Consider the following 115,343-nt stretch of genomic DNA (forward strand, 5'->3'; position numbering starts at 1 on the left):
CTGCAAAGGTAGAAATCTTTTTTGAACTTCCAAAAACTTTCTGAAGTTTTTTTTCCTTTTCTCTTTTTCGATTTCCGCGCTCAACTCTCGTTAAACCCTTCTTTTTCATGGTTCCCTGCTCTCGCGGTAACCGCGCCTCCCTTGCGGAGTGGTGCAAAGATAGCGAGTTTACTAACAAACTTCCAAGACTTTTGTTCTTATTTATTTCATTTTCCCCTTAACTGCCTGTAAGGGTGCGAGATTCTTTTTGTAAAACAGGTGATCGGAAGGCTGGGAACGCCGGCTCCGGGACAGATTGGGGACGGGAACCGGGACTCGATACAGGCTCCGCAGCAGAAACATGGATGGACATTGTATTGCTCGATCTGCTTAAGCTCGGGATCACTTTGGTAGCCCGCTCGGCTCAACGCCCAATCGAAGACGATGCGCATAGGCGCAGCCTATAAACTGGTGAATATTGATAAGACCGGAAAATTGTGCCGTCGGAAAGAAACAGCAACGCAGGATATAACAGGGGACGGACGGATATCGGTAGGGCGGGAAAGATGGCAGAACACAGGCTGCCGGAATACCTTCTTCTGTAGTTATACTTTTCTACCTGTTTACTTAGGGTTAGTTTAGGGTTTGTTTAGGTATAATATAGGTTCTAGCTAAACAAACCCTAACCGAAAGCTAACTTAATACTAGGTAAAATCTAGCTTAAAGAAGAAGTAAACAAAAGCGAAATAAACACGACAGCTATACAATGAGCAATATATTGCAGCTCGTCATGCAACCTGGCGTCAAAGTTGAATTACCCTTAAAGATCGGTCACTAACAGCAACTTGCAGGAATAGCGCAACTATAGGCTGTTAAAAAGCTCTTTTAACCTAAAAAAACAGCTCGACTAACATCCTATCAAAACAAATCTTGGTAACATAAGAGCACGAGAAATCGAAAGAAACAGAAAAAGAAATGGAACTGAAAACAGCTAAAGCTGATTCGTAGAAAATAAGGAAATTACGATTTCTCTTCAGCTTTAAAAACCCAAAAACGCTGAAGCGTATAGTTGAAACCCAAAGAAACAAGCAACTCAACAACTAGTTTCGAAAACAAAAAGTTTACATGATATACATCGACCAGAAAATGAATTCCTGTAGACTTCAATGTAATACTACCACAGACGACGATCACAAATTTCCATAACTGACTACCCACGGACTTTTGCGTACTTCCGAAGGACCAGTATCGATTGATCAAAAAATTAACAACAGCACCAAGGCTACCACTAATTGCATTGGAAAAAGGAGCACTGATACGAAGTAGCTTATAGCAAGCAGAGTATACTCCAAAATCAAACAATCCGCCTAAAAAGGCGGAGAGTTGAGCTTTTAAAAAAGTAATAACTTTTGAAGACATCGCTAAATAGCCTCCTCCTGTTGTTTTTTCAGTTTATCCGCTTTATCTTTTTCATCGCCTAATTTAAGAAGTAGGCGTGTATCATTTGTATTAATTATAAAAAGTGCGATACAAATCAACAGTACACACCAATTAATAGACCCAGGCATTAAAACTTCAAATAACATAACCAATGAAATAATCACCCGAATTTCAGTAGGTCCCAAAATTCCGGCGTCTATCGTATACTTATCGGTAATTCTATACCTGAGCTGAGAAATAATCATTGCCCAGCCATATAATGCAACCAATGTAAATCCCAGATACTTAAAATCACCCACGGTATACAGCACATACCCCAATCCTATAAAAACCGTACTAATCCAATCCATTACAATATCCAGCGCGAAACCGTACCAGCGACGGGATTTATTACGGTAGAATGCGATACGACCATCTAATGAATCACCAAACCACTGCACAAAGAAACCAGGGATCCCTAGAAGCAAATAGCGAATATCAACATATTCAGCCAAGATAAAACTCCCCAATATCATTAAGGAGCCTAAAAATCCAATTGCCGTAAGTCCATCCGAGGTAATCCAATTTGGAATTCGAGGTACGAGGTACGAAATAAGTTTTTGTTCGGGTTCACTTAAGATATTTGTTCTCTTTCTATCCTGAAAAAGTTTTTTATTTATTTTTAACTCACTCATTATCTGCGATTATAGCCATTTATTTTCTTTATACCAAGCCAATGCCTCCATTAAGCCTTTCTTCAAATCATATTTAGGTTGGTATTGTAGCTGACGTTGAGCCGCCGAGATATCACAGCCCCAGTTTTCAGCTGTAAGTTCATTCAGTCGCTCCGGATATAGCACAGGTATTGCTTTAGATTTTTTATACAAACGTTCAAAAATAACCGCGATAGTCTTCACGACACCAAAAGGAATATGCATACGAATCATTTTCTTTTGGCTAAACTCTTTGAAAAATCTAGCCAACTCATAACGGCCATACACCTGCCCATCACTGAGGTTATACACCTGCTTTCCTCCTTGATCAAAACGACAGGCATGAATGATCGCCTGCACCAGGTCAGCAACATAAATAAAGCTAAGCTTTTGAGGAGAGCGGCCAACATAGGCATCCAGGCCGCCATTCATTGTTTTAAAAACAATAAAAATATCTTTTTCACGAGGGCCGTATACTGCAGTGGGGCGCAAAATCGTTAGTGGCTGATCTCTAAAATCATCCAAGGCGAGCTCCGCTTTCCGTTTACTACGACCATAGGCCGTAACAGGGCGATAGGGATTGCTCTCATCGATAAGGTTAGCATCGTAGCTAACAGGACCGATTGCCGCAAGACTACTAACGAAAACAAATCTTTTGATGGGAGTTTTTAAATAAAAACAAGCAGATGCCAAGTTTTTTGTATAACCAACGTTGACCTTTTCGAGATCTTCTTCGTGCTTGGCACGAGTCATTGCCGCAGCATGAACAACATAGGTATAGTTTTCCGCTTCCAGTAATTCGCTGATAGACTCTTCATCAGAGAAATCCGGATAAACAAATTTATCTACAACGGAGCGAATTTCTGAAACATCACTTGACTTCCTCACCGCGGCATGAACTTCCATCCCCGCCTCTTTCGCTGCTCTTGTCAAATGATAGCCTACAAAACCACTCGCTCCGGTGATTAATACTTTTTCTATCATAATGATTTTTGATACAAACGATAACGTTTGTACAATTCTCCATTCATTTGTTCTATAGCGTGGTTCATCATGTAATTATGCTCCAACATCCACGAACATTCGGCCCCTTTGATATTAGAATCTTTTGATTCTTTTATAATTCGGCCATACAGACATGCTTCAATACCAAGTTTACGGTAGTCTTCCAATACCCCTAACATGAGTACACGAAGCAAGTTGATTTTTTTCTTTCCAAATAACAATTTAAAAATACCCGTAGGAAGTAGACGTCCTCGCTTCACTTTGATAAGGATTTGATTGATATCAGGTATCCCTAGACCAAAGCCAACAAGCTCACCATCTTTCTCCGCAACGATAGCAAAACGTGGATCGAGAATCATTTTTAGATCTTTGGCCGTATAATTAAATTCGTCCTCTGTCATCGGAACAAAACCCGAATTTTTATCCCATGCTCTATTATAAATGTCACGAACTTTTGCTGCTTCGTTTTTAAAATCCTTCACATTAAATTGACGCAATGTAATGCCAGATCTTTTCAAACGCTCTTCCAACCTATCTAAAAGCAATACAGAACGTTTATCCGCAGACTTTTCCATGACCAAATAAGCTCTCAAATCCACTTTATGTCCATAACCTGAATTGGTAATCAAGTCAATGTAATAAGGTGAATTGTAGGGCATCATGGCTACTGGGGGCTTATCAAAACCGTCAACCAACAAACCAACGGTATCATTGGTTGATAAATTGATCGGCCCAACGATCGTATCCCCTCCTTTAGCTTTAACCCATTTTTCTGCAGTCTCAAATAACGCGTTTGCGACTTCTTGATCATCTATACAATCGAAAAAACCCCACTGCCCTTCATTCACATGATTGAAAGCATTATGGTTATTGTTCCAGATGGCACATATACGACCGACAATCTTATCGTTACGATAAGCTAGAAAAGGTTGTGCTTGGGAATGTTTATAAAAGGGATGCTTGTCAGGGGAAAGCAAATCGTTTTGTTCAAGAAATAAGGCAGGTACATAATTAGGATTTCCCTCATAGAGACTATGAGGGAAATCTATAAACAGCCGTCTTTGTTTCTTTGTTTCAACGGGTATAATCTGAATCATACGATTAGATTTTATATTAATGTTTCAACTTCAGCTTGTTTGAATACTTTAACCATCTTCTCAATAGCCTCGTCGATTTGGTCATAAGTATGTGTCGCCATCAATGAAAAACGAATCAAAGACTCTTCCGCAGGAACTGCTGGAGAAACAACTGGATTAACAAATACCCCATCATCTTGGAGCATTTTAGTTACCCAGAACGTTTTTTCATTGCTACGAATAAAGATTGGCAAAATAGGACTTTCCGTAGCACCTAGATCAAACCCATGATCCAGTAATTGTGCTTTGGCATAATCTGTGTTTTTCCATAATTTTTCAATATGCTCAGGCTCATTTTGAATAATTTCCAAAGCTTTCAATGTTGAAGCAACCGAAGCTGGAGTCATTGAAGCACTGAACATCACAGAGCGGGCATTATGTTTTAAGAAATCGATCACATCTGCATCACCTGCGACAAATCCACCTAAAGATGCTAACGATTTACTAAATGTACCCATAATCAAGTCTACATCATCATTAAGCCCAAAATGAGAAGCTGTACCAGCTCCTTTGTGCCCAATAACACCTAAACTGTGTGCATCGTCGACCATTACTGCAGCATCAAACTCATTGGCAATCGACGTAAGTTCAGGCAAATTAACAATATCCCCCTCCATACTAAAGATACCATCCGTACAAATTAACTTCGCACTATCCTCAGGTAGGCGTGATAACTTAGCACGTAAGTCCTCCATATTATTGTGTCCGTATTTGATTACTTTGGAAAAAGACAAACGGCTACCATCAATAATTGATGCGTGGTCACGCTCATCCAACAAAATATAATCATTACGTCCCATTAGACATGACAAAGGCCCTAGATTTGATTGGAATCCTGTACTAAACAGAATAGCGGCTTCTTTACCTACATAAGCAGATAATTTTTCTTCCAGTTCCACGTGAATATCCAACGTACCGTTTAAGAAACGAGATCCAGCACATCCAGTACCATACTTTTCCAAAGCATCTTGCGCTGCTTTTATAATACGTGTATCAGTCGTTAACCCTAAATAAGAGTTAGAACCAAACATCAACACACGTCTACCATCGATTTTTACTTCGGTATCTTGTTTTGATTGAATAGGTCTAAAATAGGCATATAAGCCCTTAGCTTTCAACTCCTCAACAATCTTAAATTGCGATATTTTCTCGCCTAACTTTCCTTTACTCATGCGATAAAAAGGTATTTCTAAAACTATTTCTAACTTTTAGATGTTATTGTAACAAACAAAATTATCGAATTGGACTTTTATATAAAAAACTCGGTCTCCGACTAAAAATCTGCTATATCCACAATGTAAGTTGAAATGCTACGTTGTATATATTCACAATAATTCCAAAAAACGTTGCAAACATACGAAAACATAATCTGACTTTCACTTAAATTTAGTCATATTTTTAACACATCGCCCAAAACAGTTAATTTTATTTTAATACTCCGCTAACATCCGCCCCACACAATTCTACTTTAAAATAAGACAATTTTAATAATTATATTTGCGAACTTTAAATTATCCTATAATTAGTTACATTTAGGTTCATTGCAATAGCAATGGTATAGACTTACTAATATACAACAATATATGGCTTTATCTTCAGATATCAATATAAAAAATAAAAAAGCTTCTTTTGAATACCACTTACTGGACAAGTACATTGCAGGAATTCGATTATTGGGTACAGAAATAAAATCCATACGCGAAGGAAAGGCAAATATTAACGATAGTTTCTGTAGTTTTTTTGAGGACGGATTATACATCCGTAACATGCACATTGCCGAATATTCCATGGGATCTTTCTATAACCATGAAGCAAAACGCGACCGTCAACTGCTATTGACAAAAAGAGAATTAAAAAAACTGAAAGAGAAAGGGGAAGAACGTGGTTTTACCATTGTACCCCTACGCATCTTTATCAGTGCCCGGGGGTTTGCCAAAGTTGAAATTGCCTTGGCACAGGGTAAAAAAGATTTTGACAAACGAGAAAACATCAAAGAAAGAGATGTTAAACGTGAGCTTGATCGCGTGATGAAATTTTAGGTTAACGCGCCAGGACAAATGCGCCTGGCGTCATGCCTACCCTGCTTTTAAAAAGCCGAACAAAGTAGTTGACATCATTAAATCCTGCCCCATAGCACGACTCCTTTACATTACGGGTGAGTAAAAGCATCTTTTTTGCCTTCTCGATACGCTGTTGGATCACATACTCCATTGGACTAAGTCCAAGTTCACGGTTAAACATCCGCGTAAGGCTCGCTTTGCTCATGTGAGCAGTCCGCTCCAATAGACCAATTGAAATTTTCTCGGTAATATGTTTCTGAATAAATTCCTGCACGTGTAACAGTACTTTGTTGGGCGACTTCCCAATTTTTAATGCCATCATCGACTGTGACTGAAGTAGCCGAATCGTAAGCTCTTTAAAGGTCAGATCTGCAAGCACATCTTTCAACGGATTTTCACTAATAATGATCTGAAACAACTTGTTCACCAGATCGGCAAGCTCAGTCGAATTGTACAGGTGAAAAAACTCCGGATCAAGCCGCCATTGATTGACATGTTCTTTTGGATAAAACTCATTTAGATAATCTAAAACTGCTGCTATCTTCTCTCTATGAATTGTTAAAGCGGTACACTGCGTGGGCTGGTCGAGGGTCGCTTCTGGAAAATCAATATGCATAGCCACCGATGCAGGTAACACCATCATCTGACCGGGCAGATAGTCAAAAGCCTTTACATTCTCCAAATGCATGATTTTTTTACCCTGGATCATATTAATCATAACCAAATCATCAAAACATAAAGGTACATGCTGCGATATCCGATATGTTTCGTAGATATTAAGCTCCAAGCTATCTAACGTAAATGCGCGTCGGTTCTCCACTAATGTGCTGAGCTCCCCCTTCCGCGAAAATGGCAATGTATGAATCAGTGTCCTATTTTCCATAGTGCAACAATTAAATATAATTGGCAGTCAATCAAATATAATAAATAAAATAAACTATGAGCGAAAGTTATGTGCCACAATTGTGCTATGTTTTGGATCAATTCTGCTACACCATTGAATAATTGCTGGCTAACTTTGATAAGAAGGGATTAAAAATAATTAATAAATAAACCATATGAGCGCAATCAAAAGACCATCGTTCAAAGAACGATATGACAACTACATTGGTGGTAAATTTGTCGCACCAATTCAAGGAAAATACTTCGATAATATTTCGCCGGTAGATGGAAAAGTGTTTACTCAAGTTGCCCATTCAACAAAAGAAGATCTGGATCTCGCTGTCGACACCGCCGCTAAAGCTTTTGAAACTTGGGGACAAACCTCGGCTACAGAACGAAGTATTATCCTCAATAAAATTGCTGACCGCATTGAAGCTAATTTAGAATATATCGCCGCCGTTGAAACGATAGACAACGGAAAAGCGGTACGTGAAACATTAAATGCCGATATCCCATTGGCAATCGACCATTTCAGGTATTTTGCTGGTGTAATCCGCGCTGAAGAGGGGTCCATAAGCGAATTGGACAGCAATACAGTGTCACTGATTGTACACGAACCAATCGGAGTTGTTGCACAGATTATTCCATGGAATTTCCCGATTCTAATGGCCGTATGGAAACTAGCTCCGGCCCTTGCCGCAGGGAACACCGTCGTATTAAAACCTGCTGAAAGTACACCCACATCCATTCTTGTCCTTATGGAGATTATCGGTGATCTGATTCCTGCCGGAGTAGTCAATATCGTTAACGGTTTCGGCGCAGAACTTGGTCGTTCTTTGGTCACAAACCCAAAGGTTTCCAAAGCAGCATTCACTGGTTCCACAGCAACTGGACGTTTGGTTATGCAATATGCGACTGAAAATATCATTCCGGTAACCCTAGAATTGGGTGGGAAATCGCCCAATATTTTCTTTAGTTCGGTTATGGATGCAGACGATGCATTTTTGGACAAAGCAGTGGAAGGAGCCGTATTATTCGCACTCAATCAGGGCGAAATTTGTACCTGTCCTTCTCGTTTACTGATCCAGGAGGACATTTATGAAAAATTTATCGCTAAAGTAGTCGATCGGGTTAATCAGATCAAAGTGGGCGATCCATTAGACCCAACAACAATGATGGGTGCTCAGGCATCGAAGATCCAAAAGGACAAAATTATGTCCTATATTAAACTTGGCAAAGAAGAAGGGGCCGAAGTATTGACCGGCGGTGATGAAAACAATGTCGGTGCTGGTTTTGAAGAAGGCTACTACATCAAACCTACCCTATTCAAAGGCGATAATAGCATGCGTATTTTCCAGGAAGAAATCTTCGGTCCCGTGCTTGCAGTCACCACGTTCAAGGATGAACAAGAAGCAATTGCTATCGCCAACGACACCATGTATGGTCTCGGAGCAGGTGTATGGACCCGAGATGCACATCAGCTTTATCAGATCCCGCGTGCCATACAAGCAGGACGTGTTTGGGTAAATCAGTATCACTCCTACCCAGCGGGTGCCCCATTTGGCGGATACAAACAATCAGGAATTGGACGGGAAAACCATAAAATGATGCTTGCCCATTACAGACAGGCTAAAAATATGTTGATTTCCTACAGTAAAGAAAAACTTGGTTTCTTTTAACTGAAGCGTACCGGGTATTCTTTTCGAACAGCTAGATACCCGAGTTTAGGGGGGAGCAAATGCTGCCCCTTCAGCTGAATTTCCTATTCGTCAACGCTAAAACACATAAACGAATTTCACCATGATCAATAGACTAGACATCACTGAAAAAGCCAGGGAGCTCATTCATGAACTTGAAGCGAAGCATGGTAAATTAATGTTTTATCAGGCCGGAGGTTGCTGCGAGGGTACACAGCCACAGTGTTTTGAGGAAGGAGGTTATTTTCCTAGGACAAATGACGCCATGATCGGATTAGCCGAAGGATATGAGTTTTGGGTGGATCGGGATCTCTTTGAATATTGGAAACATGCGCATTTCACACTCGATGTGCTGGATGGATTTGGTCCGGGGGGATTCTCATTGGAAACCCCACTGGGTAAAACTTTCAAAGTTCATTATCGTTTATTTACAGCCGAAGAACTTAACGACCTCAGCCCAATCAAGAGAAACGAATGACAAAAAGGGTCGCATTGCAATCTGCGACCCTTTTCCATGTTATAATTTTAAAAAATCTCTCTCGAGTTTCCGCATTCGGAAGCTAAAATTTTATTCAATATCCAAGCCTTCAAGGACTGGAATTGGCTGTCTGTTTTCATCAAGGGCAACAAATGTAAAAACACCCTCAATGGCCAATTCTCTTCCTTCCTTGTACATATGTTCCAAAAATATGTCGACCTTCACCTTCAAGCTGGTCCGGCCTACATTTTGAACCCGCGCGACCGCTTCAATAATACTTCCGGAAGGAATTGCCTTATTGAAGTCAATACGGTCTGTCGATACAGTCACCAACGTTTTGCGGCAAAATCGTGTCGCAGCCATAAACGATACTTCGTCCATAATGGACATCGCCTTGCCGCCGAACAAAGTATCGTGATGATTTGTCAAAAACGGAAACACGGTCGTGCAAACATGTGTTTCTGATAAATCAATACGTTCTTGTAAAGTCATTTATTGTTTTATTTAGTGGATTTAAGAGGAGACAAATGTAAACCAATCTAGCTCCAGTTCCGTCATTTTTATTCCATATTTTCGTCAATATCCACGCCTATACCTTTCAATAAAAGCGACGCATTGAATATCTTACATTCCCCTATCTTCAGCTTATAATCAAACAGCATCTGCCCCGCATCAACACGAATGTCAAAATGATAATTTTTGATATCTCCCGGGAATTCCTCTTGTAAACTGGACAGTTGTAAGTCGTGTGTAGCCACCATACCCTTACCGTCCAATCGAACCAGTTTCTTTATGATTGCACGGGAGCCAAGATATTTGTCGACCGAATTTGTTCCACGAAGCATCTCATCGATTAGAAAAAAGCTATCGCTATGTACTGAAACTGTATCCAATATAAATTTCATCCGATTCAGTTCTGCTTTAAATGTCGACGTACTTTCATTCAGGTTATCCTTGATGCGCATATAGGATATTAGTTTGTAAATCGGGAGCTGAAAAGAAGTCGCTGCAACCGCAGCTCCGGCATAAGCCAAAATTGCATTAATACCTACTGTCCGCAGAAATGTACTCTTTCCAGCCATGTTTGAACCTGTTACCAAAGCAACACGATGATCTATACTACTGTAATCATTGGCGACGACCTGACTGCTTGGGATCAGTGGATGATATAACCCTTGCGCGTCAATCTTATTTTCCAGCGGATTATCCAAAATTACTGGATAACTATAAGACGAATGGTTTCTCTTCCAAATAGCAAGACTAGTGACAGCCTCCACCTTAGCCAAGGTATCGAATGAATTCAGAATCTCGTTTTCGTATTTATTCTTCCAATCAACAATAGCCAATACTTGTCTAAAGTCCCAAAGGAGAAATAGGTTTAGAAATAGCCCAACAAAGACATTATTCCGTGCGTCCAAGTTGTTAATAAGACCAGCTAATTTTTTAAAGGCAAAGGAAATGGATGCTGTTCCCTGGTTTTGTTTTAGCTCTCCGGCGATCTCCTGCATAGCAATAGACTTCCATGCGTGGTCTTCGATCGATTGAATCGCATCTGCATATGATCCCAGCACGCCACCAATTTTGTCTATTCGCGACGAGAACATACTCACACTTCCTGCTTTGGCCAATGCCCAAAGAATATGAAATAGTCCTATCAAGGTTGCCACTCCAGCCAATTTTGGCACGAAAAAGCTGCCCGCTAAAACGACCAAAAATAAAACAGGGCCTGCTTTGATATAAAATCGCATAAAAGCATTTCCGAATTGAAAATTTCGGTCTTGAAAGTAATTTGTCAAAAATGCCTTGATATCCAATTTATGGTTCAGATTGGCCAAGAGCTTTGCCTGAAAATCCCATATCCATTCGGATTCATTTTCGAGTTCCTGTGATGCTTCTTGATTGCGTTGAATTTGATTGCTTTGGAGAGGCGCATCAAGCCAAGAAGCCAAAAGATCAATCCCCTGTTTGGTCGTTGCCCGATTTATCTGCGCGAATAAGGAGTATGTGCCAAAGATATCCATATCGGAGCTATAAGGATGAGCTCCGTTTTCGAAATGCTCACCATGGTCATACATGTTTAGTTTCCCTTCTGCTAGGGCCTGTTCATTTGCCAAAACTTTCAAATAAGCTTCAAAATAGTTCTTCTGAAGCTCTAACTGGCTCTGCTTCCGCACCAGATAGGCAAATAGGAACAATAGTCCAAAAAAGCAGAAAAAAACCAGCGGAAGGCTTTCCAGTTGAAAGGTATAAAATAACAACGCTCCGCCACCGAGTATCACAAATAGCCGCGACAAGCTGAGCGTGTTGACTTGTTTATTTAATTTGACCACAGTTGAAGCGGTTTCGCGATGCTTCTGGTCATATTGTATTGCAGTTGGCGTCATAAGGTGAATATTTATTCTTTCACGTTCATTTCAATTTAATCATGGCTATTTTGCATCTGCTCAAGAAACAAGGGCTCGATTGTCACTCGCAGACCTTGGGGGAGGCCATCGGAACTGGTTGAATGGATCTCCTACCAAGCTTGATCACCCACCAAAGGCACAAAACGAAACGTATCCAATTCGATACGGTCAAAATCATTTTCACCTACCCGAATGATCGTCATCATCTTTTGCGATTTTTCGTCTCCTACAGGGATCACAAAAATTCCGCCCATTTTCAACTGCTTCAACATAACCTCTGGCACGAAAGGCGCACCTGCAGTGACAATAATCTTGTCATAAGGGGCGTGCTCTTCGATTCCCTTGGAGCCATCACCTAAAAAGAAATTTGGTTTATAGCCCATGTAGGGCAACACTTGAATGGTTCGTTGATATAGGTTTTCCTGACGTTCGATAGTATACACCTCTGCGCCAAGTTCCAACAAGATACAGGTTTGGTACCCCGATCCCGTACCAATTTCCAGTACTTTATCTCCTTTTTTCACGTGGAGCAGTTCAGATTGATAGGCGACGGTATACGGCTGCGAAATTGTTTGTCCGTCACCTATTGGAAAAGCAATATCCCGATAGGCCTGATTCCAGAATGTTTCATCAAAAAAATAGTGACGTGGTACCTTGCCAATGGCATCTAATACTTTCTGGTCCGCAATGCCCCGGCTTTTTAGATGTTCAACCAATTTCTTACGAGCGCCTTTCTCCCGATAATTATCAATAAACTTGTACGCCATGATGTTTCAAATTTACCTTTTAAAAGGCACATTAAACAGAATTAATCACAAATAATTCAATACCAACACTGTACGTATTTTCAAGTTAATTTGCTTTATTTTCCGAATCATCTTTCCCTTAGGCTCAACCTCCGTTGACCTCTTGAATTTGGCCGCGAAGAAAACGATAAGCGCATGTGATTTAAGTTTACCAAGAACGCTCGTTTTTACAAGTTAATGCGGGCAATAGCTGTCACTAATAGGGATCTACATCGACCTGAACGCGCACACCAGCATTGGTTTTATCGATTTCAAAATCGAGGAGCACCGAACGGATCAATTCCTTGACCTTTGCAATACTAATATTTGTTCGCTCAATCTTCAAGGTAATGGTCTGGATAAAATTATTCCGCACACGAGAAACTAAAGGCGGCTCCGGTCCCAATACCCTTGCACCCAACTGTTGCCGCAGCGCCGAGGCAAAACGATTGGCCGAATCATAGCATTTCTGAAAATCCGTATGTTTAATATCAATCCGAATGAGACGGTAGAAAGGAGGATAAAGATAGTTTTTACGTTCTGTAATTTCAGTCATAAACATCCCTTCATAATCGTTATTGACCACCTGTTCTAAAACCCGATGATTCGTGGTGTAGCTCTGGATGATAACTTTTCCGCCGGCTTCACGTCGACCTGCGCGTCCTGCTACCTGGGAAAATAACGAAAATGATCGTTCATACGAACGGAAATCCGGAAAGTTAATGATCGTATCTGCATTGACAACACCAATAAGGCTTACTCTTCCGAAATCGAGCCCCTTAGCGACCATTTGTGTCCCTATAAGAACATCAAATTCATGCTCATCAAAAGCCGTGATAATTTTGTCGAAACCATATTTGCCTTTTGTGGAATCCAGATCCAAGCGACCGATGCGGATTTCGGGCATCAGGATTTCAAGTTCTTCCTCTACCCGTTCTGTACCGAAGCCTTTACTTTCGATATGGGGCATTCCACAGGCTGGACAAACACGAAGTGGAGGCTCCACATGACCACAGTAATGGCAATGCATCATATTAGAGCTCTTGTGATAGGTTAAGCTGACATCACAATTGACACATTTTGCAACAAATCCACAGGTATTACACTGGATCATTGTCGTGTGCCCACGTCTATTTTGAAATAATATAACCTGCTCTTTATTTTTTACAGCTTCTTCAATTGCCTTTAACAAGGTACCCGAAAAATAGGAAAACATATTTTCCTTTCTTCCTTCTTCGGGAATATTCACCAACTCAATACTTGGCAATTGGGCGTTGCCATAACGCTCAAGCAGCTGCACAAAGCCATACTTCTTAGCTTTGGCATTGTAATAACTTTCCAAAGAAGGCGTCGCGGATCCCAATAGTACTTTGGTCTGATGTAGAAATCCGAGGTAAATGGCCGTATCGCGGGCATGGTAACGTGGGGCTGGATCAAACTGCTTATAGGAGCTTTCGTGCTCTTCATCAACGATGATGATCCCTAAATCCTGAAATGGCAGAAAGACGGAAGAACGAGCTCCAATCACAACCTGAAATTCATTTTTCATTACTTTATGCCACACCTCGGCACGTTCATTATCATTAAACTTAGAGTGGTACACCCCCAGTTTATCGCCGAAATGCAACTTTAAGCGCGCTGTAATCTGCGCTGTCAGCGCAATCTCAGGCAGTAGATAGAGAGCTGATTTTCCCGCAGCGATTGCTTGTTCAATAAGCCGTATATAAATTTGTGTTTTTCCCGAAGCAGTCACACCATGCAACAGTGTAACGTCCTTCTCTTCAAACGACGCTTGTATTTCGGTATAAGCCCTTTGCTGATTTTCATTAAATTGAAAATTGGCATCCAATTCGATATCCTCCCCCTGAAATCGGGATACAACCTTTTCCTTTATTTCAAAAACACCTTTATCAATCAAAGCGGTAATTGCGCCGTTACCACAGCCCGAGGCCTCCGCCAGCATGGGCCGCGTAATCTCCTCCGTTTTTTTGACCAGCTGCATAAATGCCAATACCGCATCTTGTTGTTTTGGCGCACGGTTTAAGCTATCCAACAATTCTCTTTTTGCATCTTCATTTCGAAAGTCGGGCGCAAAACGCAAAAATGCTTTGGTCTTGGGTTTATATCGTTCTGTAATCTCTTCAGAAATCAAAACAATTCCTTTGTCAAATAATTGTTTTAATATAGGGAAGACTGTTTTTTGTCCCAGCAATTTCACAATATCATTGACTTTTAGTTCTCCCGCCACCTCCAAAGCTTCGATGATGAGATACTCCTTATCTGAAAGTGTGGAACGGTCAAATTCTTCCCCAATCGATGAAACGACTTTGGTCTCACTGGCCAGCTTCAATGCCGAGGGCAGCGCAGCCTGCATGACTTCACCCAAACTACACATGTAATAATCGGCTAGCCAATCCCAAAGTTTAAACTGAGCTAAATCGACAATGGGTTTTTCATCAATGATGTCCAAAATATACTTTGCTTCATAGTGCTTTGGTGCTTCCTGGCTAATGGACTTGACAACCGCAGAATAGATCTTATTCCGTCCAAATTGCACGATGACTCGTACACCGACCTGCACACGATCGTTCCAGTCAACCGGAATACGATACGTATATGTTCTTGCTAATGCTAGTGGTAGGACCACATCAACAAACAGCGTATCTCTTTCACTAAAAATCGTAGATTGTGGATTGGACATAAATTCAAATTATGGTATAAAAGTACAAAAAAACCTTCAGGAATAGAGGTCAAACGACTCCGGCAATGCATAAAACCGTCTACAATCATACGGCGCCAAAGCGACATCGGAGTGTGAAAGCCAAGCGATCACTGGTCAATCCATTGTAACCTAAAAAAGCCTTCCTGAATTTATTCAAGAAGGCTCTGTTATGATTAAATACGAATATGATTTCGTATCGACATAGGCAATTAAATAGGATTACGATTTATTTTTTAGCGCTGCTATAAATAGCGCAACCCAGCCAACGATCAAAGACAATCCTCCCAAAGGCGTGATAGGTCCTAAAATAGACGGATTGCCAAAGCCGGTTATTTCTCGCACACTTAAGACATACAACGATCCTGAGAAAAAAAGTATACCAATGAGGAAAGCAATAAATGATACTTTAATCGAGTACGTCTTTGCTCGCGAAAAAGTAGATAAAAATAACAGGGCGAAGGTATGATAGAAATGATACTGGTTTGCAGTTTTCCAAGTTTCAATATGATATGTACTTACCTTTCCTTCTAGACCATGAGCGCCAAAGGCACCTAATATTACAGCTAATGCTCCCAACAACGAAGCGGCTAAAATGATTTTCTTATTCATTATGTTAAAGTGAATGCTGAAAATGAGTTTCTAGCGATAAATGTATTAAAAACAGAGCAAAATAAGGAATTTTTTGTTAAATTTCTATTACAAAGGCGCATTATAGCAACGATTTTCTATCTCTTCCCATATATTTTTATTAGGTTTGTTTTACGTATGAATCATCATGAGCATCGTGCAGCTCACCAAGATCTTGAACGAGGTTCAAGATTTGTATATCCTTGATAAACATCTGCCGCATGATAACTTCATCACCATTTAAAAAACAAGTTTAGTGTACTTATCTGCTGAAAAGAAAATGAGTACCTCATAAATAGTTGTTCTGCTAAAAACTGCATTTTTAATCGTATCGACCAGCGGGTTAGTGACGATTTATTCGAGTTCTTATCAGGCATTGAAAAAAATAAAAAGGATGAAAAAAACAATCATCATCACTGTTGTATTATTCATCGCGGTCATCGCGGCCACGATCTATCTTTTTGGAGACTTCAATAAAAACAATAAACAAGATTCTAAAGCTTTACAATATCTTCCTGAAAATACATTAGCCATTGCCTCCTTTGCCAATGATCAGACTGTAGATACGATCTTTAACGACTATGAGCTCTTTAAAGCCATTATTGGCCAACGCAATTTCAGTAATTTGGAACGTCTTAAAGACGAATTATTACGTAGCGAACAGCTAGCACCTCTTGTAGCGGGGCAGCAAGTATTACTGTCTTTTCATCAGGAAAAAGATCAGATTACTCCGCTATATAGCGTTCAGGTTGGTCAAAGCATTGATAATAACGCGCTGGCAACATTGCTTGGAAACGTCGGTAAAAACTACAAGATACAACCCTTTGACACCTTAGGCCAACGATTTTATGGGCTTAATCAAGGTACTAAGGATAGTACACTTTATTGTGCCTATTCCCACGAAATCATTTTCGCCAGCTACTCTAAGCAGGTGCTTTCCCAGATCTTTGATAAACAGGTTAAGAAAATAAGTACCAAACAAATCGAGTTCTTCGTAAACCATAATAATAAAAACACACCACTTAGTCTCTATTTTTTCAATGAGCAACTGTCGCAAATTGCTCGAATACTAATGAAATCCAAATTTGGTACCTATCTCAACCTGATCGATTCGCTGAAGGGCCAAACGTCCTGGAACATGAATTTCAAAAAGGATGCTTTTATCTTTAAGGGTGAAACAGATCTCACGGCGAGCAAAAATAGCTACTTACAGTTATTTGCCACGCAGACGGCTCAAGTGCAAGCTCTGGGGAACTATCTCCCTAAAAATGCAGCATCTTATATAGACTTTAGTATCTCTGATCCCCGTAGTTTCCGCAGCGGATTAAAAGCCTTGTTAGTACAACAAAAAGAAGACGCTCGATTGACGAAAAGTATAAAAAACTTTGAAGAGGACAGCAAAGTATCATTTGACAGTATTATTGCGCCAATTTTCAACGATGAATTTGCACTCGCGGAACTGGACAATCAGGATGCGATTGGTTTGATTAGCATTTCGGATTCCACACAATTTGCCGATAATCTTAAGAAATTCAGTACTGCTGTAGGGGATTCGATCTATCAATTTAAATATTCAAATCTTTTACATGCCCTATTTGGAGAACCTTTCAAGAGCTTTACCCGACCCTATTTCACTATTGTAGACAATATCATGGTTGTTGCTGGCCGAACAGGTATCTTGCGAGATTATCGTGAATCTTTCCGGGAAAAGCAATTTCTTTCGGGTACTGCAATTTTCAAAAATCATGCAGCATTGCAGAATAGCCGCAGTAACGTAACGTTCTATTTAGAACCTAAGGCTGGTAAAAGCAATATTCTGGATAACTTAAAAGCTGATTTCGCAAAGAACTTTAAAGATGAGGATGAATATGGTTTTCAAAATTTCTATTCATGGTCCTATCAGCTAAGTGGCAACCAAGGCACATTTTCGTCCAGTTTATATGCACTCTTTAAGAGTGATACGAGACTGGGGGGAAAACCAGAATGGACAGCTCAACTGGAGAACCGAATTATCAATAAACCTTGGATTTTAGATCAAGATGGGAAGACCAAATTTATCCTGATTCAAGAACAAGATCACACGGTACATGCATTTTCGCCGGATGGAAAAGAGCTTTGGCAGAACCTCTTCCAAGGTGAAATTTTGGGCGAGCCAGTTCAGTTACAGGACCTCAGTATTGTCGCTGTTACAAAAAACCGCTTATATCGTTTTATGCCAGATGGTAAAAACCGAACCGGTTTTTCAGTTGAATTACCATACTCGGCAACTTATGGGGCTACAATTGCCACCTTCAATAAAGAGCAACGTATTTACATTCCCGCAACAGACCGCATTCTTGCCTATACACTCGACGGCAAAAAAGTGGAGGGCTTTGAAAATAATAGCGTGGACGGGCGAATTTTATTCGATTTAAAAACAACCAGTCTAGGGCAGACCAATTATATTATTGCCGGTACAAGCACTGCTTCCGTCTATTTCTTTGATCAAAATGGTAAGGTCATCCATAAAAAAACATTGGATACCGATGGGGAAAGTGTTAAAAATCCAATTGGTTTAGTTGCAGCGTCGGATGAAAAGAACTCCTTCATCTACTTGGCAAACAATAAAGGTAGTGTCTTCAAAATTCCTTTCGAGGGCGAAACCAAAAAAATAAAACTGGGTGACTGGGGCAAAGATGCGTTCTTTAATTTTGAAGATATTAGCGGTGGTGCTGACAGAGACTTTGTTATTCTAGCCAACAACAAACTGAATGCCTACAGTGCAAGAGACTCTTCTTCCTACTTTGAATATAAATTCATCGAAGAGGCCAGTAACAGACCGTTGTTTTTTAAACGAATAGGTAAATCTGATATCATTGGCGTAGGAACCGACAATCGCATGATCTATGTCTTCGGATCTGATGGCCTGGTTCAGGAAGGATTCCCTGTAGAAGGTTTTTCAAAATTCTATTATGGACCGATTAACTATGGCGACAATGCCAATTATCTAATCTGCATGAAGCGGGATTTCAAGATCTATGTATATAAGTTTTAAAAACCTGAAAATCAATTTTTTAAAATCAACACCAAATGCTATAAGATGCTAAAAGATCTTTATAAAAAATTTGTCTAATCTAATTTTTTTATAGTAGGTTTGCAGACTTAATATGACTATGCTGAAATCGGAAGAATTAAAAGAGTTATTGGCTGAACCAAAACGTATTGTAATTACAACGCACTACAAACCAGATGGGGACGCTTTGGGTTCATCTTTAGGATTGTACTTTTGGTTGACCTCGAAAGGACACCAGGTAAATCTCATTGTACCATCAGACTTTCCTGCTTTTTTGGATTGGCTACCTGGCTTGGAAAATGTACAAATTTATACACAGGATATTGACCTGCACAATCAACAGATTGACGCAGCTGAATTAATTTTCTGCTTGGATTTCAATGGTCTTGCCCGTATTCAGGAAATGGGTGAACCTATTCGTCAAGCGAAGGGAATCAAATGTATGATTGATCACCATTTGGATCCGGAAGGATTTGAAGACTACGCTTTTTGGGATTCATCTGCAGCGGCGACCGCACAATTGATCTATCGCTTCTTGGTCCATGAGATGCAAGATCCAGACCATATCAGTGCAGACATGGCGACATGCCTATATACCGGTATTATGACCGATACGGGCTCTTTCCGCTTCCGTTCGACTACTGCTGAAATTCACCGCATCATTGCATCACTCATTGATTGCGGCGCACAAAACTGGGCTATTCACGAAGAGATTTATAATAGTTCGTCTGAAAGCCGCCTGAAATTCTTAGGATTCTGTCTACTGAATCGTCTAGAGGTTATCCACGAATATAACACCGCCATTATCCATGTAACCAAAGCGGATCTCACGCAGTTTGAAGTTATCACCGGCGATACCGAAGGACTGGTCAATTATGCACTTTCAATTAAAGGAATTCGATTGGCTGCTTTAATTATTGACAGAAATGAACAAATTAAACTATCTTTGCGTTCGATTGGAGAAGTTCCTTGCAATGAGATCTGTAAATTATATTTCAATGGGGGTGGGCATCTTAACGCTTCAGGCGGTAATTCGAAAGAAAGCCTCGAAGCAGTGATTGCTAAATTCAAATCGGTTTTACCAAATTATAAAGAAATATTAACAAAATAAGATATCGTAACATACATTAGAAAATGAAGAAAGCAATTCTATTTTTCGCGGCTGCCGGTCTTTTGATGACGTCATGCCAAAAATTCAAAAAGGCTGAAGGTGGTCTTGAGTATAAAATCGTAGATGATAATGCAAAAGAAAAAGCAGTATCAGGCGATTTATTAGCACTTGACATGGTTGTGAAAACGGACAGAGATTCTACAATGCAAAGTACATATGACATGGGAGTCCCTCAAATCGTTCAATTATATCCAGATAGTATCATCGCAAAAAATCCAGGTGACCCTACTGGTTTATTCAAATACGTAGGTGAAGGCGATAGCTTGGTATTCAAAATCAACTTGGATTCTATGGCTGCTAAAACACACCAACCAAAACCAGAGTTTGCAGATAAATTCATTGTTTATTCGATCAAAGTCAAAAAACACTTCAAAAAAGGAAAATTGACAGACCAACAATTGGGCGAACAAGTTCAGAAATATTTTGAAGAAGAATTAAACAAACACAAAGCTGCTGAACCAGCTAAACTTGAAAAATATATCAAGGATAAAAACTTGAAAACAACAAAAACAGCTTCAGGTCTTCAATACGTAATCACGAAACCTGGAACAGGAACAAATGCAAAAGTAGGTGATTCTATTCATGTGAACTATGTAGGTTCATTAACTACAGGAAAAGTATTTGATACAAATCTTCCAGATGTAGCTAAAAAAGAGAAAGTTTTCAACCCTCAACGTCCTTATGAGGCATTAAAGTTCCAATTAGGTGTTGATGGTGTGATCCCAGGATGGACTGAAGCTTTCCAATTGTTCAATAAAGGTACAAAAGCAACTTTAGTCATTCCTTCATCTTTGGCTTATGGCGATCGCCCTTCAGGTGTTATCCCTCCATATGCTCCTTTAGTATTTGAAGTAGAAGTATTGGATATTAAACCTGGAAAAGTTCCTGCTCCTACAGCAACAACTCCAGGCATGGTAGCGCCTACTGGAACTACTGCTCCAGCGGCAACAGCTCCTGCAACGAAAGCTCCAGCAGCAAAAAAATAATTTGACTGTAAATTTCAGTTAACAAAAAAGCGGTTTCACCAAAATGAAACCGCTTTTTTGTTATTCCTGTTTTTATTGGTTATGCGTTAACCTTCTTATCTTCTTTTTTGATCTTCCGTATTTTGAGCCACAGTATTACTACGGCCAATATAAAACTGATGATCATAATGATGGTTAATGCGATCAGGGCCTTATCGGTATGGTAATTTTCAGCATGCTGAATAAACATTAACCTAAAAATTCGTAGATAATGGGTTGATGGGATTACATTTGCTATTGCCTGTACCCATCCTGGCATTAGACTCGACGGCCAGGTAAAGCCACTCAAGATAAATGCTGGCGTTGCAATGACCATAAGGACTTCTGTCGATTTCAATTGCGAAGGTAGGACAATGCTGACGAGTACACCGATAAAACATACGGCGAGCAGAAAGACGAAAGTACACAGCACAAAGCGTCCAAACTCGGCCTGTAAAGGCATACGGTAATACTGACCAAAACCCCAATATAAAACCAGAATACCAATAGACATCAAAACATAAGGTAATATCTTAACAAGAATAAGCCCAATTGGATTACCGATTTTACGTACAAGCTCTGGAAATGTATTACCTTCAAATTCGGAGGAAAAAGACAAAGCCAAGCCTAAGAGCAAGACCTGCTGCAGCACGGTAATAAGCACTCCCGGCAGCATAAAATACAGGTAATTTCCACTTCGGATATTTTGCTTAACAAAAGTTGTCTTAAAAGGTTCGTACTGCTGTGCAGCAATCATTGCGGGAACACCACGTTTCATTTGAGCCTGAATCTGTATGCCCGCTTTCAACGTCGAGGCACAAACATTAACAGCCATCATGGCTGTATTGGAGGTCAACGTATTGGCACCATCTACGAAAACAGTCATTTCGGGCAAACGTCCCTGTTGTACTCCAGATGCAAAACCCTTAGGAATATGCACAATCGTTGTTGCCTCATATTGCATGGCAATATCTTTTGAATCAAATAAGGACGGTAATACACGGGCAACGTCAATACTCTCATTATCGGAAAGCATATCAATAAATGAACTGCTTAAGGGGCTATTATCCTCATCAACCACAATGATCGGCATCTGCGTTACCTTACCTTGTTGATAGACGTGCCCCACCAAAACACCGTACAATACAGGTGCCCCCAGAAAAAGCATCAATAGCACTTTATTATTGAAGAAGAGCTTAAACTCTCGTTGGATCAATTCTAAAAATTTTTTCACAGTCAAGCTCTTTAATTCGCATGGAGAACCACAAGCGTTTTTGTTAACAAATCTTTGCTACCGGCAGCATCTTCAGGGATAACCTTCAATTCAAATACAGCCTGTTGCGGATCGAAATCAGGATAAGCTGAGGCGATGCTTGCATACGAATTTAAGGCTTTAATACTAATCACCTTCGCTTTAACCTTTTTATGATTCAAATAAGGAATTTCTACCTCCACGACCTCTCCTTTTTGAAGTTTCCCCATTTTATTTTCGGGCAATGTGAATCTAAAATAGGTCGATCGATCGAGGAAACCATTTATAATGGGATAACCAGCCATCGCCAATTCACCGACTTTCAGATTAATCGTCTCCACACTCATGTCCTGTGGAGCAATGACATATTTCTCCTGCGCAGCAACATTGACTTCAGAGATCGCTCCAAGTGCACGTTCTTTTTGCCCCAAGGCCATAATCTGCTGTTCCTGTCTAGCCCCACCCCTTGCTTCAGCTAATTCAGCCTGTGCTGCAAGATATTGATTTTTGGCTCCCTGATATTTGGCGTAGGTCTCGTCGTACTTTTGTTGTGGAATAAGACTGTCCTGCAGAAGGGCATCCAAGCGACCTATAGATTTTTTCGCAAATTCATATTGTTCCTTAAGTCCATCAACCTTCGCTTGCAATTGCACGAGTTGTCCTTTCGTAGCGCCCCGGACTGCCATGTTATATTGTGCATCAGCAGACTGTAGTGCCCCTTTTGCCTGCTCTTCTTTAGCATCCACTTCGGGAATACTCAAAATAGCCAAGGTATCACCCGCATGCACAAAGTCACCTTCTTCAACCAGAAGCTTCGCAATTTTTCCCGGGACCTTTGTCACAACCGTCACTTGCTCACGCTCCACCTTACCTTCAATAGGCTTCTCCTTCACTTGATTTGTACAAGAAACAAAAATAAACAACGATAATATCCCATATAAATTCTTCATGTTACTCATGTATAGTTTGTAATAATTTTCCTGATGTATGTAGTAATTCGACCGCAGCAGTACGTTGCTGCAATACATTGTTAAAATAACCCAAATTAACTTTGTACCAATCGTTTTCAGCAGCCAATAACTCCGTAACATCTATTAAGCCGGCTTGATACTGTTTAACAGCCATAGAAAGGTTATTTTCGGCAACTTTCAACTGCTGTTCTCCCACTTTCAACTTTTGGTTGCCAGTCGTATAGGTGACTGTATTCTTGCTCAATAATAGATTTAACTTTTCCTGCGTATCTTCCCGCTTGGTTGTATTGATATGTTGATCGAGTTTGACTTGCTTAATCTTATTGTGATGTTCCCCACCGGTATAGAGATCCCATTTAACTCCTACGCCGACCATGACATTTGGACTTCCCTTGATGGAATTAAGTGGCAAATTGACTGTACCAAACAGGGGTTGGTCTTTCACCGTGAGTTTGGAATTGAAGACATTCAGATAGTTTGCAGATCCAAAGGCAAAGACAGCAGGAAGAGCTCCCCCCTTCTCTTTTTTATACAGATATTCATACGCTTTTGAAGAAGCATCTAGCGCTTTCAATTCGGATCTTTGTTCGACATCACGTGGTAGCTCTGACAAAAATATAGGTTTAAGTCCATAATGAATTCCACCAACCTCCTGAAAAGACACGCCAGTTTCTTGTTCGATCTTTTGGCACAACAAATCCCGATTGCCGGAAAGTTCTACCTTTTTCTCTTCCAATTCCAGTAATGCCAATTTCAATTTATCTCGATCATAAGGTATTGCAAGTCCATTTTGAATCGCTTTATTCACCTTTTCCTGCTCTTTTTTTAATCGCTTTTCAGAATCTACAATTAATTTATCCACCTCATCCAACAACATTAATTGATCAAATGATGCTATAATATCCTTAGAGAGTGTCTCTCGACTGGCCGATTCTAAATATTGTTGTGCCGCAGCTTTCTCCTGCAATGCTTTTATTCCATTCGGAATCTGTAATCCGGAAAAGATAATCTGCTTTACAGACACTCCCCCATAAGCAGCTTGCCCATGCATACTAAATCCTGTTGCTCCTTCAAACAGGCCTAGGTTCAACAAAGGAATATTAACTGTAGGAATATCAATACTCCCATTGCTATGTACATAACCGTATAGCCCGAGTGCGGAGACGTGCGGCAACCGATTTGCTTTAACACCATCAGCTTCCAGACTTGCTTTATCGACTTCGTAAGCCTTCAATTTCAATTCTTTATTTGTCTGAAAGGCTTTTTGAATAATGTCTTTTACCGATGGGTCAATCAATGATTGCGCATGTAGTTTGTTTATAAACATAACCGACGCCAAAGTCAACAAACCCAGGCATAACCTCTTATTCATCATATGATTCATTTATTCTTATAAAAATAGGACAACAACCGCCTCTTTTATCTGTTTAACAGTAAATCTTACGGTATGTTTGACTTCTGACTCTTTTTATTACGACCTATCTTTCCAAGGGGCAATAATAATCGTTACTACTGTCCTCATGGCATGAAGGGGCGGTCCTCCTCCTAATGGCGTTTTCCAAGATACGAAAAAGGAATTCATCTCAATCGAAGGAATCCTGTATTAATTTTCATTTTTGCTAATTAATAAGTTATCTTTGGAGATCGAATTGAAATTTTGGTAATTAAGTCTACCACTTTATTCGATAATAATAAAAACAAGTTTTTACCCTAACCCACTGCTTCCACGCAGAAAACTATGTTGCTTACAGATACACATACACACATTTATTACCATGCAGGAACCGAAAAACTGCAAGAACATCTACAACGTTGCTTTGATAATGGCATACAACGCCTTTTTTTGCCGAATGTGAATAGCGCTTCCATAAAACCTGTATTTGATACCGTAGCAGCTTATCCAGAACATTGTTTTCCCATGCTTGGATTACATCCCTGCGACGTAAAGAAAAACTATGTGGAAGAGTTAGAAACCATCCGAAAGAGCTTGGAAACAAACAAAGTCCATGCCATAGGTGAGATTGGGCTGGATCTTTATTGGGATAAAAGCACGCTTGAAATTCAAAAGGATGCCTTTCGAACTCAGGTTCAATGGGCTAAAGAATTAAATTTACCAATCGATATCCATTGTCGGGAAGCCTTTACTGAATTGTTCGAATTATTGGAAGAACTCCACGACGACAGACTGTTTGGCGTTCTGCACTGCTTTACGGGCAGCCTGGAGCAGGCCCATCAGGCGATCGATTTAGGGTTCGCCCTTGGTATTGGCGGGGTCGTTACCTTTAAAAAAGCGGGCTTAGATCAAGTCGTTAAAGAGATCGACTTGAAGCATATCGTTCTTGAGACCGATGCACCCTATCTGGCACCTGTCCCTTTCCGCGGTAAAGAAAATGAGAGCAGCTATTTGGTTTACGTCGCTCAAAAAGTAGCTGATCTGCATCAGATTTCCGTCGAGAAGGTCGCCGAAATCACAACAGAAAATTCAAAACGTATATTTGGTATATAATTTCAAAACTCAATGCATAATATCTTTATTATCTACACAGGTGGGACCATTGGAATGGTTAAAGATGAAACAGGAACATTCGTTCCTTTCGACTTTGAATTGATCAAACGTAATCTCCCTGATTTAAGTCGCTTAGACTATAAGCTGACCGTGCACTCTTTCGAACCTATTATCGATTCATCCAACATGAAGCCTGAAATATGGATTGAAATGGCACAAATTATTAAGGATAACTATGCGAATTACGACGGTTTTGTTATTCTACACGGTTCCGATACAATGGCTTTTACGGCCTCCGTACTGAGCTTTATGTTGGAAGGACTCCAAAAACCGGTCATTTTATCCGGCTCTCAGCTACCTATCGGTGAGATCCGAACGGACGCCAGGGAGAATATGATGACAGCGTTGGAAATCGCTTCGGCGAAGCAGGATGGCATCTCCATTATCCAAGAGGTATGTATTCTTTTCGACAATAAATTATTCCGCGGCAATCGCTCATTTAAATATAATTCGGCCAAATTTGAGGCCTTTAGATCGCCAAACTATCCTGTATTGGTCGAAGCTGGTATTCACCTCAAATACAATACAGATGCTTTATTAAATAATATTGATAAAGAATTTATCCTACATACCAAACTGGACAACAGGGTAGCTGTATTAAAATTATTTCCGGGAATCTCTGCGCAAACTATCAAAGCAGTCCTGGATTCCGATGTCCGCTCCATTGTTATGGAAACATTTGGATCGGGCAATACAACCACCGACACCTGGTTTCTGGATCTATTGAAGGAAGCCATTGAACAAGGTAAAAATATCCTCAACATTTCACAATGTAAAGTAGGGTCTGTTGAATTAGGTCGTTATGAGACTTCACAAGGACTTAAATCTATCGGCGTGCTCAATGGCTACGACCTTACATTTGAAGCGGCAGTAACTAAATTGATGTATCTTCAAGGTGAGTTAGAAGATCAAAAAGAAGTCGCCTATTGGATTGAAAAGGATATTCGTGGTGAATTGACAATCAATGACTAATGACCAACGGTACAAAAGTATAAAAAGGGAGCTGCACGTCATGCAGCTCCCTTTTTATGATCAATTTCTATGAATTCCTCCCGCAGATTTATTTGCGAGAAAAGGTGATATTCCTATTCGTGCGTCAAACTAGCCAGCACTTCCGCAACAACAAAATTGCTTCCGCCAACAAAAATTAGGTTACCTTGCTGATACACCTCTTTTGCTGCATCAAACGCGGCTTCCACGGATGGATAATCGAGTCCAACTAGACCAAATTCCAAAGCTTCTTTTCGCAACACATCCGCTGGCATTGCACGCGGCATATCCGGAGCGGAGAAATAATAGATTGCATCCTTCGGCAGATAAGGCAACATATGGGATAAATCCTTATCACGCATTGCCCCTATCACAAAGTGCAATTTATCATAAACCGTTGTCGCCAAATTTTTGAGCACTTCATGAATTCCGTCCTCGTTATGCCCTGTATCGCAGATGATAAATGGATCCTTAGACAATTGTTGCCACCGCCCTTGAATTCCTGTACTTGTTTGCACGTTTTTCAGCGCGCGATGAATATGTTGATCACTGATCTCAAAGCCCAGTTGACGTAACTCATCCACAGCTAATAACACGCCGGCAAGATTTTTCACCTGATAAGAGCCTTTAAGATCGAGCTGATATGTTGCTTGATGACCGTTAGGATCAATAGCCTGCACTGTTAAATAATCTTGGTCGACTGCCAGCATCTTGGTCTCATACTTGTCAGAAGCGAATTGTATCGGCGCATGCTCCATCGCTGCTTTATCCACAAACACAGCAGCCGTTTCTTCGGCATATTCCGAAATAACGACAGGTGTATCTCTTTTGATAATCCCCGCCTTCTCCGCAGCAATTTCTGCCAGTGTATTACCGAGAAGATTCATGTGATCAAAACCGATATTGGTAATTACGGACAGCAAAGGCTGAATAATATTGGTGCTATCCAAACGCCCGCCAAGGCCGACTTCAATGACAGCGATATCAACCTTTTTCTTCTCGAAATAATCAAAAGCCATGGCTACAGTAATTTCGAAAAAGGATGGACTGACTTCTTCTATAAGCTCGCGATGGGTATTGACAAAATCGACAACAAATTCTTGCTCACATAACTTTCCATTGACACGAATACGTTCTCTGAAATCCAGTAAATGTGGTGAAGTATAGAGACCGGTCTTATAGCCTGCTTCGGCCAAAATAGCGGCCAACATATGGGAGGTAGATCCCTTTCCGTTTGTGCCAGCAATATGTAAAGTTTTGAATTTTCGCTGTGGGTCGTCCAACGCAGCGCAAAGTCTGATGGTATTGTCAAGGTCTTTTTTGAAGGCAGAGGCGCCATCCCTTGTAAACATAGGCAATCGAGTATACAGATACTCAATTGCCTCATTATAAGCATTCATGTGAATGATTTTTATCTTAATCTAAAATTGAACACAATCCGTCCCGTCTGTGAGTCGGGAGCATTCGGCAATTGGTTTAGCCTAGCGCCACGTACAGCACGCTCACATTTCTCCAATAACGATGGATCGGTGATCGTCGTTCCTTTTACACCAGCACGCGCATAGGTGATAACCCCTTGCTTATTGACTCTAAACTCCACAGCAACCTTTCCTGCTTGCTGTCCATTGTCGTCGATACTTGGCCGTTGCGTAAAGCTTCGGTTTTCAATAGACAACATCATGTTACCGTTTCCAGATCCTCCTTCGCCATAATTACTTGCTAAAGGATCACCTAGTTTGGAACCCTGATTTCCAGGTGTTGTTCCTGTACCATCACCAGCTCCTTTACCATTGTTTTTATTCCCTTTAAAAAGTGCTTTAGCGTTTGCCTGCGGAGCCACTTCCTTCACTTCTTTGGTGGTTTCAGGCGCCTTTGATACTACCTTTTTTTCGGTTTTTGTTACCGCAGGAGCATCTTCCAGATCTTGCGTAGCGACTGCCTTCTCCGCAACTTGCTGCGTTGGAGTTGGGGTAGGTGTTTCGACAGGATCGATACGGTCTGGGCGCTCATTATTCGCATTGGGATCTACAGAAGGTTCCTCAACGCTCATATAGTCATCCCCCATACCTTCGGGTGATGTCCCATAATTAACGATCATTCCCCCCATTCCATATTCATCCGGAGCCTGTGCCTTAAAAACAACAAAAAAACCAATCAAGAGCAACGATGCCATGACTAGAGTCGATATCCCCAGCGCTTTGGGGAAATTATTTTCTTCATGTTGAAGATGATATCTCATCGCATTAATCTCCTATATTAACATATGAACAATAAACTCTCAAAAAGTTTAATTATTCTTACTTATCTTTTTTGGGTTCTGTTGCCAATACCACTTTAATCTTCAATCGATTAGCTACATCCATAACAGAAATAACATTTTGAATAGGAACCGTATTATCGACATAGAGCATAATTGTCACTTCCTCGCCTGCAGCCATTTGGGATTGAATTGCAGCCTCCAATCCTTCAATTGGAACGGGTGTTTTATCAATAAAATAGCCCAAATCTTTTGTAATCGATACCGTGACGGTCTTTTTAGCAACAGATTGTTCTCCCGCACTTGACTTTGGCAACAATAGCTTCACCACTTGCGGATTAGAAACTGCAGAAGCCAACAGGAAGAATAACATCAGGAAAAACATGATATCATTCAGCGCTGAAGTATGTACTTCCGCAGATGGTTTATTTTTTCTACTTCGTAAGTTCATTATCTTCCGGGTTCATCCAATAAATCAATAAATTCTACTGCATCCGTTTCCATCCGTAAAATCAATCGTTCCACCATCATATTCAGGATATGGTAGCCTAAATAAGCTAAGATACCCACCGCAAGACCTGATGCAGACGATACCATTTTTACATATAGTCCCCCAGATACAGAAGCAATATCAATACCACCTGCTAATTCCACGTCGTGGAAAATCTTAATTACTCCAAAGATCGTACCTACGAAACCAAGCATAGGGGCAATACCAGCAATAATACCCAAAATATTGATGTTCTTTTCTAACTTGGCAACTTCCAATTTACCCACGTTTTCGATCGCTCCTTCAATATCTTTGATCGGTCTGCCGACACGCAATAAGCCTTTTTGCAACATGCGTCCCAAAGCTGAGTTACTTGAACGAACTACAGCTAACGCTGAATCCAAGTTCCCCGACAACACATTTGCCTTTACTTGCGACATTAAGCTGTTATCATATTTTGCAGCACGACGAATCGTCAAATAACGCTCAAAAAAGATAACCAATCCAATAAAGAACAACAGTAAGATTGGAACCATAATCCATCCCCCTTTGATCATCATATCGATCAAACTCATGTTTTCTGTAGGCGCAGCAGCAGGTAATGGTTGTTGTGCAGCTTGATTAAACGAATCCACAGCAGCCCGTGCTGTATCTTGTACTAATGACATAATTATTAATAGTTTTATATAGTTTTAACTTTTATAAGATCTTTTCTACCCAAGCATCCTTAATTTTATTGAGTACCGACTTCTTCGCAAGCTGTGCTTCCTCATTTGTCATGTAGGTATTTAAGATAATTTTCTTTCTATCTTTTTTATTTTTCCCTTCAACTGCCCGTGCTGTTTTATAGCCCATCGCACGAAGACGTTGTGCCTCCTGCTCGGCGCTTGCCATAGTTTTTGCTGATCCAATGATCACCTGGTATCGCGGTTGAGCAACAGGAATGGACTCCTTAATCACAGGATTTGCTTCCAGAACCGGAGGTTTTGCTGCAGCATTGGTCGCTGGTACAGCAGCTGTCTTTTTAACAGAATCGACTACATTACGCTTAGCCAATGAATCGACTTGCTTTAAACTATCGGCTTGCGTATTGGACAAGGTATCAGCAGGTATGATCGGCTTTTGTTGAACAAGGGTATCTGCCGTCTTTACGACAGGTTTGGTCGACCCGAATAACGAATCCTTTAATGCAGGATTGGTGTAAACGACCGCAACAGCAACCATTGCCAGCACAATAATTCCAGTCATCCAATACCAGATCGCATTTGAATTACGCGGCTCTTCCTCATAGATATTTGGTGCATATGCCGAATTGGCGTTAGCCGACGCAATAGCACCGATTTCTTTTTTTGAAGTGATTTCTTCCTCTGGAGTAACCGATTGATTACTACCAGCTATCAAAGCTGCCTCCACAGGTTCAAGCTCCTCCGTTTCCTCTTTTGTTAATGGAGATTCTTCGGTTTCATCATCATTAAGATCATTTGCCAATTCAGTTTCCTGTACAGTCTCATTCAATACAGGATCCTTTACAACGGCCGGCTCGTGTGCTGTTTCAGTTTCCTCTTCAACCTCGATCGTTTCGTCTTGATCATCTGCCGTATCCGAAATAGACTCCCCGACAGGCTCTATGTTATGATCAGCTTCCACTACAGGATCTTCTTCAACAACAGGGGCATCTTCAACAGCTAAGTTCGTAAGTTCTTCTTCTTTCGCTTCTTCCAAAGAAGAAACGACTGTTTCAATCTCTGGTGCAACAAGATTTGTAACGGGCTGGAAATCGAATCCAGATAGATCCAAGGGTTTGAAGACTAAACTTGCGCCATAACTAATCAATAAGCCAAGATCATCCAATTTGACCTGTCCAAATTGCCCCAAATCAGCCCGCAGGTTCTCAACAGTTTCCGACAAGATCTGTTGTGCCTGATTTAGGCCCAAGTTTTCCTGCTGTTGGATATAATGAACAATATTAAACCCATGTTGAGCAGAGTAGTCCAGCTCAACATAAGAAATTGGTGGCAAAAACACATTATTTTGTTTATCGAACTGAGCCGGAGAATGAATTCGTTTGAACACACCTATTCCGGGCACGTATACTTCCGCATAACGTTTTAATAAACTATTGATGTTTTTGCCTAGATTCATCGCGCACTATGTTTAAGATGCAAATTTATAATCTTAATTCGTTAAAACGAATAATTAAGACCACCAATTACATTAAAGCCCAATCTTGGATAATACATATAACGTTCGTATTCTTTTCCAAAAATGTTATTTGCTTTGACGAAAATACCAAATTGTTTTTTGATTCGGTATTCTGCGCCCGCATTAAGATCAGCAAATGAACCTATTGTTGCCTTATGCCCACTGTTGGAAATACGACTGCCATCTGTGTTATAATCATAAATATATGCATAGGTATTGCCTTGTGTAGAAAGTTCAGCATCTACGAAAAATTTATCGGAAATATTGAAGCGTGCATTAGCTTGCATGCGGAATTTGGGCAAGCCCCATGCTTCTTCCTCATCACTCAATTTATAATCGTCTATATACACTTTTCCGCCTAGATTAACCAGCTGTGAAAGACGTACATTGATTTCTCCTTCCAATCCCATATGTTTAGCCTTATTGATCACGCCATCATAAACGACATCAAAAGCCCAAGGCACATAACCATTTTGACTATCGCCAAATGCACTATTTTTAAATAAAGGCAGTCCTTCAATCTGCTTGTAGAATACCTTTACTTTATAACCAAATGTTGCACCGGCATTTCCTTTTAAACCTGCATAAACATTCATTTTCTCAATCGAGTTGATCATTTTAGCGTTAGGAGCCAAATACGGATTTTCTTTAGCGAAACTACGGAAAGAAGCTTGTTTTACGCCACCATTAATCCCGGCAAACAAAGAGATGTATTCAGGTGCCAATGCAAAATCAGCCTCCACCGATGGGAAAATATTGAATCTTGAGCTATCGCCAAATTCAGAAGTTAAATTCGCACCCAAGGTTACGTTATAGTTGTCGCCCTTAAAACGAATATATGGATTGATAACCGCCAAATGATTTTTTACCTCAGCGCTATCTTTCACGTTATTCATTGTCACGCTTAAATTTGCCCCAACATTGAATGCACTTAAACGCTTATTCAAATAACCGGATAATGCGATTGAATTTTCTTTGGCTTTGTAGGCATCTTTAAACAAATAGCCATCAACTTTTGCGGAATAGCTTAATGCCTGCTCATTCTTCGGATCCACATTACTTGAGAGCTCTCCATTCAAATAGATATCTGTAAAGGTCTGTTTATCCGGAGTCGTATTCAACAAAGTTGTTCCCGATTGGTCAAAAGTCTGACCATAGAAATTCGTTCCATAACGATTGTATCCGATGGTACCTTTAACGGTTACGGCATCCAATACACGGCGACCAAAGATACCGATATCCTGTGTACTGAACTTCTGTCCATCAATATTACCCTTTTGGCTCAAATGCTTTGCAAATAAGCCAAATCGTGTGTTTTCAAACTGCTCAGAAGCTAAATAAGCCTCTCCCAATATACTGTTATAGTTACCGATACCAAATTTGACATAGTTGCTACTATGCTCAAAAGGTTGCGCAAAAGGAATCTCCTGTACATTCAATTGTTTCAACCCCGTATTGATATCCAATTTCTTGTCCAAAATATTGTTGTAGGACAATTTGGGTTGGTATTCCCGTTTGTTGGTCATATCCGGACTGCGGCGGATTTTTACAGCATCCGCAAGAATTGGTTTATAATCACGAACAACATCAAAAGAATCGATAGTGACCGGTTTTTCAGGATCATTCTTCTTGCCTGTTTCCTGTGCAAAAGAATTCAATCCCACGCCCATCAAAAGCGCTGCTAAAGTATATTTCTTCACGTTTCTATTTTGCAACTTCTTCATTGTATCCTATTTCTTTTTGTTGTTCAATTTATTTAGACGTTCTTTTGCTGCTGGCAAAATATCATCTTTCGCATCATAGTTATCCACAATCGATTCAAGTGTAGCTTTTGCTTGGAAAGTATCCCCCTTACCTGCATAAGCATCTGCCATAGTGATAAAACTTTTCGCTACCCAATATTCGTACGAAGAGAAATTATCAGATAGATCCATAGCTGTCTTAATACAAGCATCGTATTGTTTATTTTCCAATTGAAGCACTGCAACATTGTATTTTGCTTCTGCACCGAAGACGGTACGGCTCTTCAATGCTGCTAAACTGAATTCTTTCATGGCTTCAGTTTTCTTATTCTGCTTCACATAACATTTGCCGGCATACAAGAAGGCATTTGCGATCTCCTCTTCCGAAGACTTCTCGTAATTCTTGACAGCATTGGTATAATTTAAGGCTTCTTTATAATCCCCAATCTGAAAATAAGAGACCATTAAGTTATTGATTGCGAAACCATAGTTAGCCTTATACTCAGAAGTAAGCTCCAGTTTTTTCAACAACTGTGTCGCTTCGTTATATTTCTTTTGTTTCAAATATAAATTGGAAACCGAAATCAACGTGCGTTCTGTATAAGGAGACGTCCAGTCATTCAAGATAATATTGTAATCATGTAATGCATCTTCTGTATTACCCAGAGCTGCGTTACTTTCAGCACGAACAAAACGTGCATATTTCTCTTGATTTGGTTTCGGGAATTTGTCGAAATATGCATTTACAGCTTCCACCGCCCCTTGATAATTACCTCTGGAGAATAAAGTCGTCGCAGTCGAGAATGAGCGTGAATCTTGTTCAGATTTCGAAACGTCACCTAAATTTGTTCCCGTTGCATATTTGATATATCCTGTTGCATCGCCTTTGTCCAAATAGATGTTCTCAATGGAACGCATGGCCTGTCTTGCTTCATCTGTTGATGCATATTGGTCAACTACACGTTGGAAAGTTGCCAATGCAGCATCATTGTTATCTTGATTATATTGAACCAGACCAATCGTCACCAAAGCACGTGGCACATAACTACTGCGCGGATATTTTTCAACCATTGTTTGAAGGCCTGCAATTGCCTGATCACTTTCTCCCATCAAGAAACGTGTATAAGGAATCTCAAAAGCAATATCGTCGGCATAATTCGAACTCGGGAATTGCGCAATAACAGCATTCAATGTTGAAATTTTACCATTGTTATCCCCTTGTAATCCTTGAATAATACCACGTTGGAATAAAGCGTAATCCTGACTAGGAGCTTTAGAAGAGATTAACTTATTGTATTCTGTTAATGCTCTACCGTAGTTTTTCGAAGAGAAATAAGAATCACCTAAGCGTGCAATTGCATCATTACGTGTATTCATTTCAATTCCTTTCGAACCACCAGACGCTAAGAAACGCTCGAAGTAATTTGCCGCCGTGCTGTAGTTACCATTACGGAAAGCCGCATAGGCCAACGCATAATTGGCATAGCCATACACATCCGTTTTGCTAGCTCCCGGCAAGCGTAAGAATTTATTGAAATTTGTAACCGCTTCACCATATTTACGAACTTCGTACATGGCTTCCGCTTTCCAATAGGTGGCTAAAGCGTAAATTTCCTCGTCATAACGGAACTCTTCGGAGCGCATGAATAGGGAAATTGCATTTTCAAAAGCACGCTCGTTATAATATTCCAAACCTCTGTAGTAGGTTACCTTTTGATAAGCTGCGTTTGCTTCTTTTCCACGTTTAGGGATAGATTCCAAAATATCAACTGCTTCGCGGTAGTTTTTTGTACTCAACAATACTTCAGCAAGTAAAGTTTTCGCTTCCTCCAAACGTTTCGATTTTGGATACGTTTTCAAGTATTCTTGTGTAGAAGCCAAAGCCACTTGGTGGAATTCCAACTCATACGAAAGCTTAGCATAGTTGAATAAGCCCTCTTCTTGCATTGCCGGATCAAAATCCAATTTCGAAGCCCGGAAAAATGCATTACGCGCAGATTGCTTATTGCCTTTCTTCAAGAAAGCATCACCTAGGGTAATCATCGCAGACTGATAATAAGCGTCAGGCTCGGTCATTTTTTCCAATTCCGTGATCGCTTTATCGTAATCCTTCAATTTGTAAGCGATGTAACCGATTTGGTAGCTATCCTGATTATTCTGCGTCTTACCTTGATCTTGTGCCTGGAATTTATCGTAATACTCTTTTGATGTTTTTAAATCACCTTTGATAAAGTATGTTGCCGCTATAATACGGAACATCTCTGTTTCATTTTCTTGTTTTGTCCGCGACAAAATTGGCAATGCATAATCCAATACATCGTCGTAGCGTTTATCCAAGAAATACAAAGCAGTGATATAATAGGGGTAACTATTTTCGAATTGTTTGGATCCATTCAAACGCTCAAATTCATTCAACGCCGTTTTATACTCGGCGTCTAAGTAAGAAAGATACGCGTAATAATAGATGGAAGCTTCCTGAAATTCAGTTTTTTGATCTTTCAATCCTTCAAATAATGGTTTCGCCGTTTTATAGTCTTTAGTCATAAAGGAAGCGTATCCATATTTAAAGCGATATTCTACATTTTCTTTACCTGCTAAATTTTTGCTATCGATCTTATTAAACCACTCTAAGGCCTTAACATAATCTTTTTTAGCATAATAGGATTTACCGATTTGAAAATAAGCTGCTTTAGCATTTGCACTGACAGGGAAATCCTTAATGTATTTCAGAAAACGGTTTTCGGCATCAGATTCGCCCAATTCCAGTGCGCAAACTGCTTGATAATACCGTACGTTCTCTTTCAACAAAGACAATTCCTCTGTTTCGTCCAATTGCAAGTTGGATTTTGTCCGCAAAGCTTCAACACGGTCAAATTGGGCTGAAGCAGAACTAAATTTTCCGCGTTCATACAATTCCATTCCTGTTTTGTACGCCTTGTTGATTTGTTGCCATTCTGTCTGTTGCGCTAATGCTGGCGTCGCCATAACGGTTAATGCAACTCCCACCTGGTAAATCTTCTTATACATAATATGTGAAACCTTAATATGTTATTTATCTGCAAATGTAAATGAATCTCCCTCCAACCCGCGATAAATTTGCTTTAACCGGCGAATTTATCAAAAGCTTCTCAGCCATGAAAGGCTTTAAGATAGCCCCAAATTTATTGAAAATCAATTCAAATCTCCACTTCTTAGGGAGATAGTTTTATTCATTTTACTAAATTATACTTTAATTGAGCTATTTTACACAAAAGTTATTAACATCTGTGAATAATCCTGTATTATAACGGAAATTTTGCACAAAAAATATGCCCGACAAAAAATAAAGTCAGGCATACTATTGTAGCATTAGAAAACAGTGTTATTTAGTCTCACACGTGCATTAACGCAGGTTGAAACCAATTTCAACTATCCGCGTTGCCCTGCTAAAAGATACAAGACAGCCATGCGCACAGCAACACCATTTTCAACCTGATCCAAAATAATTGAATGTTCGCTGTCCGCGACATCCGATGTGATTTCGACCCCTCGATTGATTGGTCCGGGGTGCATAATTGTAATTGGCTTCTCTAAAGAATCCAAAATCTCTTTATTCAATCCATATAGCATGGAATATTCTCTTAAGGAAGGGAAATAGGCAATATCCTGACGCTCCAATTGAATCCGTAACATATTTGCAACATCGCACCAGTTCAGCGCTTTTCTCAAATCATGCTCTACCTTTACACCCAATGAGGTAATATGTTTAGGAATTAATGTGGTCGGACCACAAACCATCACTTCAGCACCTTGCTTTTGAAGACATAAGATATTCGACAAGGCAACGCGTGAATGTGTGATATCCCCAACAATAGCTACTTTACGACCAGCTACATCGCCATAGCGTTCACGAATTGAAAATGAATCAAGTAAAGCTTGTGTAGGGTGTTCATGTGCTCCGTCACCTGCATTGACAATCTGTGCATCAACATGTTTACTTAGAAATACCCCAGCCCCGGCATAGGGATGTCGCATTACAATCATATCAACCTTCATGGCCAGAATATTGTTCACCGTATCGATGAGTGTCTCCCCCTTACTTACGGAAGAGGAGGATGCTGCAAAATTCACGATATCCGCAGAAAGCCTCTTTTCAGCTAGTTCAAAAGACAAGCGTGTACGTGTAGAATTTTCAAAAAACACGTTGGCAATCGTAATATCCCGTAATGACGGAACCTTTTTAATTGGCCTATTTAATACCTCTTTGAAATTACTTGCTGTATCCAGGATCAATTGGATATCGTTCTCATTTAGATCTTTGATCCCCAATAAATGGCGGGTACTTAATTGTTCTGCTACAGATGACATTTTATAGTATATTCAAATATTTACTAATCATTTTTTATTGAAAGTGCCTGTTTCCAAAGGTCACCAATAACCTTCAGCTATATTGTTAGGACACCGCTATGAATCGCTAGCTGACGTTTTCTTTTCCGTAATCAAGATAATACTATCCTGATCCTCTGACTCTTTCCAGTTAACAATTACCTTTTGTGAATCAATAGAATCTACCTGTATTCCGATATAATCAGGCTGAATAGGAATCTGTCTAGAGAAGCGGCGATCGACCAAAACAAGCAATTCTATTCTTCTTGCACGGCCAAATGCCTGTACAGCATCCATTGCCGCACGAATAGTACGTCCCGTCCATAAGACATCATCTATAAAGATGACCTCTTTACCTTCTACAATAAAATTGATATTTGTGCTATTTGCTAAGATTGGACCAGTATTCCCTTTCGTACGGAAGTCATCACGATAAAAGGTAATATCCAAATCGCCAACTAAAATCTCTTTTCCGATCATTTGTTCAAGCTCTTTGACGATACGTCTCGCTAAGAAAGTTCCTCGGGGTTGAATACCTATGACGACAGCATTTGAAAAATCACCGTGATTCTCAATCAATTGACGACATAGTCTTTGAATTGTGATTTGAAATTTTGGTCCGTCTAATAAAATCGACTGTTTCATTATGGGAATGTTTGAGCAAAGCTACACTTTTTTTAACAAAAACGAAGCCATGAACGGCAATTAATTTCAATATTTGCATCCAACTTGCACAATAACAAAAAGCGTTTTAAACAAAGTGTAGCGTACTTTCAAGGAAATTTATAAAGCTATTATCCGAGTATATTAACAGGTTTTGCAATCCCATACAACACACTTTTTCAACCGTTTACAGCAAATTCCATAGCATCTTAAGTTATACTGGGAGATTATTCGTCGAGCTGGGTAGGTTTATTATTGCGTGCGAAAAAATATACCGGTACACCGATTAATACAAGGATAAAGCCGGGCCAGGTATATTGTGGCTTATAGATAATTAATAATACACAAAATACAGTACCGATCAGCAGGTACAAGATCGGAGTGACAGGAAATAGAAATGTCTTATAGGAACGTTCCAAATCAGGTCTCCGGACACGTTGAATAATAACACCCAACACTGTAATCATATAAAATATAACAATAACAAAAGATATCATATCCAGCAAGTTGCCATATTGTCCGCTTAGACAAAGTAATGAAGCCCAGATCCCCTGAAGCCATAATGATCGTGCAGGCACATCATATTTGTTATTGGGAATCGCCTGTTTCAGAAACAGTCCATCTTTTGCCATGGTCTGAAAAACACGCGCTCCTGAAAGCGCAAGTCCGTTCACACAACCAAAGGTCGAGATCATGACCAAAATTGCCATCGCTACCGTGCCACTATGTCCCAATATTTTTTCAGCGGCTGCAATAGCTACCCGATCATTGGCTGCAAAAGCAATTTCCTCTCGATTTAATGCCGCCAGGTAAATGTAATTACAACTTATATAGAGCAACATCACCAGGCTCGTCCCGATAACCAATGCCCGAACGACATTACGCTGTGGATTGACAATTTCCCCGGAAACAAACGTTACATTTTCCCAGGCTACACTGCTAAATACAGAACCTACCATGGCAGCAGCTAATGCACCCATCAGTACGCCGCCCGAGATCTGCGACCAGCCTGTACCTTTCAAATTTTGAAAAGAGTCCCAGCCATAAGCCATATTTTCTGAAAAATGATTTTCTTTAATCAAAAACAGACCACCTAAAATCAGTAAAATCAAGGCAATAATTTTTGCTGAGGTAAAGAAAGATTGAACAGCTTTTCCACTCTTGATCCCTCTTGTATTGATATAAGTAAGGAGAATAATAACACCCATAGCAACAATCTGTATCCAGGTAATCTTAAACTCTCCACGCTGAAATAACGGTGCTGCATCATTTAGCTGAGGAATGAGATAGGCCGTAAACTTACCAAAGGCAACAGCTACAGCTGCTATAGTCCCCGTTTGAATAACTGTAAATAAGCTCCAGCCATATAAAAAGCCGATTGGCTTCCCAAATATTTCTGTCAGATAAGTATATTGTCCACCAGCCTTCGGATACATCGACGACAATTCGCCATAGCAGATTGCCGCCGCAACAGTGGCCAATGCGGTCAATAACCAAACTATCGCCAACCAATATCCGGATCCCAGCTGCCGCATCATATCACTCGATACAATAAAAATACCGCTTCCGATCATTGACCCCATGACCAGCATTACTGCATCCCACAATTTTAATTGACGTTTCATCATAACTTAAGCTTGGTTTTATATGGCGTTAAGCTAAGAAAAAATAATCAAAAAAAAGCTGCCCTTTCCTACATCGCATCAAAAAGTATTTCTCCTTTTCGAATGCCTGTAGTAAAGGGCAGCTCCTTTGGATAAGATGATGTCTCTAATTGTTACTCAACACCATACTGTTGTTTATACGATTTTTCTAAATCGGTCACTTGCTGTAGCAATTGTTTTTCCGAAGTAGAGGCTAAAATACTCTTATAGGCTCCCAAAGCACGTAAAGCCGTTCCAATATTGGAATATTCAAGCTCAGGTTTCGTTTGGGCAATATCTTGGTACCAACGCATATTTTGGGTCATAAACTTCAAATTGCGGTTTACGATCTCATTCGCACGCTTCGTTTCACCAGTTTCATACAGCACATTGACAATTGGAATATAGCCTAAAATATCGCGCATTAAATAAACACGTTTTGGCATTTTCTCGTACGTTTCAACAGCGACTTTGCGCGCCTCATCCTTATGACCTTCCATCATCAACTGTGTCGCTGTACCACCCATTACGGTATTTGTAATCATGGTAATCATGCGGTAAGATTCAGGATCCAGGTACGAAGCATGTGCCATATTACCCCATTGGTATTTCGTTGTAATGTCTTTATAAGCAGACTGTGTATCAACCAATGTACCTTCCGCCCCGGCAGGAGTTGCAATCGGCATTAAACGCAGTGCAAAGCCCTCTTGGACCAGATATTTATCTAAACCAAGGTAGTTATCATTTGGAACTGTTGCCGCAAAATAAATTGGACGTTTCCAATCGTTATTCAACAATACGTTTAAGATTGATAATTCTGCCCTAGAGATATAATTTCTATTGTAGGTCCAGCTCATGGTATCGACAATAGATTCTTGCCAAGCTTTAGGAACGACATTATTTTTCAGAACAGATTCTTTATTCACCGGAAGGCTAAAGTTTTTGGTTGGCAAGAAGTTTTCAAACTTACCACCTCTCAATTCCAATTTGTTCTTCTGGTCGTCAGACAATAAAATCTGCATGATCAAATCCAGATCCACATGTCCGGGAACCTTCATATCCTGATAATAAAGCACTTCGCGAACGCCTTTTTTGAATTTTTCGTCATCGATATTGATCGGTAAACCTTCGGCCTGATTCACTTTTTGCTTCATCTGGCGCATATACCAGTCCGAACTCAATAAACTTAAGTTCACCACGCGTACATCTGGACGATAATTTTCAACTTCCTGTACATACCACAAAGGATAGGTATCATTATCGCCGTAAGTAAATAAAATCGCATTCGGTGCACAAGATGCTAAATAGTTTTTCGCTAAATCACGTGCAGTTGTTTTCTCCGAACGATCGTGATCATCCCAGTTTTGGAAGCCCAGCAATACCGGAGCACCCAATAAACAAGCAACTGTAGCAGCACCGGCCGCTACTTTACCATCCACTTTTTTGCTTAAATAATCCGCGATAGCGAAAACCCCAAGCCCGATCCAGATGGCAAAGGCATAAAAAGAACCTGCATACGCATAGTCACGTTCCCGCGGTTGAAGCGGACTTTGATTTAAATATAAAACAATTGCTAATCCTGTAAAGAAAAACAACAGCCCCACAATTCCCGCATCACGTTGTCTCTTTCCAAAATGCCAAAAGGCACCGATTAGACCGATGATCAAAGGCAAGAAATAATATTTGTTATTCGAAGGATCAGTCTTCAATGAATCTGGAATGGCATTTTGTCCACCGACATGCATTTGGTCTACAGGTTTAGCACCTGAAATCCAATTACCTTCTGTGAATGATCCTTGACCTTGTTGGTCATTCTGACGGCCTGCAAAATTCCATAAGAAATAACGTCCGTACATGTGTCCAATCTGATAACTGAAAAAGAATTTCAGGTTATCGCCAAAAGTCGGCGACTGTCCTTCCGGGATTTTTAAGTAATCACGATAATATTCAATATGTCCCTGATCTCGTGAACTGTAGACACGCGGAAAAAACATGGTTTTATCGTATTTATAATCCATGCCGTTCTCCACTTTTGTATACTTGTCCTTGTCTTTTCTGTACGTATACGTCGGCTCGGCATCAACTACCTGCGCATCAAATGTAGGTCCGTTTAAAAGAGGCTCACTTGCATATTGCTCACGACCAAGATAGCTTACAAAAGAAAATGCATTATCTGGATCACTGTTATTTAACGTCGGATTTGCTTTTGCACGTACCATAATCATGGCAAAAGAGCTATAACCAAAAATGATAAATGCTGCACTGATCAAGATCAGATTTAGCATCGGTTTGACCTTTTTGATTGAATACCAGATACCATATACGAAAAGAGCCACCGCTAAAATCATGAATAAGTTAAATCCAGTACCGAAGCCCATTCCCAGACTATTCACAAAGAACAGGTCAAAATAGGCAGCCGCTTTAACGGTGTATTGAATGATACCCCATAAAATGAGCGCCAAAACAACGACACCGATCAAGAAAGCTTTGATGGCTCCTGATGACGTGACTGTTTTCGAACGTTTAAAATAGATCACCAAAGCTATTGCCGGGATCACCAAAAGGTTCAATAAGTGAACACCTATAGAAAGCCCCATCACGTAAGCGATAAAGATCAACCAACGATCTGAACCAGCTTCATCGGCGTGGTTTTCCCATTTTAGAATTCCCCAAAATACAACCGCCGTACATAAAGAAGACATGGCATATACTTCGGACTCTACCGCTGAGAACCAAAAGGTATCCGTAAATGCATAAGCCAATGCACCAACAGCGCCCGAGCCGAATATTTTGATTAAATCGGTTGATGTATATGATCCATCAACACCCTTTACAACGATTTTCTTTGCTAAAGCTGTAATTGTCCAAAATAAAAACAAAATGGTCAGACCACTACATACCGCCGATCCTACATTCATCCAGAACGCAATTCGTGTAACATCTCCACCGGCAAGGTTTGAGAATATATTTTGAATCATTAAGAATAAAGGTGCTCCTGGCTGGTGCACAATTTGAAGTTTAAAGGCTGAAGCGATAAACTCGCCACAGTCCCACCAGCTCGTCGATCGTTCGGCAGTCATGACATACGCTAATGTTGCTATTAGCGCACATATCCATCCTAAAAGATTGTTGATTTTAGTATAGTTCATAAAATGATAACTGTAAAAAGTATTATAATACGGCTCGAAAATAAGGATAAGTTAATAAGAAATGAACTTTATTCTGATTTTTTAACACATATTAATTGAAAAAATTTCATTACGCGATCTAATATTGGCGACAAAGAAAGCACGTCCAAGTATACTTGTACACTTTACAACGTGTTGATGGGATCTCCTTACCGAAAAAAAAGGTTAGCACACTGAATTTTCAGGAGCAAACAAAAATTATTTCTTTGAAAATCAGCCCTAATACACTTTTGAGTTCATTTTTATTTGCAGAAATAAGAATAGTCCGTATATTTGCATCATCAAATGTGAACGACATCATCACGATAGCAATCACTTTTGAATTGTTTGTCCGATAGTATAAGGGTAGTACAACAGTTTTTGGTTCTGTTTGTCTTGGTTCGAATCCAGGTCGGACAACAAACAATAGAAAAGGCTTGCAAATGCAAGCCTTTTCTGCGTTATATGCAAGGCTTATTATTTATAAAAGGGTTTAGATTTTTTTAAATTTACATTTTGATTTTTAAAACAAATCTCTATCTTTGCGTCGTCAAAAAGAGAAAAACGGAAACGTTGACTTTTTAGAGACATTGTCCGATAGTATAAGGGTAGTACGACAGTTTTTGGTTCTGTTTGTCTTGGTTCGAATCCAGGTCGGACAACTTTTAAAGTTAAGGTATATGGATTGTGAAAACAATCCATTTTTTTTAATGTTTAACTTTAAAAAACAGTAAGGGAATAAAAATATTGAATAAACGACAATACAATAACCCAACATAAATATACAAAACCATGCCTTTGCAATTCAACACGGTTAAACTATTTGCAGGTTCTGGCACTACAGAACTAGCCGAAAAAATCGCACAATCTTACGGGAAACCACTAGGAGACAAAACATTATCGCGTTTTAGCGACGGTGAGATTCAACCATTCTACAATGAATCAGTTCGCGGAAGTGATGTATTCATCATCCAATCTACCAACCAACCTACCGACAATCTTTTTGAATTATTATTGATGACAGATGCAGCGAAGAGAGCTTCAGCGCATTATATCACAGCGGTAGTCCCTTACTTTGGTTTCGCAAGACAAGATCGAAAAGACAAACCAAGAGTTGCTATTGGCGCAAAAATGATCGCCAATCTGTTGACTGCAGCTGGTATCCACCGTATCATGACAATGGACCTACACGCAGCACAAATCCAAGGTTTTTTCGATATCCCTGTTGACCATTTGGATGGTTCTATCATTTTTGTCCCTTACATCAAATCGTTAAAACTTCCGAACCTAACGATTGCTTCCCCAGATATGGGTGGCTCATACAGAGCGCGTACCTTTGCTAAATTTTTCAATGCAGAAGTTATTATCTGTGACAAACGTCGTAAACGTGCAAACGAAATCGAATCGATGTCTATCATCGGTGACGTAACAGGTCAGGACGTTGTTTTGATCGATGACATCTGTGATACTGCTGGTACACTTTCAAAAGCAGCAGCACTTATCATGGAAAATGGTGCAAAATCCGTAAGAGCCGTTTGTACACATGCAGTGTTATCCGGAAAGGCATATGAAACAATTGAAAACTCGGTATTGTCAGAAATGATCGTAACAGATACCATTCAATTGGATCCAGAAAAAGCAAAACAATCGACTAAAATTAAAGTATTATCAACGGCTGATTTATTTGCAAAAGCAATCACCAGTGTAAATCAACACTCTTCAATCTCTGATTTATTTGAAGTAGAATAATCTTTGCGTTTTAGATCCTAGATATTGGACCTTGGTACAGAAAGCATTCAGCTCAATGGCCAAGGTCTTTTTTTTATAGCTTTTTTATCTCGTACACAAGTTAACAATTGATTTATCTCAATTCCTATATTAGCAGGGGATTTACAGGGGGATTACAAGGGGATAACAGGGGGATAACAGGGGGATAATAGGGGTAAACCCCTATTAACCCCCTGTTATCCCCCTGCTAAACGAGCTCTATACCGGTTTTAATATAGGGGTTGATATTAATTTGGTCATACATTAGGGTAAACAAGTAGCCATGAACAGGCTTAGTCATGAACATGGAAAATCGAAAACATGGAATAAGTGCCTGTTCCCGAACGAATAGCGGTGGTATTTTTTTGATAATATCAGAAATTAGATTATCTTTGCACCTCAAATTTATAAAAAATTAAAAGATGAAATCAATTGCTATTAGCGGTTCTGTAAGACAGAACGTAGGGAAAAGAGATGCAAAAGAATTGCGTTACCAAGGTTTAGTACCAGCAGTACTTTACGGTGGTACAGAGCAAACAGCTCTTTCTGTATCCGCAGCTGATTTGAAACCAGTTCTTTACACTGCAGACGTAATCATTGTTGAATTAAACATTGACGGTCAAACTAAAAGAGCTATCGTTCAAGACGCACAATTCCACCCATTAACTGACTTAGTTACTCACATTGACTTTTTAGAATTATTTGATGATAAAGAAGTATCATTGAATATCCCTATCAAATTAACAGGAACTTCTCCAGGTGTTAAAATGGGGGGTAAATTAGTTCAAAAATTACGTAATTTACGCGTAAAAGCATTACCAGCAAACTTGCCACAAGAAATTGCCGTACCAATGGAATCTTTAGAAGTTGGTAAATCAGTTCGTGTAGGTCAAATTCAATTGGAAAACGCAAAAGTATTGAACAATGCTGATGATACAATCGTATCAGTAATCATGTCTCGTGCATTGCGTCAAGCTGAACAAGAAGCTGCTAAAGCATCTAAAGGTGGTAAAAAATAATCTGAGCAAGATTTTAAAATACTACAGAAAGCACCGAAATTCGGTGCTTTTTTGTTTATTAAATTTCTATTTTTGCAGCATGAATTATCTTATCGTTGGATTAGGCAACATTGGCAGTGAATATGCCGATACACGACATAATATTGGTTTTATGGTTGCCGACGAGCTGGTTAAACAGGCTGGCGCCAGTTTCTCCTTGCTCAAGTTGGCCTACTATAGCGAATTTAAGCAACGGGGGCACAATGTTACTGTGATTAAACCTACAACTTACATGAACTTAAGTGGCAAGGCCGTCAACTATTACATGCAACAATGCAAAGTTCCAATTCAGAATGTATTGGTAATTGTGGACGATCTGGCCATTCCATTTGGCTCGTTACGCATGAAACCCAAAGGAAGCAGCGCCGGTCATAACGGACTCAAATCCATTGAGCAGCTTTGCGGCGGACAGGTTTATCCGCGCTTACGTTTCGGTATTGGCGATAATTACCCGAAAGGTAGACAAGTCGATTATGTACTAGGCCCTTTTGACAAAGAGGAACAAGCTCAACTACCGGCTTTAATTGACCATTCCGTTAAAATGATCCAGAGTTTTGTCAATATCGGCATCGAGCTGACGATGACAAATCTGAATACAAAATAGTAAACGTTTCTGAAGCTCATTAATGTAATACCCTATATTGGTATTGATTTATAACAAAAAAAGACCGATTTAAATCGGTCTTTTTTATCTTTTACGAAGAGAGCCTTATATTAGTTACTACTTTCTGCGCGGGCCTTTTCTTTTCCAATCTCCATTTTAATGATGCCGCTTATCCTCTCTTTTAATTTTCCATTAGTATCCTCACTACCTTTAAACTCATTCGCCTTCTTGCGGGTCGTAACGATAATAACCCCATCTTTGCCGGCATTTCCATATAATGCAGTCGCACTGCTATTTTTCAGGATCTCCATGGATTCAATGTTCTTCGGGTCAAGTTTATCCATAACACCCTCAGCCTTTATCTCCCCATCAACCACAATTAATGGATTGACTTTTCCATTATAACCACGAATACGAACAGACGGAAAATCAGTACCAATAGACTCATTCGCTGAATTATTCCCCAACAATCCCAATACTGTGTTAGAACTTATCCTTTTTGATTTATCCGAAAAAACACCAAGTTTCGCGTCATCTGATTTCTCACTTTTCTTATAACCAACAACAGTAACAACCTTTTCATCCTGTCCTTCGTTTTTCTTATGTCCAACAACAGAGACTACTTTATCTCCCTTTTTATCTTCCTGCCCAATGAAACGAAACTTATTATTCACCTTATCCGGATTTTCACGGGCCCATTTTTTTGTCGTCATAACTAAAACACCATTCTTCGCATCCTCACCATATTTCTTAAGCGCTTCAGCACCATTCCAAACCGATAAAGTCGCTATGTCTTCCGGTGTCAACGCCAATTCCTTCATCATTTTTTGATCTGCTCTCTTGCCATCAATAACATATACCACATCAGTTGACTTTTCATTCGTTAGCTGATCATCAAGATACGTCACCCCTATCGTAAGACCTTTGAGTTTGGTCATATCTTTACCAATATGAGCTCCTTCCTTCAATTTCACTTCAAGGATGCCATCTTTCCCAACATCTTCACCATACTTATCAATAGCAGCCTTACCCTGTAATACCGAGACTGACGCTATAGCATTTGGATCGATATCATCTACAGTAAACGTTTTTTCCTGCACAATACCATTCATAACACAGCGCAATTTCTTTTGCGCTATATCCGAATGTTGTTGCATCTCGACAGTATTGGCCAAAACTGCTCCGCCAGCAATATCAATTGAAGACTTCGTCCGATACTTGATCAGATCACTATCATTCGAAAACCAGTACTTTGCTAGTTTTCCTTCAGGAATAGCCAAAAAATCTGCTTTAGAGACCAATTTATTATCCACAAAATACTTTTGATCTTTGGAGAAATCAATAGCGGATCTCTTGATTTCCTTAAAATCTCTTGTCTCCACTTGATTTGCTTTAGCCAAAGTATCCGTTAACGAAGTAGCCTTCATATTTGATTGGTCTGTCTGAGATTTTAAATCAACTGTTGGCAACGGAATAGGTAATACAGTTTCATTTGCCTTCTCAACTACACCCTCAATACTACCCTCCGCTTTACTTACTGTAAACGCTGCTCCTGTCAACAAAAATATGGGTAAAAGAAAGGCGTATTTACTAAGCTCTATTTTCGATGATCGCTTCTTGTTCATCATCATAATACGACGTTTTAAAAGTTTAAAATTAAATTGATTGCTCAATCCTACTGAAGTGCCCTTTTTGGACACATTCAATAGGCTGTATTGGTACGTCTGCTTGTCAATTCCTTTATCGAGAACCTGTTGATCAGTCAGGAACTCCAAATTTTGGCGAATGGCCCTGCGCATGAGCCAAACGAAAGGATTGTACCAACAACACACCAATATCATTTCAAACAATAAAATATCCAAACTGTGAAGGCCTTTCACATGAATATCCTCATGCTTAAAAATATCTTTTAGCTCAGCATCCAGATGCTGGTCTTTGTTGACATAGATTTTATTCAAAAACGAAAACGGAACAATAGGAATCAGTACATTCCGAAATAGATACGTCCGCCATTGATCGGACCTCGAATTCAGATGAATTCGCAATAAACTCAATAATTGAAATACAAATTTTAATAACAATAAAACAGCACCGGCCATAAATACGATTTCCACCAACCTCCCTAATGTCAGCTGCTGTTGAACCTCCGGTTCCATCATATAAAGCGAAATTTGCTCGCCTACGACCCCCATATTCAATCCGCGCTGTACAAACAAAGACTTTAAATCCAAAAATGGATACAGGAAAGCAAATAGCCCCCCTACTAAGAAGTAGGCTCTATTTAAAAAATAGAACGTCAAGCCTTTCAACAGTCCGATATATCCCAGATAGATAATACCCAACAACAGGTTGACTTGTATAACATAGGTTAGTAGACTTTCCATGCCATTAAGATTTATTATGCTTAATCATGTCCATGATCTCCTTTAACTCATCGGCGGTCAGTTTTTCTTCCTGTACAAAAAAGGAAACCATTTCCTTATAGGAATTTTTGAAATAATCGCCCACAAAGGAATTCATAAACTTAGCCTTATAATCTTCCTCACTCACCATCGGCTCATAGCGTTTGGCATTGGCGTAGCGTACTGCCTTCACAAAATCCTTGCGCTCCAGATTTTTTACTGTCGAAGCCAAAGTCGTATAAGGCATCTTCTCTCCTTTTACATTATCCAAGATCTCTTTTATAAAACCTCCATTGAGGCTCCAAATCGATTGCATTGCCTGCTCTTCCTGTGCTGTTAATTTTTCCATGTCTTTATCTTCCTTTTTCTAATCTATCACTAATCTACGAATAATTCGTAAATACCAAAAATATTTTTTCCTCTCCTGTACGCATCTAACCCAAAATAGAGCCTTCCTCAACCCTCAAAAAAAAGAAGTGGCTCATTTCTTGCGTATTTAAACTCAAATCCGACGAATATAAGTTAGCTGGCAAAAAATTTGTTATACGTTTATTTTAATTCTAAATTCATTCATAAATCGCTTCATCAATTGAAAGAACGGGAATTTTCACTGTATAAAATTGATAGCAATCAGTCGCACCATTCACCCCAAAAGGAGATGGTTTAAACAAATACAAGAAAGATAAATGGCCAAAAATATCAAAGCGATCAAATGTCCGCATTGTGGTAGTATAAAAATCACCACACTACGCCCCGATTATTACAAATGCGATAGTTGTGGAACAGAATTTTTTCTGGATAGTGATGACATCAATATCAACCACAACTATAACTACCCACGCAACAACCAAGATCAATATAAAGCCATACGGATTGTATTATTTGCTGTTGTGGGCTTTATTGCGCTGATGTTTGTCATTGGAGCCCTAAGTGCTCTATTTTCCAAAAAGCCAGCGTCTAATTATTCAACTTACAGCACTTCCAATACAGCAGAGAAAAAAGAAGAAGCCCAACCGCTGGAATGGAATTACGCAAGTAACACGCTATTTTTGGATAAAGATAATACGCCACATATCGTCGTCGTCGGTAATGTCGGAACCTTCAGGGGGCGAATGGACGAAGGCAAGGACAATAAGGTTTATATTGGGCTCTTCGACCCAAAAACTGGTAAGAAAGAATGGGTTAAGACTTTGATGGAAACTCCCGTCGAACTGTCGAGCAGCGACGTCAAACTTCAGGTATTTGAAGATCAGCATCTTTATATCATCGTCAAATCCAAATATATTTATCAGCTGGACAGAAATACACTCACTTATAAAAGTGTCCTAGAGAACTATGTAAAAGATGCTCCATCTTTAAGCACAGGCATCGCTAAAGTTGAATTTAAATACGAAGACTATGGCTCTGCCTATCAGATTGTCAACAATGAAGGACAAAACCTAGCTTATTACCCCTTAATTAACAAATCTATTCCCGATAAACAACTGTACGATGAAAGAAGGAAAAAGCTGCCCAACCCAACAACAAAAACGGAATTCACCTTTTCAAGTAAATCAAGTTATTACCCAGAAGAAAAAATTCAGTTAATCCAGTACAGCTACCAATATCAATATGGATTTCCCAAAGATAGCCCACGCTTTTCCTGGGATAAGGATTACGGCGGATCAGGTATTTTTACCGACCGCGATCCATACAAAAAGGTCTTGATAAATCCATGGCAATTTAAAGGAGCCCGTCTGATCAGTTTCAAAGACTTTACACCGGGCAGACTTTACTTCCAGCCCGTAGTGGTTGCTCAAAATGACAAAACACTTCTCATTGCGTATAAACCGACACCTGCTGAGGACGACCCCTTACAGATCCAGTTGCTGGATATAACAACGGGGGCCATACAAAAAACGATCAGCACAGACCTAAAGTCCATTTATGGAAATGGATGCCTGTTAAAGGATGGTTTTATTGTAAAAGACGGGAGCAACTATTATTATTTTGATAATAATGGCAAACAAATCAACAAGTTTGAAGGGTATAACCCCAAATTCGACACACTAAATTAAACACTATGGGACTATTTAATCTTTTTAACAACCAGCTTTCTGAGGTCATTGAGTGGAAAAACCAGGATCCCCGAATATTATGGTATAAATTTCCATCTGAAAGGAATGAGATCAAAAATTCCAGTAAGCTGATCCTTGCTCCAGGGCAGGGCTGCATCCTCGTCTACGAAGGAAAAGGTGAAAACTTGCTGACCGAGGCAGGCACATACAATCTGAAAACGGACAACCATCCATTCTTTACTACTTTAGCACGTTTGCGGCAAAATTTTGAATCAGAACATAAGCTCTACATTTACTTTTTCCGTACAGCCGCTATTGTCAATCAATCTTGGGGAACGGGAACACCTATTAAATATATCGACCCCCATTACAATTTACCGATAGAAATCGGCTTGAATGGTACGTTCTCTTACCTCATCAAGGAACCTGTACATTTCTATAAAAACATTGTGGCGAATCAAAATACGGTTAACACAGCTGTTATTCAAGACATCATCAATAATCGGATCCCCCAACAAATTATCGCGCAGATTGCACAAAAGAAACTGGGTTACAATGAGATTGACAGTCAACTGGGATTACTTTCCAACGACATCAAGACCGCGGTTACACAAGACTTTAATGACCTTGGTCTCGACATTACGGATTTCAAAATCCTAGGAACTCAATTTGATGCCAATACACAACGAAGAATTGGAGAAATCGCCGATTTAAGCACACAAAATCAAGCAGCGCTACAGGCAGGTCTGAGCTATGTTGAATTAGAAAAATTACGGGCACTACGCGACGCAGCTAAAAATGAAGGCGGAATTGCTGGTGTAGGTGCACAACTGGGAGTCGGTATGGAACTCGGAAAGCAATTCGACCTTCAAAAAGAGGAGATCAAAGATCATATTCAGCAAGAGGGTGACTTTGTCGAGAAACTCCAAAAGCTACAGCTGCTGCTTCGTGAGAATATCATTACCCAAGAAGAATTCGACACATTAAAAAAACAGATTCTCAATAAAATCTAGTGTATTACGGGAGATTCAACCTTAAAAGTGATAGCTATCCCATGAGATATTTTAAAATGTAAATCGGTACGATTCAGCTCAATATACTGAGGTCAATCCATTCACAACCCATAAATTAATTCAGCTATGAAATATATATTCGGCATATTATTCACCCTGGTGATCCTTTTCGTTGCCACCTATTTCCTTTTGGGACTTTGGGGTATTAAGCTATTGGAGGCGGAAAACTTCAGCAAAATATTGTGGACTACAGGAATTCTGACACTAACGTCCATTATTCTGGTTTGTTTTGTCATACTACCTTTTTTCGGATCGGGCAAACACGACAACTACGAAGACAAAGGAAAGGTTGCGCAACGAAAAATAGATTGATATTTTTGCAGAATAAGATAATGTTAAATTTGAATAAATTATTTGCTTATTTAAGTAAATAATTCGTGAATATTATCCAAAATGACGCAGTCATGTCATTTTAATTCCAAAAGAACTTTCAATTTTAAATATCAAATAGTTAAATTTGTGAGATTAGCATAACAAATCAGATATAAGATAATATATAAACATGTCAGATAAAGCATCTATAAATTTAGACGGCACTTCGTATGACCTTCCGGTCATTGTCGGTACTGAAAATGAAAAAGCAGTTGATATTTCGAAATTAAGAGATCTAAGCGGATTTATTACGTTAGACCCAGGATACAAAAATACAGGTGCAACGAAAAGTGCGATTACTTTCCTTGACGGTGAAAAAGGCATATTGAGATATAGAGGATATCCAATTGAACAATTGGCAGAGAAATCGACTTTCTTGGAAGTTGCTTATTTGTTGATTTATGGAGAACTTCCCAAAAAAGAGGTATTGGAAAAATTCAGAGCTGACATCAAAAAGCAAATGATGATTCACGAAGACATGAAAAACTTCTTCGCTGGATTCCCATCCAAATCTCACCCAATGGGTCAGCTTTCGTGTTTAGTAGGCGCATTATCGGCATTTTACCCAGAATCTTTAAATCCTAACTTAACTGACGAAGAAGAGGATCAAACGATCATCAATCTTTTGGCAAAAATGCCAACGATCGTTTCCTGGATTCAAAAGAAATCATTGGGTCATCCTGTCGTTTATCCAAAAAACAACCTTGGTTACATTGACAACTTCCTAAACATGCTGTTTGGAGAAGTGAATGATGAAAAAACATTCGATCCTGTGGTGATTGACGCCATGCACAAATTGTTGATTTTACATGCTGATCATGAGCAAAACTGTTCAACATCTACTGTTCGCATCGTTGGTTCATCCAATGCAAACCTTTATGCATCTGTTGCATCGGGTATCAATGCATTATGGGGACCATTACATGGTGGTGCAAACCAAGCTGTAATCGAGATGTTGGAGGCCATTAAAAATGATGGTGGTGATGCTGAAAAATATCTTGCTAAAGCAAAAGACAAAAACGACCCTTTCCGTCTGATGGGATTCGGTCACCGCGTTTACAAAAACTTCGACCCTCGTGCTAAGATCATCAAAAAAGCATGTGATGACATCTTGGAAAAATTAGGCGTTCAAGATCCGGTATTGGATATCGCTAAAAGACTCGAAGAAGCAGCATTGAATGACCAATACTTCATCGACAGAAAACTTTATCCGAATGTTGACTTCTATTCAGGTATCATCTACCGCGCATTAGGTTTCAAAGCAGATATGTTTACCGTATTATTTGCTTTAGGCCGTCTACCAGGATGGATTGCACAATGGAAAGAAATGCGTGAAAACAAAGAGCCTATCGGTCGTCCTAGACAAGTATACGTTGGCCACACAGAACGCGACTACGTTGAATTTTCAAATCGCTAATCCGATTTCGATTTATATCCTTAAAAAGCATCCCTCGGGGATGCTTTTTTTATTTCTACCCCAACCAACATGGAGAACTTTACAGCTGTCCGAAACCACCCACTCGAACACTATAGGATGCACCGTCGTTACGTTATTGTCACGATAATCTACTTGTTAAGTATATTTTAATTTTTCCTTATCTAAATTCCCTGTTTTTCGTTAAGTTTGCGTATTCATTGGTCTCTTATTAAAAATCATTATAAATAAGACTTGTTAGAAACAATACTACATATCTTGGTTCCCATTGCTATTTTCACTTTTATAGCAGCCTTTACCTTATTTGCAGTATATGCCGAGCGTAAGATCGCGGGATTTGTACAAGATCGTCTAGGACCGATGGAAACAGGAAAGTATGGCAGTCTCCAAACGATTGCCGACATTCTCAAATTATTACAAAAAGAATTAATTACCCCCTCATCGGCCGATAAAATACTCTTTAGAGTTGCTCCTATCGTTATTTTCGTTGCTGTATTTACAGGTTTTGCCGTTATTCCCTGGGCCAAAGATTTTATCCCTGCGGATACACATACAGGCTTGTTCTTTATTATGGCCATCATCTCCATTGATGCTTTGGGCATTTTAATGGCAGGTTGGGGATCTAACAACAAATATTCTTTATTGGGTTCCATGCGTGCCATTGCACAGATGGTGTCCTATGAAATACCGGTAGGCCTTTCGCTGATTGCTGTAGTGATGCTAACCCAGACCCTAAATTTGAATGAAATTGCTATTGGACAAGGAATTCTAACTCATGGAAGCATTAAATTCTTTGGTTTTTGGGAAGTCAATGAGATCGGAGGCCTTTTCGCCTGGAACATCTTTCAGGCCCCACATTTGATTATTACCTACATCATATTCTTTATTGCTACCCTTGCCGAGTGTAATCGTGCACCCTTTGATATCCCGGAAGCCGAATCTGAATTAGTTGGTGGTTTCCATACAGAATATGGGGGCATACAATTTGCCTTTATCTTTTTGGCAGAGTATGCCATGATGTTTTTGGTATCGATGTTGGGAGTTGTTCTCTTCTTAGGCGCTTGGAATACACCATTACCAAACATAGGTGCAATACGCTTGGCCGATTGGACCACAGGTTTAGTGTGGGGAATATTTTGGACATTAGCCAAATCATTATTTATTGTTGGTATCCAAATGTGGATTCGATGGACATTACCACGGTTACGTGCAGACCAGCTGATGAGTTTATGTTGGAAAGTATTGACACCGCTGGCTTTTCTTTGTATGGCCATCTCTGCAATTTGGCGAATTTTAGTTATAGCATAGGATATGATATTTAAAACAGCTTCGCATGCATTTCGTACGGCAATCAAGGGTTTATCTTTGACTGTTAAGCACTTGTTTGGTGCCCGACGTTCGCGAACAGAATTGAATATCAAGAAAGACAATTACTTTGATCAACAAGAAGGTATTGTCACCGTACAATACCCGCGTGAAAAAATGCCAATCCCCGAAGTTGCCCGCTATCAATTGCAAGTCGATATCGAGGACTGTATTGTATGTGATCTATGCGCAAAGGCTTGTCCTGTCGACTGCATCGAAATCGAAGCTATCAAATCACCGGAAGCGATTGGAAAAACTTCCGATGGCAGCGTTAAAAGACTATATCCGGCCAAATTCAATATTGATATGGCCAAATGTATGTACTGTGGCCTTTGTACTGTGGTATGTCCGACGGAATGTATTACCATGACCAATGAATATGACCGCAGTTCTCAAAAACTGACCGATCTTATCTATGGTTTTTCAGATATGACCGATAGTGAGGTCGCACAGCGCAAAGCAGAGTGGACCAAGTTTCAAGCTGAAAAGGAGGCAGCAAAGCAAAAATAAAAGATGGAAAGTATTTTATTCTACGCCTTTGCTACCCTAGCAATCGGTTCAGCACTTTTACTGGTCAATCTTAAAAATATCGCGCGTGCATTGTTCCTGTTTTTTATTGTGTTATTTGCTATGGCAGGACTCTACTTATTTGCTTTAGCCGATTTTGTAGCTATCACGCAAATTATGGTGTATGTCGGAGGCGTGCTCATATTGATGTTATTTGCCTTTATGCTCTCCAACAAAGAACTCCTGAAAGACCTTCAGGATAGCAGCGGTTCATTCTTAACCATGCCTAAGTGGCAGACGGTTCCCATCGTACTTGGCTTTCTATTGCTTATGCTATACGGCATTGTTGAATGGCAACAAGCACCATCTGCGTGGATTTTACAAGCTAGGGAAAATAACACCGAGATTGTCGCAACAGATAATAACATTCATCAGATTGGTTTACGTTTTATGACCTTTTACGTTTTACCATTTGAAATTATATCCGTGTTTTTGATGATGGCCTTGATCGGAGCCTCACATCTATCGAGAAAGGAGCGTACAATATGATTACGCTGACGCATTTTTTAGTTGTCAGTGCCTGCATCTTTTGCATTGGCCTCTATACCGTTCTTTCCAAGAAAAATGCGATCATGATTCTGGTGGGTATTGAATTGATGATCAATGCCGCCATCCTGAACTTTGTTGCTTTTGGAAAATACGACAAGGTCAGTTATGGTGGGCAAATTTTCGCATTATTTGCCATTGTTCTCGCAGCGGCTGCAGTCGCTGTTGGATTGGCTATTGTATTAAATGTCTATCGGCATTACAAAACCATTAATCCGGATGAGATAAACCAATTAAAAGACAAATAAGCATTGGATCAATTTGTTCACATATCGCCCCTTCTGACCGCACTGTTTACCTTGGCAGCGCCATTTGTGGCATTCCTATATCAAGCAATAGCAGGCAAACGCGATCAGTCGGGCCTAGTTTCTCTCACGGCTATTATCCTCAGTTTTATCGCTGGTGGATTGACCTGGTTCTCTATATGGAATAATCCGGCAGTATCAATGCAAGTAAGCTGGTTCACTATTGGTGAAACAGCATTTAAAGTTGGTATCCTGCTGAACAATTTGAGCACGTTGATGCTTTTCTTGGTACCGACCATTGCCCTACCCGTACATATATACTCCAGAGCCTATATGCATGGCGATTCAGGTATTCACCGCTATTGGATGTATCTCAGCTTATTCTGTTTTGCGATGTTGGGATTGGTTATTATGGACAGCCTCCTATTGATGTATGTTTTTTGGGAATTAGTCGGTTTTGCATCGTATCTCCTCATCGGCTTCTGGTTCACACGTGAAACAGCTGTACAAGCCAATAAAAAAGCATTTTTGGTCAATCGCATCGGCGACCTCGGTTTTCTAATTGGGCTTGCGATCCTATTTACACAGTTCAAAACCCTCAATTTAATCGATCTCTTTGGAGACAATGGCTTAATTTATCAATCCACAATCGCCCAAGGATTATGGATATCTCCAGTCAATAGCTTACCTCAGATTTGGCTTACCATTGCAGGATTAGCCTTTTTCTTGGCAGCGATGGCTAAATCTGCACAATTTCCATTACATGTATGGCTTCCTGACGCCATGGAAGGTCCTACATCCGTATCCTCATTGATTCACGCCGCGACCATGGTTGCTGCAGGTGTATTCCTTTTGGCTACTGTATTTCCATTATTTAATGAATCTGCCTTATTATTTATTGCCATCATCGGTACAATAACCGCTGCTTTGGCCGCATACTTCGCGCTTGGCCAATACGACATCAAACGTATTCTTGCTTTTTCGACCATATCGCAGCTTGGTTTTATGATGGTTGGCATTGGCATTGGAACATGGGATGCTGCTTTATTTCATCTGACTACGCATGCCTTCTTTAAATGCCTGTTGTTTCTTTCTGCAGGAGCTGTCATTCATGAAATGGCCCATCTCAAAGCACATAGCCAATTGGACTTTGATCCGCAGGATTTACGGAATATGGGCGGGCTACGTCAATATTTGCCAAAAACCTTCGTGCTGATGTGTATAGCTTCGCTAGCACTTGCAGGATTCCCTTTGACTTCAGGTTATCTATCCAAAGACAGTATCGTCATCTCTTCCTTTGAATGGGCTCTTTCAAAAGGTAACTTATACCTTATCATCCCCGCGATTTTAATTCTAGTAAGTATTTTAACGGCTTTCTACATCGGTCGTCTGCTCTTTAAAGCCTTTTTTGGAGAGTTCAGACTGTTGAAACAGCTTCAGGGCAAACTACTGGATCATCCACTACATGAAGCCCCAAAGACCATGTTGATCCCCATGTTTGTTTTGGGACTATTCTGCTTATTTCCACTGTTTTCTTTCAATCCGTTTTCGTATCACGATTCCTGGTTGATGGACGGCCTTTTATTGGATGAATATGCTTTTGCACCAAGCCATAGTGCACACCTTATTATCCCTGCAATACTGCTCCTTGGTTCGGTTATTGGCTGGATCATCGGCTGGAAATGGTATGTACAAAATAAATACCCTTTGAACTCAGCTAGCCAGGCATTAAAAGCCGCTTTCAACCAGGGGTATATCAATGAATTTTACCAAGCAGTCTTTGTGAATGGCACATTAAAATTAGCGCAGTTCTGTTATTGGTTTGATCGTCACATCGTTGACGCTTTCGTTTCTTTGATTCAGTTTATCGTCTTATCCCTCTCACAGCTAAGTGTGTGGATAGATAAATATATTGTAGATGGTTTTGTTAATACGGTTGCTACTGTAGCCTATTGGACAGGCAATCAAGTTCGCCTGGTCCAAAACGGAAAGATACAGACAGCATTGTATTCCGTCTTTTTATTAGTTTTACTTGGTTTAATTTATCTTATATTCTTTTAGGAAATGCCTATTCTATCCTTATTGATATTTTTACCGCTATTGGCTACGGCGCTCATTCTCGCCTTACCAACACGCTATAAATCGAGTTACAAATATATTGCTTTAGCATTCACAGCAATACAGTTTGTACTGGCCGGAATATGTTATGCACAATTTGATGCAAGCAAAACAGGAGTCCAAGATCTGGCGGGCTATCAATTTGTTGAACAGCTTTCCTGGATCCGATTAGATTTAGGATCAATAGGGAAATTAGAGATTGATTATCTTATTGGTATTGACGGAATCTCCATGCCCTTGTTATTGCTGAGTGCATTCGTTATGCTGATGGCTATAGGTGCCTCCTGGAATATTCAGAAAAGTCCAAAGGGATACTTTGCCTTGCTCATGGTGCTTAATATGGCTGTTATGGGGATTTTCTGCGCATTGGATTTCTTCCTATTCTATTTGTTTTATGAAGTCATGTTACTGCCACTCTACTTCTTGATCGGTATCTGGGGTGGCGCAAGACGCGAATATGCAGCTATAAAATTCTTTTTATATACCCTATTCGGGTCTGTATTTATGTTGTTGATTATCGTCGGATTGTATTTTTCAGTAATCAACCCCTTGACTGGAGCACATACCTTCAACATGATCTATATGATGAATCCACAGAATTATCTTGAGGGTTCTATTTTCGGCTGGGAAGGTTATCAGGAGATTTTGGGCATTTCCGCTCGTCTGGTCGGTTTCATTGTGCTCTTTTTTGCCTTTGCTATTAAAGTACCCATTGTTCCGCTACATACTTGGCTACCGGATGCGCACGTTGAAGCGCCAACACCAGTATCTATTATTCTTGCCGGTATTCTCCTGAAAATTGGTGGTTACGGTATCATCCGTATCTGTTACAGCATCTTTCCCGATATGGCAGCCTTATCCAATTGGTGGCTTGGGTTAATCGGTGTTGTTTCCATTATTTATGGTGCTTTGAATGCCCTATCGCAAAAAGACTTGAAACGAATGATTGCTTATTCATCGGTTTCACATATGGGTTTTGTGCTGCTTGGTGTTGCATCGCTGACTGCAGAAGGTATTTCTGGCGCCATGTTTCAGATGATTTCGCATGGATTTTTATCCGCGGCACTCTTTTTCCTTGTTGGTGTGGTCTATGACCGTGTACACGACAGAAATATCTATAGTTTCCGTGGCTTAGCTCAGATTATGCCCAAATACACAGGTTATGTCGCTGTCGCATTTTTTGCTTCCCTAGGCCTTCCCGGCTTTTCAGCCTTTATTGGCGAAGCCTTTGTCATTATCGGTTCCTTCAATGCCGCGAGTATAGGAACTGGATTACCGCGCTGGATGGCACTGGCGGGATCCATAGGTATCCTATTAAGTGCAGCCTATTTACTTTGGACACTGCAACGCATGTTCTTTGGACAAATTCGCTTAAAAGGCGGAGACTCCTGGAGTAATGCTCTGACAGACTTAAATATACGCGAACAAGTGATCTTATTTCCTACCCTAGCGCTTGCGCTATTACTTGGAATTATGCCGGCATTAGTATTTAACAACCTAAACGCCAGTGTTCTGAATCTCGTGAGTTTTATCCAACAATTTATCTAATTCAGCATGCTCGCATTCAGTCCATATATCAGTTCTTTCATCGATCAGATTATCGTAAGCGTTCCTTATTTTAAGCCCGAACTGACATTGATCGTCACTTTTATTGGTACTATCCTCGCTAGTCTTTTTATTGACAGACACTGGAAGAATACCTCTTTTGTCATCACCCTCGTTGGCTTATTGCTCAGTGGTTGTTACCTTGTGGGCCAGGGACTCAGTAAGGTCGAGGTAACGGGCTTCTTTGATATGATCCATATTGATGCATTTGCTGTAGCTGCACGTTTGATTATGCTGTTGTCGACAATGCTCATCTGTATCTTCATCCAACAACGCCAGCAAGACCGTCCCTTAGGCGACCTATACGCCGTGCTATTGACCGCAACCCTTGGCCTGAACCTGCTGACGATGACGAGTAACTGGCTGGTGATCTTTATCGCTGTGGAGACTGTTTCGATCAGCTCTTATATTATGGTTGGCTATTTTTCTTCCACAAAGGTTCAATCGGAAGCTGCTTTAAAATATGTCCTGTTCGGATCCATTTGTGCCGCCGTTATGCTCTATGGCTTGTCTTTACTATACGGTTTCACGGGAAACCTGAATTTTGATGCACCAAGCCACATTGCCGGCTTGATGGAAGCACCTCAGATCATGATCAGCATTGCTTTATTATTTTTGCTGACAGGTATTGGATTCAAACTCAGTTTTTTTCCCTTTCATGTCTGGAGCCCGGATGTTTATCAAGGTGCCCCAACAGTGATTACCACCTATCTTGCTACTGTACCCAAAATTGCGGTCGTTGTTCTTTTGTCCAAGATATTCTCCGCATGGCTCAATGTCTCCTTTTATTTCAGCGATTTTCTGACTTATGTGATTATTGCGATCGCCATCGCAACCATGCTGATTGGTAATTTAGCCGCTTTGCGTCAACAGGATGCCAAAAGGATGATGGCCTACTCTTCCATTGGGCATACGGGTATACTCCTTATGGCTGTATTGGTTTATCAAAATAAGGAATCAAATGTGCTCTTATTTTACCTTTCCATATACGCGCTGATGAATATTGCTGTATTTATCTTTATTGATGCCTTGGAAGCTAGTTTAGGAAATACCACGATTGAATCTTATCGTGGCTTAGGAAAGCAATTTCCCTTATTGTTTACTTCCTTTTCGATTGTTTTAATCGCTTTGGTCGGTCTACCTCCTACTGCGGGTTTTGTTGGGAAACTTTTGGTCTTTTCCAAAGTATTCGAGCAATACCAAAACTTCCAATCCTTTAGTTTGCTGGCATTACTCCTAGTGGGTGCATTGACATCTGTCATCTCCCTGTTTTATTATTTTAAGATACCACTGAATGCGTTTCTAAGGGAAAATACGGTATCTCCGGCGGTTAAATTCAATGTGCTACTCTTGTGTATTGGAATCTTATGTACCGTGGCCGTGTTGATCTTAGGTATCTTTCCCGATTTATTACTTTCGGCATTCTAGAAAACAGGAAACTTCTTTCATTTTAATAAGTTTATCGTCCAATTCATTCCCTTAATGTCTGCGTTGAATAGTAAGAATAACTCCATAATATATTTTATATTTGTAACATGATTAGTGCAATAGCAAATCCAATTTTTCAGCGTGCTATCCAGGATTACCACGTATACGATCAGATTGATCATCCAATCCAAAATCCGTATGACAAACAATCTCTGGAACATCTCCTCTATTTAAAATGCTGGATTGACACCGTGCAATGGCATATGGAAGATGTTGTGCGTAATCCCGCTATTGAACCTCAAGAAGGCTTATATTGGAAAAGACGTATCGATGAATCCAATCAGTACCGCACAGATACCGTCGAGTACATTGATAGTTATTTTCTGCAAAAATTTCAAGATATACAGGCGAGTTCTACAGCGACAATCAATACTGAAAGTCCGGCATGGGCTATTGATAGACTTTCCATTCTGGCATTAAAAATCTACCACATGGAACAGGAAACATTACGCACAGATGCTTCCGAAGCACACATCATTTCCTGCCAGGAAAAACTAAACGTTTTATTGGAACAACGAAAAGATTTATCCCAAAGTATTGATGAATTGATGAGCGCCATCGCATCAGGTGATAAATACATGAAAGTCTATAAACAGATGAAAATGTATAACGATCCGGCATTGAACCCTGTCCTATATTCATCAGGAAAATAAAACATGTCCTTACCGCAACGGATCATAGTAACCCGATTTTCAGCTATGGGCGATGTTGCCATGGTCGCTTCAGTATTGAAAGAATTCAGCAACCAATACCCTGATGTAGAAATCATTATGGTCAGCCGGCAATTCTTTGCCCCATTTTTTGATGGAATAAAAGGTGTACGGTTTCACGCGATTGAGCCCAAAACAATTCATAAAGGTTTTTTTGGATTAGTCAAGCTAAAAAAAGAACTGGCTCAATACGGCGCAGATGCTGTAGCGGACTTACATTTCAATTTACGCTCCCGCGTAGTCGATCTTTTATTTTCCTTATCGGGTGTAAAAATAAAACAACTTGACAAAGGCAGGGCTGAAAAAAAAGCCTTAACCCGCGAAAACAACAAAATTAAGGTTCCTTTAAAGCTAACGGTCGAGCGCTATGCAGATGTATTTCGCGCATTAGGTTTCAAATTTGAACTCAGCAATAAATTGGTTCTTAATTTGCAGGATGTACCCAAAGCTGCATTTAGTATGTTCGCGAATTTCGATCGAAAGAAAATTGGCATTGCCCCATTTGCGCAACATCGTTATAAGATTTTTCCGCAAACCAAGATGGAAAATGTGATAGAGATATTGACACACAATGGCTATGATGTTTTGTTGTTTGGCGGTGGTGAACAGGAATTCCAGATTGCGCAAAACTGGACGGAGCGATTTCCCAACACCTATAATACCATAGGCAAGCTTTCGCTGCGGGAAGAACTGGATTTGATTTCAAATCTAGATCTCATGATCAGTATGGACTCTTCGGGACTTCATATGGCATCGTTGATGGGTGTAAGGTGTCTTTCTTTGTGGGGAGCAACGCATCCTTATGCTGGATTCACCGGTTACGGGCAGCAGCTAACAGATTGCATCCAAGTTGAACACCCCAATAGACCGAGTTCAGTGTACGGCAACAAGCCCTGTGATTGTGATGGGATAGAAGCAATTGATTTAATTACACCGGAAATGGTGATTGAAAAAATAAGAGCAATAGGATGAAGATAGGGTTAATAACCATTCGATACGGATTGGATATCACCGGTGGAGCCGAATTCCATTGTAGAATGCTAGCTGAACGATTATCAGCAAAGCATGACGTGACAGTATTAACCACCACTATTAAGTTTTTAAATAAACCAGCGGAAGATTTCACTCCGGGCCTAGAAATTATACAGGGAATACCTGTGACGAGGTTCGTGACCGATAAAAATTTGCGTTCCGAAAAGAAAAGTAAAATCGCCCGGAAGATACGCCGATTGATCTATCGCTGGGGATTAGCAAGGCCTATTTTCTCCTTATTTCCTGTTTGGAAATTCAAAGTTGATGATGAATCAACCTATTTGGAAGGACATCCATTTTATTCGTCTTCATTACTTAACTATATTAGGGAATTCCAACACGATTTCGACAAATTCATTTTCTTTACTTACGAAAACCCACTAACCATATTGGGATCACTCCTTGTACCAGAGAAGTCTATTCTGATTCCCACTGCACATATGGAGAGCATGTTATTTAGAAGTATCAACACACTTTTATTTTCAAAAGTCAATCATATTGCCTTTAATACAGAAAGTGAAAAAGAAATGTGTTTAGAAATTTTCAGAAATTCGCTGGCAAAAAATACAATTGTTGGCATAGGCGTCAATCAAATAGATGACTTAGCAGCTGCGACAACCATCAGTGCCAAATATCAGATCAAATCACCATACTTACTTTATTGTGGTCGCATTACACCAGTGAAAATCAACAATTTTATGGCCTATTTTCTGAAATTAAAATCGGAAAAACAGATCGACTTGCAGCTTGTACTTACAGGAGAAAATACCATGGATGTTCAGCAAGATCCTGATATCATCTATACTGGTTTTGTAAGCGAGGAAGAAAAAAAAGCGCTAATGCTACAAAGCTTTGCCATTATTAATCCCTCACTCGCTGAGAGTTTATCACTATTGACATTAGAAGCGCTCCATTTAGGGAAACCAGTCATTGGTAACAAAAAGTGTGATGTCATGGTCGAACATGAACGCAAAAGTGGAGCTGTATTCTGTTATGATTCCTTCAACTCCCTAAGTTCCATTATCACATATTTGCAAGATCCAAATACCGATAAGAACATCATTGCGGCAAAAGCTAAAGAATATGTTTCTAAATATTATAATTGGGATTTGGTATTAAGTAAATTTGAACACATTTTTAAAGAAAGCTAAACCGGGTCAAGCATGATAACAATTGGATTTGACGCTAAACGATATTTTCTCAATCGAACAGGCTTAGGCAATTATAGTCGGGACCTTGTCCGTATACTGGAACAATATTATCCGGACAATACTTATTTGAAGTATACACCAAGATTGGACGATAATGATCTTTCGAAGAAGGCGCTTATCGAAGAAAAAATTCGTCTCCCCAAAAGCACATTTAACCGCGCTTTTCCCGCACTTTGGCGAAGCTTTGGAATAGCATCTGACCTGCTTAATGACGGTGTAGAACTCTTTCACGGGCTTACAGGAGAAATACCAAGGGGCTTAAAAGCCCGTGGAATTAAATCTGTTGTCACGATACATGATTTAATCTTCTTACGCTATCCCGAACTCTATAAACCCATCGATCGTTGGATATACAACAAGAAATTCCAATTAGCGGTTAATCACGCGGATAAAATTATTGCAATTAGTGAACAGACTAAATCAGATATCATCGATTACTATGCAATTCCCGAACATAAGATCGAGGTTATCTATCAGGGTTGCCATCCGGCTTTCAAGGTTCCAAAAAGTGACGACGAGCAGGACAAATTAAGGTTAAAATATAATTTACCCAAAGACTTTCTGTTAAATGTGGGTTCAATTGAAAAACGAAAAAATGTTTTACAAATTGTAAAAGCTATTCAGGATATCGATATCCCATTATTAATAATTGGTAAGAAAACGACCTATCTTGAGGAGATTAACAGATATATCGTAGCCAACAAATTGGAAAGCAAAGTCATTATAAAACAAGGGTTTACTATTGAAGAACTATCAACTATTTATGCGATGGCATCAATTTTTATATACCCTTCTATCTTTGAAGGCTTTGGTATCCCTATCATCGAAGCCTTATATGCTGGTACTCCTGTCATTACAACCAATTCGGGCGTATTTCCAGAAGCTGGTGGACCATCGTCTTGTTATGTCGACCCTTCAAATGTAGACGAAATAAATCTAGCGATCAAACGTATTCTGAGCGACTCCCAAACCAGTGCAAGGATGATTTCACAAGGACGTCACTATGTGCAAAAATTTAATGATGAAAAAATTGCATCAGAACTCATAAACTGTTATCAGTCCTTATTGTAATTTAGGCTGAACGGTATGCGTAAAATATTTATCCAAGACTTTTAATGCGATTATATCCTCTATTTTTTTATTTTTAAACTGAGCAATATATTCGTGTGCATTTTTTACGATCCTCCTAGCCGCATGATCATCTGCCATAAAATACCGTAATTTTTCCTCCAAATCAGAATAATCATCTTTAATACAAATAAAATGAACATCTGGAATTAGGCGTCCTTCCATAAACCAAGTCTCATATTTCGGCATAGGCATGACCGCAATAGAATTAGAGGACATAATCCACTTCAAATTTGTCGCAACATCGTTTCCCTCAAGCGCCAAAATAAATTTATAATCAAGGTGCCCTGCGATGGATAAATAATCCTTATCGGAAGATCGATTAGCCTTTTTGATATTGCACAATGGATGATCATAATACAATTGGTAGAATCGACTTCGATGAATCTGTCCAAAACCGCTCCTTCCGACCAACATATCTATTTTTTTATCAAAAGACACGTCGTCCTGAAGAAAATTAAAATGTCTTGCTTTATCCAAATTTAAGACTATTGCATTGCTATTATTACCATGAATAGGTCGGCTCTTGAGTAAAGTCGGATGTGAGGGAATATGAATGATATCACCGGGCAAAATACTGAACCGCAATTTGGGGTTAAAAAACCTTAAATATTCCTTACTGTCGAAATAATAAACGCGTATGCGTTCTGGTACGCGATATTTGCCTATTTCCATGGCGTCCTGATCTAAAGGCTCAAGCCGTTCCAACTTATTGTAATAATTTACCCTATCATCAATATATGTGGCATTTTTGCGATAATAAGTGCTATCTAAACGCTTTGTCAGTTGGGCTTGAAAAAGACTATCAGGAACTAGCTCCCTAAGAATTGCTTTAATATAATAGTAAATCTTATTATTTTTATTTCGCAAAAAGATTCTTTTGAAATTCATCGATGTGCAATGCTTTTTCCTCAAAAATAAGTAAAAATAACTCTCCCTTAAAATAAATAAGCCTAAAAGTCTGTATCAGGTTTTACAACAGGAATACGCAGTTGTAGTTTCTTCCAATGGTTAGATTTGTCTTTATAAATCATGAGTTTACCTAATTTATACTTAAATTTCAGTAATCCTTTATAATCATCTTCAATGCAGCGATACGCTACATTCGGATTTTCTTTCAGAACTTCATTAATCGCTAATGTATAAACTGTTGGGCCTGTCATCGCATGTACATCATGTGGAAATCGATTCTGTTCAATATTATCCACAATCAGCTCCATCGTTCTTTTTAAAAAAGGATGTCCTTTATCAAAGATAAGTGCCCATTGTGCATACAGGCTCCTATTGTTCTCATGCGTTATTACCGCAACGTCATCGCTATTTAGATATTTATCGATGGAGACTAACAAATCACTATCTAAATCTATATAAATACCACCATATATATATAAAACAGCATAGCGAAAAAAATCTGCTTTGGCGGCCCCTATCTGAAGACGATGATAAGCTTTATTAATGCGCTCATCAAAATGTTCAGCAAAGAAGTCACTCACCCGTTGATCATCATAGAACTCATACGAATAATCCTTATTCTTTTTTAAAAATGAGCGAATATAGAGCTTCGTAAGCCAAGGAATCTTATTATCCTTAAATGTTTGAAATATATTTTTTGGAATTCCCATGATAATGAATAACTATAGGAAACTAGAAAGTCCGTCAGCACAGGATGTCAGCTTTTCTAATTTTGTCTTTTCTAATAAATGATCGTTTTGTGGTAGTGCTTTTCTAGACGCCTCCTTATGATATAAGTGATACCCAATTGCAGCAAACTTGATTAGTTGCCCTTTGAGTCCATAATTGAATAAACGTTCCACAAATTCACTGTCTTCCCGGCCCCAGCCTTCAAAAAGATTATTAAAACCATTCACTGCACGAACATCGCGCATGTAGAAGGACATATTACAAGAGCGTACTTTGCTTCTTTTATGTGCTAGGTTTTTCGCAGTCCATCGTGCTAAAAGAAGATTACGAAAACTACTTATTCTCTTTTCAAACCGACCAGATTCGAATCCCGCCTGAAACATATTCGGATACCTTAGTTGATTCGACTCAGTTAACAATTTAGCTGTTAATGCTTGATTCAGTAAAACCCTTCCACCTTGGATAAAATGTCCGACTTTGGCGAGTTTTAGATGGTCTTCAATAAAATTTGGTGCCATAAGGATATCACCGTCGACAAGTACAACATAGGGTGATTTTACTTGGGCTAGCGCTTGATTTCGAATACGTGCAACGCGAAAACCACAATCGTCCTGCCAAACATGGCTGATTGGAATTTCAGAAACCTGCTCATAACGATGGACAAGCTGTCTTGTTCGATCATCAGAACCGTCATCTGCAACAATAACTTGACTCGGCAAAACTGTTTGATTTAATGCAGACAATAGCACCAATTCCAATGCATCGGGCCTATTATACGTTGTAATAATTATTGAAGTTTCCAAAAAATAGCTATAAAACCGTAAGTGCTAATCAGATGATTTCAGGTATTTATCAATACCGTTATCACAATAGGTCAAATTTAGCTTTTTTGTTTTTGCAAACAAACAATTGTTGTTGCCTAAATTCTCTTTTGCATTTATCGCATGCCAGATGTGAAACACAATGCCGCCGAATTTTAAGAATCGTTTTTTGATGTTGATATTTAGAAGTCTAGCGACAAATTCTTTATCTTCCGGCCCCCAGCCCTTAAAGTCTTCATTATAGCCATTCACACGAATGGCATCTTCTCTCCAATAGGCCATATTGGCACCATGAATCTCCCAACGCTCGTTGCCTTTGTTTTTATAATTAAATTCAAAATATTTCCATAACAACTGAAAACGAAAAGCACTGAATAAGTTCGAAACTCCTTTATCGAATCTATTTACCTTTGTATCACGCTTCGTCAATTTTTTCTCGGAAAATTCCCGATCAAGGTAAATACGGCTGGCGCGTACCACCGATCCTTTTCGCGCAAACTTTCGATGATCTCGAATAAAATAGGGATGCAAAATTAAATCACCATCAATTTGGACAATATAATCGGATGAGGCTTTAGCAATGGCTTTATTTCTGATTTTCGCCAACTGAAACCCCTCATCTTCATGCCATACATGAATAAAAGGAATATTAAACTTACTTTTATATTCTGCCACAACTCGCTCTGTCTCCTTTCCAGACCCGTCATCAGCGATAAGTATTTCATCAGGAAGATCCTTCTGATGCAATACACTTTCTATGCATAATGCCAACGCCTCCGGCCAATTATAAGTAGATATTATTAGAGAGATTTTCATTTATTCATCTATTGTTAAAAACAGCATCCAAGACCTCATACTCTTTCTTTACGGTATGATTACTTCTCATATATGCAATGGCCTGATTCGATTTCCTTTCATGAAATTCACCCTCCCGGAGCAATTCAATTATATAAGAAGCGAAAGCCTGTTCATTTAGTGCTATAAGACATCCATTATCTGATTTATTAAACAATCCATCGACACCACGTTGGTTGGTTACAACCGGAATGCCAAAAGATAATGCTTCCAAAACCTTTATTTTGATTCCTGTCCCTGAAAGCATTGGACAGATAGCAACTTTAGCTTGCTCATAATATGCTGTAAGATCATCCACCAATCCATGTTTTATAACATTTTTCACAGTTGGAATATGTGCACAAATCTTGCCAATCACATGCAGTTCAACATTCGTAAGTAGTGGAAATACTTTTTCTAAAAACCACGTTATGCTTGTCACATTATGGGGATTGTCACTGGCTACATAAATTAAGTCAATCTTTTTTTCGCGTTCTTGAATAACTGGCGATGGCATTGAAACTGGAATTAACCGAACAAATTTATCAGCAAACTGTTCAAAAATATATTTTTCCTCAATTGAAAATGTCCATATCTCGTTAAAAAAAGTCATCATAGACAACTCCGCTCCAAACATTTTACCTAATTGACGCATTGAAAAGTTTTCCTTTTCTTTTGTCTTATTTTGTAGCGTCAGAAAATCATGCGAATCTAAAATTGTATAAGGTCCTATCAAATTCTTTACCAAACTACCAAATTCAACATAGCTAATAATAACATAGTCATATCTATGAGCGCTTAAAACCTTTTCAAATCTTCTTTGAAAGGATGGCGAAACACGATCAACCAAATTGGAGTGGAATATATTTTTTATCTCTTTTTGTAATTTATCACGAAAGAAATAACTAATTCTATTTTTTTTGGAAGATTTAAAAGGTAAAATAATCAGGTTAATATTTGGAAATTCGGATTGAAAAATAGATTCATCTCCTAGTGCCCAATTAATTGAGGACACAAAATCGATCTCAAAATTTGCATTTAGCGTATTAAAATAAGTTAATAACTGCTTACACCTAGTCAAATTGCCTGCTTTCGAACTGTTAGGATTTTCAGGCATAAAATATAATATTCTCTTTTTCTTTATTGTTTGCATTTATTCTTATTGAATAGGAAAAGCAGTAATTGCTTTTATATTAAATAATACGAATTATCCCCGGAAAATGCCACATTCTCCTTGATTTTTCTTTTGCAGGAGTATTAAGATCTATGAATCATCTCGCCTCCACCCCAAAACTTCTTGTAACAGTTTCCACTAAATTTAACCACCCTTTAGCCATATTTTCAAAACTGTACGCCTTCACTGCCAAATTGCTTTGAACGCCAAGTCTCGAACGTAGCGAAGGGTCCATGATCAATTGTTCGAGGTACAGCGCCATCTGCTGTTCATCCAATGCTAAAAAACCATTTTGACTGTGTTTGATCAATTCATTTACCCCGGAACAAGTGGAAAAGCCGATACTCGGCAGGCCTATTGACATGGCTTCTGCCAAGGCCAGTCCAAACCCCTCATATTTGCTGGGGAAAATAAAAATATCCGCATCCCGCATCCTTATCAGAGGATCCTCGGTGAATCCACGAAGAAAGACCCTTTCAGCCAATCCAAGATCACAAATTTGTGTATTCAATCGATCAAAGTCTGGACCTATCCCCCAAAACTCCAAATCCCAATTGGGATATTTGTTTGCCAGGTCAGCAAAAATTGCAATGGCAACATGCTGCTGCTTACATTCTGTATCCAAACGCCCAACATGAATAATCTTATATCTTTCTTTGATACGGTCATGGATAACTAAATCGTGAGGATCTACCTGCTGGATTGGATTGGCAATAACGTCGCATTGTCCCGAAAAATTAGACGGTAGAAAATCCCGATAGCTATCAAATAAGATCTGAACACCATCTAGATGATCGAAACTAGCCGTTAACAAATCAACCATATAGGCTTTTCTCCCGCCTAGAACATTGGTATAATCGTAATCAGGTCTTCCATTGACCGAATCTATAATGGGGATTGACAGTGTATTTCCATAAGTAATCTCCAGAAGTGAGCCAATGGACATGGTAATAATCAAATCCGGCTTTAGTCCGTCGATATAATCTTTCCATAAAATCGCCCGCTTTCGCAGATTAAATTGAAATAATTTAGCTTCTCCCCCCATCCGTTGCTTCAATCGGCGGTTATACCACTTGCTGTATTTTTTGCGGGCCTTGTATTTCAACCATAAAAGTGGATTCGCCCCCTTATAGTTATAAATAGGAAGCTCGAGCTTCTGCTCCAAATTAGCGTCAAAGATATTCGTCACTTTCACCGACTTATGCAGCGGAAAAACTGGAGAGCCTTTTATGTTTTCATTGGTTGCAATCTCCACTTCATACCCATTTGTACTCAGTATGTTCGCTAGCGTAGAACATATCTTTTCCGTGCCTCCTATTCCATTTAAAAAATACAAATGTTGTATTAGTAAAATCTTCATACGTCGAGATACTTATTTCTGATCCTTTGACGGACTTTTCTTCTTAGGCCAGCAATTGGAATAAACCTCACCCAAAATAAGCCTCGCTTCAATTTTTCAGCTCTCCTTTTACAATAATCTACGTAAAACGTATCAAAATCCCTATGATCTCGAGCTTCTACAAAATAGCTAAAAGGCACCGTTAATATTTCTTTATCGGCTTTGGTAAGATGTGGGCTTACATATACTTGCATAAAATTTTGCAATAACTTAAACAGCTCTTCCTTCTCAAGATCATTAAATGCCATTTTTAAATAGCGAAACTCAAAAGGTTCATGTTCGATAAATAGCGCTAGTTTTAAGGCTTTTGAAGCAAAAAGATCATGTTCCTTATAAAACTCCTTCAACAGTTCTAACCATATTGGGATCTGTTTCAATAAGCGATCCGTCTGCCGATTAATTTGCGTATGATTTTGATTCTCGTGCTGTCTATAAAAATATACTGCCGCCGGATTGAATCCGATCTTATCGGTCATCAAAAAGAGACGATGTGAAAACAAGCCATCTTCGCAGGGCTGAATTCCTTCAGGAAAACGGATATTGGGATAAGTGTCCAATAAGGTCTTTTTGGTCAGCAAACCGCATGTCGGTACAGCAGTCAAACGTGGCGCCCGGGAACAATAAGGCTCCCCCAAAATCAGCAAATCAAAATTTTGCTGTTTAGCAATCGCTAAAGAAGCTGACAAAAAGGTGCGTTCAATAGTATCATCAGAATCTAAAAAATAGACATATTCTCCGCTCGCATGAATGAGGCCGTTATTTCGAGCGACAGAAACGCCCGAATTTTCCTGGTCAAAAAAATAAATGCGAGCATCCAATGATGCATACTTCCGACAGATTTCAGCCGAAGAATCACTGCTACCATCATTAACGAGTATGATTTCGAAATCTTGTAATTCCTGATCAAGCACACTTTGGATCGTCTCGTCTAAATATTTTTCGACATTGTATACCGGTATAACTACCGAAACAGCAACCGGACGAGGACAATCCATACAACCATTTTTTACCATCATTAATCTTTAATATACAAAAATAGTAACAGAAATGATATATTAAAGGCTGAAATCATTTTAGTGACTTCTCAATATTGTCTTTGTTTAACGTAAATTCCCGGTATCTGAACTCCCCAGATTTATTACCGATCATTGCTCCCATCTTAATTAAAGACTCGTTGCTGCCCATTGGAAAAATTGAACTTCGATACGCATTATTTTTCAACAGCGGCTTCGGTAATACTTTGAAATTTAATCCATCTTTAGAATACCCAATGTACAACAGTTCCGCAGTATATCGTTTCACATCTCCCACTGCAATACAGAGAAAATAATAACCATCGGCAAATGTGGCCTGAATATGCCATGGTGAATTTACTCGTCCCTCTTTTAACCAGGGTCTATTTAGAAAATTTATGATTTTGCTTTCTTTAAATCCTGTAAAATTAATGCCATCGGTAGATGTTCTACGAACAACATAAGAAGGGTCTTTACCTTTAAAATTTTTCGAATTAAAATTCAGCTCAATTTCATAACTCAAAAACTCCTTCCCGTCATGGATAAAGGAGGGAGACAATAGATGATCATCTTTGGGCGTAAACGGAGGATTACTGGTAAAGGCGACATTCAAATTCGACCACTTTATACCATCTGTAGAGGTTTGTTGTACAATGGTGCGATGTGCATTTTGCTTCAATCGATCAAAATTGGTATTACTTAACACACATTTGCCTTTCAAAGCCTGCGCAGTGATAAAACTACCCCTATAGTAAAGATAAAACTGATTATTTAAGTAGATCCAATCGACATCTGACCAGAAACCTTGAATCGGATCAACCTTGTTTTCACCGAAACTTTCTGTCGGAAAGGGAGCATTGATAATTGGATTGCTCAATCCCGGAGGATTTACCCAATCAAGACCATCATTGGATACAACAACACTTGGATTTTCAAATTTCTTTGAATTTTGATTCGTTCCAACTGCGCCAAAATAAGGCGTAAAAACCATCCAATACTTATATCCATTCAGCTTATTTGGAAAATAGAGAACATCTGGATGACAATAACTGGCATTTGCACCCGAGATATCTATAAAATCATTGGCATTTTTTAGGCCTTTAAAATTAGCGTCAGCAACAGTATGTATATTGACCAAACCTTCATCACTATCAAAAGTAACTGAATCAATGGGTTCAACAGTCCAAATAGGAGCTTCAACATCCTGCGCAAAAAAGTCCTCTGGACGGTGGCAAGCCACGAGGATAATACTTCCATAAAGAAGTATCAAAAAATTACGAATCATAAGTAAATATCAAACGGTAGAAACAAAAAAATGCAACTTGGCTAACGATGTTTTTCAATAAATAAAATAAGCTGACGGCAAATAGCTGGATAAAACAAATTATTGTTTTTCGCTGCGAAATTAGCATAATTTTATCAAAGTAAAACAACGATTTTGTTTTTTAAATCACCAAGACAACAAAGACCCAAAATCAATCTAAAAAATTCGTTATCAAGACTTTCATTTTGCCGTTATAGGCACTAAAAAAACCACAATGCTTTAGCTTTGACACGACATTAAACGTATCACTTGAGGTAAAAAAACTATTCATAACGTAATCTACTTTTTAAAACTTACTGTATTATTATTTGTATTCATACGCAAGCCTGCTCATTGTGCAAACACAATGAACAGGAACATCAAGCGTTATTATCTATATTGGTATTAAGAATCAAAAATTTTAATCATGGACAACAGTAAAAAACTTTATATCATCCGACATGCCAAAGCCGAAACTATTCCGGGCATAAACGACTTTGATCGTGCGCTTACATCCGACGGTATACAACACGCCAAACAAGTTGCGGCTAAGCTATCCGCAAAATTGACCCTAGATGAAAACAGTATGGTGATCAGTTCGCCAGCCAATCGCGCACTCCAAACAACGCGTATTTTTCTAGACGTCATGGGTTCCTCTTCTTTTGATATTCAAATTGAAGAAACAATTTATGAATGTACGTACAAGCATATGCTGTCCATCATCAATGCAATCCCCGATCATGTCAATCATGTCCTGCTCTTTGGGCACAATCCCACGTTGACTGATCTAGTGGAATACCTGACCCGAAAAGCAGCCTACTTACGCACCTCATCCTGTGCAGAGATAAGACTTGATGGTGGCTTCACCTTTCATATGCTCAGCGGCAATTGTGCCGATCTTGTGCAAATAATTGATTAAAATTCTATTCAAAGAACAAACTTATTTTCAGCTAATATCTGCTAATCACTTACCCGCATTTGATTTCATTGCCTTATCAATCACCAAAGGCACTGAAATCAAATCCAAATCATGTGAATACACCACAAATTTCTCGACCCAGCAGGGATCAAATTTTTCCTTAAATTCTTTTAAGCCCTTTGGCTGACGGAAGTAAGGATTATTTTCATATAGAAAACTGATCAAACGTTCAACAAGCCCTTTTTTCTTGTCAAATCCCGAAAAAGGAGCCAGTCCCATATTGAGAAAAGAATAACCTTCCTCTTTGCAATATTCTAAAAAACGGATAATCAATACATCCATATTTCCACCTGGTGCATCTTGCAATTTCCGTATAAGATCATACGTCGCCTCGTCCGGAGCATAATTGGGAATGATATTCAAAAAGGCCAAAATGCGCCCTTCGTTATCCTCCAAAGTAATTACATGGCTATTTTTAATCTTACCAACGTCAAACATGCCCTGAGAAAAAACACGTTCTGAACGCTTCATGTCTCTTAACCAATGATCCGACACAACCTGTAATTTCTGAAGCAAACCATTGGATAACGGCGCCCGATATAAATTCGAAACAAAGCCTTTCTTTTCAATGCTATTCACCGCATTCCGGAGTGATTTGCGTTTCTTTCCTTCCAGCGAAAAATTATCGACATTGACCATGGCCTCTTCTCCAATCAGAAAAGATTTTTTGCCCAACTGCTTAAAAACCCCCAAATGTCTACCGTCAACGCGGTAATAAGCTGTTTTTAAACTCGATTTGCGGCAATAGTGTTCAAATGCATTTATCAGTTCTTTCATGGCATCTTCAGTATCTTCACAAACGGGACCTTCGAGCACTATCGCAAAGCCATAACATTTTCTATACGCAATAAACCCCGTCAGCTCCTTGTTAAAGAAAAGATCTTTATCGCCATAGGTCTTAAAGTAATCGACAGGTGATTTACCATAACGCTCCAAAATGTGCTGCGCGATTTCTATCTGTCCCTCAACTTCTTCGTCCGCCAACTGACATGGGTTGACCATCCAGTAGAATAATGCTGAAAGACTGATCACACTAAAAAAATTGATAGAATATAAAAAGTACTGTCCTATGGCAGTCTGCGGCTCTGCAACATCACCATTGAGCAGTATAAAACCGTGCAATGTATTGCTCACCGCATTTACAATAGTAAAGTCTGTATTAAAATGCTTCGCATTCAAGAAATAAAAGCCTGTAATACCATACAGAAGTACAACCCCAATAAGCCACAAAACCAAGCTGAGATTTAAAGAGCTGAGTCTTCTGTTACTTTGCACAAAGTAATGTTTCGATGAATAGAGTAACATCAGCAACACCAAAAAAGCAAACCAGGCTTCTTCAAAATCCAACCCTTTGGAAAGATTGGCAACAATAGAAAGTGAACATAACGCAACCGCAACATACCAAGCCATACGTAGCCCCTTCAACAAAAAGCCCGAACACATCACCAGCAATATACCGAAGAAAAGTACCGCTGCATTTGAAAAATTTAATGCATCATAAGATATAAATTGCTTTAATGCCGTTATACGGCTATGGATAGCCGGCGTTAAGACCGAGATGATATTAATAAGGCCCATCACAAAAATAAAAACAGATGGAAGTATCCGAACAAAGATGTTGTTCTTATTCACAAAGAAACTAATTCCACCCAATGCCAACGGGCCCCAAAACTCAAATAAACGATATAACAAGGATATAGAAATCGCCTGTTCTTCGTTGTAGCCAAACTTACACAGAATGACAACCATCGACACCTCGATAAGTCCAACCCCCTTCATCAACGGTGAAAAACAATAGACCAAGGTTCCGACTGCATAGGTTACTGTACAGGCCAATAACGATGTTTCAAAGCCTAAAGCAAGCATAGCAATATAGATATGCAAAATCCCGACGAGCTCAATGACTGTCGCCCAAAGGAGACTTTGCAATACAGCCCAAAAATCTACGCCTTTTTTATGGAGTTCATTCCAGGTATTAGCAACGGAAGGGAAATGACGTACGGTAAAATTGTAGGCTCCACCACCACGGTAAAATGAGCTGCAGTACCAACCAAATCCCAGCAGTAGGACGCTAAAAACAAGCAAAATCCCAATGATCTGCATATCAAGACCTGCGATTCCAACAAACAGAAAAACAAAAAGACAGAGGATAAATAAGGATACTAAACTAATAACTGCGTAGATAACCGAAGAAAGATTGGTGTTTGTATCATCAATTCCCTCCTGATTGACCTCTTTCTTAAAGAAAGCCAGGGAGGTAAATCCACCTACTGGAAGAAAAACACTGATAAAGTTTCTCTTTAGAAATAGGCGAGTAGCCCCACCCAGTGATAGTTTCTGTTGCAAAGACCTAAAACTATAGACATAGACCAAACCTTGCATGGCGATATAAGCCAAAGAAACCACAATCCCGATTGCCACCCAAAATAACGAGCTTGACTGGATAAGCCCTACCGACGATGCCAGCTCCTGTCTTTGATTTGCAAAAAAATATACAGCACCCAAAATGACCAATAGGCCCAACAAGGATTTCCAGATCAACATCTTGTTTTTCATCAGCATAATTACCTCTCGAATTGACAAACCCAATTATTTCGTTTTTCTAAACCACTTTTACTAATGACATCATTTCCTCAAAATAGTCCCAATCCAATTTGTCTTTTTTCAAGCATCAAAAATCAATACCGATCTTTGCCCGCACACCCCATGGAGATACCCCCGGATTATCCAGGTACGTAAAACGGCGAACCAGATCGACCCGTAAAATTTTAAAGATATTACTCAGCCCAACACTACCTTCTATATAGGCCCCATTATTAAGCGAGAACAGCTGCGGTTCGCGCGGATCCTTGGGCAATTCATCAAAATTTTTTGTGTATCTGTTGGAGGCATCAACAGCGCCATACAACATCTTTACAGAGGCAATCTCCCGGAGATCCAGTTTTTTTAAAAGCGGAACTTTATTCAGAAAAAAACCATTAAATGAATGTTGAAGCAATAGTGATGTATATTTATCGCTCATAAATTCCATCGAATTCATCAAATTGTAGGAGTTGAGCTGGTACGAATACGTTTGATTTGCCCGATGAATAATCATCAGCGGATAAGGAACCTTTCCAAATTGGATACCCGATTCAAATACGATATCGGCAAAACCAAATTGGGACGCAAAAAATCGCTTATTGGCATTTAATATGAAACGTTGGTAGTTATAATCTCCACCCAATAAACCTTTCACACCAACCTGTGCGGCTAAGGTAAAAATTGGTTGGCCCGTATTGATGATACGTCGATAACGTTTTCCCTGGTATAATTTCTCATGTGGAGCCCAGCGAATCTCTCCGGTGAAAGCAGAAGTCCACAGCTCATTGCCGTTACTTCTTCTAAAAGCGCGACGGTCAAATGTTAAGATACCACCCGGGCTAAGGATTTGATTGAAGAACCCCACTTTAAAGGATAAATGGTTTTCAAACTCCTGCCAATATTCGATCTGCCTCCGCTGTAGATAAAACATTTTGTCATTTTCCCCTCTTCTGAATGAAAGCAAAAAATTGTCATTGTCAATAAAATTGAGATCCTGGCCCGGCACCTGCACCTCTTTACTAACCTTAGCGGAGACTAACTTTACCGGAAATTTGTATACCGATGCACCGTTAAGGGAGTAAGTAGCCCCCATATTATATTTCCATTGCCTATCTTTCGTACCATAGGCACCATAACCATCCAGGACCAATGTCTTGCTAAAAATATCCGTCGTGTTGCCCCCAAATTTAAATCGGCTTCCTTCGACAGGGTTAAAACTATAGAATGAAGGTACTGGCCCTATTTCGATAACACCGCGGCCATAATACCCCGACATGATAAAGGAGCCCAATGCCATCAGATTTTTGAAAGATTTTGATTGTTTTAAACTATCGATATTCGTAAAGGCCTGCGCCTCCAGCTTACTCAGTTTCTCAGGTCTCGCAAGATTCCAGTCAATTCCATTCGGATTCTGTGGTCCTGTTCGTGTCAAAGCTTTACCATTAACAGCAAGCTGTGTTTCACTGGAAGGTGACCTGCTGGTCACTTTCTCCCCAAACAAACCCATACCATCCTTAAAAATCCCCATGTCTATCGTCAGGACTCCCCTACTCAGAAAAAGACGATGTGCTTGATTTTCCGAATAATTCAAAACAATATTTAACCCCTTCACCCAATTGATATTGGTCGCTTCGTTGATGGTCAGCTCCGCTTGATCTAAGGCATAACTCCCATCTAAGCGGATATAGATGAAGCCTGAAAAAAGCGCATCCTCCCTATTGCGTGGCTCTACGCGTATTTTGGCATGCCAAGGTTTACTATCTTTCAAAGTGTCAACCAGGTAATATTTATAAAACGAAGGTGCCAACGTCGCTATAGGGCTCAAAAACCGTCTATTCCCAATAGAGACATCCGTATCATAGATATTTGTTTCGCCATAGATTTTATCCAGATACTCATCAATACCGTCTTCATCCAGGTACTGATCTACGCGCGACTGATTCTCCCCCAATAAAACAAAGTTATTACCTTTAACGGCATCCAATTTTCGCTGACCGATTTTTTCATCCATGAATATGGGTACCAGCGATCTCCCGGGATACTTTAGCGTATCCATCCCCTGTTTCAAGAATCCGAAACGTTTGAGTAAGCGGGATTTATCCACCTTTTGATTTTGGATAGACAGGGACATCGATAGCTTCTCATATTCCTGATAGCTACCCGCTGCCCCATTTAGGGCATTATTTTCGTCTCTTTTTTCAATTACTTTACGGATTAAATCGACTGTTGGATTATGTTTATTCGTGTATTTCCTCTTTTTAGGCGCATTCACGACAACTTCATCAAGACTTTGTTGTTCATCTTCCAAACGGATAATAAGAATCTTCTTGCCCTGGGCGACACTCATCGGAAATACCTGTTTTTTATAGCCAACGGCACTAAATAATAATTCCCAGTTGTCAGGCACGGATGATATTTGAAAATGCCCCTCTTTATTTGTTGCTACAGATCTGGCCGTGTGGGAAAGCGTTACAGTAACACCTTGAATGGGTTTTGCTGATGAGGCATCGAGGACAATTCCTGTTAATGAAGCTCCTTGTCCAAATAGTCGAGAAGTAAAGAACAGTAAAACCAATAAGAAACGATATTGCATAAAAAAACCTTGCATCTAAATTCAGTAGGATGACAAGGTTTTTATAAAAAAGTCCTAGTGCGATTGCTATCTTAATCGCACAGTATTATAAATCGTCTTAAAATCACGATTATAATTATGCGGTCCAGCCAATACATCGACCTTTAATCCCGCATTACGAAACATTTTCACGAGATCTTCTTCGCCCTCTTTACAAAAAACATAAGTCGAAGGGATTTGCTTTAGCTTCAACACTTCAGCAAGTACCTCATAGCCATTGGCTTTCTGTTTCCAGTTGAGCATTGTCGATACGGTCACCTCAAAGCTCGCGTACTGATCGGGTGATAAATAGGTAACATGCCGGATAGCTTTTTTCAATGGATCCGAAAAATTATTCAGGACAAAGGGCAACACTCCCGCAGAAAATGAATGTCCTATCAAATAAATCTGGTCACAGTCCCATTCTTTTCTGAAATGGTCAATATATCGTTCAAATTCCCTGCCCGCTTCTTGTGGTGTTTTCTTTTTCCAGAAATATTTTTTTGCATCGATGACCAAACGAGGATATCCATCGAGCGAAAAGTAAGCTAACAGGCTTTTACTAAAATCATTATAACCGCCATCACCCGTAATAAATACAAGCATTGTTTTTTGTTTGTTATTGGCATCTTTAAGTGGAATAACGTAACTTGGTAGTACTTCTGCGTGTACTGGTTTTAGGGCAAGACTTAGCCAAAAAAATAGCAATAGCAATAATCTATCTGCTTTATAATGTGCAGTGTTCATGTGTATATAATATGTGTAAATATTTGCTTTGAATAATAACAATGCCTGTGACCACCTGGGATGATTCATTAATAAATACGCCGTGAAATCCTTTCCTCTGACACTATTTACCGGTTCTAATGTCCTTTATTGGAATAGATTTACGCACACCGTCCATCACATAAAAAAAACCAAGGGCATTATTCGAAATATTACCTTCGACATTAGCAGGTACTGCAGACAATAAACCTTTCCATTCCGTCTCCTGAAATAGATTATAAATAAAACGGGAGTAACGTGGCGATTCAGAAAACTTAGAGACGATTAAACTATCCTTCAACGATACTTCATAGTTGTAGGTCTTCCCAAGTAAGTTGTTCAGTACGTTGGGCGCGCCCAAACGATAACTATAACTAAAAGGAGATCGAAAAGAAGAGATATCGTCTTCGGAAAAATCCTTTTGCGGCATAATAAGCCATTTATTAGAAGTTCGCATCCCGAACAGATGTTTACTGACTTTTACCCCCCATTTGCCATTCAAGTTATTTTTTTCTACCGGCAGAAAGGCATTTTCAATCGGTATCACGGGTATCAATTGATCCTGTGCTTCATATGATTTCCCATTCAAAGTAATCGTAAGCTGAAATACATTTCCTACGGTGTCCTTGAGGTTGAACAGCTCCCCATAGTAAAGCCCTTCACCCAAATCATTGAATTCAATCGTATTGGGACCATTGGTTACCCGGACGGTGGCTCCGCTAATCCCAATAGTCCCTGAATTAGACTTTAGCCCATCCAATTTCTTTAATTGGATATACTGCTCTTTGTACATGGTATTAATCCCGCCTTCAACAATCATATCGTACGATTGCCCCTCGTCTACAGCTGACTTCTGACAAGAAACCACTAAAAAACAAGCAACTATAGTCAATAAGAATCTCATATCAATCAAAATCTCATGGTGTAACTAATTGAGGGAACCCGCCCGGAAAAGGATGTTTTCTGAATTGCCAAATTCCCATTGCTATCTTCGGAGAAACTATAATAAAGTGGATTGCGCTGATCAAATATATTATATAATCCAAAATTCAAGGTGTGTCTTCTCCCTCGCTCTCGCTGCCTTATCGTTTCCAAATCTACCGAGCAATTTAGATCAAAACGACTAAACGTAGGCATGCGATGGGAATTACGGCTTGAATACACTGGAACATATATCCCCTCATATTCCATAAATCCTATTGGATAGGTTAAAGGTCTCCCTGTATGAATCGTATAAAAAGCACTGAGATGCACCGACCTCCCCAAATCGTAGGACAAGTTGCTCTTAAGCACATGTGGAATATCGAAATTGGCGGCATACTCTTTTCCTTTATTGATGCCGTTGATCTTCCGAAAAGATCTGGACCAGCTATAGAAAATACTGCCCGAAAACTCACCGATACGCTGATTGACGGATAATTCTAGTCCATAGGCACGCCCCTTTCCTTGGCGCAATTGTGTTTCGATAAATGGGTTGAGTATAAGCTGCGCATGATCGATCAATTCGACCTGATTGCCCATTCTCTTCCAATACCCTTCCAGTCCGATATTTCCACGATAAAATAATCTGTTGATACGAAAAGAAATCGCGTCAACATATTGTGGTTTAATATTTAATCCCGCCGGTACCCATGCTTCCAACGAGGAAAAAGCAAGTTCATCGTTCTGTAATAACTGCAAATACTGATAGCTCCGATTATAAGCCAGTCTGAAAGCGTAATCATTGCCCATTTTATATTGCAAAGACAGGCGTGGCTCTAAACCATAATACGACTTTTTCTTGTCGGCATCGTTCGACAGCGGCCTATACGAGCTGCCATCCAATAAATAATAGCGTCCAAAGGAAGCATTAAAAAAGGCATTCGCCCGCATTCCCGCAACAATCCGGAAGGCTGAATCAATCTTCCAGTTAAAAGAAACATAACCCGTATAATCATAGGCCTGGGCCCTAAAGATATTATCCTCCGTATTTGAATTTACCGGTGATATCTCCCCGGGATTAAAACGATGTAAGGTTCCCTGGAGACCAAAATCCAAGGTGCGATCCAATCCCATAAAATACGTAAAATCGGATTTCAAACTAAAGTCGCGTATCCGTGTCAACCAGATCTGATTGTCACTCGATTCAGGTTTGCTCACATCCAATTTATTATGATAATCACTGAATATAGCCGAAAGGTTCATAAATAGTCGGTCACTATGCACATGGTTCCACCGCAAAGTAGAAGTCCAATTACCCCAACGATTGGTATTCTTATTCGGTGAAATAACTTTATCTTGCCCGTAGTAACCCGAAAGGTAAACCCGATTTTTCTCGTCAAAAGTATAGTTGAACTTCACGTTATAGTCACTGTACTTACCTTTGACATTAAACAGCCGATAATCTGTATTAAAAGCATTTAATATACTTCCCCGTGCAGTGGCAATGAAAGCACCTTTTCCTTTTTGTATAAATGGCCCCTCAGCACCAACCCGGGCAATCAATAAACTTGATCCACCAAAAACATGAAAAGCATTGGCATCGCCGTCTCTGGTACTCATATCCATAATGGAAGAAAGACGTCCCCCTAAATTTGCAGGGATAGCATCCTTATAAAGCTGTGTATTCTTCAAGATATCCGAATTAAACACCGAGGTTAAACCGAATAGATGCGATGGATTATAAACAACGGCTTCATCAAGCAAAATAAGATTCTGGTCTTTACCGCTTCCTCTTACAAAAAGATTACTGCCACCTTCTGTTAATCCGTTAATCCCATTTTGCATCTGTAATACCTTCATGATATCAGCCTCGCCTTTATAAAATGCATTTCTTCGTGTTTGGGTCCAATTGATCTTATCTGTAAAACTTCCCATGTGCTGCGCTGTCAAAGAAGAATCAACATTAACCACCACCTCACTCAAGTTGAAATCTACCGGAGCAAGCTTAATGACCAGGTAATTATTTTCTAACGCAGCATTTAAAGAGACTGCCCTTGTTTTATAGCCCAGATAACTTACATAACAACTGTATTCGCCCCGTGGTAATGTCAGTGAGTAAAACCCATATTTATTACTTAAACTACTTTTGTTTTTCTCCGCGATCAACAAAGTGGCACCAATCAGGTTTTCACCGCTCAGACTGTCCACCACACGTCCTTTTATGGTAAAAGTTTTATCTTCCTCATAGAAGATCAGCGCTCTATTGATAATTGTAAATCCAACATTGGAATCTTTCAGCAAATAATTAAGGACTTCTTCCAAACTGGACTTGTCGAACGAACGACTATAGATGATGTCCTTGTTAAAAATCTGCTCATCATAGGACATGGATATATCGTATGTTTTATGAATTTCGGTAAGTATCTGAATGATCTGTTTGTTGTGCGTGTCAATTGAGATCCGTAATTCAGCAGGGGAGCTCTGTCCCATGGCTTTCGAACATACAACCATAACTAACCAGCAGAAAAAGAGCAGACGATACAGGATCCTATCTTTCATATCAGCAACGCGAAGAGTCTATTCGTAGATACTATATCCCTTTTTACCAGTTTTCCATTTCACGTTTAAGGTTTTGGAAAGAATCTGAACGATCTCATTGAGCGTCTGCCCATCAAAATACATGCTGAGCTTCCGTGCTTTTAAACTATCTCCAACGACAGTTATATTCGCCCGAAAGTGCTTTTCCAAATCTGAGCAGATACTATCCAACCGAACATTTGAGTAGCTCAGCTTTTGCGCTACGTCAGTATCATTGTCTACCGACAGATCAATTTTAGATAAAGACGCTGTTTGTCTTTTATAAAGGCCCTTTTGATTTTTCTGTAAAACAAGTTCTTCCGCATGGTCTCCTTTTCCACTGCTTAAAGCCACTATCCCCTCCTTAACAAGTACTTCGACATCATCTTTTAGTAGGTTGACTTCAAAGGTAGTGCCGATATCACGTACATAATTATGTTCAAGATCAACCACAAAGGAGCTTCCTGTTTGATGTTTGACATCGAATAGCGCTTTTCCCTTTTTGAGCTCGACAGTTCTTTGCTGTGGAAATGTCCTTTTGTTGAACATCGCTTCAGCTCCGGCCTGTAGTGTGATGATCGAACCATCGGGAAGTAGGGTAGGCTGCTGAGCTTCTGATCCATATAATCGGATTTCATTGCCCATCCAACGGTCAAAGTTCAGGTAAGCGGCAAAACCGACCACGAACAATACGGCTGCAGCCACAAATTTCATCCAGGGTTTCCAGATTGTTCGTACCGCTTTCGCGATCTCCGGTTTTTGATGATCCCCTGTTTTATCCAACTGATTTTTAAATTTTTCCCATTGGCTACCAGTATCTACTTTTTTATAGCATTCCAGTACTATAAGGTCGTCAGCTATACTTCTAACTTCGTGGTATAGATCGTGGTTTTCCACATCCTCCGAAATCCAACGCCCAAGCAACACTCCTTCCCTTTCGGAAATAGTCCCATCCAGCTCTTTCTGAATCAAGTCATAAGGAATAAATCTTGAAGTATTGTTTTCTTCCATAACTATAAGATAATAAACTGGACAAAAAGTCCCAATGAAAAAAATAAAAAGCCAATGAGAAGCAACAGAAAAGTTTTTTGCTTGGCCAAAGCGACCCGAATTTTATCGTAAGCAATGGTCAGATGATTTTTAACCGTTTTTATGGAGATTCCCAATTGATCTGCGATTTCCTGTTGTTTCATCTTATCGTACTTACTCATAAGAACGATTTTTCGACACTGCGGCGGCAGTCCTTCCAGTATACTTTCGATCATCAACAACTTGGATTCGTAAAGTGCGGCACGATCAGTTTCATCTTCATCATCGGTCAGATCCAATTCCTTGCTATAATCGTTATTCCGTTCCAATAAACGTTGATTCTTTTTGAGGTAGGTAAGCGAAAGGTTGATAACGCTACGAGATAGGTAAGCTCCCAGTGATTGACTAATAGCCAACTTGCCTGCATTTTCCCATAACATCATAAATACGTCGTTGGTGAGCTCTTCAGCGATGGCCTCCTCACGCACGTACCGAAAAGATAAGCTATACAATTTACGGAAATGGCTCTTATAAATAGCTTCAAAAGCATCGCGATCTTTTTGGACTATCTTCTTAAGCAGGTCAACGTCATTTGACATAGGACTTCGGTAAAGCTAATAATAAATGCATGTAAAAATAATCAAATTCATCGGACATTTTATAACATCTAATTAATTTTCAAGCTAATGAGCTTACTTTAAACACGACGTAGAAATTAAAAAAAACGCTACACCGTAGTCTCCGTATATTATCTTTGAGTCGGACTCCTTAGTTATTACTTTTTCACTACCTTCGTCTTATGGCGAATCAATTGCAATTTGAAAATTCACCCTACCTTAAACAGCACGCACACAATCCCGTAGATTGGATGCCCTGGGGACCGGAAGCTTTAAAAAAAGCAAAGGACGAAAATAAACTCATCATTGTAAGCATTGGCTACTCGGCCTGCCACTGGTGTCATGTGATGGAGCGTGAAAGTTTTGAAAACTCAGCCATCGCCCAAACCATGAATACGTTTTTTGTATCCATCAAAATCGACCGTGAAGAACGCCCCGATATCGATCAAGTTTATATGCTTGCGGTGCAGCTGATGACCAATGCCGGCGGCTGGCCCTTGAATTGTATCTGCCTACCCGATGGAAGACCAATTTATGGTGGCACCTATTTCAAACCGCACGACTGGCAGAATATCTTATTGCAAATTGCAAAAATGTGGACGGAGAAACCCGAAGTCGCGTTTGACTATGCCGAAAAGCTAAACAACGGCATCCAACGCGCCGAGAAGCTCCCTATCAATCCCATCCCTGATCAATACACGATCGACGACTTAAATGAAATTGTGGCCCCTTGGACCGAGATGTTCGATAAAAAAGACGGTGGTTATCAAAAAGCACCCAAATTTCCGCTACCTAACAATTGGTTGTTCTTGCTTAAATATGCGGTGCTTGCCGACAATCAGGAAGTCCTGGATCATGTTCATTTGACGTTGAAAAAAATTGGATCAGGAGGTATCTACGACCAGATCGGTGGTGGCTTTGCCCGTTATTCGGTTGACCATTATTGGCATATTCCCCACTTCGAAAAAATGCTCTACGACAACGGGCAATTACTATCCCTTTATGCCGAAGCTTATCAACAAAGTCAAGATCCATTCTATAAGCGGATTATCGAGGAAACGATTGACTGGGCCGAGCGTGAAATGCTTGCGCCGAACCATGGTTTCTATAGCGCTTTAGATGCAGATAGCGAAGGTATTGAAGGAAAATACTATTCCTTCTCAAAAGCTGAATTTGACGAGGTATTGGGCGATGATGCTGCCCTCCTTGTCCAATATTTTAACATCACCGAAGCAGGGAACTGGACGGAAGAGAAAACTAACATCCCAATTTGCGCCATTAATGCAGACCAGTTAGCCGTAAAGGTCAATATGTCAGCTGACGAATGGGCAGATTTTCTAAAAATTTCAAAGAAAAAATTATACAACTATCGTGAACAACGGATCCGTCCGGGACTCGACCATAAGCAGCTGACCACCTGGAATGCTTTATTTCTAAAAGGACTAATAGATGCTTATCACAGTCTTGGGAACAGCCATTTTCTCGAACTCGCTTTAAACAATGCCCAGTTTATCTGTACACACCTTATTCAAGACGACCTCCAGTTATTGCACCAACCAAAAGATAACAACAGAGCGATCGCAGGCTTCCTGGATGACTATGCATTCACTATTGAAGCCTTTATAGCCTTATATGAAGCGACATTTGACCTCAATTGGCTCACAAAAGCAAGACAGCTTGCCGATGAGGCCATTGCATTGTTTTACGATGGATCACAAAAAACATTCTACTATACGTCGACAGCGGCGGAGGAACTTATCGCACGGAAAAGCGAAATTATGGATAACGTAATCCCGTCCTCTTCCTCGACAATGGTTCGCCAATTGAAACGATTAGGTTTACTTTTTGACGATGAAAATTACATCGCCATTACAGACCAATTGCTAGCGAATGTATTCCCCCAAATCAAGACTTATGGTTCGGCCTATTCAAATTGGGCAATATTATTGCTAGAAGAAATATATGGAATCAATGAAATTGCATTGACGGGGGATAAAGCGATGGCTTTAAAAAATGAACTCGGCAAATATTATATTCCTAATAAAATTGTTCTTGGCGGTACGGAAGAAAATCTTCCATTGCTAGAACATAGAGTCGGAAAGGAGACAAAAGCATATCTTTGTAAAAACAAGACCTGCAGTCTACCACAGGATTCAATACAAGCGTTAATAAATTATATTTAATAAACGGTAGCCTCGGCTTCCAAAAATCAAAATCAGATGGCTATAAAAGCAAACGACGTCGTAGCATTGACGTACAGACTTCACACAGTAGAAAACGGTGAAAAAGTTTTCGTTGAAGAAACAACTGCAGAACAACCTTTAGATTTCTTATATGGTGTAGGTATGATGTTACCTAAATTTGAAGAAAACATCGCAGACTTAAACGTTGGTGATAAGATTTCATTTGAATTGGCACCGGATGATGCTTACGGTCAAAAAGACGACAGAGCATTCGCACAATTGCCAGTAGATATGTTCAAAGAAACAGGTTTACCTCCAGTAGGAGAAGTATTGCCTTTACAAGACAATCAAGGAAACCAATTCCGCGCTGTCGTAGCTGAGGTTACTCCAGAAGTAGTTGTTGCTGACTTAAACCACCCAATGGCTGGTAAAACATTAAATTTCGATATTGAAATCTTAACTGTACGTCCTGCTACTGAAGAAGAGTTGTCTCACGGACACTCGCATGGTGTAGACGGTACGCAAGGTCACTAATCCTGACTCAAGATACTAAAAAACAAAGCCGGATGTCAGATGATACCCGGCTTTGTTTTTTGCTTATTTAAAAACCGTATCTTGTTTTTAAACACACGAACGATGCTAACATTTGCGGAAAAAGTAGTTTTATTCAATAAACATCTTCATTATCATGGAAGTCTTCCCCCAGCATTCAATGTAATTAACCCCTACCTTGACAACCCCGAAACATTGGTCGTGATGGAACAGTTCTACCACAAATATTACAATGATAACCTAACAAGAAAATTCATTATTGGTATTAATCCGAGCAGACACGGGGCAGGTGTAACGGGAGTTCCTTTTACGGATACCAAAAGACTAGCTAGCGCATGTGGCATACAAATGCATTCTGCATATACCCATGAAATATCTTCGGTGTTCATGTACGATATGATCGAAGCCTATGGTGGCCCCGATATTTTCTACAAACAATTTTATATCAATTCACCCTTTCCCCTGGCGATTGTCCGAGAAACGAAACCCAACAATTGGATCAATGCAAACTACTATGATGATAAAACACTTTTCGACATGGTCAGCCCTTTTATGCTTGATTCATTGAAACAACACATCGCTATGGGCTTAGCGACGGAGGAGGTCTTTGTGCTCGGAAAGAAAAATGCAACCTTTCTCGCTAAGATCAACAAAGAAGAAAAGTTGTTTGGAAAAATGACCGTCCTAGACCACCCACGCTATATACAACAATATAAATCCAAAGACAAACTGCACTACATCGATAATTACATCAGCGTGCTGAGCACAGAATAGGTTATCGCACATGTAAACTCTAAACAAAAATTTAGAAAAGCATAAAATAATTTGTATCTATATTCCAAACAAATTGAATATTATAATATACGTTTTGAAAATTAAAAGATATATATGCATATATTAACAGAACGAAGTCCGAGTTAACCAACCGATTTGACCATCCGTTTGAGTCGCTTCGAATCAATTTCCGCCCTTATTCGTATCAGGAAGCAGATAGATGCATGCCCCGACCATACTGTTACCTCCTCATTTCCGGGTTTGACTCGGACTCACCACGGACTCATGCTGCTTACAGTATGCTAGCAATCCGACGCTATGACGAATGTTTTCCAAAGAAGATTGGAATGAATTCCAAATCAAACATATCATTCCGTAGCGAATGAAATACGTTTTCATTATGAGTTTAATAATTGGCCTTTGACAACGATTGCCATATTTAAAATCAGAGGCAAAGCGCAATTTTAAATCTATTAAAAATAAACAACTATTTGTTTTTCAGTAATTTAAATACATATATTTACAATATGGCAACGATAGAAAATGGAACTCTGAAAGGCTTAGTTGGGAACGTGGTCTTTCGACAATCGAATGAAAAAACAATTGTCCAGACGAAAGTAGGACGGAAACCAAAACAAACCAAAGGGACAAAAGCCGCCTCCGTAAGCTTTGGAGTGAGCAGTGCGATTGGCGCTTACATACGACGGACGATGGCAGAAGTACACATGGGTTTTTATGATAGCAATATGCACAATCGCTTAGTAACTCAGTTGCAGCGAGTGAACGGCCCTAGCGGCCATATATCCAAAGAACAATCTATACGCAGCAATAAGATAAACCGTTTGGTCAATTTTCAATTCAATGAAAAATGCCATATGCAGGACTTTATGCATTTCGATCCACAGATCCAATTATTGGACAATAAGCAACTTACAATCCAGTTTCCAAAATTTGATAAACAAAAGGACATACGGCAGCCAAAAAATTGCGACCTGCTCATCTTTAACCTCTTTATTGTCATGCTCAACTTTGAGCAGCAACAATATATTCATGTCCATAGCCCCCAGATCCCCATCAACCTGCATACGGGACCCAAAATGGTTGAATTAGAACAGCTATCATTTGATGTAAACTATAAAGATGCAACAACCGTACTTGTTGGTATGAACATCGAATATTATGGATTTCATCGCCATAAACATCTGTTATTAAATAATAAAAGCTTTCATCCAGCTGCAATAGTCGGTGCGTTTATTAATTAAGATATGCAACTCTCAAAAGCTAATGTTATCACAATGCCTAATAAAATCGATTGGATTCTAAAACTATATCACCCATTGAATAGCAGGCGCTATACAAGCCACAGCCGTAACAATCTTAGCATTATTGGTTTCTACAAGCTTTCTAAAGCGTGTACCAGTATAGGGCAAGTTATACTCTATTTCAATTTCTTTCGTCATGTATGTTGATCCGTATGATTAACTCTTTCCGATGCTATTATAAAAGAATCATCCGCTACAACTTTGTGGCACGCAGCATTTCCCGCTTGCCTGGTGCTCCGGGAGCCTTTTCTATCGAAAATCCCAATGCTTTCATACTGCGTTTGAGGTTCCCGGTAATCGCATAAGTCACAAAAACACCACCCGGTTTAACAAACTGTGCAATATGCCCCAAGGCAGCATCATTCCACATCTCAGGCTGATGCACAGCAGCAAAGGCATCAAAATAAACGACGTCAAATAAGCGGTCCGATTGAAAATTCATCAACAGGGTATGATCAATATGAAGTTTTAATTGTTCGTTAATCTGCACGTTTCCCGTCAAAGCCAGCTCGTATGCATTCAAATAACTTGTCCAAACAGTTGGGTGTACCGTCGCATCATAGCCCGTTGCAGCAATAGTAGACAAAGGCAGGGGAAATCCTTCAATTCCGACGTATTCCACCTGAAAAGATTTATCCCTAAGAAAGTCGGCTGTTTGTAGAAAATTCAAACCGGTACCAAAGCCAACTTCCAAGATACCAACGTCGGCGGCTCCTGTCGTTTGTACATAGTGGTCAAGCCCTGTTTTTATAAAAACATGCCTACTTTCCTGTACCGCACCGTGTTTCGAATGATAACATTCTCCTATTTCAGCATTAAACAAAGTTTTCGAACCATCTCCTGTCGTTACAAATTCCATTTTTATACAAATACGTTAAGTTCTAATTTTTACACATGGAGTCCAAACAAAGAAACGATGCCAAAACGAATGGCCTACTCCCTGCCCATGATGCATATCTTGCTACTGTCCAAAGATAAAAAAGCCAATGCCCGTATCAAAATCCTCACGGTTTTAGCAAGCCCGACCATCTATCAGCGTAGACTAAAGGTGATGTCAACCAATTGACCAGTACATCGACTTCCAAATGAAAAAGCATATCAATACCGAGCGTATAGTAGGCATGGGTACCGCTATAAAGAAATGCTTTCAATAAAAAAAGTCCAGTCGACAAAAAGCGGATTTTTTCAGTAAGAAAAAACAAAAATGAACAAACACGCATAAATTCAGCTCGTTTTAATAGACCTATTCGAGAAAAACAGTATTTTAGCAATCTAAATAAGAAACATTCACAAAACCTAATGGAATATCCAAACCTAACAAGCGCAAGCAATACAACAGCATTGGATATTCTCCATATGACCAAATTACAAAAACAATATAAGCAGTTCTTCCATGCGAATGAACTCCTTCTAAATAACTAATCATACACCTATGAAATACGCTACAAAAACTTTTGTGCAGAACTACGGCAGTATCTTACTTCTACTCCTAGGAATCAGTATTGGAAGTTTGATCGGCATCTTTTTTCCTCCTATCGTCAACAATCTTAAACCGATCGGCGACATTTTTCTAAACCTCCTCTTTGTCAGCGTCATACCCTTGGTATTCTTTGCCATATCCTCATCTGTTGCCAATATCGATGGCGACAGTGTGCTGGGAAGGATCATCGGCATGATGTCATTCGTATTTGTATTGGGTATTGTTGTCGCCGGAGTATCAAGCATCTGCTTCCTTTACCTCTTTCCAGTCGATGCTCCCCTGCCTATCGAACAAGCAACTCAGATCGTGGAAACGGTTGCCCATGATTCTTGGGGTGAAAAAATGGTCCGCTTTTTAACCGTTAGCGAATTTTCGAGTTTATTATCACGTCAAAATATGCTGGCCTTTGTCATCTTTTCGTTCCTCGTTGGCATTGCTACGCGCAAGTCTGGAACATCTGCAGAGACCTTCCGTAAATTTATAAACTCGGGCAATGTAGTGATGGGAAATCTGCTCGTGATGGTCATGAACCTCGCTCCCATTGGTTTGGGAGCATATTTTGCCTATCAGGTTGGAACATTAGGCCCTCAGCTCTTCGGTTTTTATGCCAAACCTATCGGGCTATATTACTTTTTCGGAATCTTCTATTTTTTCACGGTTTTCAGTTTATTCGCTTTTTTAGCATTCGGGCTTAAGGGGGTCAAACGCTATTGGCAAAACAACATATTACCTTCCTTAACTGCATTGAGCAGCTGCAGCAGCCTTGCCACCATGCCAGCAAACTTACTTGCGGCCAAACAAATTGGAATCCCCGACAGCGTCGCTAGTGTCGTCATTCCCCTAGGCACGACATTGCACAAGCATGGTTCTGCAATCGCCTGTATCTTTAAAATTTATATTGCGCTTTTATTAAGTGGAAAGGATTTTTTTGATCCGTCGAATCTAATTATGGCGGTAGGAATTACTTTATTGGTCAGTATTGTGGCCGGCGGCATTCCTAATGGTGGCTATATTGGAGAAATGCTGATTATATCGGTTTATCAGATGCCAACCGAGGTGATCCCGTCCATTATGATTATCGCAACCCTGGTCGATCCCCTCGCAACAATGCTCAATGCTACTGGAGACACCGTAGCCGCTATGCTCACCAGCAGATTGATCGGGCAAAAACTGGCCGATCCTATTCCCGAAAATCCAGGCTAAACAAGCTACAAACGACAAGCATTTCACAGGACAGGTGATCAACGGAGGCTCTACCAATGCGCAGCGGATCAATATAGATCACACCTACGGCTGGCGGATCAATATGGATCACACCCATTGGCGCGCAGATCAAAAGCGGTACGCAAAAAACAGCTCGCCATATTGATGCCGGTGAAACACCGATTTGAGCTCTTTCGAATTGAAGATATAATTGATACCGTAATTGATCTTGTGGTTCGACCAATTGAAACCAATGCGGTGACTAAGCATCCAAGGCTCAATAATGTATAGCTTACCCATGGGATCATTTTGACCTCTCCCGCCCTCTACGGTTGCGCTATAAAAAATACGGGACATGCTTGGTTGATAGATAAAATACCATTCTTTATCATTATCTGCTCTACCTTGTGTCAAATGCCCATGTGTAAGGGTCGATGCCTGATAGGATTTCAGCTTCCCCAACCGAAACGGGGCCGCAATCCCCAGATTGGTATTATTTAGTCCAATAGTCCCTTCACCGATAATTCCCACATCAAATTGCTGGTTTTGACTGCGATATAGTCCTTTTTTATAGGTTGCACTTAAATCAATACCGAAGGAATTTCCAAGCTGCGTATCCCAACCTGTTGCCTCATACATACCAAATAGATGATGGATAAACTTCTGGGCTTCTTCACCGTAGGATTTAGGACCGATCTGCGCCAATTCGGTCTTGAACTCAATGACCTGATCCTGCGGTAAAAATCGCGTTACCCCAGCACTAAAATAAAGGTAACCTGCAAACGGTCTATCGTATTTTTTTTCCTGCCGTCTATAGTCAATAATACTGATACCGTTATAAATACGCTGGCCTATTTCAAAATCCAATACCGTATTTGAAGACTGTTTATCCAGTTTCCCCGGCAACGCAATCCTATAGTTTATATTGATACCGTTTGTATAATAGCGGTCTTGACCGGTCAGGAGATAGACGTCATTGTCATTTTGAACAGCAATTTCCTGATTACGGAATTTCACCTGTCCAAAAACAAAAAAACAGGGAACTATAACAGCCCAAAAGAGGCCTAAAAATCGCAAAGCAACACTCATATTAACAGGAAATTGTAAAATTCATGCGATATCATTAGAACCAAAACAGCAAATTTCACTTCAAATTATTCAAAAGCATTCGAATCTAGCTTATTTTTCCAATTAATTCAAACTATTTAGAATAGATATAAATAATATGGAAAAGTTGCATTATTCCTTTCTTAGCGAATCTATTTGTAATTTTGCATTCGATTAGGTGTCAAATGTAAACAATTTGGGATTTTAGCGCGCATAACGTTGTCAGGTTTGGGTAATAATCTTTCGAAAAAAACAGAAAGATATCGGACAGATCGGAACAGCCATTAACTGGTAAAAAAACAAACCGAGTGAAACGAGCTCATTGATACGACGAGTTCAGACACTTATAAATAAGTAAATACAAATGAAAAAAAGTTCAATTATTCTAATCGCTATCATTGCTGTCGCAATTGCCATGATACTTGTTATCTATACCGATTCAAGTACGTATTCGACATTTACCGAAGCTAAAGAAAAGAAAACCGAACTATATGTGGTAGGTCAATTGAATAAAGACAAAGCACTTCACTATGATCCCAAAACTGACGCCAACAAATTTTCGTTTTTCATGCGTGACAACGATGGTACAGAATGTGAAGTGATTTTTAGAGGTGCCAAACCTCAAGATATTGAACGTTCAGAGCAGATTGTATTGACAGGAAAAATGGACGGGAATGTGTTTAGGGCAAGTAAGATATTGATGAAATGTCCGTCGAAATATAACGATAAATCGGTCGTCACCGAGATCAATGCTACTGCTTTCAATAATTAATTCGTAAAATCAATTTTCAATGGACGTTAATTACGTTGGTGAGCACCTGCTGCCAGGGCAGATCGGACAATTTTTCATTGTACTTTCTTTTGGTGCTGCACTTCTATCTTGTATCAGTTACTTTTTTGCAACAAAATACCCTGAAGAGCATTCATGGAAAAAAATTGCACGTATTGCCTTCTGGGTTAATGCAGCCTCCGTCGTAGCGATTGGTGCAACTTTATTTTATATTATATACAATCACCTTTTTGAATATAATTATGCCTGGGCGCACTCGTCCAAGACACTCCCTACCTACTACATCATTTCCAGTTTTTGGGAAGGTCAGGAGGGTAGTTTTTGGCTTTGGATGTTCTGGCAAACGGTATTAGGCGCTGTTTTGCTCTTTAAAGCAAAAAGCTGGGAATCGTCTGTTATGACTTTCGTCATGTTATGTCAAGCATTTTTAGCATCCATGATTATTGGTGTGGAAATCTTCGGTCTGCGGATCGGTAGCTCTCCTTTTATCTTATTGCGTGAAGCAATGGATATTCCAATCTTTAGAGAAGCAAATTATCTTTCACTAATCACCGACGGTAATGGTTTGAACCCTTTACTTCAAAATTACTGGATGGTGATTCACCCACCGACACTATTCCTTGGCTTTGCGTCGATGATTGTTCCTTTTGCTTATGCAACAGGTGCTCTTTGGACCAAACGTTACAAAGAATGGATCAATGCAGCACTTCCTTGGGCTTTATTTGCCGTGATGATTTTAGGCGCAGGTATTATCATGGGCTCATTCTGGGCTTACGAAGCACTTAACTTCGGTGGATTCTGGGCATGGGATCCGGTAGAAAATGCATCTATTATTCCTTGGTTTACCTTGATTGCTGCTGTTCACGTCATGATTGCTTACAAGAATTCAGGCCACTCCTACTTCACCGCTACTTTTTTGGCGATGATCAGCTTTGTGCTTGTGATCTACGCATCTTACCTGACACGTAGTGGCGTCCTCGGAGAGACTTCGGTCCACTCCTTTACCGACCTGGGCATGAGCGGACAATTGATCTTATTCAATGTTGTCTTTTTGGTTATCATGGTGGTCTTTCTTACCGTCAAAAAGAAAGAGATGCCCATCACTGAAAAGGATGAGGATATCTATTCAAGAGAATTCTGGATGTTTATTGGCGCCTTGGTATTGACTGTTGCCTGTGCACAGATCATTGCTTCAACATCAATTCCAGTGTTCAACAAGATCTTTGGCACCAAGGTAGCTCCGCCTTTGGATCCGATCCAACATTATAACAAATGGCAATCGGGTTTTGCCGTCATCGTGATGATTTTAACCGGATTTACGCAATTCTTAAAATACAAACGTACCGATAGCCGCAAGTTTTTGGCTTCCACTGTAGCATCCTTGGTTGTGTCTTTAATCCTAACGGCTGCTGTAGTCTATTTTACGAAGACGTATACCAACTTGATCTACATTTTGATCACCTTCGCAAGTATTTTCTGTATTCTGGCAAATATCCGCGTATTGGGTGACGCTGTCAAAGGTAAATGGAAACTGGCTGGTTCTTCGGTAGCCCATATCGGTTTTGGTTTATTACTTATCGGTGCCATGGTGGCCGCGGCAACCAACGAAGTCATCTCTGTCAACAACACGGGTTACATCGCTGTATCAGGATTCGACAAAGTAGAAAAGCCTGGCGACAACTTATTCCTGACCGAGGGTGAACCTGTACAAATGGGCGAATACAAAATTACCTATATCGGCGATAGCATTGTTGCTCCAAATACGTTCTATAAAATCAAATACGAGCGGATCGACGAAGAAACAGGCAAAGTGAAGGAGCATTTTGTGCTGCAACCTTTTGCACAAAACAACGCGAAAATGGGGGGGTTGATTGGTACTCCAGCCACCAAACATTATGTTACGCATGACGTATATACACTGATTACAGCGGCCGCAGCTGAAAGTCAAGCAACACACGCCAAAGTTCCTGCTGAAGATAAAACTGGTTTTGAGGACTACGAGGAGCCGGCAACATATCAGGTAAATATTGGCGATACCTTACGCTACCGCAATGGATATTACGTCATTGAAGGCTTAAACAAAGAGGCCCACCTAGAGAAAATTCCAAAGGGACCCAGTGATGTCATGGTTGGATTGAAAATAAAAGTATTTTCGGCCGACAACAAACAGTATGAGGTACAACCGATTTACTTAATTAAAGACGGTGGTGTTTACGACTTCAACAAGGATGTTACCGAGCAAGGACTTAAATTCAGATTTACGGGAATTAAACCTGACAAGGATAAACTGGAAATCATGGTTTATCAAAAGCCACTTCCAGAAAAGAAATGGGTGGTATTTAAAGCCATTAAATTCCCATACATCAACTTTTTCTGGTGTGGAACAATTGTCATGACCATCGGTTTTATCATGTCCATTGTGAGAAGAAATAAAGAGGAAAAACGAAAAGCACTTAAATAATGAACATTGTGATCTTAGGAAGCGGTAATGCCGCGACGCATTTTGGACAACAGTTTCAAAAAACAGGACAGCATATCGTTCAGATCTACAGTAAAACAAAAGCCAATGCAGACGCATTGGCTTTTGCGCTTCATTGCACAGCAACTGACCTACTGTCTGAACTCGACCTCCATGCCGATCTCTACCTTATTGCTGTTTCGGATCAAGCTATTTTACCGCTGGTAGAAGCGCTACCGAAGGATTTAACAGGCATTGTTGTCCACTGTTCAGGAGCAACCGATCTTGCTGCCCTGGCTGGATTTAAAAACACGGGCGTCATCTATCCACCACAATCGTTATCCAAAAATAAAGCAGTGGATTTCTCGACGGTTCCACTTTGCATTGAGGGTAACACAGATGAAAATAGTGCCGCGCTACTTCAGCTTGCACAGACATTTGCACCGCAGAGTATCTATTGTAACTCACCGCAACGCTTAGCCATTCACCTGGCCTCGGTCATGGTCAATAATTTCTCCAATATCCTCTATCAGATGGCTTATGAGTTACTGGAAGAAAACAACTTATCCTTTGATTTAATCAAACCAATTATCCTGGAGACGGCAGAAAAAGTGCAAAATAATATTCCGATAACAGTTCAGACAGGACCAGCGATCCGACAGGATGTATCGACAATGCAAAAACATTTGCAATTTATTAGCAATAAACCAGATTTACAGCAAATCTATCAACTTTTGTCGCAGGAGATTACTAAAAGAAAATAGTTTGTTAGAAACGGTTATAAACTTATCAAAACTTACTTCCAGGGGGTAAATATATCCATTTACTTCAGGAACTTTAGTACATTTGCTTCGTCCAAAAGCGCATTTTGGAATGCTAATTGAGTAATAAAATAGTCAGTTGGGCTAAACATTAAAATAGCGAATTAAAACTAAACAATCGTATTTTCTATGGAAGTTAGAAAACTCATTCTTTCAATAATGATTGTGATTAATTTAATCATTGTATCATTTGGATTTATATTTACATCAAGCTGGTTTTGGCTGCTTATTATCCCATTTCCGTTGCTATTGATCGCGTTATATCATAGTTTCCAGACCAAACATGCCATTCTGCGCAACTATCCTTTAGTTGGATATTTTCGTTATATCTTCGAATCTATTCGTCCCGAGTTGAGACAATATTTTTGGGAATCGGATATGGATGGACGTCCTTTCAACAGAAGACAACGTTCGATCGTATACCAACGTGCAAAAAATCAACGGGAAACTGTGGCATTTGGTATGCAGACAGATCCACAGGCTGTCGGGAATGAATGGGCTGCGCACTCTGTTTTCCCTTGCCATATCGAAAACCACGATCTGCGTACCACGGTAGGAAATGCAGCCTGTAAGAAACCTTATAGCTTAAGTGTGTTCAACATCTCGGCTATGAGTTATGGTGCGTTGAGTAAAACAGCGATAACGGCACTAAATAAAGGTGCTGCCCTTCAAAACTTTGCACACAATACCGGCGAAGGGGGGATCAGCGATTACCACAACAATGGAGGTGATTTAATCTGGCAGGTCGGTACAGGTTATTTTGGCTGCCGCAATAAGGAGGGAAAATTTGATCCCGAACTTTTCAGAGAAAAATCCAACCGTGAAAACGTGAAGATGGTCGAATTGAAACTCTCGCAAGGCGCTAAACCTGGTCATGGCGGTATACTTCCGGCGGCAAAAAACACCCCTGAAGTCGCTGCTATCCGTCACGTCATTCCTGGAACGGACGTGATGTCGCCACCAGCACATAGTGCTTTCTCTTCACCGACTGAAATGATGCACTTCATACAACAGCTGCGCGAGCTATCCGGTGGAAAGCCTATTGGCTTCAAAATTTGTATCGGCGATAAACATGAGTTTATCGACATCTGTCATGCCATGCAAAACACGCAAATCTTCCCGGATTTTATCTCCGTAGATGGATCAGAAGGTGGTACGGGAGCTGCTCCACTTGAGTTTACAGATAACTTGGGGATGCCACTATACGATGCATTGGCATTTGTAACGAAAACCTTGATTGCTTTTGGTTTAAAAAAACACATTAAAGTTATTGTATCAAGCCGTATCGTAACAGGTTTCGATATCTTGAAAGTCATTGCCTTAGGCGCAGATGCATGTTATAGTGCTCGCGGTATGATGTTCGCTTTAGGTTGTATTCAGGCACTTAAATGTAATGAAGACGTCTGTCCGGTTGGGGTTGCCACACAACAGCCGCATTTATACAAAGGACTCGACGTAAATGACAAATATGTACGCGTCGCCCAGTTCCACCGAAACACATTACGTGCGACAGTTGAAATTATGGAAGCTTGTGGTTTCAAAACACTTTCGGATGTATCGGCAGATAAATTCTATCGTAAGGTAGATGCAATCCGGACGCTCAGTTTTCAGGAAATCTATTTCGGTACTGAAGGTAAATTAGTCAATAGCCACACCGATTTCGAAAGCAAACTTTTCGAAGATTAATTGCTAGCAATTCATAAAAAGAAGGTCCCCCATGTATTCATAGGGGACCTTTTTTTATACCTTGATAGTTCCCTTACAGGATAAAACCCGCTAATATCTTTATTTCAAATTAAACAATACGCGGTGCAGAATCGTATTTGATAAAGTAATTTGATCGTCGGCCAATCCCCCTAAGGCCTGTTCAATTGTATTTTTTGCCTGCTTCATTCCTTCATCCTTCATCTTCCGCCCGATTTTTGTTAAATAGATCAGATTGGACCGTCTGTCGTTTTTATCATTAACACGAATAACCAGATTTACGCGTTCCAGGTTATTAATTAATCGAGTGACACTTGGTTTATCTCGAAATGTGCGCACAGCAAGCTCCTGCTGGGTAAGCCCCTCTTCCACCCACAGGTTATACATGATACTCCATTGTTCAGAAGTAATGTTTAACCCGGCCTCCTTGAGATTACGCTGTAATCTCCGCATAACTGCAATTGAGTATTTCCCTGTTAAGAAATTATAAAAATACTCTTGTGATACTAAATCTTGGTCTAACATATGAATAATGGTTATGGTTGTTTACGCAACTTATTTTAATAATAAAACGTCGTCTTTCAATCAATTTGAGAAAAAGCTAAACGTATTTTGGCTAATAGTTAGCCTAAATTACGCTTTAATATAGCTGTCTCAAACAAAATTTTATCAACATGTCATAAGTAGATGTTGATAAATCATAACAATTTGATTTATACTAGACTGAATTTAATAAATAAAAAGGATACAAACAAAATAAATGCTTGCAATTGTACCTAATTTAGAGGATGTTATCCGATTGTAAAAGAATCGGAATCTTTTAAGAAAGGAAATTTCTCACGTGCTTCCAACAGGTCGTTCGGATTTAAGGTAAAGGTATACAAGTCCTCATCTTCCGGTTTATAATACACCACGTCACCAAGAGGGGATATACACATAGAGCCACCAGAATAGTAAATATCATTACCGTCGTGCCCAACACGGTTTACCCCAACAACATAAGCTTGGTTTTCTATTGCACGTGCCGGAATAAGAGCTCTCCAATGTGCTGAGCGCTTGTCTGGCCAGCTGGCGGTATACACTAAAATATCATATGCTCCGTTTTGATTTTTAGACCAGACTGGGAATCTCAGGTCATAACAGATCATCGGGCAGATTTTCCATCCTTTGATATCGACCAGGATACGTTCATTTCCTGGCTCAAAGTACTCGCTTTCTTTGGATAATCCGAAAAGATGACGTTTATCATATTTTACATATTTACCGTCTGGAAACATCCATACAAAGCGATTATAGTATTTCCCACCTTCTTCGATAATCAAAGAACCGGCAACAACACAGTTAAGTGAGCTTGCCATTTCAAATAGCCATCTTGTCGTAGGTCCATTTGCAGGTTCTGCACATTTCTCGACATTATTCGTGAAGCCTGTATTAAACATTTCGGGGAGAATAATAACATCCGTTTTCTCACGCAATGAGGAAAGTCTCAAGGCTAGATTATTTAGATTCTTCTCAATATTTTCCCAGAATAAATATGCTTGAAATACGGTGATTTTTAAAGGCTCCATGAACGTAATCTAAAAATTTATTTAATTATTTTCTTACAAAAAAAACATTTAATGGCAAGATACGAATTTTAATAGAATTTATACTTATTGCTGTCTTACCAAAAGGTTATTTGCTAACACTATTAACGCTTCTTTGCGATCATTTGGTACATTCAATGCTTTCATTTTTTCAAATGCCCGTTGTGTATAGCTATCTTTCAACTCGTCGGCCGCAGTTTTAATCGCATACTTGTCGTATAAGGCAAGCATATCCGCTACTTTTGATGGAGCAGTCTCTATAGTGGCATTTAATAGGGCTTGTAAAACCGTCTTATCATCATCCGAAATTACTGCCATCAACTTCACCAATAAAAAAGTTTTTTTATTGATCATGATATCACCACCAACAATCTTTCCAAAGGTATCTGGATCTCCATATGCATCCAAGATATCGTCCTGTAATTGAAATGCTAAGCCTACGTTCTCTCCAAAATCGTAGATCAGCTGCTGTTGCTGTTCATCTGCTCCCGACAGAATAGCCCCCAACTGTAATGCTCCGCCCAATAACACCGAAGTTTTAAGACGGATCATCTCAAGATACTCAGGCATTGTCAGCGAATCCCGGCTCTCATAATCCATATCTAATTGCTGGCCTTCACATACCTCCATAGCCACTTTACTCAAAATTTTCAAAGTTGCAGGCAAGTAAATAGGATTACACTTTGAAATTTCCTCATACGCTTTGACCAACAAGCCGTCTCCAGACAATATGGCAATATTAGCATCCCACTTTTCGTGAACTGTCGTTTTACCTCTTCTTAAAGGAGCCTTATCCATCAGATCATCGTGGATCAGTGAAAAGTTATGAAAAAACTCCACTGCTTTGGCAGCAGGGATAATTTCCTCCATCTCTTGCATGCCGAATAATTCGGCGGCCATCAATGTCAGCATAGGTCGAACCCTCTTTCCGCCCAAAGTCAATATATACCGTATCGGATCATATAAATTTGATGGTGTTTCAGGAAATTGACTTGTCTCTATCGCCTCTATCACGAGTTGTTGTAAATGTTGCATATATCTTTACGATCGAATCTTGCGAATATAGCAATAATCATATAGAAATGGCAATTTTGTCCCTTTAAAGGAAGTCACCTCAAAATTGTACATTTGTATAAGTCTTTTATTATGCGCATACTGATTATCCATACATTTTATCAAGATCCTGGTGGTGAAGACACTGTATTTCAGCAGGAATCTTCCCTCCTCGCGCAAGGACATGAGGTCCAAACGCTAACCTTTCAAAATAAAAAGGGGTTGCAGGGTGCACTACAGACAATAGGATCTTTTTGGAATATTTGCGCTGCTCAACGTGTCAAAAAAATAATTCGGGCGTTTAAACCAGACATCGTTCACGTTCACAACACGCATTATGCAGCAGGCCCGATTATCGTGCGTACCATTGCCAAACTCGGCGTCCCCCAGGTCATGACCCTGCACAATTTTCGTTTACTATGCCCTTCGGCGACACTGTACCATCACAACCGTCTCTTTCTGGACTCACTCCAAGAGGAGTTTCCGTGGACAGCCGTCCGACAAAAAGCATTTAACAACTCGATAGTAAAAACATTTCTTCTCGCACTGAATTACTGGTTTCACCGCAAAATTGGAACTTGGGCAAAAGTAAATCGCTACATCAATTTAAGCTCCTTTGCAAAGAACATATTCGTTGAATCGACCTTGCATCTTCCGCCTACTAAATTCGAGATCAAACCGAATTTTGTCTTTCCTACGACAATAGCACCAGAGGGTCCGCAGGCCCACTTTGTATATGTCGGTCGTCTTTCAGATGAAAAGGGGATATTACAGCTGATCGATGCTTTCATCGGCACAGATTTTCAACTAGCAATTATCGGCGGCGGTCCGCTCGAAAATGAGGTTTTGAGAAGCATTAAACACCAGGCGAATATTTCCTACCTCGGTTTTAAAAAAAGATCAGAAATACTTCCCTTGATAGCCAAAGCACAGGCTTTACTTGTACCATCGATTTGTTTTGAAGGGATGCCGATTACGATTCTTGAGGCTTATTCAGTCGGAACAGCTGTGCTTTGCTCCAATTTAGGCCCGCTCCCCGAACTGATTATCCCCGGCAAAACAGGACAAACGTTCGATCCCCATAACAAAAACGATATTATCCAATGCTTAACGGAGTGGAGCACAAAAACAACAAATGAAAAAGATGAGATAAGAAAGACCTGTATTGCTTACTATTTTAGTAATTTTACGCCTGAAATAAATGAAGCGAAATTATTAGCGATCTATCAGGACGCTATTCACGATAAAAAACGGAATAAATGAGTATCATTGTATTAGATAAACTGGGTCTAGCGCCACAAATCCAAGCTGTACTGGAAACAATTTATGATCCTGAACTGAAACCCGCAAATATTGTGGATTTGGGGCTTGTATATGAAATCATTACGAAGGAAGAGGGTATTGCAAAGATTGTAATGACGCTGACTGCTCCTGGCTGCCCCGTGGCAGGCGAAATCATGAATGAAGTTCAAGAAAAAGTTGCTGCTGTAGCAGGTGTCAAAGAAGCATTGGTCGAATTGACATTTGATCCACCCTGGACAAAAGACATGATGTCTGAAGAAGCAAAACTGGAGCTGGGTTTTTTGTAAAATTCACCGACTAATCAAACAAAACAGGGCTATCCAAGAATATTGGAAAGCCCTGTTTTGTTTGTATATGCTATATGCCTCTCCTAAAACATCGTTTGAGCTGTACCCTATCCGCAGGTCTATCTGCCCTGATTGTTTTCCAAATCGCTCAACTTTTTCAAAGGCTTGGCACTATTGGCATCCGCACCGAAAAGTAATTTCCAAAGCTTACGTGACTCTTTGGTCAATAGTGGGGATACAATGGAAAGAATGAGCACATATACGACCACAAAGGATTGAATAACGGGTAATAAAGCCCCTGCTTTACCAATATTTGCCATGATAATGGAAAACTCCCCCCGTGCAGACAAGGTAAAGCCAATATCAAAGGACGTTTTAGGTTTCATACCCGAAAATTTAGCTGCAAAATAGCCCGAAGCAAGATTCCCCATCACCGTCACCAGCGCTGCAATCGAAGCCCAAAAGACAGCTCCTCCAAGGGACATAATGTCAATAGACAATCCGAAACTAAAGAAAAACATGGCCCCAAAAAAGTCCTTATAGGGCAGTACCATCGATTCAATCTTTTTGATGTATTGCGAATCTGCCAAAACCAAGCCGGCCATCAATGCCCCGATAGCCTCCGCAACATGGATGGTTTCGGAGAAACCTGCCACAATAAAAAGTAAGGCAAAGATGATCAATATAAATAATTCAGAAGTTTTCTCCTTCAATAAGCGATCGATCGCAGGCACCAATTTTCTGCCTAAAATCAAAAAGGCCAATATAAATCCCAAAGCCAGTAAGGAAGTTCCAGCTACCGTCCAAAACGAACTGCTTCCTGTTAGTATCAGGCCCGAAAGGAAAGAAATATGCATCGCTATAAACAGGTCATCGAACATAATCATCCCCATGATGACCTCCGTCTCCGGGTTGGCTGTGCGTTTGAGATCTGTAAGAACCTTTGCAACAATCGCCGTGGATGAACTCGTCATGATACCACATAACACCATCATTTCCTTAAATGGCATATCCATCAACCAACCAATCAACAACCCTGAGGTAAAGTTCAATAAGACGTAAATTGTCCCACCGGTGACAATTGCTTTACCGGACTTAATCAGCCGATTGACCGAAAACTCAAGGCCAAGGTAGAACAACAGGAACAATACGCCCAACCGTCCCATGAAATCGATAAAAGGTTTACTCTCTGTAAATGTTAAATCCACCAGACCAACCTGCGGAGCGTGCTGTCCCAAAACCATTCCTATAATAATGAAAAATGGAATAACAGAAAACTTAAGCTTATTGGCGATGAGGCCAACAATGGCAACAAGTCCTACAGCGATTCCAATTTCCAGAATTAAGGTATGTGATAGCATAAATTACAGTAAAATTTCCTTCAAAAGTTTAATATTATTCTTCTTTCCAGCAATGACAAGTGTGGTACCTGGGCTAATCAAATAAGACGGTCCTGGATTGATAACCGTATCATCATCCCGTATCCCAGCAATAATCGATGCACCTGTACGTTGACGAACTTCCAGCTCTCCAATTGTCTTACCAGCACCCTCATTTTTGCCTTCCACTTTGTACCATTCAATGCGTAAATCGTCCAAAGCGACTTCAATTGTCTCCAAAGCTTTAGGCTTGTAGGACAAGCCACCGATAATACCCGCAATCTGCCGAGATTCATCGTCATTGAGTGTCATGACGCAACGTGACTCATGCTCCTCGTCATCATAGCGATAAAGTTCCCGTCTACCATCGTCATGGATAACAACAACCATATTGTCTCCCGCATCGGTTTCAATTTGAAATTTTTTTCCAATTCCAATCAGATCGGACTCTCTTACAATAGACATAATCTTCTATTTAAATAAATACTAATAATATAAGCTTCATAACGTTGTATCCAACAATTACAAAAGCAAGCTGAAGATTCTTACTACAAAAACAAAGACTTTCAGAAAAAACAGCATCAGCCCTTAGCTACTAAAACACAAATTTACCCAAAAAATCAATCTTAAACGAATCCGCAGGTAGCTAACGGGATGGGCTACAAAGAGCAAATTACCCCAAAATACTAAAAAAAGAGCAGAAAAACGACTCTTTTAACCGATTTCATCCCTTTTTTTCGACGTATGGCTTCGTGATGACATAACTGAACAACACTAAAAGCGCTCGAGGTACATAGGCTATTAACGATCCGAGTTCCTAACAGAACAAATCAGCTTTTATTAGCTCCAATTTTCATTACAAATACCCATTTCTATAACGTTTTCGTAGTTCATGCAATCGTTTGTTCCAAGAAGCAATAGAATTGCCAAAGGTTTATTTCTTTATAATTGCCGCATTAAACACTTACTGAATCTAAATTACACACCTATGGTCAAAAAGAGTCATCTCATCCTTCTGACACCATTATCAATCTTGTCATTAGCGGCACCTATTTACGGGGTAGCGAACCCACGTAATTTGGTTGCAATAACCAGTCTTTCACCCTTTCAGCAGGTCGTCTCCGGAAAGGTCGTTGATGAAACCGGGAAACCAATAAGCGGGGTTACCGTTTCTGAAAAAGGTAAAGCGGCAGCAACGACAACCAATCAAGACGGAATCTTCTCACTGAACGTCAGTTCAAAAAATGCCATCCTAACATTTAACTCGATCGGATTTACCGCGAAAGAAGTCTCCGCGGCACAAGCAGCACAAATAACCTTGACAAAATCCGAGGATGTTTTGGATGAAGTTGTGGTCGTAGGTTATGGTAAACAGAAAAAGAGCGATTTGACAGGAAGTATCGCTACAGTGGAAGCAAAATCCCTAGAACGAATAAATTCACCGAATGTTGTCGATAAACTTCAAGGTAAGATTTCTGGTCTAGCGATCAATTCCGGTTCAGCCAAACCTGGTGAAACAGCTTCGATCAATATCCGCGGTGAGAACTCGATATCCGCGTCCAATGCACCCCTAATTATCTTGGATGGAATTCCTTTTAGTGGTTCCTTGGGTGATATCTCTTCCAATACAATTGCCAGTATCTCGGTATTGAAAGATGCCTCATCCACTGCAATCTATGGTTCAAGAGCTGCAAATGGCGTTATCCTCATCACCTCAAAAAAGGGTGCGGCAGGAAAAGCACGCATCAATTATAACGGTTATTTTGGGGTACAAAGTGTAGAACGTCGTCTTAAATTGATGAACGGCCCACAATACATTCAATTTATGCGTGATTATCAGGCTTCGAAAGGAAAAACCGGCGATCAGCTTAACCCAGAGAATTATCTTTTTGCCAACGTATTGGAACAATACAAAAAAGGGGAAGAAGTCAATTGGCAGGATGAAGTATTCAATAGCGGCGCTCCTGTTCAGGAACATCAACTCAGTTTTTCGGGCGGAACGGATAAATCCGATTATTATGCATCTGTGAGCTACCTAAATCAAGATGGCGTTGTAAAAAATACGCCATACGAAAGATACAATGTCAATCTGAACCTCAATCAAAGTTTAAGCTCTTGGTTAAAGCTAGGAATGACCATGCAGGCTTCTCAAGGGAACCGCGACGGCGTACAGCCCAACCTCGAGAGTGTTGTAAAACTTTCCCCTTACAGTAAAAACCGCGATGCCGATGGTACTGCTATAACGTACCCGATGTATGCACAAACACTATGGGCACATCCTTTTGCAGACGAAAAAGGCCAATGGGATCAGACCAGAAGAACAGTCTATGCGAATACTTGGCTTGATGTGAAACTCCCTATTGAAGGATTAAGTTTCAAAACCACATTCGGAACCAACTACCGAAATATTAATGAAAACTCCTATTACGGTTCAAATACGGTTACAGGACGTGGCGTAAATGGTACCGGATCAATTTACAATGAGCATTTTTGGGACTGGACCTGGGAAAATCTTTTGACCTATGACCGTACCTTTGGTGACCACAAGATCAATGTCGTGGGTCTCTATTCTTCGCAGAAAACAAATTTGAAAACTTCAAGAATGAACGGAGACGATTTTGTATCAGATGCCGGATATAACAACATGGCCTCTGCCTCTAAAAATCTTAAGATCGAATCTAATCTGCAAAATACAGCGATGATTTCCTACATGGGAAGAATCAACTATGCTTTTAAGGATCGTTACCTATTAACTTTAACCGGTCGTTCGGACGGTTATAGTGCATTCTCGATCAACAACCGATATGCATTTTTCCCATCCGTTGCAGGAGCCTGGGTGGTTTCTAAAGAAGGAAATGTGCAGGATTATTTCGATTTATTAAAACTTCGTGTTTCTTATGGTAAAAATGGAAACCAGGCCGTATCGCCATATCAAACTTACGACCGTCTGACTAACGTCGATTATATCTATGGTCTTGACCCCGTCAAAGGACTTGTGATGAATTTCAATGGCCGTGGAAGTAATCTAACGTGGGAAACAACAGCTTCATTAAACCTTGGTTTGGATTTTGGTATTCTCAAAAATAGACTTTCAGGAACGATCGACTACTACTCCTCTAAGACATCGGATCTTTTATTAAGTGAACAGGTTCCTGTCATGAACGGTTATAACACTATTTTGACCAATATCGGTGAAACCTCAAACAAAGGGATCGAAGTTACCTTGAATGCCATACCGGTCAAAAATGACAATTTCCAATGGAACGTCAATACGACCTTTGCCTATAACAACAATAAAATCACCAAACTGCGCGCGGATGGAAAAGATGATTTGACCAATGCCTGGTTAATCGGAAAGCCTATCCGTATTTTCTACGATTATAAAGTCATTGGTGTATGGCAAGAGGGCGACGACATCGCAAACTCCTATCAGCCTAAAGCGAAACCTGGCGATGCCAAGTTAGCAGATCTCAACAATGACGGTAAAATCGACGCCAATGACCGTACCATGATGGGGAACAAGATATCACCTTATACACTCGGTATTGGCAATGATTTCACGTACAAAAATTTCTCCCTGTCGTTCTTTATGAATGGAGCCTTTGGCGGAACGAAAATAGATGATTTCAAAAACATCGAACGTTTCTTACCTAACAACGGTGCCAATTACCTTGCCGACATGCCTTACTGGACGCCAGAGCGCACCAATACAGATATTCCATCGCCTGGATATACGCCAGTAAATAACCATACTTATTATATCAATTCATCCTATTGGCGAATTAGAGACTTTAGCTTGGGCTATACCTTTGACGGCGATTTTCTAAAAAGATTGAATCTCTCTTCCATTAAAGCATTTATCAACGCCCGTAACCTCTATACATTCTCCAAAATCAAAGGTTACAACGTAGAGGCATTGAGCGTGAGTTCGACCACAGGTAATCCAACAACGACAAATATTGCCAGTCCTTATCCTGTTGCAAGAACATTCTCATTGGGAGTAAATGTCCAATTCTAAACACATCAAGATCATGAAGAAAAGAAATACAACTTTATATGCAATACTAGCTGGCCTAAGCTTACTTTTTACAGGCTGCAGCAAGAACTTCTTAAATGAAGACACCAGCAGCTTTCAGTCACCTGATAATACCTATATTAATACGAAAGGCTTCGAAACTGGCCTAAATGGTTTATACTCTTATGCCCGCATGGAATTCCTGACCTGGAACGGTAGTATCTTTTCCCAGGGAGCAACTCCACAGGAGGCGCTACAGGTCGGAACAGATATCGTCGCTATCAAAACTACAGGTACAGACGCTACATTGGCTCCATTCAGCAATTATACGCTAAATCCTGCTTCGTCTTATGTCCGCAATTATTGGAAATATGCCTACGGATTTATTGGTAATACCAATACCATCCTCGAGGCTTTAAAAAAGGATGGCATCAGCTGGACAGACAAGGATAACGATCCAAAACGTGTAGAAGCAACGGCCCGTTTCTTCCGCGCCTATAGCTATCGCTACTTAGTCAACTTATATGGCGATGTGCCTTGGGTGGACAAGGTATCCGAAACACCCCGTCGTGATTTCACCCGTACACCGAAAGCTGAAATCTTAACGCACATGATTGAAGACCTAAAGTATGCAAGTGAAAACCTACCCGACAATCCAGGTACAATTCAGGAAGGTAAATTGACGAAATGGGCTGCTCTACACTACCTGGCAGAAGCATATATCGAAGCTGGACAGCCAGATTTAGCTGTAGAGGCTGCCAACAAAGTGGTTCAAAGTGGCTACTTTAAATTGAACGATCAACGTTTTGGTGCCGAAAAAGATAAACCCGGGGATTATTTCCACGATATGTTTATTGAAAACAATCAAAATCGCGGCTCCGGCAATCAAGAAACCATCTGGGCCATCCAATTGGAATACAATACACAAGGGGGCGGCGACCGCTATACCGATTGGAGCAAACGCGCGTGGGTACCTTTCTATTCACAACAAAAAGGATTTGCCTTGGCCGACTCACTTGGAGGAAGAGGTCTTGGGCACGTACGCCCTTATCAATGGTGGCTGGATAGTTATGAAAAACAGGATGTCAGAAATTCTTCTTTCAATATCAAACGCGATTGGTATTATAACGATCCTTCCGTACCTGAACTTTATGGTAAGAAGATCGTACTTACTGACGCGATCAAAGAATCAGGCAACGTATTCCCGACAACAACCAAATTTTTCTACGGAAAGACAGCTGTTGACCCTGCATTTGAAGGAAATATGAAGGACCGTGTGAAAGTACGTTTGGCCGAAACTTACCTACTATTGGCTGAAGCATACTGGCGTGCCAATAAACCGGCACAAGCTAAGGATGCCATCAATGCTGTCCGTGCCCGTGCAAAAGCGTCATTAATCGATGCCGCAGCGATCAATGCGGATTTGATTCTCGACGAACGCGCCCGCGAGCTTATTGGTGAGGAAATGCGTCGCATGACCCTTGCCCGTTTCGGTGAGGATGTCTTTTTACGCCGCGTGCAAACGTTAAACACACAATCGAAAAATGTGGTGAAAAAAGAATTTATTCTTTGGCCTATTCCACAAGAAGTTATCGACAGTAACACTGGTGCAGCCTTCCCACAAAATCCGGGATACTAAACCTTCCAAAAACCTTCATGAGCCCAAAGGCCATGGAGGTTTTTTCTTTTACGACTTTGCTTCAATCAGTTTATAGGTGCCATCTTCCCGGATCTGACTACGACCAATGGTGATATTTTTTGAATGGTAAAACAAAAAAATCCAGCCCGCTGGTGCACCTTCTGCCCAGTACTCCTGACGCAACGCTTTGGAGCGCCGACCATCAAAATCATATTTGGCAACATAGTTATGGAAAATTTCTTCAGGCTCAGGTAATACATCTCCGCCAAAGAAATAGTGCTGGTCGCCCGTTTGAATATGAAATGCCTGATGATGTGCTGTATGTCCACCATTGAGCGCATAGCTGATTTCTGTATTTATTCTACCTTCACCTTCCACCAGAACCAAATTTCCACTGCGCTGAATCACATCAAAAATCTCGGTTCTATATGAACTGGAGATGCCTGAATAAGCATCTTCCCACTCGCCACGCTGAACAATATATTCGGCTTCAGGAAATGCGATGCGTCCGGTTCCGTTTTCAAATGTGACCATCCCCCCAGCATGATCCTTATGAAGATGAGACATCAGTACATATTTTACATCTTCCGGTTCAAAGCCAGCCTTACGGATATTATGATGCAGTTGTAGCACGCCACTGTCATCGGTATAGCCAAGACCGGTATCACAGAGTACAAGTCCCGCATCAGTTTCGATCAAAAAGGGGTGAACTTGAATAAATAGGGAGCCTGGCCGGTCCTGGGGCTTGTCTATTAACGGATCAAAGGGTATAAATTTTCTGCTTTTGTCGACTGAAAAAGAACCTTCATATAAAGAATAAGCCTGCACCATATTTAAAACATTGGGAATATGCACGTTAAGCAACAGCGGATCAATACCGGGTTTAGGAATTAGGTAAGTCCAGCCTTAAAACGTATATTTACACTTAAAATATTGTGCAAAGATATGCAAAAAAGGTGGGTACTAAAATCTAAAACTGATGTCAAAATAACCAACAAACTGCGCGAGGAATTAAACATCAACACTGTCTTGGCAGAGTTGCTCGTGAGCAGAGGAGTGGAGACTTTTGACGAATCAAAGCAGTTTTTTAGGCCTCAATTATCGGATTTGCACGATCCATTTTTGATGCGGGACATGGAAAAAGCCATCACCCGGATCATCCAAGCCATTGGCAACAAAGAAAAAATACTCATCTATGGAGACTATGACGTAGACGGTACAACAGCTGTTGCCGTTGTTTATAGTTTTTTCAGGGAATTTCATAGCCAGCTGGAGTTTTATATTCCAGACCGCTATGCCGAAGGCTATGGAATCTCCACACAGGGTATTGACTATGCCGCAGCAAATGGTTTCAGCTTAATTATTGCATTGGACTGCGGTATCAAGGCAATCGATAAAATAGATTACGCAAATAGCAAAGGAATTGATTTTATCATTGGCGACCACCACCTTCCCGGTGAGGAACTTCCCAAAGCCTACGCCGTGTTAGATCCCAAGCGTGCAGACTGTGAATACCCTTACAAAGAACTTTCAGGTTGTGGAATAGGCTTTAAGATTATTCAGGCTTTTATACTCACCAATGGCATGGATATCAATGCCTGTTATCAGTTTTTGGATCTTGTGGCCGTGAGTATTGCTTCGGACATTGTTCCTATTACCGGCGAAAATAGAATACTTAGCCACTTTGGTCTCATTAAACTCAATACGAATCCCTGCGTCGGACTAAAGGCACTGATTGATTTATCCAATAATCGAACGAAGATCTTTACAGTGAACGACATCGTGTTCCAGATCGGGCCCCGCATCAATGCAGCGGGCAGAATAGACCATGCTAAGGACGCCGTCAAACTTTTGATCTCCAAATCGCTACAGGAAGCCAAAGATTTCAGTTCTAGCATAGACGATCAAAACAATGTACGGAAAGACTTTGATCTCAAAATAACAGAAGAAGCGCTTGCACTGATTGAGGATAATGTTCTTCTTAAAAGCCGAAAATCCACGGTATTGTATAAAGCCGACTGGCACAAAGGTGTCATTGGTATTGTCGCTTCCCGTCTGACCGAAAAATATTACCGTCCGACGATTATATTGACCGAAACAAATGGTCATATTGCAGGTTCCTGCCGTTCGGTACTGGGTTTTGACTTGTATGAAGCCTTAAGCGAATGCGCTGACTTGTTGGAGCAATTTGGTGGTCATAAATATGCTGCCGGACTAACGATGTCCTTAGATAATGTCACGCTATTCCAGGATCGTTTTGAGGAAGTGGTATCGCGACGTATCAGTCCTGAAATGCTGACCCAAGAAATTTTGATCGATGCAAAGTTGGCATTGAAAGATATCGATGCTAAGTTCTTCCGTATTCTCCAGCAGTTTGAGCCTTTCGGGCCCCAAAATGAATCCCCTATTTTCCTCAGTAAAAAGGTAAATGCAGTAGGACAGGCTTTTATTGTGGGCACCAATCACCTCAAGATGACGGTTATTCAAGAAGACTCTCCTTCATTTGACTGTATCGGTTTTGGACTGGCAGAACATATCACACACATCAATTCTGGGCAAAGTTTCGACATCTGCTACAGCATTGAAGAGAATGTGTGGCGCAACAAAAGAAACTTACAGCTCAACATCAAAGGGATTAAGTATTAGTATTGCATTAGTAAGAAGATATTAAATATATTTACACAAGATTTGGTCGGGCATCCCCCCATACTGGATTAGATACCAGGCATGAAAGAATGGTGAGGGTTTTAATTAGTCCTATTGAACAGATACATACAACACAAGACATTCCACGAAGATGATTTTAAAGGCAGAACATCTCATAAAAAAATATAAGCAGCGTACCGTTGTCAACAATGTTTCCTTCCATGTGGAACAAGGCGAGATTGTCGGGTTATTGGGCCCTAATGGGGCAGGAAAAACGACCTCATTCTATATGATTGTTGGTCTTATCAAGCCCAATGAAGGGAAAGTATTTCTCGACGATCAGGAGATTACGCAGGATGCGATGTATCAACGCGCACAACGTGGAATAGGTTATCTCGCTCAGGAAGCATCGGTTTTTCGGAAGCTCTCCGTAGAAAACAACATCCTGGCAGTATTAGAAATCCATTATCCGAATAAAGAAGAACGTTTGGCAAAATTGGAAGAACTACTCACAGAATTCAGCTTACACCGTGTCCGTAAAAACAGAGG

Annotated in this window: 94 protein-coding genes (1 of these 94 running past the window's edge); 44 read left to right on the forward strand and 50 right to left on the reverse strand. The window is 40.0% G+C overall.

Annotated elements, in window-relative coordinates; all coding sequences use genetic code 11:
- The first annotated feature begins 233 nt into the window (after positions 1 to 233).
- Positions 234 to 446 carry a hypothetical protein gene (locus B3P16_RS12055; protein ID WP_286843096.1) on the forward strand — a complete coding sequence of 71 codons (213 nt, stop codon included), beginning with the start codon at positions 234 to 236 and terminating at the stop codon, positions 444 to 446.
- Positions 447 to 999: 553 nt separating this feature from the next.
- Here B3P16_RS12055 and B3P16_RS12060 read toward each other — a convergent pair.
- The 5 genes from B3P16_RS12060 to spt are packed head-to-tail and all read right to left on the reverse strand — an operon-like array spanning position 1,000 to position 5,424.
- Positions 1,000 to 1,398 (reverse strand): GtrA family protein, encoded by a 399-nt coding sequence (locus tag B3P16_RS12060; protein ID WP_286843099.1) that lies wholly within the window; start codon positions 1,396 to 1,398, stop codon positions 1,000 to 1,002.
- 2 nt (positions 1,399 to 1,400) lie between these two features.
- A complete protein-coding gene (locus tag B3P16_RS12065) occupies positions 1,401 to 2,093 on the reverse strand; it encodes a CDP-alcohol phosphatidyltransferase family protein (RefSeq protein WP_070561220.1) in 693 nt (230 codons plus the stop codon).
- Between the two features lie 9 nt (positions 2,094 to 2,102).
- A complete protein-coding gene (locus B3P16_RS12070; RefSeq protein ID WP_070561221.1) occupies positions 2,103 to 3,095 on the reverse strand; it encodes an NAD-dependent epimerase/dehydratase family protein in 993 nt (330 codons plus the stop codon).
- Entirely contained in the window at positions 3,092 to 4,213 is a 1,122-nt protein-coding gene (locus tag B3P16_RS12075) for a hypothetical protein (protein WP_070561222.1), read from the reverse strand. The genes B3P16_RS12070 and B3P16_RS12075 overlap by 4 nt, the downstream gene beginning before the upstream one ends.
- Before the next feature lie 11 nt (positions 4,214 to 4,224).
- Positions 4,225 to 5,424, reverse strand: a complete 1,200-nt coding sequence (spt, locus tag B3P16_RS12080; RefSeq protein WP_046672730.1) for a serine palmitoyltransferase — start codon at positions 5,422 to 5,424, stop codon at positions 4,225 to 4,227.
- 411 nt (positions 5,425 to 5,835) lie between these two features.
- On the opposite strand from spt, the gene smpB reads away from it, so the two are divergent.
- Positions 5,836 to 6,291, forward strand: coding sequence for an SsrA-binding protein SmpB (smpB, locus tag B3P16_RS12085; protein ID WP_046672731.1), 456 nt, complete (start codon positions 5,836 to 5,838; stop codon positions 6,289 to 6,291).
- 1 nt (position 6,292) lies between these two features.
- On the opposite strand, the gene B3P16_RS12090 is transcribed toward smpB, so the two are convergent.
- Positions 6,293 to 7,195, reverse strand: a complete 903-nt coding sequence (locus tag B3P16_RS12090; RefSeq protein WP_046672732.1) for an AraC family transcriptional regulator — start codon at positions 7,193 to 7,195, stop codon at positions 6,293 to 6,295.
- A 175-nt stretch (positions 7,196 to 7,370) separates the two neighbouring features.
- Between B3P16_RS12090 and B3P16_RS12095 the strand changes: the two genes are divergently transcribed.
- Entirely contained in the window at positions 7,371 to 8,873 is a 1,503-nt protein-coding gene (locus B3P16_RS12095; RefSeq protein WP_070561223.1) for an aldehyde dehydrogenase family protein, read from the forward strand.
- A 121-nt stretch (positions 8,874 to 8,994) separates the two neighbouring features.
- Complete coding sequence (locus B3P16_RS12100; RefSeq protein WP_046672734.1) at positions 8,995 to 9,369, forward strand: DUF779 domain-containing protein; 375 nt, start codon at positions 8,995 to 8,997, stop codon at positions 9,367 to 9,369.
- 90 nt (positions 9,370 to 9,459) lie between these two features.
- Here B3P16_RS12100 and B3P16_RS12105 read toward each other — a convergent pair whose 3' ends face one another.
- The 5 genes from B3P16_RS12105 to B3P16_RS12125 all read right to left on the reverse strand — a co-directional run bounded on the left by B3P16_RS12105 (position 9,460) and on the right by B3P16_RS12125 (position 15,890).
- Positions 9,460 to 9,861 carry an acyl-CoA thioesterase gene (locus tag B3P16_RS12105; protein WP_070561224.1) on the reverse strand — a complete coding sequence of 134 codons (402 nt, stop codon included), beginning with the start codon at positions 9,859 to 9,861 and terminating at the stop codon, positions 9,460 to 9,462.
- A 68-nt stretch (positions 9,862 to 9,929) separates the two neighbouring features.
- The gene (locus B3P16_RS12110) at positions 9,930 to 11,753 is read right to left on the reverse strand and encodes a MutS-related protein (protein WP_286769503.1); all 1,824 of its coding nucleotides are present in this window, start codon (positions 11,751 to 11,753) and stop codon (positions 9,930 to 9,932) included.
- Positions 11,754 to 11,884: 131 nt separating this feature from the next.
- On the reverse strand, positions 11,885 to 12,541 hold the full coding sequence (locus B3P16_RS12115; protein ID WP_046672736.1) for a protein-L-isoaspartate(D-aspartate) O-methyltransferase: 657 nt from the start codon (positions 12,539 to 12,541) through the stop codon (positions 11,885 to 11,887).
- Positions 12,542 to 12,776: 235 nt separating this feature from the next.
- Complete coding sequence (gene priA, locus B3P16_RS12120; RefSeq protein ID WP_286843103.1) at positions 12,777 to 15,260, reverse strand: replication restart helicase PriA; 2,484 nt, start codon at positions 15,258 to 15,260, stop codon at positions 12,777 to 12,779.
- A gap of 240 nt (positions 15,261 to 15,500) precedes the next feature.
- Complete coding sequence (locus B3P16_RS12125) at positions 15,501 to 15,890, reverse strand: DUF423 domain-containing protein (RefSeq protein ID WP_046672738.1); 390 nt, start codon at positions 15,888 to 15,890, stop codon at positions 15,501 to 15,503.
- Positions 15,891 to 16,302: 412 nt separating this feature from the next.
- On the opposite strand from B3P16_RS12125, the gene B3P16_RS12130 reads away from it, so the two are divergent.
- From B3P16_RS12130 to B3P16_RS12140, 3 genes are all read left to right on the forward strand, one after another.
- The gene (locus B3P16_RS12130) at positions 16,303 to 18,942 is read left to right on the forward strand and encodes a hypothetical protein (protein WP_286843104.1); all 2,640 of its coding nucleotides are present in this window, start codon (positions 16,303 to 16,305) and stop codon (positions 18,940 to 18,942) included.
- A gap of 118 nt (positions 18,943 to 19,060) precedes the next feature.
- The gene (locus tag B3P16_RS12135) at positions 19,061 to 20,071 is read left to right on the forward strand and encodes a DHH family phosphoesterase (protein WP_286843394.1); all 1,011 of its coding nucleotides are present in this window, start codon (positions 19,061 to 19,063) and stop codon (positions 20,069 to 20,071) included.
- 23 nt (positions 20,072 to 20,094) lie between these two features.
- Entirely contained in the window at positions 20,095 to 21,117 is a 1,023-nt protein-coding gene (locus tag B3P16_RS12140; protein ID WP_046672741.1) for an FKBP-type peptidyl-prolyl cis-trans isomerase, read from the forward strand.
- Positions 21,118 to 21,196: 79 nt separating this feature from the next.
- Here B3P16_RS12140 and B3P16_RS12145 read toward each other — a convergent pair whose 3' ends face one another.
- The 3 genes from B3P16_RS12145 to B3P16_RS12155 are packed head-to-tail and all read right to left on the reverse strand — an operon-like array spanning position 21,197 to position 24,733.
- Complete coding sequence (locus tag B3P16_RS12145) at positions 21,197 to 22,369, reverse strand: ABC transporter permease (protein WP_286767797.1); 1,173 nt, start codon at positions 22,367 to 22,369, stop codon at positions 21,197 to 21,199.
- Between the two features lie 11 nt (positions 22,370 to 22,380).
- Entirely contained in the window at positions 22,381 to 23,337 is a 957-nt protein-coding gene (locus B3P16_RS12150) for an HlyD family secretion protein (RefSeq protein ID WP_159333412.1), read from the reverse strand.
- Position 23,338: 1 nt separating this feature from the next.
- Positions 23,339 to 24,733, reverse strand: coding sequence for a TolC family protein (locus B3P16_RS12155; RefSeq protein ID WP_286843105.1), 1,395 nt, complete (start codon positions 24,731 to 24,733; stop codon positions 23,339 to 23,341).
- Positions 24,734 to 25,096: 363 nt separating this feature from the next.
- On the opposite strand from B3P16_RS12155, the gene B3P16_RS12160 reads away from it, so the two are divergent.
- Together B3P16_RS12160 and B3P16_RS12165 are read left to right on the forward strand one after the other, a co-directional pair.
- Complete coding sequence (locus B3P16_RS12160) at positions 25,097 to 25,864, forward strand: TatD family hydrolase (protein ID WP_286752599.1); 768 nt, start codon at positions 25,097 to 25,099, stop codon at positions 25,862 to 25,864.
- 12 nt (positions 25,865 to 25,876) lie between these two features.
- Positions 25,877 to 26,896, forward strand: coding sequence for an asparaginase (locus tag B3P16_RS12165; RefSeq protein WP_046672745.1), 1,020 nt, complete (start codon positions 25,877 to 25,879; stop codon positions 26,894 to 26,896).
- Positions 26,897 to 27,009: 113 nt separating this feature from the next.
- Here B3P16_RS12165 and B3P16_RS12170 read toward each other — a convergent pair whose 3' ends face one another.
- The 11 genes from B3P16_RS12170 to B3P16_RS12220 form a co-directional block, all read right to left on the reverse strand.
- Positions 27,010 to 28,314, reverse strand: a complete 1,305-nt coding sequence (locus tag B3P16_RS12170; RefSeq protein WP_286843106.1) for a bifunctional folylpolyglutamate synthase/dihydrofolate synthase — start codon at positions 28,312 to 28,314, stop codon at positions 27,010 to 27,012.
- An 11-nt stretch (positions 28,315 to 28,325) separates the two neighbouring features.
- Positions 28,326 to 29,153 (reverse strand): energy transducer TonB, encoded by an 828-nt coding sequence (locus tag B3P16_RS12175; RefSeq protein WP_046672747.1) that lies wholly within the window; start codon positions 29,151 to 29,153, stop codon positions 28,326 to 28,328.
- Positions 29,154 to 29,211: 58 nt separating this feature from the next.
- Positions 29,212 to 29,622 (reverse strand): ExbD/TolR family protein, encoded by a 411-nt coding sequence (locus B3P16_RS12180; RefSeq protein ID WP_046672748.1) that lies wholly within the window; start codon positions 29,620 to 29,622, stop codon positions 29,212 to 29,214.
- Entirely contained in the window at positions 29,622 to 30,329 is a 708-nt protein-coding gene (locus tag B3P16_RS12185) for a MotA/TolQ/ExbB proton channel family protein (RefSeq protein ID WP_046672749.1), read from the reverse strand. Before B3P16_RS12185 ends, B3P16_RS12180 begins: the two co-directional genes overlap by 1 nt.
- Positions 30,330 to 30,360: 31 nt before the next feature.
- Positions 30,361 to 31,803 (reverse strand): SPOR domain-containing protein, encoded by a 1,443-nt coding sequence (locus B3P16_RS12190; protein ID WP_286843107.1) that lies wholly within the window; start codon positions 31,801 to 31,803, stop codon positions 30,361 to 30,363.
- A gap of 41 nt (positions 31,804 to 31,844) precedes the next feature.
- Positions 31,845 to 33,587 (reverse strand): TonB-dependent receptor, encoded by a 1,743-nt coding sequence (locus B3P16_RS12195; protein ID WP_286769494.1) that lies wholly within the window; start codon positions 33,585 to 33,587, stop codon positions 31,845 to 31,847.
- A gap of 6 nt (positions 33,588 to 33,593) precedes the next feature.
- A complete protein-coding gene (locus B3P16_RS12200) occupies positions 33,594 to 36,632 on the reverse strand; it encodes a tetratricopeptide repeat protein (protein ID WP_115046620.1) in 3,039 nt (1,012 codons plus the stop codon).
- A 381-nt stretch (positions 36,633 to 37,013) separates the two neighbouring features.
- Positions 37,014 to 37,952: an aspartate carbamoyltransferase catalytic subunit gene (locus tag B3P16_RS12205; protein ID WP_046672752.1), complete on the reverse strand. Its 939-nt coding sequence runs from the start codon at positions 37,950 to 37,952 to the stop codon at positions 37,014 to 37,016.
- Between the two features lie 96 nt (positions 37,953 to 38,048).
- A complete protein-coding gene (pyrR, locus tag B3P16_RS12210; RefSeq protein WP_115046618.1) occupies positions 38,049 to 38,615 on the reverse strand; it encodes a bifunctional pyr operon transcriptional regulator/uracil phosphoribosyltransferase PyrR in 567 nt (188 codons plus the stop codon).
- Positions 38,616 to 38,860: 245 nt separating this feature from the next.
- A complete protein-coding gene (locus B3P16_RS12215; RefSeq protein WP_286752603.1) occupies positions 38,861 to 40,261 on the reverse strand; it encodes an APC family permease in 1,401 nt (466 codons plus the stop codon).
- A 149-nt stretch (positions 40,262 to 40,410) separates the two neighbouring features.
- On the reverse strand, positions 40,411 to 43,425 hold the full coding sequence (locus B3P16_RS12220; protein WP_286769493.1) for a DUF2723 domain-containing protein: 3,015 nt from the start codon (positions 43,423 to 43,425) through the stop codon (positions 40,411 to 40,413).
- Between the two features lie 810 nt (positions 43,426 to 44,235).
- On the opposite strand from B3P16_RS12220, the gene B3P16_RS12225 reads away from it, so the two are divergent.
- The 3 genes from B3P16_RS12225 (at position 44,236) to pth (ending at position 46,872) form a co-directional block, all read left to right on the forward strand.
- Positions 44,236 to 45,192: a ribose-phosphate pyrophosphokinase gene (locus B3P16_RS12225; protein WP_046672755.1), complete on the forward strand. Its 957-nt coding sequence runs from the start codon at positions 44,236 to 44,238 to the stop codon at positions 45,190 to 45,192.
- 440 nt (positions 45,193 to 45,632) lie between these two features.
- The gene (locus tag B3P16_RS12230; protein ID WP_286843110.1) at positions 45,633 to 46,229 is read left to right on the forward strand and encodes a 50S ribosomal protein L25/general stress protein Ctc; all 597 of its coding nucleotides are present in this window, start codon (positions 45,633 to 45,635) and stop codon (positions 46,227 to 46,229) included.
- A gap of 79 nt (positions 46,230 to 46,308) precedes the next feature.
- Positions 46,309 to 46,872: an aminoacyl-tRNA hydrolase gene (pth, locus tag B3P16_RS12235; RefSeq protein WP_286843112.1), complete on the forward strand. Its 564-nt coding sequence runs from the start codon at positions 46,309 to 46,311 to the stop codon at positions 46,870 to 46,872.
- A gap of 110 nt (positions 46,873 to 46,982) precedes the next feature.
- Here pth and B3P16_RS12240 read toward each other — a convergent pair whose 3' ends face one another.
- Both B3P16_RS12240 and B3P16_RS12245 read right to left on the reverse strand, forming a co-directional pair.
- A complete protein-coding gene (locus tag B3P16_RS12240) occupies positions 46,983 to 49,256 on the reverse strand; it encodes a M56 family metallopeptidase (RefSeq protein ID WP_286843113.1) in 2,274 nt (757 codons plus the stop codon).
- 4 nt (positions 49,257 to 49,260) lie between these two features.
- The gene (locus B3P16_RS12245) at positions 49,261 to 49,623 is read right to left on the reverse strand and encodes a BlaI/MecI/CopY family transcriptional regulator (RefSeq protein ID WP_075994224.1); all 363 of its coding nucleotides are present in this window, start codon (positions 49,621 to 49,623) and stop codon (positions 49,261 to 49,263) included.
- 337 nt (positions 49,624 to 49,960) lie between these two features.
- Between B3P16_RS12245 and B3P16_RS12250 the strand changes: the two genes are divergently transcribed.
- From B3P16_RS12250 to B3P16_RS12320, 15 genes are all read left to right on the forward strand, one after another.
- The gene (locus tag B3P16_RS12250) at positions 49,961 to 51,331 is read left to right on the forward strand and encodes a hypothetical protein (protein WP_112374864.1); all 1,371 of its coding nucleotides are present in this window, start codon (positions 49,961 to 49,963) and stop codon (positions 51,329 to 51,331) included.
- A gap of 5 nt (positions 51,332 to 51,336) precedes the next feature.
- A complete protein-coding gene (locus B3P16_RS12255) occupies positions 51,337 to 52,344 on the forward strand; it encodes an SPFH domain-containing protein (protein ID WP_112374865.1) in 1,008 nt (335 codons plus the stop codon).
- A 126-nt stretch (positions 52,345 to 52,470) separates the two neighbouring features.
- Positions 52,471 to 52,716, forward strand: coding sequence for a hypothetical protein (locus tag B3P16_RS12260; protein WP_286769488.1), 246 nt, complete (start codon positions 52,471 to 52,473; stop codon positions 52,714 to 52,716).
- Between the two features lie 190 nt (positions 52,717 to 52,906).
- On the forward strand, positions 52,907 to 54,193 hold the full coding sequence (locus B3P16_RS12265; protein ID WP_046672763.1) for a citrate synthase: 1,287 nt from the start codon (positions 52,907 to 52,909) through the stop codon (positions 54,191 to 54,193).
- A 252-nt stretch (positions 54,194 to 54,445) separates the two neighbouring features.
- Positions 54,446 to 55,519, forward strand: a complete 1,074-nt coding sequence (gene nuoH / locus B3P16_RS12270) for an NADH-quinone oxidoreductase subunit NuoH (protein ID WP_046672764.1) — start codon at positions 54,446 to 54,448, stop codon at positions 55,517 to 55,519.
- Between the two features lie 3 nt (positions 55,520 to 55,522).
- Positions 55,523 to 56,086 (forward strand): NuoI/complex I 23 kDa subunit family protein, encoded by a 564-nt coding sequence (locus tag B3P16_RS12275; protein ID WP_046672765.1) that lies wholly within the window; start codon positions 55,523 to 55,525, stop codon positions 56,084 to 56,086.
- Between the two features lie 3 nt (positions 56,087 to 56,089).
- On the forward strand, positions 56,090 to 56,632 hold the full coding sequence (locus tag B3P16_RS12280) for an NADH-quinone oxidoreductase subunit J (protein WP_070561245.1): 543 nt from the start codon (positions 56,090 to 56,092) through the stop codon (positions 56,630 to 56,632).
- On the forward strand, positions 56,629 to 56,937 hold the full coding sequence (nuoK, locus tag B3P16_RS12285) for an NADH-quinone oxidoreductase subunit NuoK (protein ID WP_046672767.1): 309 nt from the start codon (positions 56,629 to 56,631) through the stop codon (positions 56,935 to 56,937). Before B3P16_RS12280 ends, nuoK begins: the two co-directional genes overlap by 4 nt.
- 3 nt (positions 56,938 to 56,940) lie before the next feature.
- The gene (locus B3P16_RS12290) at positions 56,941 to 58,995 is read left to right on the forward strand and encodes an NADH-quinone oxidoreductase subunit L (RefSeq protein ID WP_159333418.1); all 2,055 of its coding nucleotides are present in this window, start codon (positions 56,941 to 56,943) and stop codon (positions 58,993 to 58,995) included.
- A gap of 3 nt (positions 58,996 to 58,998) precedes the next feature.
- Complete coding sequence (locus tag B3P16_RS12295; protein ID WP_112374870.1) at positions 58,999 to 60,600, forward strand: complex I subunit 4 family protein; 1,602 nt, start codon at positions 58,999 to 59,001, stop codon at positions 60,598 to 60,600.
- Positions 60,601 to 60,606: 6 nt separating this feature from the next.
- Positions 60,607 to 62,085: an NADH-quinone oxidoreductase subunit N gene (locus tag B3P16_RS12300; protein ID WP_286843117.1), complete on the forward strand. Its 1,479-nt coding sequence runs from the start codon at positions 60,607 to 60,609 to the stop codon at positions 62,083 to 62,085.
- A 107-nt stretch (positions 62,086 to 62,192) separates the two neighbouring features.
- Positions 62,193 to 62,798: a DUF4254 domain-containing protein gene (locus B3P16_RS12305; protein ID WP_070561249.1), complete on the forward strand. Its 606-nt coding sequence runs from the start codon at positions 62,193 to 62,195 to the stop codon at positions 62,796 to 62,798.
- Between the two features lie 3 nt (positions 62,799 to 62,801).
- A complete protein-coding gene (locus B3P16_RS12310) occupies positions 62,802 to 63,827 on the forward strand; it encodes a glycosyltransferase family 9 protein (RefSeq protein WP_286769482.1) in 1,026 nt (341 codons plus the stop codon).
- Complete coding sequence (locus B3P16_RS12315; RefSeq protein WP_286769481.1) at positions 63,824 to 65,038, forward strand: glycosyltransferase family 4 protein; 1,215 nt, start codon at positions 63,824 to 63,826, stop codon at positions 65,036 to 65,038. Before B3P16_RS12310 ends, B3P16_RS12315 begins: the two co-directional genes overlap by 4 nt.
- Positions 65,039 to 65,050: 12 nt before the next feature.
- On the forward strand, positions 65,051 to 66,169 hold the full coding sequence (locus tag B3P16_RS12320; protein ID WP_236560289.1) for a glycosyltransferase family 4 protein: 1,119 nt from the start codon (positions 65,051 to 65,053) through the stop codon (positions 66,167 to 66,169).
- Here the strand turns inward: B3P16_RS12320 and B3P16_RS12325 are convergent.
- The 8 genes from B3P16_RS12325 to B3P16_RS12360 form a co-directional block, all read right to left on the reverse strand.
- Positions 66,161 to 67,117: a glycosyl transferase family 90 gene (locus B3P16_RS12325; RefSeq protein WP_286843119.1), complete on the reverse strand. Its 957-nt coding sequence runs from the start codon at positions 67,115 to 67,117 to the stop codon at positions 66,161 to 66,163. The genes B3P16_RS12320 and B3P16_RS12325 overlap by 9 nt on opposite strands.
- Positions 67,118 to 67,179: 62 nt before the next feature.
- Positions 67,180 to 67,848: a glycosyltransferase family 32 protein gene (locus B3P16_RS12330; protein WP_070561253.1), complete on the reverse strand. Its 669-nt coding sequence runs from the start codon at positions 67,846 to 67,848 to the stop codon at positions 67,180 to 67,182.
- 12 nt (positions 67,849 to 67,860) lie between these two features.
- Positions 67,861 to 68,670, reverse strand: coding sequence for a glycosyltransferase family 2 protein (locus tag B3P16_RS12335; protein WP_070561254.1), 810 nt, complete (start codon positions 68,668 to 68,670; stop codon positions 67,861 to 67,863).
- Between the two features lie 24 nt (positions 68,671 to 68,694).
- Positions 68,695 to 69,504, reverse strand: coding sequence for a glycosyltransferase family 2 protein (locus tag B3P16_RS12340; protein ID WP_286843120.1), 810 nt, complete (start codon positions 69,502 to 69,504; stop codon positions 68,695 to 68,697).
- 4 nt (positions 69,505 to 69,508) lie between these two features.
- Complete coding sequence (locus B3P16_RS12345; RefSeq protein WP_286843122.1) at positions 69,509 to 70,675, reverse strand: glycosyltransferase family 4 protein; 1,167 nt, start codon at positions 70,673 to 70,675, stop codon at positions 69,509 to 69,511.
- Between the two features lie 118 nt (positions 70,676 to 70,793).
- Positions 70,794 to 72,056: a glycosyltransferase gene (locus tag B3P16_RS12350; protein ID WP_286843123.1), complete on the reverse strand. Its 1,263-nt coding sequence runs from the start codon at positions 72,054 to 72,056 to the stop codon at positions 70,794 to 70,796.
- Positions 72,053 to 73,090 carry a glycosyltransferase family 2 protein gene (locus B3P16_RS12355; protein ID WP_286843125.1) on the reverse strand — a complete coding sequence of 346 codons (1,038 nt, stop codon included), beginning with the start codon at positions 73,088 to 73,090 and terminating at the stop codon, positions 72,053 to 72,055. Before B3P16_RS12355 ends, B3P16_RS12350 begins: the two co-directional genes overlap by 4 nt.
- A 73-nt stretch (positions 73,091 to 73,163) precedes the next feature.
- Positions 73,164 to 74,393, reverse strand: coding sequence for a hypothetical protein (locus B3P16_RS12360; protein ID WP_046672778.1), 1,230 nt, complete (start codon positions 74,391 to 74,393; stop codon positions 73,164 to 73,166).
- A gap of 445 nt (positions 74,394 to 74,838) precedes the next feature.
- On the opposite strand from B3P16_RS12360, the gene B3P16_RS12365 reads away from it, so the two are divergent.
- On the forward strand, positions 74,839 to 75,330 hold the full coding sequence (locus B3P16_RS12365; RefSeq protein ID WP_046672779.1) for a SixA phosphatase family protein: 492 nt from the start codon (positions 74,839 to 74,841) through the stop codon (positions 75,328 to 75,330).
- A 45-nt stretch (positions 75,331 to 75,375) separates the two neighbouring features.
- On the opposite strand, the gene B3P16_RS12370 is transcribed toward B3P16_RS12365, so the two are convergent.
- From B3P16_RS12370 to B3P16_RS12400, 7 genes are all read right to left on the reverse strand, one after another.
- Positions 75,376 to 77,934, reverse strand: coding sequence for a flippase-like domain-containing protein (locus tag B3P16_RS12370; RefSeq protein ID WP_286843126.1), 2,559 nt, complete (start codon positions 77,932 to 77,934; stop codon positions 75,376 to 75,378).
- A 127-nt stretch (positions 77,935 to 78,061) separates the two neighbouring features.
- Positions 78,062 to 80,581: a DUF5686 and carboxypeptidase-like regulatory domain-containing protein gene (locus B3P16_RS12375; protein WP_286843128.1), complete on the reverse strand. Its 2,520-nt coding sequence runs from the start codon at positions 80,579 to 80,581 to the stop codon at positions 78,062 to 78,064.
- A gap of 51 nt (positions 80,582 to 80,632) precedes the next feature.
- Positions 80,633 to 81,331 carry an AcvB/VirJ family lysyl-phosphatidylglycerol hydrolase gene (locus B3P16_RS12380; protein ID WP_175441942.1) on the reverse strand — a complete coding sequence of 233 codons (699 nt, stop codon included), beginning with the start codon at positions 81,329 to 81,331 and terminating at the stop codon, positions 80,633 to 80,635.
- A gap of 103 nt (positions 81,332 to 81,434) precedes the next feature.
- Positions 81,435 to 82,253, reverse strand: a complete 819-nt coding sequence (locus B3P16_RS12385; RefSeq protein WP_139144878.1) for a DUF4249 family protein — start codon at positions 82,251 to 82,253, stop codon at positions 81,435 to 81,437.
- Between the two features lie 5 nt (positions 82,254 to 82,258).
- The gene (locus tag B3P16_RS12390; RefSeq protein WP_159333431.1) at positions 82,259 to 84,829 is read right to left on the reverse strand and encodes a TonB-dependent receptor; all 2,571 of its coding nucleotides are present in this window, start codon (positions 84,827 to 84,829) and stop codon (positions 82,259 to 82,261) included.
- Positions 84,830 to 84,847: 18 nt separating this feature from the next.
- Positions 84,848 to 85,858, reverse strand: a complete 1,011-nt coding sequence (locus B3P16_RS12395) for a FecR family protein (protein WP_286843129.1) — start codon at positions 85,856 to 85,858, stop codon at positions 84,848 to 84,850.
- Between the two features lie 2 nt (positions 85,859 to 85,860).
- A complete protein-coding gene (locus tag B3P16_RS12400) occupies positions 85,861 to 86,475 on the reverse strand; it encodes an RNA polymerase sigma factor (RefSeq protein ID WP_112374885.1) in 615 nt (204 codons plus the stop codon).
- 200 nt (positions 86,476 to 86,675) lie between these two features.
- Here B3P16_RS12400 and B3P16_RS12405 point away from each other — a divergent pair, with 200 nt between their 5' ends.
- The 4 genes from B3P16_RS12405 (at position 86,676) to B3P16_RS12420 (ending at position 91,264) form a co-directional block, all read left to right on the forward strand.
- Positions 86,676 to 88,676, forward strand: coding sequence for a thioredoxin domain-containing protein (locus B3P16_RS12405; protein WP_286843130.1), 2,001 nt, complete (start codon positions 86,676 to 86,678; stop codon positions 88,674 to 88,676).
- A 36-nt stretch (positions 88,677 to 88,712) separates the two neighbouring features.
- Positions 88,713 to 89,210 carry an FKBP-type peptidyl-prolyl cis-trans isomerase gene (locus tag B3P16_RS12410; protein WP_046672788.1) on the forward strand — a complete coding sequence of 166 codons (498 nt, stop codon included), beginning with the start codon at positions 88,713 to 88,715 and terminating at the stop codon, positions 89,208 to 89,210.
- A 102-nt stretch (positions 89,211 to 89,312) separates the two neighbouring features.
- Positions 89,313 to 90,002, forward strand: a complete 690-nt coding sequence (locus tag B3P16_RS12415) for an SMUG2 DNA glycosylase family protein (RefSeq protein WP_286843132.1) — start codon at positions 89,313 to 89,315, stop codon at positions 90,000 to 90,002.
- A 527-nt stretch (positions 90,003 to 90,529) separates the two neighbouring features.
- On the forward strand, positions 90,530 to 91,264 hold the full coding sequence (locus B3P16_RS12420) for a hypothetical protein (protein ID WP_286843134.1): 735 nt from the start codon (positions 90,530 to 90,532) through the stop codon (positions 91,262 to 91,264).
- Positions 91,265 to 91,517: 253 nt separating this feature from the next.
- On the opposite strand, the gene mnmD is transcribed toward B3P16_RS12420, so the two are convergent.
- Positions 91,518 to 92,183, reverse strand: coding sequence for a tRNA (5-methylaminomethyl-2-thiouridine)(34)-methyltransferase MnmD (gene mnmD / locus B3P16_RS12425; RefSeq protein WP_112374891.1), 666 nt, complete (start codon positions 92,181 to 92,183; stop codon positions 91,518 to 91,520).
- Positions 92,184 to 92,240: 57 nt separating this feature from the next.
- On the opposite strand from mnmD, the gene B3P16_RS12430 reads away from it, so the two are divergent.
- Together B3P16_RS12430 and B3P16_RS12435 are read left to right on the forward strand one after the other, a co-directional pair.
- Positions 92,241 to 92,390: a hypothetical protein gene (locus tag B3P16_RS12430; protein ID WP_286752629.1), complete on the forward strand. Its 150-nt coding sequence runs from the start codon at positions 92,241 to 92,243 to the stop codon at positions 92,388 to 92,390.
- A 366-nt stretch (positions 92,391 to 92,756) separates the two neighbouring features.
- Positions 92,757 to 94,007, forward strand: a complete 1,251-nt coding sequence (locus B3P16_RS12435) for a dicarboxylate/amino acid:cation symporter (RefSeq protein ID WP_286843137.1) — start codon at positions 92,757 to 92,759, stop codon at positions 94,005 to 94,007.
- A 129-nt stretch (positions 94,008 to 94,136) separates the two neighbouring features.
- On the opposite strand, the gene B3P16_RS12440 is transcribed toward B3P16_RS12435, so the two are convergent.
- Positions 94,137 to 95,096, reverse strand: coding sequence for a lipid A deacylase LpxR family protein (locus tag B3P16_RS12440; protein ID WP_286752631.1), 960 nt, complete (start codon positions 95,094 to 95,096; stop codon positions 94,137 to 94,139).
- A gap of 382 nt (positions 95,097 to 95,478) precedes the next feature.
- On the opposite strand from B3P16_RS12440, the gene B3P16_RS12445 reads away from it, so the two are divergent.
- From B3P16_RS12445 to B3P16_RS12460, 4 genes are all read left to right on the forward strand, one after another.
- Positions 95,479 to 95,886: a cytochrome c maturation protein CcmE gene (locus B3P16_RS12445; protein ID WP_046672794.1), complete on the forward strand. Its 408-nt coding sequence runs from the start codon at positions 95,479 to 95,481 to the stop codon at positions 95,884 to 95,886.
- A gap of 19 nt (positions 95,887 to 95,905) precedes the next feature.
- Positions 95,906 to 98,365 (forward strand): heme lyase CcmF/NrfE family subunit, encoded by a 2,460-nt coding sequence (locus tag B3P16_RS12450; RefSeq protein ID WP_286752632.1) that lies wholly within the window; start codon positions 95,906 to 95,908, stop codon positions 98,363 to 98,365.
- Positions 98,365 to 99,126, forward strand: a complete 762-nt coding sequence (locus B3P16_RS12455; RefSeq protein ID WP_286752633.1) for a Rossmann-like and DUF2520 domain-containing protein — start codon at positions 98,365 to 98,367, stop codon at positions 99,124 to 99,126. The genes B3P16_RS12450 and B3P16_RS12455 overlap by 1 nt, the downstream gene beginning before the upstream one ends.
- Before the next feature lie 186 nt (positions 99,127 to 99,312).
- A complete protein-coding gene (locus B3P16_RS12460) occupies positions 99,313 to 100,869 on the forward strand; it encodes an FMN-binding glutamate synthase family protein (protein ID WP_046672797.1) in 1,557 nt (518 codons plus the stop codon).
- A gap of 99 nt (positions 100,870 to 100,968) precedes the next feature.
- Here the strand turns inward: B3P16_RS12460 and B3P16_RS12465 are convergent, their stop codons facing one another.
- The 3 genes from B3P16_RS12465 to B3P16_RS12475 form a co-directional block, all read right to left on the reverse strand.
- The gene (locus B3P16_RS12465; RefSeq protein WP_227550151.1) at positions 100,969 to 101,340 is read right to left on the reverse strand and encodes a MarR family winged helix-turn-helix transcriptional regulator; all 372 of its coding nucleotides are present in this window, start codon (positions 101,338 to 101,340) and stop codon (positions 100,969 to 100,971) included.
- Positions 101,341 to 101,678: 338 nt separating this feature from the next.
- A complete protein-coding gene (locus tag B3P16_RS12470; protein WP_046672799.1) occupies positions 101,679 to 102,455 on the reverse strand; it encodes an amidohydrolase in 777 nt (258 codons plus the stop codon).
- An 84-nt stretch (positions 102,456 to 102,539) separates the two neighbouring features.
- On the reverse strand, positions 102,540 to 103,508 hold the full coding sequence (locus B3P16_RS12475) for a polyprenyl synthetase family protein (RefSeq protein ID WP_286843141.1): 969 nt from the start codon (positions 103,506 to 103,508) through the stop codon (positions 102,540 to 102,542).
- A 111-nt stretch (positions 103,509 to 103,619) separates the two neighbouring features.
- Here B3P16_RS12475 and B3P16_RS12480 point away from each other — a divergent pair, with 111 nt between their 5' ends.
- Positions 103,620 to 104,789 carry a glycosyltransferase family 4 protein gene (locus B3P16_RS12480; RefSeq protein WP_286843143.1) on the forward strand — a complete coding sequence of 390 codons (1,170 nt, stop codon included), beginning with the start codon at positions 103,620 to 103,622 and terminating at the stop codon, positions 104,787 to 104,789.
- A complete protein-coding gene (locus B3P16_RS12485) occupies positions 104,786 to 105,115 on the forward strand; it encodes a metal-sulfur cluster assembly factor (RefSeq protein WP_046672802.1) in 330 nt (109 codons plus the stop codon). Before B3P16_RS12480 ends, B3P16_RS12485 begins: the two co-directional genes overlap by 4 nt.
- A gap of 119 nt (positions 105,116 to 105,234) precedes the next feature.
- Here the strand turns inward: B3P16_RS12485 and B3P16_RS12490 are convergent, their stop codons facing one another.
- Positions 105,235 to 106,476, reverse strand: a complete 1,242-nt coding sequence (locus B3P16_RS12490; RefSeq protein ID WP_046672803.1) for a cation:proton antiporter — start codon at positions 106,474 to 106,476, stop codon at positions 105,235 to 105,237.
- Positions 106,477 to 106,479: 3 nt separating this feature from the next.
- Positions 106,480 to 106,959, reverse strand: a complete 480-nt coding sequence (locus B3P16_RS12495) for a cation:proton antiporter regulatory subunit (RefSeq protein WP_046672804.1) — start codon at positions 106,957 to 106,959, stop codon at positions 106,480 to 106,482.
- A 523-nt stretch (positions 106,960 to 107,482) separates the two neighbouring features.
- On the opposite strand from B3P16_RS12495, the gene B3P16_RS12500 reads away from it, so the two are divergent.
- Both B3P16_RS12500 and B3P16_RS12505 read left to right on the forward strand, forming a co-directional pair.
- The gene (locus tag B3P16_RS12500; RefSeq protein WP_286843145.1) at positions 107,483 to 110,512 is read left to right on the forward strand and encodes a SusC/RagA family TonB-linked outer membrane protein; all 3,030 of its coding nucleotides are present in this window, start codon (positions 107,483 to 107,485) and stop codon (positions 110,510 to 110,512) included.
- A 13-nt stretch (positions 110,513 to 110,525) separates the two neighbouring features.
- The gene (locus tag B3P16_RS12505; RefSeq protein WP_286843147.1) at positions 110,526 to 112,148 is read left to right on the forward strand and encodes a RagB/SusD family nutrient uptake outer membrane protein; all 1,623 of its coding nucleotides are present in this window, start codon (positions 110,526 to 110,528) and stop codon (positions 112,146 to 112,148) included.
- A gap of 48 nt (positions 112,149 to 112,196) precedes the next feature.
- On the opposite strand, the gene B3P16_RS12510 is transcribed toward B3P16_RS12505, so the two are convergent.
- Positions 112,197 to 112,979: an MBL fold metallo-hydrolase gene (locus tag B3P16_RS12510; RefSeq protein ID WP_286843396.1), complete on the reverse strand. Its 783-nt coding sequence runs from the start codon at positions 112,977 to 112,979 to the stop codon at positions 112,197 to 112,199.
- Between the two features lie 114 nt (positions 112,980 to 113,093).
- On the opposite strand from B3P16_RS12510, the gene recJ reads away from it, so the two are divergent.
- Positions 113,094 to 114,794: a single-stranded-DNA-specific exonuclease RecJ gene (gene recJ / locus B3P16_RS12515; protein ID WP_046672806.1), complete on the forward strand. Its 1,701-nt coding sequence runs from the start codon at positions 113,094 to 113,096 to the stop codon at positions 114,792 to 114,794.
- Between the two features lie 151 nt (positions 114,795 to 114,945).
- Positions 114,946 to 115,343, forward strand: partial view of an LPS export ABC transporter ATP-binding protein gene (gene lptB, locus B3P16_RS12520; protein ID WP_028072074.1) — the 5' portion only. It continues 337 nt past the right edge of the window; only the first 398 of its 735 coding nucleotides appear in the window; the start codon lies at positions 114,946 to 114,948; its stop codon lies off the right edge, out of view.

Origin of the sequence: Sphingobacterium sp. UBA7631, from assembly GCF_002483935.1 — a bacterium.
Taxonomy (GTDB): Bacteria; Bacteroidota; Bacteroidia; order Sphingobacteriales; family Sphingobacteriaceae; genus Sphingobacterium; species Sphingobacterium multivorum.

What these genes read in the sequence shown, in the direction of transcription:
- B3P16_RS12295 (WP_112374870.1), top strand. Translation starts at nt 58,999, where the DNA reads ATGCCTATTCTATCCTTATTGATATTTTTACCGCTATTGGCTACGGCG.
- B3P16_RS12140 (WP_046672741.1), top strand. Translation starts at nt 20,095, where the DNA reads ATGAAGAAAGCAATTCTATTTTTCGCGGCTGCCGGTCTTTTGATGACG.
- B3P16_RS12495 (WP_046672804.1), bottom strand. Translation starts at nt 106,959, where the DNA reads ATGTCTATTGTAAGAGAGTCCGATCTGATTGGAATTGGAAAAAAATTT.
- B3P16_RS12115 (WP_046672736.1), bottom strand. Translation starts at nt 12,541, where the DNA reads ATGGCGTACAAGTTTATTGATAATTATCGGGAGAAAGGCGCTCGTAAG.
- B3P16_RS12370 (WP_286843126.1), bottom strand. Translation starts at nt 77,934, where the DNA reads ATGTTGATCTGGAAATCCTTGTTGGGCCTATTGGTCATTTTGGGTGCT.
- B3P16_RS12435 (WP_286843137.1), top strand. Translation starts at nt 92,757, where the DNA reads ATGAAATACGCTACAAAAACTTTTGTGCAGAACTACGGCAGTATCTTA.
- B3P16_RS12225 (WP_046672755.1), top strand. Translation starts at nt 44,236, where the DNA reads ATGCCTTTGCAATTCAACACGGTTAAACTATTTGCAGGTTCTGGCACT.
- B3P16_RS12500 (WP_286843145.1), top strand. Translation starts at nt 107,483, where the DNA reads ATGGTCAAAAAGAGTCATCTCATCCTTCTGACACCATTATCAATCTTG.
- B3P16_RS12130 (WP_286843104.1), top strand. Translation starts at nt 16,303, where the DNA reads ATGAAAAAAACAATCATCATCACTGTTGTATTATTCATCGCGGTCATC.
- B3P16_RS12440 (WP_286752631.1), bottom strand. Translation starts at nt 95,096, where the DNA reads ATGAGTGTTGCTTTGCGATTTTTAGGCCTCTTTTGGGCTGTTATAGTT.
- B3P16_RS12330 (WP_070561253.1), bottom strand. Translation starts at nt 67,848, where the DNA reads ATGGGAATTCCAAAAAATATATTTCAAACATTTAAGGATAATAAGATT.
- spt (WP_046672730.1), bottom strand. Translation starts at nt 5,424, where the DNA reads ATGAGTAAAGGAAAGTTAGGCGAGAAAATATCGCAATTTAAGATTGTT.
- B3P16_RS12250 (WP_112374864.1), top strand. Translation starts at nt 49,961, where the DNA reads ATGGCCAAAAATATCAAAGCGATCAAATGTCCGCATTGTGGTAGTATA.
- B3P16_RS12105 (WP_070561224.1), bottom strand. Translation starts at nt 9,861, where the DNA reads ATGACTTTACAAGAACGTATTGATTTATCAGAAACACATGTTTGCACG.
- B3P16_RS12385 (WP_139144878.1), bottom strand. Translation starts at nt 82,253, where the DNA reads ATGAGATTCTTATTGACTATAGTTGCTTGTTTTTTAGTGGTTTCTTGT.
- B3P16_RS12490 (WP_046672803.1), bottom strand. Translation starts at nt 106,476, where the DNA reads ATGCTATCACATACCTTAATTCTGGAAATTGGAATCGCTGTAGGACTT.
- B3P16_RS12360 (WP_046672778.1), bottom strand. Translation starts at nt 74,393, where the DNA reads ATGATTCGTAATTTTTTGATACTTCTTTATGGAAGTATTATCCTCGTG.
- B3P16_RS12475 (WP_286843141.1), bottom strand. Translation starts at nt 103,508, where the DNA reads ATGCAACATTTACAACAACTCGTGATAGAGGCGATAGAGACAAGTCAA.
- B3P16_RS12400 (WP_112374885.1), bottom strand. Translation starts at nt 86,475, where the DNA reads ATGTCAAATGACGTTGACCTGCTTAAGAAGATAGTCCAAAAAGATCGC.
- recJ (WP_046672806.1), top strand. Translation starts at nt 113,094, where the DNA reads ATGCAAAAAAGGTGGGTACTAAAATCTAAAACTGATGTCAAAATAACC.
- B3P16_RS12450 (WP_286752632.1), top strand. Translation starts at nt 95,906, where the DNA reads ATGGACGTTAATTACGTTGGTGAGCACCTGCTGCCAGGGCAGATCGGA.
- B3P16_RS12380 (WP_175441942.1), bottom strand. Translation starts at nt 81,331, where the DNA reads ATGAACACTGCACATTATAAAGCAGATAGATTATTGCTATTGCTATTT.
- B3P16_RS12310 (WP_286769482.1), top strand. Translation starts at nt 62,802, where the DNA reads ATGTCCTTACCGCAACGGATCATAGTAACCCGATTTTCAGCTATGGGC.
- B3P16_RS12445 (WP_046672794.1), top strand. Translation starts at nt 95,479, where the DNA reads ATGAAAAAAAGTTCAATTATTCTAATCGCTATCATTGCTGTCGCAATT.
- B3P16_RS12190 (WP_286843107.1), bottom strand. Translation starts at nt 31,803, where the DNA reads ATGAATCTAGGCAAAAACATCAATAGTTTATTAAAACGTTATGCGGAA.
- B3P16_RS12415 (WP_286843132.1), top strand. Translation starts at nt 89,313, where the DNA reads ATGCTAACATTTGCGGAAAAAGTAGTTTTATTCAATAAACATCTTCAT.
- B3P16_RS12410 (WP_046672788.1), top strand. Translation starts at nt 88,713, where the DNA reads ATGGCTATAAAAGCAAACGACGTCGTAGCATTGACGTACAGACTTCAC.
- B3P16_RS12430 (WP_286752629.1), top strand. Translation starts at nt 92,241, where the DNA reads ATGCCAAAACGAATGGCCTACTCCCTGCCCATGATGCATATCTTGCTA.
- B3P16_RS12455 (WP_286752633.1), top strand. Translation starts at nt 98,365, where the DNA reads ATGAACATTGTGATCTTAGGAAGCGGTAATGCCGCGACGCATTTTGGA.
- B3P16_RS12195 (WP_286769494.1), bottom strand. Translation starts at nt 33,587, where the DNA reads ATGAAGAAGTTGCAAAATAGAAACGTGAAGAAATATACTTTAGCAGCG.
- B3P16_RS12180 (WP_046672748.1), bottom strand. Translation starts at nt 29,622, where the DNA reads ATGAACTTACGAAGTAGAAAAAATAAACCATCTGCGGAAGTACATACT.
- B3P16_RS12405 (WP_286843130.1), top strand. Translation starts at nt 86,676, where the DNA reads ATGGCGAATCAATTGCAATTTGAAAATTCACCCTACCTTAAACAGCAC.
- B3P16_RS12135 (WP_286843394.1), top strand. Translation starts at nt 19,061, where the DNA reads ATGCTGAAATCGGAAGAATTAAAAGAGTTATTGGCTGAACCAAAACGT.
- B3P16_RS12305 (WP_070561249.1), top strand. Translation starts at nt 62,193, where the DNA reads ATGATTAGTGCAATAGCAAATCCAATTTTTCAGCGTGCTATCCAGGAT.
- B3P16_RS12275 (WP_046672765.1), top strand. Translation starts at nt 55,523, where the DNA reads ATGATATTTAAAACAGCTTCGCATGCATTTCGTACGGCAATCAAGGGT.
- B3P16_RS12245 (WP_075994224.1), bottom strand. Translation starts at nt 49,623, where the DNA reads ATGGAAAAATTAACAGCACAGGAAGAGCAGGCAATGCAATCGATTTGG.
- B3P16_RS12265 (WP_046672763.1), top strand. Translation starts at nt 52,907, where the DNA reads ATGTCAGATAAAGCATCTATAAATTTAGACGGCACTTCGTATGACCTT.
- nuoK (WP_046672767.1), top strand. Translation starts at nt 56,629, where the DNA reads ATGATTACGCTGACGCATTTTTTAGTTGTCAGTGCCTGCATCTTTTGC.
- B3P16_RS12485 (WP_046672802.1), top strand. Translation starts at nt 104,786, where the DNA reads ATGAGTATCATTGTATTAGATAAACTGGGTCTAGCGCCACAAATCCAA.
- B3P16_RS12465 (WP_227550151.1), bottom strand. Translation starts at nt 101,340, where the DNA reads ATGCGGAGATTACAGCGTAATCTCAAGGAGGCCGGGTTAAACATTACT.
- B3P16_RS12340 (WP_286843120.1), bottom strand. Translation starts at nt 69,504, where the DNA reads ATGAAAATCTCTCTAATAATATCTACTTATAATTGGCCGGAGGCGTTG.
- B3P16_RS12160 (WP_286752599.1), top strand. Translation starts at nt 25,097, where the DNA reads ATGTTGCTTACAGATACACATACACACATTTATTACCATGCAGGAACC.
- B3P16_RS12095 (WP_070561223.1), top strand. Translation starts at nt 7,371, where the DNA reads ATGAGCGCAATCAAAAGACCATCGTTCAAAGAACGATATGACAACTAC.
- B3P16_RS12165 (WP_046672745.1), top strand. Translation starts at nt 25,877, where the DNA reads ATGCATAATATCTTTATTATCTACACAGGTGGGACCATTGGAATGGTT.
- B3P16_RS12125 (WP_046672738.1), bottom strand. Translation starts at nt 15,890, where the DNA reads ATGAATAAGAAAATCATTTTAGCCGCTTCGTTGTTGGGAGCATTAGCT.
- B3P16_RS12325 (WP_286843119.1), bottom strand. Translation starts at nt 67,117, where the DNA reads ATGAATTTCAAAAGAATCTTTTTGCGAAATAAAAATAATAAGATTTAC.
- B3P16_RS12170 (WP_286843106.1), bottom strand. Translation starts at nt 28,314, where the DNA reads ATGAATGCTTATAATGAGGCAATTGAGTATCTGTATACTCGATTGCCT.
- B3P16_RS12220 (WP_286769493.1), bottom strand. Translation starts at nt 43,425, where the DNA reads ATGAACTATACTAAAATCAACAATCTTTTAGGATGGATATGTGCGCTA.
- B3P16_RS12065 (WP_070561220.1), bottom strand. Translation starts at nt 2,093, where the DNA reads ATGAGTGAGTTAAAAATAAATAAAAAACTTTTTCAGGATAGAAAGAGA.
- B3P16_RS12200 (WP_115046620.1), bottom strand. Translation starts at nt 36,632, where the DNA reads ATGTATAAGAAGATTTACCAGGTGGGAGTTGCATTAACCGTTATGGCG.
- B3P16_RS12070 (WP_070561221.1), bottom strand. Translation starts at nt 3,095, where the DNA reads ATGATAGAAAAAGTATTAATCACCGGAGCGAGTGGTTTTGTAGGCTAT.
- B3P16_RS12420 (WP_286843134.1), top strand. Translation starts at nt 90,530, where the DNA reads ATGGCAACGATAGAAAATGGAACTCTGAAAGGCTTAGTTGGGAACGTG.
- B3P16_RS12375 (WP_286843128.1), bottom strand. Translation starts at nt 80,581, where the DNA reads ATGCAAGGTTTTTTTATGCAATATCGTTTCTTATTGGTTTTACTGTTC.
- B3P16_RS12150 (WP_159333412.1), bottom strand. Translation starts at nt 23,337, where the DNA reads ATGAAGAATTTATATGGGATATTATCGTTGTTTATTTTTGTTTCTTGT.
- B3P16_RS12300 (WP_286843117.1), top strand. Translation starts at nt 60,607, where the DNA reads ATGCTCGCATTCAGTCCATATATCAGTTCTTTCATCGATCAGATTATC.
- B3P16_RS12320 (WP_236560289.1), top strand. Translation starts at nt 65,051, where the DNA reads ATGATAACAATTGGATTTGACGCTAAACGATATTTTCTCAATCGAACA.
- B3P16_RS12075 (WP_070561222.1), bottom strand. Translation starts at nt 4,213, where the DNA reads ATGATTCAGATTATACCCGTTGAAACAAAGAAACAAAGACGGCTGTTT.
- B3P16_RS12100 (WP_046672734.1), top strand. Translation starts at nt 8,995, where the DNA reads ATGATCAATAGACTAGACATCACTGAAAAAGCCAGGGAGCTCATTCAT.
- B3P16_RS12260 (WP_286769488.1), top strand. Translation starts at nt 52,471, where the DNA reads ATGAAATATATATTCGGCATATTATTCACCCTGGTGATCCTTTTCGTT.
- B3P16_RS12240 (WP_286843113.1), bottom strand. Translation starts at nt 49,256, where the DNA reads ATGGAAAGTCTACTAACCTATGTTATACAAGTCAACCTGTTGTTGGGT.
- B3P16_RS12480 (WP_286843143.1), top strand. Translation starts at nt 103,620, where the DNA reads ATGCGCATACTGATTATCCATACATTTTATCAAGATCCTGGTGGTGAA.
- B3P16_RS12460 (WP_046672797.1), top strand. Translation starts at nt 99,313, where the DNA reads ATGGAAGTTAGAAAACTCATTCTTTCAATAATGATTGTGATTAATTTA.
- B3P16_RS12155 (WP_286843105.1), bottom strand. Translation starts at nt 24,733, where the DNA reads ATGATGAATAAGAGGTTATGCCTGGGTTTGTTGACTTTGGCGTCGGTT.
- B3P16_RS12060 (WP_286843099.1), bottom strand. Translation starts at nt 1,398, where the DNA reads ATGTCTTCAAAAGTTATTACTTTTTTAAAAGCTCAACTCTCCGCCTTT.
- B3P16_RS12510 (WP_286843396.1), bottom strand. Translation starts at nt 112,979, where the DNA reads ATGGTGCAGGCTTATTCTTTATATGAAGGTTCTTTTTCAGTCGACAAA.
- B3P16_RS12345 (WP_286843122.1), bottom strand. Translation starts at nt 70,675, where the DNA reads ATGCAAACAATAAAGAAAAAGAGAATATTATATTTTATGCCTGAAAAT.
- B3P16_RS12365 (WP_046672779.1), top strand. Translation starts at nt 74,839, where the DNA reads ATGGACAACAGTAAAAAACTTTATATCATCCGACATGCCAAAGCCGAA.
- B3P16_RS12395 (WP_286843129.1), bottom strand. Translation starts at nt 85,858, where the DNA reads ATGGAAGAAAACAATACTTCAAGATTTATTCCTTATGACTTGATTCAG.
- B3P16_RS12470 (WP_046672799.1), bottom strand. Translation starts at nt 102,455, where the DNA reads ATGGAGCCTTTAAAAATCACCGTATTTCAAGCATATTTATTCTGGGAA.
- B3P16_RS12230 (WP_286843110.1), top strand. Translation starts at nt 45,633, where the DNA reads ATGAAATCAATTGCTATTAGCGGTTCTGTAAGACAGAACGTAGGGAAA.
- B3P16_RS12280 (WP_070561245.1), top strand. Translation starts at nt 56,090, where the DNA reads ATGGAAAGTATTTTATTCTACGCCTTTGCTACCCTAGCAATCGGTTCA.
- mnmD (WP_112374891.1), bottom strand. Translation starts at nt 92,183, where the DNA reads ATGGAATTTGTAACGACAGGAGATGGTTCGAAAACTTTGTTTAATGCT.
- B3P16_RS12205 (WP_046672752.1), bottom strand. Translation starts at nt 37,952, where the DNA reads ATGTCATCTGTAGCAGAACAATTAAGTACCCGCCATTTATTGGGGATC.
- priA (WP_286843103.1), bottom strand. Translation starts at nt 15,260, where the DNA reads ATGTCCAATCCACAATCTACGATTTTTAGTGAAAGAGATACGCTGTTT.
- pth (WP_286843112.1), top strand. Translation starts at nt 46,309, where the DNA reads ATGAATTATCTTATCGTTGGATTAGGCAACATTGGCAGTGAATATGCC.
- B3P16_RS12090 (WP_046672732.1), bottom strand. Translation starts at nt 7,195, where the DNA reads ATGGAAAATAGGACACTGATTCATACATTGCCATTTTCGCGGAAGGGG.
- pyrR (WP_115046618.1), bottom strand. Translation starts at nt 38,615, where the DNA reads ATGAAACAGTCGATTTTATTAGACGGACCAAAATTTCAAATCACAATT.
- B3P16_RS12110 (WP_286769503.1), bottom strand. Translation starts at nt 11,753, where the DNA reads ATGACGCCAACTGCAATACAATATGACCAGAAGCATCGCGAAACCGCT.
- B3P16_RS12505 (WP_286843147.1), top strand. Translation starts at nt 110,526, where the DNA reads ATGAAGAAAAGAAATACAACTTTATATGCAATACTAGCTGGCCTAAGC.
- B3P16_RS12185 (WP_046672749.1), bottom strand. Translation starts at nt 30,329, where the DNA reads ATGTCATTAGTACAAGATACAGCACGGGCTGCTGTGGATTCGTTTAAT.
- B3P16_RS12350 (WP_286843123.1), bottom strand. Translation starts at nt 72,056, where the DNA reads ATGAAGATTTTACTAATACAACATTTGTATTTTTTAAATGGAATAGGA.
- B3P16_RS12315 (WP_286769481.1), top strand. Translation starts at nt 63,824, where the DNA reads ATGAAGATAGGGTTAATAACCATTCGATACGGATTGGATATCACCGGT.
- smpB (WP_046672731.1), top strand. Translation starts at nt 5,836, where the DNA reads ATGGCTTTATCTTCAGATATCAATATAAAAAATAAAAAAGCTTCTTTT.
- B3P16_RS12215 (WP_286752603.1), bottom strand. Translation starts at nt 40,261, where the DNA reads ATGATGAAACGTCAATTAAAATTGTGGGATGCAGTAATGCTGGTCATG.
- B3P16_RS12355 (WP_286843125.1), bottom strand. Translation starts at nt 73,090, where the DNA reads ATGGATTGTCCTCGTCCGGTTGCTGTTTCGGTAGTTATACCGGTATAC.
- B3P16_RS12255 (WP_112374865.1), top strand. Translation starts at nt 51,337, where the DNA reads ATGGGACTATTTAATCTTTTTAACAACCAGCTTTCTGAGGTCATTGAG.
- B3P16_RS12175 (WP_046672747.1), bottom strand. Translation starts at nt 29,153, where the DNA reads ATGAGATATCATCTTCAACATGAAGAAAATAATTTCCCCAAAGCGCTG.
- B3P16_RS12390 (WP_159333431.1), bottom strand. Translation starts at nt 84,829, where the DNA reads ATGAAAGATAGGATCCTGTATCGTCTGCTCTTTTTCTGCTGGTTAGTT.